This is a genomic window from Pseudomonas mandelii (assembly GCF_024138395.1).
In the GTDB taxonomy this organism is placed as follows: domain Bacteria; phylum Pseudomonadota; class Gammaproteobacteria; order Pseudomonadales; family Pseudomonadaceae; genus Aquipseudomonas; species Aquipseudomonas mandelii_E.
Map to the genome: position 1 here is coordinate 516,476 of NZ_JAMYDU010000002.1, position 113,099 is coordinate 629,574.

The 113,099-nt window shown below is 59.5% G+C and carries 105 protein-coding genes, 2 pseudogenes and 1 riboswitch (2 of these 108 running past the window's edge); of the genes and pseudogenes, 46 read left to right on the forward strand and 61 right to left on the reverse strand.

Translation table 11 applies throughout. The annotated features are described in order from the left end of the window. A protein-coding gene (locus NHU87_RS05745; RefSeq protein WP_253546440.1) for a M16 family metallopeptidase crosses the window boundary here: on the reverse strand, positions 1 to 67 show its 5' end (the start). It extends 1,289 nt beyond the left edge of the window; 67 of the gene's 1,356 nt are visible here — the first part of the coding sequence; the start codon lies at positions 65 to 67; the stop codon falls past the left edge of the window. A gap of 344 nt (positions 68 to 411) precedes the next feature. Here NHU87_RS05745 and ftsY point away from each other — a divergent pair, with 344 nt between their 5' ends. The 4 genes from ftsY (at position 412) to rpoH (ending at position 4,653) form a co-directional block, all read left to right on the forward strand. Beyond that, a complete protein-coding gene (gene ftsY, locus NHU87_RS05750; RefSeq protein ID WP_253546442.1) occupies positions 412 to 1,992 on the forward strand; it encodes a signal recognition particle-docking protein FtsY in 1,581 nt (526 codons plus the stop codon). Then, positions 1,989 to 2,660 (forward strand): cell division ATP-binding protein FtsE, encoded by a 672-nt coding sequence (gene ftsE / locus NHU87_RS05755; RefSeq protein WP_105340799.1) that lies wholly within the window; start codon positions 1,989 to 1,991, stop codon positions 2,658 to 2,660. Before ftsY ends, ftsE begins: the two co-directional genes overlap by 4 nt. Then, complete coding sequence (ftsX, locus tag NHU87_RS05760; protein ID WP_253546444.1) at positions 2,657 to 3,685, forward strand: permease-like cell division protein FtsX; 1,029 nt, start codon at positions 2,657 to 2,659, stop codon at positions 3,683 to 3,685. The genes ftsE and ftsX overlap by 4 nt, the downstream gene beginning before the upstream one ends. A gap of 113 nt (positions 3,686 to 3,798) precedes the next feature. Beyond that, positions 3,799 to 4,653 (forward strand): RNA polymerase sigma factor RpoH, encoded by an 855-nt coding sequence (gene rpoH / locus NHU87_RS05765; RefSeq protein ID WP_007897890.1) that lies wholly within the window; start codon positions 3,799 to 3,801, stop codon positions 4,651 to 4,653. Between the two features lie 181 nt (positions 4,654 to 4,834). On the opposite strand, the gene mtgA is transcribed toward rpoH, so the two are convergent. Next, positions 4,835 to 5,557: a monofunctional biosynthetic peptidoglycan transglycosylase gene (gene mtgA, locus NHU87_RS05770; protein WP_253546446.1), complete on the reverse strand. Its 723-nt coding sequence runs from the start codon at positions 5,555 to 5,557 to the stop codon at positions 4,835 to 4,837. Between the two features lie 73 nt (positions 5,558 to 5,630). Between mtgA and NHU87_RS05775 the strand changes: the two genes are divergently transcribed. From NHU87_RS05775 to NHU87_RS05795, 5 genes are all read left to right on the forward strand, one after another. Then, positions 5,631 to 5,999: a DUF423 domain-containing protein gene (locus NHU87_RS05775; protein ID WP_253546448.1), complete on the forward strand. Its 369-nt coding sequence runs from the start codon at positions 5,631 to 5,633 to the stop codon at positions 5,997 to 5,999. A gap of 173 nt (positions 6,000 to 6,172) precedes the next feature. Continuing rightward, positions 6,173 to 6,373, forward strand: coding sequence for a sulfur carrier protein ThiS (thiS, locus tag NHU87_RS05780; protein ID WP_007897898.1), 201 nt, complete (start codon positions 6,173 to 6,175; stop codon positions 6,371 to 6,373). Positions 6,374 to 6,435: 62 nt separating this feature from the next. After that, complete coding sequence (locus NHU87_RS05785) at positions 6,436 to 7,230, forward strand: thiazole synthase (RefSeq protein ID WP_253546450.1); 795 nt, start codon at positions 6,436 to 6,438, stop codon at positions 7,228 to 7,230. A 9-nt stretch (positions 7,231 to 7,239) separates the two neighbouring features. After that, a complete protein-coding gene (gene trmB, locus NHU87_RS05790; protein ID WP_253546451.1) occupies positions 7,240 to 7,965 on the forward strand; it encodes a tRNA (guanosine(46)-N7)-methyltransferase TrmB in 726 nt (241 codons plus the stop codon). A 186-nt stretch (positions 7,966 to 8,151) separates the two neighbouring features. Then, positions 8,152 to 8,943, forward strand: a complete 792-nt coding sequence (locus NHU87_RS05795; RefSeq protein WP_253546453.1) for a hypothetical protein — start codon at positions 8,152 to 8,154, stop codon at positions 8,941 to 8,943. A 6-nt stretch (positions 8,944 to 8,949) separates the two neighbouring features. Here NHU87_RS05795 and NHU87_RS05800 read toward each other — a convergent pair whose 3' ends face one another. From NHU87_RS05800 to NHU87_RS05845, 10 genes are all read right to left on the reverse strand, one after another. Next, complete coding sequence (locus NHU87_RS05800) at positions 8,950 to 9,273, reverse strand: DUF3392 domain-containing protein (RefSeq protein ID WP_007897907.1); 324 nt, start codon at positions 9,271 to 9,273, stop codon at positions 8,950 to 8,952. Positions 9,274 to 9,282: 9 nt separating this feature from the next. Next, positions 9,283 to 10,488, reverse strand: coding sequence for a radical SAM family heme chaperone HemW (gene hemW / locus NHU87_RS05805; protein ID WP_253546455.1), 1,206 nt, complete (start codon positions 10,486 to 10,488; stop codon positions 9,283 to 9,285). After that, the gene (rdgB, locus tag NHU87_RS05810; RefSeq protein ID WP_253546458.1) at positions 10,485 to 11,081 is read right to left on the reverse strand and encodes an RdgB/HAM1 family non-canonical purine NTP pyrophosphatase; all 597 of its coding nucleotides are present in this window, start codon (positions 11,079 to 11,081) and stop codon (positions 10,485 to 10,487) included. Before rdgB ends, hemW begins: the two co-directional genes overlap by 4 nt. Further along, positions 11,078 to 11,512 (reverse strand): DUF4426 domain-containing protein, encoded by a 435-nt coding sequence (locus NHU87_RS05815; RefSeq protein ID WP_253546460.1) that lies wholly within the window; start codon positions 11,510 to 11,512, stop codon positions 11,078 to 11,080. The genes rdgB and NHU87_RS05815 overlap by 4 nt, the downstream gene beginning before the upstream one ends. A gap of 26 nt (positions 11,513 to 11,538) precedes the next feature. Further along, positions 11,539 to 12,159, reverse strand: coding sequence for a methionine biosynthesis protein MetW (gene metW, locus NHU87_RS05820; RefSeq protein WP_052964988.1), 621 nt, complete (start codon positions 12,157 to 12,159; stop codon positions 11,539 to 11,541). 7 nt (positions 12,160 to 12,166) lie between these two features. Then, entirely contained in the window at positions 12,167 to 13,306 is a 1,140-nt protein-coding gene (gene metX, locus NHU87_RS05825) for a homoserine O-succinyltransferase MetX (protein ID WP_253546462.1), read from the reverse strand. 193 nt (positions 13,307 to 13,499) lie between these two features. Then, on the reverse strand, positions 13,500 to 13,787 hold the full coding sequence (locus NHU87_RS05830; RefSeq protein ID WP_038980970.1) for a DUF167 domain-containing protein: 288 nt from the start codon (positions 13,785 to 13,787) through the stop codon (positions 13,500 to 13,502). Then, on the reverse strand, positions 13,787 to 14,374 hold the full coding sequence (locus NHU87_RS05835; protein WP_253546464.1) for a YggT family protein: 588 nt from the start codon (positions 14,372 to 14,374) through the stop codon (positions 13,787 to 13,789). Before NHU87_RS05835 ends, NHU87_RS05830 begins: the two co-directional genes overlap by 1 nt. A gap of 24 nt (positions 14,375 to 14,398) precedes the next feature. Further along, positions 14,399 to 15,217 carry a pyrroline-5-carboxylate reductase gene (gene proC / locus NHU87_RS05840; protein ID WP_253546466.1) on the reverse strand — a complete coding sequence of 273 codons (819 nt, stop codon included), beginning with the start codon at positions 15,215 to 15,217 and terminating at the stop codon, positions 14,399 to 14,401. Between the two features lie 35 nt (positions 15,218 to 15,252). Continuing rightward, positions 15,253 to 15,939 (reverse strand): YggS family pyridoxal phosphate-dependent enzyme, encoded by a 687-nt coding sequence (locus NHU87_RS05845; protein WP_253546468.1) that lies wholly within the window; start codon positions 15,937 to 15,939, stop codon positions 15,253 to 15,255. A 56-nt stretch (positions 15,940 to 15,995) separates the two neighbouring features. Between NHU87_RS05845 and NHU87_RS05850 the strand changes: the two genes are divergently transcribed. Further along, positions 15,996 to 17,030, forward strand: coding sequence for a type IV pilus twitching motility protein PilT (locus NHU87_RS05850; RefSeq protein WP_253546470.1), 1,035 nt, complete (start codon positions 15,996 to 15,998; stop codon positions 17,028 to 17,030). A gap of 150 nt (positions 17,031 to 17,180) precedes the next feature. On the opposite strand, the gene NHU87_RS05855 is transcribed toward NHU87_RS05850, so the two are convergent. Beyond that, positions 17,181 to 17,801, reverse strand: coding sequence for a C40 family peptidase (locus tag NHU87_RS05855; RefSeq protein WP_253546472.1), 621 nt, complete (start codon positions 17,799 to 17,801; stop codon positions 17,181 to 17,183). A gap of 249 nt (positions 17,802 to 18,050) precedes the next feature. Here NHU87_RS05855 and NHU87_RS05860 point away from each other — a divergent pair, with 249 nt between their 5' ends. Next, positions 18,051 to 18,482: an NINE protein gene (locus tag NHU87_RS05860; RefSeq protein ID WP_253546474.1), complete on the forward strand. Its 432-nt coding sequence runs from the start codon at positions 18,051 to 18,053 to the stop codon at positions 18,480 to 18,482. 108 nt (positions 18,483 to 18,590) lie between these two features. On the opposite strand, the gene NHU87_RS05865 is transcribed toward NHU87_RS05860, so the two are convergent. From NHU87_RS05865 to gshB, 7 genes are all read right to left on the reverse strand, one after another. After that, positions 18,591 to 19,862, reverse strand: coding sequence for a dihydroorotase (locus NHU87_RS05865; RefSeq protein ID WP_253546476.1), 1,272 nt, complete (start codon positions 19,860 to 19,862; stop codon positions 18,591 to 18,593). Continuing rightward, on the reverse strand, positions 19,859 to 20,863 hold the full coding sequence (locus tag NHU87_RS05870) for an aspartate carbamoyltransferase catalytic subunit (protein WP_074871640.1): 1,005 nt from the start codon (positions 20,861 to 20,863) through the stop codon (positions 19,859 to 19,861). The genes NHU87_RS05865 and NHU87_RS05870 overlap by 4 nt, the downstream gene beginning before the upstream one ends. 27 nt (positions 20,864 to 20,890) lie before the next feature. Beyond that, the gene (pyrR, locus tag NHU87_RS05875; protein ID WP_253546478.1) at positions 20,891 to 21,394 is read right to left on the reverse strand and encodes a bifunctional pyr operon transcriptional regulator/uracil phosphoribosyltransferase PyrR; all 504 of its coding nucleotides are present in this window, start codon (positions 21,392 to 21,394) and stop codon (positions 20,891 to 20,893) included. A 99-nt stretch (positions 21,395 to 21,493) separates the two neighbouring features. Then, on the reverse strand, positions 21,494 to 21,931 hold the full coding sequence (gene ruvX / locus NHU87_RS05880) for a Holliday junction resolvase RuvX (protein WP_007897947.1): 438 nt from the start codon (positions 21,929 to 21,931) through the stop codon (positions 21,494 to 21,496). Next, positions 21,931 to 22,503 carry a YqgE/AlgH family protein gene (locus tag NHU87_RS05885; protein WP_253546480.1) on the reverse strand — a complete coding sequence of 191 codons (573 nt, stop codon included), beginning with the start codon at positions 22,501 to 22,503 and terminating at the stop codon, positions 21,931 to 21,933. The genes ruvX and NHU87_RS05885 overlap by 1 nt, the downstream gene beginning before the upstream one ends. A gap of 215 nt (positions 22,504 to 22,718) precedes the next feature. Further along, positions 22,719 to 23,618, reverse strand: a complete 900-nt coding sequence (locus tag NHU87_RS05890; RefSeq protein WP_253546482.1) for an energy transducer TonB — start codon at positions 23,616 to 23,618, stop codon at positions 22,719 to 22,721. 77 nt (positions 23,619 to 23,695) lie between these two features. Next, positions 23,696 to 24,649 carry a glutathione synthase gene (gene gshB / locus NHU87_RS05895; protein ID WP_223485314.1) on the reverse strand — a complete coding sequence of 318 codons (954 nt, stop codon included), beginning with the start codon at positions 24,647 to 24,649 and terminating at the stop codon, positions 23,696 to 23,698. A 237-nt stretch (positions 24,650 to 24,886) separates the two neighbouring features. Here gshB and pilG point away from each other — a divergent pair, with 237 nt between their 5' ends. From pilG to NHU87_RS05925, 6 genes are all read left to right on the forward strand, one after another. Further along, the gene (gene pilG, locus NHU87_RS05900) at positions 24,887 to 25,291 is read left to right on the forward strand and encodes a twitching motility response regulator PilG (RefSeq protein ID WP_253546484.1); all 405 of its coding nucleotides are present in this window, start codon (positions 24,887 to 24,889) and stop codon (positions 25,289 to 25,291) included. 57 nt (positions 25,292 to 25,348) lie between these two features. After that, a complete protein-coding gene (gene pilH, locus NHU87_RS05905) occupies positions 25,349 to 25,714 on the forward strand; it encodes a twitching motility response regulator PilH (RefSeq protein WP_109635579.1) in 366 nt (121 codons plus the stop codon). Between the two features lie 10 nt (positions 25,715 to 25,724). Then, on the forward strand, positions 25,725 to 26,279 hold the full coding sequence (locus NHU87_RS05910) for a chemotaxis protein CheW (RefSeq protein ID WP_253546486.1): 555 nt from the start codon (positions 25,725 to 25,727) through the stop codon (positions 26,277 to 26,279). Positions 26,280 to 26,425: 146 nt separating this feature from the next. After that, complete coding sequence (locus tag NHU87_RS05915) at positions 26,426 to 28,486, forward strand: methyl-accepting chemotaxis protein (RefSeq protein ID WP_253546488.1); 2,061 nt, start codon at positions 26,426 to 26,428, stop codon at positions 28,484 to 28,486. Positions 28,487 to 28,523: 37 nt separating this feature from the next. Next, positions 28,524 to 34,427, forward strand: coding sequence for an Hpt domain-containing protein (locus tag NHU87_RS05920; RefSeq protein WP_253546490.1), 5,904 nt, complete (start codon positions 28,524 to 28,526; stop codon positions 34,425 to 34,427). Further along, the gene (locus NHU87_RS05925) at positions 34,420 to 34,875 is read left to right on the forward strand and encodes a chemotaxis protein CheW (RefSeq protein ID WP_253546493.1); all 456 of its coding nucleotides are present in this window, start codon (positions 34,420 to 34,422) and stop codon (positions 34,873 to 34,875) included. The genes NHU87_RS05920 and NHU87_RS05925 overlap by 8 nt, the downstream gene beginning before the upstream one ends. A 115-nt stretch (positions 34,876 to 34,990) precedes the next feature. Here NHU87_RS05925 and NHU87_RS05930 read toward each other — a convergent pair whose 3' ends face one another. Next, positions 34,991 to 35,368 (reverse strand): DUF6124 family protein, encoded by a 378-nt coding sequence (locus NHU87_RS05930; protein ID WP_253546495.1) that lies wholly within the window; start codon positions 35,366 to 35,368, stop codon positions 34,991 to 34,993. Positions 35,369 to 35,880: 512 nt separating this feature from the next. Then, positions 35,881 to 35,979 (reverse strand): annotated as a pseudogene (locus NHU87_RS05935) (LysR family transcriptional regulator); the annotation flags it as partial. A 185-nt stretch (positions 35,980 to 36,164) separates the two neighbouring features. On the opposite strand from NHU87_RS05935, the gene trhA reads away from it, so the two are divergent. Then, entirely contained in the window at positions 36,165 to 36,782 is a 618-nt protein-coding gene (gene trhA, locus NHU87_RS05940; RefSeq protein ID WP_253546497.1) for a PAQR family membrane homeostasis protein TrhA, read from the forward strand. Positions 36,783 to 36,887: 105 nt separating this feature from the next. Here trhA and NHU87_RS05945 read toward each other — a convergent pair whose 3' ends face one another. Continuing rightward, complete coding sequence (locus NHU87_RS05945; protein ID WP_253546499.1) at positions 36,888 to 37,808, reverse strand: LysR family transcriptional regulator; 921 nt, start codon at positions 37,806 to 37,808, stop codon at positions 36,888 to 36,890. A 107-nt stretch (positions 37,809 to 37,915) separates the two neighbouring features. On the opposite strand from NHU87_RS05945, the gene NHU87_RS05950 reads away from it, so the two are divergent. The 3 genes from NHU87_RS05950 to NHU87_RS05960 are packed head-to-tail and all read left to right on the forward strand — an operon-like array spanning position 37,916 to position 40,456. Continuing rightward, a complete protein-coding gene (locus NHU87_RS05950; protein WP_253546501.1) occupies positions 37,916 to 39,157 on the forward strand; it encodes a D-amino acid dehydrogenase in 1,242 nt (413 codons plus the stop codon). An 18-nt stretch (positions 39,158 to 39,175) separates the two neighbouring features. Beyond that, positions 39,176 to 39,526 (forward strand): RidA family protein, encoded by a 351-nt coding sequence (locus tag NHU87_RS05955; RefSeq protein WP_253546503.1) that lies wholly within the window; start codon positions 39,176 to 39,178, stop codon positions 39,524 to 39,526. A 27-nt stretch (positions 39,527 to 39,553) separates the two neighbouring features. After that, positions 39,554 to 40,456, forward strand: a complete 903-nt coding sequence (locus NHU87_RS05960; RefSeq protein ID WP_253546505.1) for a transporter substrate-binding domain-containing protein — start codon at positions 39,554 to 39,556, stop codon at positions 40,454 to 40,456. Between the two features lie 161 nt (positions 40,457 to 40,617). Here NHU87_RS05960 and NHU87_RS05965 read toward each other — a convergent pair whose 3' ends face one another. Further along, positions 40,618 to 41,337, reverse strand: a complete 720-nt coding sequence (locus tag NHU87_RS05965) for a 16S rRNA (uracil(1498)-N(3))-methyltransferase (protein WP_253546507.1) — start codon at positions 41,335 to 41,337, stop codon at positions 40,618 to 40,620. Between the two features lie 139 nt (positions 41,338 to 41,476). Next, on the reverse strand, positions 41,477 to 42,883 hold the full coding sequence (locus NHU87_RS05970) for an adenosylmethionine--8-amino-7-oxononanoate transaminase (protein WP_253546509.1): 1,407 nt from the start codon (positions 42,881 to 42,883) through the stop codon (positions 41,477 to 41,479). Between the two features lie 222 nt (positions 42,884 to 43,105). Here NHU87_RS05970 and NHU87_RS05975 point away from each other — a divergent pair, with 222 nt between their 5' ends. After that, positions 43,106 to 44,956 (forward strand): flavin monoamine oxidase family protein, encoded by a 1,851-nt coding sequence (locus NHU87_RS05975; RefSeq protein WP_253546511.1) that lies wholly within the window; start codon positions 43,106 to 43,108, stop codon positions 44,954 to 44,956. Positions 44,957 to 45,047: 91 nt separating this feature from the next. Here NHU87_RS05975 and NHU87_RS05980 read toward each other — a convergent pair whose 3' ends face one another. Continuing rightward, positions 45,048 to 45,977, reverse strand: a complete 930-nt coding sequence (locus NHU87_RS05980; RefSeq protein WP_253546513.1) for a YncE family protein — start codon at positions 45,975 to 45,977, stop codon at positions 45,048 to 45,050. A 285-nt stretch (positions 45,978 to 46,262) separates the two neighbouring features. Between NHU87_RS05980 and NHU87_RS05985 the strand changes: the two genes are divergently transcribed. Next, a complete protein-coding gene (locus NHU87_RS05985; protein ID WP_253546514.1) occupies positions 46,263 to 46,814 on the forward strand; it encodes a cytochrome b in 552 nt (183 codons plus the stop codon). Positions 46,815 to 46,846: 32 nt separating this feature from the next. Then, positions 46,847 to 47,440 carry a YceI family protein gene (locus tag NHU87_RS05990; RefSeq protein ID WP_253546516.1) on the forward strand — a complete coding sequence of 198 codons (594 nt, stop codon included), beginning with the start codon at positions 46,847 to 46,849 and terminating at the stop codon, positions 47,438 to 47,440. Between the two features lie 250 nt (positions 47,441 to 47,690). On the opposite strand, the gene NHU87_RS05995 is transcribed toward NHU87_RS05990, so the two are convergent. From NHU87_RS05995 to ahcY, 4 genes are all read right to left on the reverse strand, one after another. Continuing rightward, a complete protein-coding gene (locus NHU87_RS05995; RefSeq protein WP_253546518.1) occupies positions 47,691 to 49,556 on the reverse strand; it encodes a DEAD/DEAH box helicase in 1,866 nt (621 codons plus the stop codon). Positions 49,557 to 49,778: 222 nt separating this feature from the next. Continuing rightward, the gene (locus tag NHU87_RS06000) at positions 49,779 to 50,594 is read right to left on the reverse strand and encodes a substrate-binding periplasmic protein (protein ID WP_253546651.1); all 816 of its coding nucleotides are present in this window, start codon (positions 50,592 to 50,594) and stop codon (positions 49,779 to 49,781) included. Positions 50,595 to 50,787: 193 nt separating this feature from the next. Further along, entirely contained in the window at positions 50,788 to 51,633 is an 846-nt protein-coding gene (gene metF, locus NHU87_RS06005) for a methylenetetrahydrofolate reductase [NAD(P)H] (protein WP_253546520.1), read from the reverse strand. A gap of 193 nt (positions 51,634 to 51,826) precedes the next feature. Beyond that, positions 51,827 to 53,236 (reverse strand): adenosylhomocysteinase, encoded by a 1,410-nt coding sequence (ahcY, locus tag NHU87_RS06010; RefSeq protein ID WP_007898042.1) that lies wholly within the window; start codon positions 53,234 to 53,236, stop codon positions 51,827 to 51,829. Between the two features lie 23 nt (positions 53,237 to 53,259). Further along, positions 53,260 to 53,358, reverse strand: a riboswitch (S-adenosyl-L-homocysteine riboswitch). Positions 53,359 to 53,556: 198 nt separating this feature from the next. Between ahcY and NHU87_RS06015 the strand changes: the two genes are divergently transcribed. Together NHU87_RS06015 and NHU87_RS06020 are read left to right on the forward strand one after the other, a co-directional pair. Next, a complete protein-coding gene (locus tag NHU87_RS06015) occupies positions 53,557 to 53,961 on the forward strand; it encodes an acyl-CoA thioesterase (RefSeq protein WP_038981033.1) in 405 nt (134 codons plus the stop codon). Between the two features lie 190 nt (positions 53,962 to 54,151). Continuing rightward, positions 54,152 to 55,039: a formate/nitrite transporter family protein gene (locus NHU87_RS06020; RefSeq protein WP_253546522.1), complete on the forward strand. Its 888-nt coding sequence runs from the start codon at positions 54,152 to 54,154 to the stop codon at positions 55,037 to 55,039. Between the two features lie 144 nt (positions 55,040 to 55,183). On the opposite strand, the gene NHU87_RS06025 is transcribed toward NHU87_RS06020, so the two are convergent. After that, positions 55,184 to 56,353, reverse strand: coding sequence for an MFS transporter (locus NHU87_RS06025; RefSeq protein ID WP_253546524.1), 1,170 nt, complete (start codon positions 56,351 to 56,353; stop codon positions 55,184 to 55,186). 307 nt (positions 56,354 to 56,660) lie between these two features. On the opposite strand from NHU87_RS06025, the gene NHU87_RS06030 reads away from it, so the two are divergent. Together NHU87_RS06030 and NHU87_RS06035 are read left to right on the forward strand one after the other, a co-directional pair. After that, complete coding sequence (locus tag NHU87_RS06030) at positions 56,661 to 57,494, forward strand: EamA family transporter (RefSeq protein WP_253546526.1); 834 nt, start codon at positions 56,661 to 56,663, stop codon at positions 57,492 to 57,494. Between the two features lie 40 nt (positions 57,495 to 57,534). After that, positions 57,535 to 57,918, forward strand: a complete 384-nt coding sequence (locus tag NHU87_RS06035; protein WP_253546528.1) for an MAPEG family protein — start codon at positions 57,535 to 57,537, stop codon at positions 57,916 to 57,918. A 111-nt stretch (positions 57,919 to 58,029) separates the two neighbouring features. Here NHU87_RS06035 and mltA read toward each other — a convergent pair whose 3' ends face one another. Beyond that, the gene (mltA, locus tag NHU87_RS06040; protein ID WP_253546530.1) at positions 58,030 to 59,202 is read right to left on the reverse strand and encodes a murein transglycosylase A; all 1,173 of its coding nucleotides are present in this window, start codon (positions 59,200 to 59,202) and stop codon (positions 58,030 to 58,032) included. 128 nt (positions 59,203 to 59,330) lie between these two features. Here mltA and NHU87_RS06045 point away from each other — a divergent pair, with 128 nt between their 5' ends. Then, positions 59,331 to 59,780, forward strand: a complete 450-nt coding sequence (locus tag NHU87_RS06045; RefSeq protein ID WP_253546532.1) for a c-type cytochrome — start codon at positions 59,331 to 59,333, stop codon at positions 59,778 to 59,780. 130 nt (positions 59,781 to 59,910) lie between these two features. Here the strand turns inward: NHU87_RS06045 and NHU87_RS06050 are convergent, their stop codons facing one another. From NHU87_RS06050 to NHU87_RS06065, 4 genes are all read right to left on the reverse strand, one after another. Further along, complete coding sequence (locus NHU87_RS06050; RefSeq protein WP_253546534.1) at positions 59,911 to 60,306, reverse strand: DUF1090 domain-containing protein; 396 nt, start codon at positions 60,304 to 60,306, stop codon at positions 59,911 to 59,913. Positions 60,307 to 60,388: 82 nt separating this feature from the next. Then, complete coding sequence (gene ligB / locus NHU87_RS06055; RefSeq protein ID WP_253546536.1) at positions 60,389 to 62,068, reverse strand: NAD-dependent DNA ligase LigB; 1,680 nt, start codon at positions 62,066 to 62,068, stop codon at positions 60,389 to 60,391. A gap of 251 nt (positions 62,069 to 62,319) precedes the next feature. After that, entirely contained in the window at positions 62,320 to 63,510 is a 1,191-nt protein-coding gene (gene metK, locus NHU87_RS06060) for a methionine adenosyltransferase (protein ID WP_008010319.1), read from the reverse strand. 18 nt (positions 63,511 to 63,528) lie between these two features. After that, positions 63,529 to 64,524 (reverse strand): ArsR/SmtB family transcription factor, encoded by a 996-nt coding sequence (locus tag NHU87_RS06065; protein WP_253546537.1) that lies wholly within the window; start codon positions 64,522 to 64,524, stop codon positions 63,529 to 63,531. Between the two features lie 273 nt (positions 64,525 to 64,797). Here NHU87_RS06065 and tkt point away from each other — a divergent pair, with 273 nt between their 5' ends. The 6 genes from tkt (at position 64,798) to fba (ending at position 71,199) form a co-directional block, all read left to right on the forward strand. Beyond that, the gene (tkt, locus tag NHU87_RS06070; protein WP_253546539.1) at positions 64,798 to 66,795 is read left to right on the forward strand and encodes a transketolase; all 1,998 of its coding nucleotides are present in this window, start codon (positions 64,798 to 64,800) and stop codon (positions 66,793 to 66,795) included. A 189-nt stretch (positions 66,796 to 66,984) separates the two neighbouring features. Then, complete coding sequence (gene epd / locus NHU87_RS06075; RefSeq protein ID WP_253546541.1) at positions 66,985 to 68,043, forward strand: erythrose-4-phosphate dehydrogenase; 1,059 nt, start codon at positions 66,985 to 66,987, stop codon at positions 68,041 to 68,043. Between the two features lie 25 nt (positions 68,044 to 68,068). After that, positions 68,069 to 69,232 carry a phosphoglycerate kinase gene (locus NHU87_RS06080; RefSeq protein ID WP_253546543.1) on the forward strand — a complete coding sequence of 388 codons (1,164 nt, stop codon included), beginning with the start codon at positions 68,069 to 68,071 and terminating at the stop codon, positions 69,230 to 69,232. A 34-nt stretch (positions 69,233 to 69,266) separates the two neighbouring features. Beyond that, the gene (locus NHU87_RS06085) at positions 69,267 to 69,488 is read left to right on the forward strand and encodes a hypothetical protein (protein ID WP_253546545.1); all 222 of its coding nucleotides are present in this window, start codon (positions 69,267 to 69,269) and stop codon (positions 69,486 to 69,488) included. Positions 69,489 to 69,540: 52 nt separating this feature from the next. Next, positions 69,541 to 69,873, forward strand: a complete 333-nt coding sequence (locus NHU87_RS06090; protein ID WP_253546547.1) for an MliC family protein — start codon at positions 69,541 to 69,543, stop codon at positions 69,871 to 69,873. A gap of 261 nt (positions 69,874 to 70,134) precedes the next feature. After that, positions 70,135 to 71,199, forward strand: a complete 1,065-nt coding sequence (fba, locus tag NHU87_RS06095) for a class II fructose-bisphosphate aldolase (RefSeq protein WP_007894938.1) — start codon at positions 70,135 to 70,137, stop codon at positions 71,197 to 71,199. A 140-nt stretch (positions 71,200 to 71,339) separates the two neighbouring features. Here fba and NHU87_RS06100 read toward each other — a convergent pair whose 3' ends face one another. Beyond that, positions 71,340 to 71,633 (reverse strand): hypothetical protein, encoded by a 294-nt coding sequence (locus NHU87_RS06100; RefSeq protein ID WP_253546549.1) that lies wholly within the window; start codon positions 71,631 to 71,633, stop codon positions 71,340 to 71,342. A gap of 691 nt (positions 71,634 to 72,324) precedes the next feature. Here NHU87_RS06100 and NHU87_RS06105 point away from each other — a divergent pair. Further along, positions 72,325 to 72,756, forward strand: a complete 432-nt coding sequence (locus NHU87_RS06105) for a hypothetical protein (protein ID WP_253546551.1) — start codon at positions 72,325 to 72,327, stop codon at positions 72,754 to 72,756. Positions 72,757 to 72,912: 156 nt separating this feature from the next. Here the strand turns inward: NHU87_RS06105 and NHU87_RS06110 are convergent, their stop codons facing one another. Next, positions 72,913 to 73,206, reverse strand: a complete 294-nt coding sequence (locus tag NHU87_RS06110) for a fructose-bisphosphate aldolase (RefSeq protein WP_253546553.1) — start codon at positions 73,204 to 73,206, stop codon at positions 72,913 to 72,915. A 691-nt stretch (positions 73,207 to 73,897) separates the two neighbouring features. Continuing rightward, positions 73,898 to 74,566, reverse strand: a complete 669-nt coding sequence (locus NHU87_RS06115) for a polysaccharide lyase family 7 protein (RefSeq protein WP_253546555.1) — start codon at positions 74,564 to 74,566, stop codon at positions 73,898 to 73,900. A gap of 320 nt (positions 74,567 to 74,886) precedes the next feature. On the opposite strand from NHU87_RS06115, the gene NHU87_RS06120 reads away from it, so the two are divergent. The 3 genes from NHU87_RS06120 (at position 74,887) to NHU87_RS06130 (ending at position 77,975) form a co-directional block, all read left to right on the forward strand. Continuing rightward, positions 74,887 to 77,010, forward strand: a complete 2,124-nt coding sequence (locus NHU87_RS06120) for a putative bifunctional diguanylate cyclase/phosphodiesterase (RefSeq protein WP_253546557.1) — start codon at positions 74,887 to 74,889, stop codon at positions 77,008 to 77,010. Positions 77,011 to 77,055: 45 nt separating this feature from the next. Next, a complete protein-coding gene (locus NHU87_RS06125; protein WP_253546653.1) occupies positions 77,056 to 77,547 on the forward strand; it encodes a M48 metallopeptidase family protein in 492 nt (163 codons plus the stop codon). A gap of 131 nt (positions 77,548 to 77,678) precedes the next feature. Continuing rightward, positions 77,679 to 77,975: a winged helix-turn-helix domain-containing protein gene (locus tag NHU87_RS06130; RefSeq protein ID WP_253546559.1), complete on the forward strand. Its 297-nt coding sequence runs from the start codon at positions 77,679 to 77,681 to the stop codon at positions 77,973 to 77,975. 125 nt (positions 77,976 to 78,100) lie between these two features. Here the strand turns inward: NHU87_RS06130 and NHU87_RS06135 are convergent, their stop codons facing one another. Next, positions 78,101 to 78,553 carry a GNAT family N-acetyltransferase gene (locus tag NHU87_RS06135; protein WP_253546561.1) on the reverse strand — a complete coding sequence of 151 codons (453 nt, stop codon included), beginning with the start codon at positions 78,551 to 78,553 and terminating at the stop codon, positions 78,101 to 78,103. 259 nt (positions 78,554 to 78,812) lie between these two features. Here NHU87_RS06135 and NHU87_RS06140 point away from each other — a divergent pair, with 259 nt between their 5' ends. Further along, a complete protein-coding gene (locus NHU87_RS06140; protein WP_253546563.1) occupies positions 78,813 to 79,550 on the forward strand; it encodes a substrate-binding periplasmic protein in 738 nt (245 codons plus the stop codon). 149 nt (positions 79,551 to 79,699) lie between these two features. Here the strand turns inward: NHU87_RS06140 and yccS are convergent, their stop codons facing one another. From yccS to betI, 9 genes are all read right to left on the reverse strand, one after another. Continuing rightward, positions 79,700 to 81,883, reverse strand: a complete 2,184-nt coding sequence (yccS, locus tag NHU87_RS06145) for a YccS family putative transporter (protein ID WP_253546565.1) — start codon at positions 81,881 to 81,883, stop codon at positions 79,700 to 79,702. A 228-nt stretch (positions 81,884 to 82,111) separates the two neighbouring features. After that, complete coding sequence (locus NHU87_RS06150) at positions 82,112 to 83,290, reverse strand: NAD(P)/FAD-dependent oxidoreductase (RefSeq protein WP_253546567.1); 1,179 nt, start codon at positions 83,288 to 83,290, stop codon at positions 82,112 to 82,114. A gap of 149 nt (positions 83,291 to 83,439) precedes the next feature. Then, positions 83,440 to 84,777 carry an ATP-dependent RNA helicase DbpA gene (gene dbpA / locus NHU87_RS06155; RefSeq protein WP_229768771.1) on the reverse strand — a complete coding sequence of 446 codons (1,338 nt, stop codon included), beginning with the start codon at positions 84,775 to 84,777 and terminating at the stop codon, positions 83,440 to 83,442. Between the two features lie 231 nt (positions 84,778 to 85,008). Further along, positions 85,009 to 86,436 carry a multidrug transporter subunit MdtD gene (gene mdtD / locus NHU87_RS06160; protein WP_253546569.1) on the reverse strand — a complete coding sequence of 476 codons (1,428 nt, stop codon included), beginning with the start codon at positions 86,434 to 86,436 and terminating at the stop codon, positions 85,009 to 85,011. A 137-nt stretch (positions 86,437 to 86,573) separates the two neighbouring features. Then, the gene (locus tag NHU87_RS06165) at positions 86,574 to 87,923 is read right to left on the reverse strand and encodes a TldD/PmbA family protein (RefSeq protein ID WP_253546571.1); all 1,350 of its coding nucleotides are present in this window, start codon (positions 87,921 to 87,923) and stop codon (positions 86,574 to 86,576) included. Then, on the reverse strand, positions 87,923 to 89,365 hold the full coding sequence (locus NHU87_RS06170) for a TldD/PmbA family protein (RefSeq protein WP_253546573.1): 1,443 nt from the start codon (positions 89,363 to 89,365) through the stop codon (positions 87,923 to 87,925). The genes NHU87_RS06165 and NHU87_RS06170 overlap by 1 nt, the downstream gene beginning before the upstream one ends. Before the next feature lie 283 nt (positions 89,366 to 89,648). Continuing rightward, positions 89,649 to 91,352, reverse strand: a complete 1,704-nt coding sequence (betA, locus tag NHU87_RS06175; RefSeq protein ID WP_253546575.1) for a choline dehydrogenase — start codon at positions 91,350 to 91,352, stop codon at positions 89,649 to 89,651. A gap of 155 nt (positions 91,353 to 91,507) precedes the next feature. After that, the gene (gene betB, locus NHU87_RS06180; protein WP_253546577.1) at positions 91,508 to 92,980 is read right to left on the reverse strand and encodes a betaine-aldehyde dehydrogenase; all 1,473 of its coding nucleotides are present in this window, start codon (positions 92,978 to 92,980) and stop codon (positions 91,508 to 91,510) included. A 107-nt stretch (positions 92,981 to 93,087) separates the two neighbouring features. Beyond that, on the reverse strand, positions 93,088 to 93,681 hold the full coding sequence (gene betI / locus NHU87_RS06185) for a transcriptional regulator BetI (protein ID WP_253546579.1): 594 nt from the start codon (positions 93,679 to 93,681) through the stop codon (positions 93,088 to 93,090). Between the two features lie 380 nt (positions 93,682 to 94,061). Between betI and NHU87_RS06190 the strand changes: the two genes are divergently transcribed. After that, positions 94,062 to 96,011, forward strand: a complete 1,950-nt coding sequence (locus NHU87_RS06190; protein WP_253546655.1) for a BCCT family transporter — start codon at positions 94,062 to 94,064, stop codon at positions 96,009 to 96,011. A 220-nt stretch (positions 96,012 to 96,231) separates the two neighbouring features. Here NHU87_RS06190 and choV read toward each other — a convergent pair whose 3' ends face one another. The 3 genes from choV to NHU87_RS06205 form a co-directional block, all read right to left on the reverse strand. Then, positions 96,232 to 97,410, reverse strand: a complete 1,179-nt coding sequence (gene choV, locus NHU87_RS06195) for a choline ABC transporter ATP-binding protein (RefSeq protein WP_253546581.1) — start codon at positions 97,408 to 97,410, stop codon at positions 96,232 to 96,234. Next, positions 97,407 to 98,252 carry a choline ABC transporter permease subunit gene (choW, locus tag NHU87_RS06200; protein ID WP_253546584.1) on the reverse strand — a complete coding sequence of 282 codons (846 nt, stop codon included), beginning with the start codon at positions 98,250 to 98,252 and terminating at the stop codon, positions 97,407 to 97,409. The genes choV and choW overlap by 4 nt, the downstream gene beginning before the upstream one ends. A gap of 68 nt (positions 98,253 to 98,320) precedes the next feature. Beyond that, the gene (locus NHU87_RS06205) at positions 98,321 to 99,268 is read right to left on the reverse strand and encodes a choline ABC transporter substrate-binding protein (protein WP_253546586.1); all 948 of its coding nucleotides are present in this window, start codon (positions 99,266 to 99,268) and stop codon (positions 98,321 to 98,323) included. A 438-nt stretch (positions 99,269 to 99,706) separates the two neighbouring features. On the opposite strand from NHU87_RS06205, the gene NHU87_RS06210 reads away from it, so the two are divergent. Beyond that, on the forward strand, positions 99,707 to 101,083 hold the full coding sequence (locus tag NHU87_RS06210) for an L-serine ammonia-lyase (RefSeq protein WP_253546588.1): 1,377 nt from the start codon (positions 99,707 to 99,709) through the stop codon (positions 101,081 to 101,083). Positions 101,084 to 101,630: 547 nt separating this feature from the next. Then, positions 101,631 to 102,734: a GlxA family transcriptional regulator gene (locus NHU87_RS06215; RefSeq protein WP_253546590.1), complete on the forward strand. Its 1,104-nt coding sequence runs from the start codon at positions 101,631 to 101,633 to the stop codon at positions 102,732 to 102,734. A gap of 115 nt (positions 102,735 to 102,849) precedes the next feature. Here the strand turns inward: NHU87_RS06215 and NHU87_RS06220 are convergent, their stop codons facing one another. The 6 genes from NHU87_RS06220 to NHU87_RS06245 all read right to left on the reverse strand — a co-directional run bounded on the left by NHU87_RS06220 (position 102,850) and on the right by NHU87_RS06245 (position 108,300). Then, positions 102,850 to 103,113, reverse strand: coding sequence for a hypothetical protein (locus NHU87_RS06220; protein ID WP_253546592.1), 264 nt, complete (start codon positions 103,111 to 103,113; stop codon positions 102,850 to 102,852). A gap of 371 nt (positions 103,114 to 103,484) precedes the next feature. Continuing rightward, positions 103,485 to 104,648, reverse strand: coding sequence for a gamma-butyrobetaine dioxygenase (locus tag NHU87_RS06225; RefSeq protein ID WP_253546594.1), 1,164 nt, complete (start codon positions 104,646 to 104,648; stop codon positions 103,485 to 103,487). Between the two features lie 13 nt (positions 104,649 to 104,661). Continuing rightward, positions 104,662 to 105,138: a thioesterase family protein gene (locus tag NHU87_RS06230; RefSeq protein ID WP_253546596.1), complete on the reverse strand. Its 477-nt coding sequence runs from the start codon at positions 105,136 to 105,138 to the stop codon at positions 104,662 to 104,664. A 134-nt stretch (positions 105,139 to 105,272) separates the two neighbouring features. Next, positions 105,273 to 106,238 (reverse strand): L-carnitine dehydrogenase, encoded by a 966-nt coding sequence (locus tag NHU87_RS06235; protein WP_253546598.1) that lies wholly within the window; start codon positions 106,236 to 106,238, stop codon positions 105,273 to 105,275. A 143-nt stretch (positions 106,239 to 106,381) separates the two neighbouring features. Continuing rightward, on the reverse strand, positions 106,382 to 107,269 hold the full coding sequence (locus NHU87_RS06240; protein ID WP_123359160.1) for a 3-keto-5-aminohexanoate cleavage protein: 888 nt from the start codon (positions 107,267 to 107,269) through the stop codon (positions 106,382 to 106,384). Between the two features lie 86 nt (positions 107,270 to 107,355). Beyond that, a complete protein-coding gene (locus tag NHU87_RS06245) occupies positions 107,356 to 108,300 on the reverse strand; it encodes a choline ABC transporter substrate-binding protein (protein ID WP_253546600.1) in 945 nt (314 codons plus the stop codon). A gap of 208 nt (positions 108,301 to 108,508) precedes the next feature. On the opposite strand from NHU87_RS06245, the gene NHU87_RS06250 reads away from it, so the two are divergent. Further along, entirely contained in the window at positions 108,509 to 109,456 is a 948-nt protein-coding gene (locus NHU87_RS06250) for a GlxA family transcriptional regulator (protein WP_253546602.1), read from the forward strand. A 116-nt stretch (positions 109,457 to 109,572) separates the two neighbouring features. Here NHU87_RS06250 and NHU87_RS06255 read toward each other — a convergent pair whose 3' ends face one another. Beyond that, positions 109,573 to 109,989 (reverse strand): DUF3010 family protein, encoded by a 417-nt coding sequence (locus NHU87_RS06255; protein ID WP_253546604.1) that lies wholly within the window; start codon positions 109,987 to 109,989, stop codon positions 109,573 to 109,575. Between the two features lie 242 nt (positions 109,990 to 110,231). Here NHU87_RS06255 and NHU87_RS06260 point away from each other — a divergent pair, with 242 nt between their 5' ends. Then, the gene (locus NHU87_RS06260) at positions 110,232 to 111,203 is read left to right on the forward strand and encodes a tyrosinase family protein (RefSeq protein ID WP_253546606.1); all 972 of its coding nucleotides are present in this window, start codon (positions 110,232 to 110,234) and stop codon (positions 111,201 to 111,203) included. Positions 111,204 to 111,324: 121 nt separating this feature from the next. On the opposite strand, the pseudogene NHU87_RS06265 reads toward NHU87_RS06260, so the two are convergent. Both NHU87_RS06265 and NHU87_RS06270 read right to left on the reverse strand, forming a co-directional pair. Next, a pseudogene (locus NHU87_RS06265) lies at positions 111,325 to 111,543 on the reverse strand (helix-turn-helix domain-containing protein); the annotation flags it as partial. Between the two features lie 21 nt (positions 111,544 to 111,564). Continuing rightward, positions 111,565 to 111,966 carry a lysozyme inhibitor LprI family protein gene (locus NHU87_RS06270; RefSeq protein ID WP_038981114.1) on the reverse strand — a complete coding sequence of 134 codons (402 nt, stop codon included), beginning with the start codon at positions 111,964 to 111,966 and terminating at the stop codon, positions 111,565 to 111,567. Positions 111,967 to 112,211: 245 nt separating this feature from the next. Here NHU87_RS06270 and NHU87_RS06275 point away from each other — a divergent pair, with 245 nt between their 5' ends. Beyond that, on the forward strand, positions 112,212 to 113,099 hold the 5' portion of the coding sequence (locus NHU87_RS06275) for a dipeptidase (RefSeq protein WP_007907542.1). 90 nt of this gene lie beyond the right edge of the window; the window shows 888 of its 978 coding nt (coding positions 1-888); the start codon lies at positions 112,212 to 112,214; its stop codon lies off the right edge, out of view.

Sequence of the window (113,099 nt, forward strand, 5' to 3'; positions counted from 1 at the left end):
AGGCTGAAAGTGGCAGACAAACTGTGCTGAACAGCAGGCCTGCAGCGCGGCGGGCTAGAGCATTCATTCGTTTTTAAACCTGTTGGGCTGCCCGCTTGGTCTTAGCGTCGGCGGGCGAGAGGGTGCTAGGATACTGATCCGTTTTACTGGCGGCCACGCCTATCAGGCCTTTGATCGGTCAATAGGTTGTTTGGGTTTGCGGCTTGGGCTTTGAATTTGTCGGCTAAACTCTGCGTTTTCGCCGACGATGGCGTTCCAGTCCTTCGTATTAATCAACCTTTGAGGTGCCGTTGGTACCTCGACAAAATGTTGCGCATGAACAAGCTGGATGAATCGCAGTCTGTTCCGCATCGAATTATTTATTGCCGAGGCGCCCTTTGGCGCGTCGCTACCGTGAGATAGCCGTCCTCCATGTTTGGTTCCAACGACGACAAGAAGACCCCAGCTGCGGCTGGCGAGAAGAAAAGCCTGTTCGGATGGCTGCGCAAAAAGCCGCAGGAACCCGTTGTCGAACAGCCACAACCACTTCCTGAGCCAACGGCGGCGCCGGTCCTGGAAGAAGTGCCCGCGCCGATTGCCCTGCCGATCGCCGAGCCGGTGCTGCAATCCGTGGCCGAGCCTGCTCCTGCTCCTGAACCTGAACCTGAACCTGAACCTGAACCCGTAGCCGTGGCCCCGCTGCCGCTGACACCAGCCGCCCAGCCATGGCTGACGTTGCCGGTGGCGGAAGAGCCGGTGGCATTGGTCGAAGATGAGCAAGCAGCGCACTTCACGCCGCCGATTCCGGTCCCGACTGCATTTGTTCCTGAGCCGGTTCAGGCGCCAGTGGTTGAGCCGGTCGTTGAACCTGTGTTCGTGGCCGAGCCTGCGCCGGTTGCTCCAGAACCTGTAGTGCCGACATTTATTGCTCCTGCTCCGGTTGCTCCGATTGTTCAAGCGCCAGAGCCTGCACCTGCACCTGCACCTGCACCTGCACCTGCACCGGTTATCGTTCCTGTTGTCGCCACGCCCGTTGCTCCCGTCGAAACTCCGGTCGAGCCTGTGCGTACCGAAGAATCCAAAGCCGGTTTCTTCGCCCGTCTCAAGCAAGGCCTGTCCAAGACCAGTGCCAGCATTGGCGAGGGCATGGCCAGCCTGTTTCTCGGCAAGAAAATCATCGATGACGAGTTGCTCGAAGACATCGAAACCCGTCTGCTGACCGCCGATGTCGGCGTCGAAGCGACCTCGGTGATCATTCAGCGCCTGACTCAGAAAGTTGCCCGCAAAGAACTGGCCGATGCCGATGCGCTGTACAAATCCCTGCAAGCCGAACTGGCCGCCATGCTTAAGCCCGTCGAGCAGCCGCTGAAAATCACCTCGCAGAACAAACCGTTCGTGATTCTGGTGGTAGGCGTCAACGGCGCCGGCAAGACCACCACCATCGGCAAACTGGCGAAGAAGCTGCAACTGGAAGGCAAGAAAGTCATGCTCGCCGCTGGCGACACCTTCCGCGCCGCAGCGGTCGAGCAATTGCAGGTCTGGGGTGAGCGCAACAAGATTCCGGTCATCGCCCAGCACACCGGTGCCGACTCGGCTTCGGTCATCTTCGATGCCGTACAGGCCGCCAAGGCCCGTGGCATTGACGTGCTGATCGCCGACACCGCCGGTCGTTTGCACACTAAAGACAACCTGATGGAAGAGCTGAAAAAGGTTCGCCGGGTGATCGGCAAGCTCGACGCCGATGCGCCGCACGAGGTGCTGTTGGTGCTCGACGCTGGTACCGGCCAGAACGCCATCAACCAGGCCAAACAATTCAACCAGACCGTCGAACTGACCGGCCTGGCGCTGACTAAACTCGACGGCACCGCCAAGGGCGGAGTGATTTTCGCCCTGGCCAAGCAGTTTGGCCTGCCGATTCGCTATATCGGCGTCGGTGAAGGCATTGATGATTTGCGTACTTTTGAAGCAGAACCCTTTGTCCAGGCATTGTTTGCCGAGCGGGAGCGTTCATGATTCGTTTCGAACAGGTCGGTAAGCGCTACCCGAATGGTCACGTCGGCTTGCATGAGCTGAGCTTTCGAGTCCGTCGGGGCGAATTCTTGTTTGTCACCGGCCATTCCGGCGCCGGTAAAAGCACCTTGTTGCGGCTGTTGCTGGCGATGGAGCGTCCGACCACCGGCAAATTGCTGCTGGCAGGGCAAGACCTGGGCACAATCAGCAATGCGCAGATTCCGTTCCTGCGCCGGCAGATCGGCGTGGTGTTTCAGAACCACCAGTTGCTGTTCGATCGCACGGTGTTCAACAACGTCGCGTTGCCATTGCAGATCCTGGGCCTGTCCAAAGCCGAAGTCGCCAAGCGCGTGGACTCGGCTCTGGAGCGCGTGGCGCTCTCGGACAAAACCGATCTCTATCCCGGCGACCTGTCCACCGGTCAGCAACAACGCGTCGGCATTGCCCGCGCCATTGTTCACCGTCCGGCCTTGCTGCTGGCGGACGAACCCACCGGTAACCTCGACCCGCGGCTGGCGGCAGAAATCATGGGCGTGTTCGAAGACATCAACCGTCTGGGCACCAGCGTGCTGATCGCCAGTCACGACCTGGCTCTGATTGCCCGCATGCGTCATCGCATGCTGACCCTGCAGCGTGGCCGATTGATCGGCGACGGGGAGGCTGGTGTATGAGTGCGACACGTAGCCCCAAGGTTTCCGAGCGCGTGGCCCCGAAGGCTGCTGATCCGCAACCGCAGCCGCAGAAGAAAAAGCGCGACGATGACGATGGCCCGGATTTCGCCACGCTGTGCCGCGCCTGGGCCGAAAGCCATCGCGCGAGTTTGCTGGACAGCTTGCGTCGCTTGGGTAAGCACCCGATCGGCAGCTTTTTCACCTGCATGGTGATGGCGGTTGCCCTGAGCTTGCCGATGGGTCTGTCACTTTTACTAAGTAACGTCGAGCGTCTCGGCGGTTCCTGGCAGCGTGCGGCGCAGATTTCCCTGTACCTGCAACTCGATGCCAGCCCTGCACAGGGCGAGTCGTTGCGTGAGCAGATCAAAGGCATGCCGGGCGTGGCCGACGCCGAATACGTGGGTCGCGATCAGGCGCTGGAAGAATTTCAGCAGCAGTCCGGCCTGGGCGAAGCGCTCAAGGAACTCCCGGAAAACCCGCTGCCGGGCGTGGTCCTGGTGACCCCGAAAGAGGTCGACAAGCCCGCGCTTGAAGCATTGAGACAAAAACTTTCCGAATTGCCGAAGGTACAACAGGCGCAACTTGATCTAGTCTGGGTCGAGCGTCTGGCAGCCATCCTCAAGCTGGGCGACCGATTTGTCTTCGGTCTGACCGTGCTTTTGGTTTCTGCATTACTTTTGGTGATAGGCAATACCATTCGTCTTCATATTGAAAACCGCCGCACAGAGATAGAAGTGATTAAACTCGTCGGCGGCACTGACAGCTATGTGCGCAGGCCTTTTCTGTATATGGGCGCGCTTTATGGCTTCGGTGCGGGGATTCTTTCCTGGGGCGTATTGGCGTTCGGCCTGAACTGGTTGAACGACGCGGTAGTTGGGCTGGCCGGTTTGTACGGCAGTGATTTTGCGCTGGCCGGAGTGCCAGTTGCCGACGGTCTATCGCTCTTGCTTGGCGCGGTGCTGTTGGGGTATATCGGTGCATGGATTGCAGTCGCACGCCACCTGCGGGAGCTTGCGCCAAAGTAATATCATTTTGCTCGTATTGACCTTTCAGCGTTTATGGGAACTTGTCTTTTGGTTTCCGGTCAATTTTCGCAGTGCTGAACTGCACGAGTTATGTAAGTCGGAGGTTTTTTCGTATGACCAATTCTTTGCAACCTGCATATGCTCTGGTCCCGGGTGCGAACCTGGAGGCCTATGTGCACACGGTGAACAGCATTCCATTGCTGACGCCGGAGCAGGAGCGTGAACTGGCCGAGAGTCTCTATTATGAGCAGGATTTGGGGGCGGCTCGGCAGATGGTGCTCGCCCACCTGCGTTTTGTCGTACACATTGCCCGTAGCTATTCCGGCTACGGCCTGGCCCAGGCTGACCTGATCCAGGAAGGCAACGTCGGCCTGATGAAAGCGGTCAAGCGTTTCAACCCGGAAATGGGTGTACGTCTGGTGTCCTTTGCAGTGCACTGGATCAAGGCGGAAATCCACGAGTTCATCCTGCGCAACTGGCGGATCGTGAAAGTCGCGACCACCAAGGCTCAGCGCAAGCTGTTCTTCAACCTGCGCAGCCAGAAGAAACGTCTGGCCTGGCTGAACAACGAGGAAGTCCATCGCGTGGCGGAAAGCCTGGGCGTAGAGCCGCGGGAAGTGCGCGAGATGGAAAGTCGCCTGACCGGCCATGACATGGCTTTCGACCCGGCCGCGGAAGCGGACGACGACAGTGCATTCCAGTCGCCGGCCAACTATCTGGAAGACCACCGGTACGACCCGGCCCGTCAACTGGAAGATGCCGATTGGAGCGACAACTCCAACCACAACCTGCACGAAGCGCTTGAAGTGCTGGACGACCGCAGCCGCGACATCCTCTACCAGCGTTGGCTGGCAGAAGAAAAAGCCACGCTGCACGACCTGGCGCAGAAGTACAACGTGTCGGCCGAGCGTATTCGTCAGCTCGAGAAGAGCGCGATGAACAAGCTCAAGTTGTCGATCGCGGCGTAACCCGCACGAAGGCAATAAAAAACGCCCCGATCATTGATCGGGGCGTTTTTGTTTGTGCCCGCTTATACCGACCTCTTGTAGGAGCGAGGCTTGCCCGCGAAGGCGGTGTGTCATTCAGAAATGATGTCGACTGACACACCGCCTTCGCGGGCAAGCCTCGCTCCTACAAGAGGGCGTCGAGTCATTGGGCCCATGGCGCCCGGCGCGAATCGTTGAGGCTGAGCAGATAACTATCCCCACCCAACTGACTCATCTGCTGCCGAATCCAGCCCGCCCGCCGTGCGACATAACTGGTTGGATGGCTGGCGCTCCACACCCGCGGGTTCGGCAGTACCGCGGCCAGCAGACTCGCCTGCTGCCGGGACAGCGAACGAGCGCCCACACCAAAGTGATGCCGAGCCGCCGCTTCGGCGCCAAACACGCCTTCATCCCACTCGACGCTGTTGAGGTACACCTCAAGAATCCGTTGCTTGGGCCACAACACCTCGATCAGCCCGGTAAACCAGGCTTCCAGGCCTTTGCGCAACCAGCTGCGGCCAGACCACAGAAACAGGTTCTTCGACACTTGCTGGCTCAGGGTGCTGGCGCCACGAATCGAGCCGCCGCGTTCGTTATGCGCAAATGCCGCCTGAATCGCGCCGATATCAAAGCCCCAATGCTCGGGAAACTTCTGATCCTCACCGGCAATCACCGCGACTTTCAGGTCGTCGGAGATTTCATCCCAGGGTTTCCAGGTGCGTTGCAGATCGATGGGCTCGCCATCGAACCAGGATTCGATCTTGCGCTCCACCATCAGCGCCGTTCCCGGTGGCGGCACCACCCGAAACAGCAACACCAGCAATACGCTGCCGCCCGCGAACCAGAGCAGGGCCTTCGTGAAACGACGGAAAATTAACTGCAGCATAGAGATGGCTTGGCCGAACCCGTTGAGCCGGCCATTATACAGACCCTGTTGATCGAGTCTGACTGGAGTTCTCATGTTGCGTGGCTTCCTGATGCTGGCTGCTTTTTTCGGCTTCACCGGTGTTGCCTTGGGCGCATTCGCCGCCCATGGCCTGAAAAGCCGCCTGAGCGCCGAGTACCTGGCGATTTTCCATACGGGCGTCACCTATCAACTGGTGCACACCCTGGCGTTGCTGGGCGTAGCGCTGCTCGCCACGCAAATTCCCGGTCGACTGATTACGTGGGCCGGCGCATCATTTGCTATTGGCATTCTGTTGTTTTCCGGCAGCCTGTACCTGCTGACGATAACGGGCATCAGCAAGCTCGGGATCGTTACACCCTTCGGTGGCCTGGCATTCCTGATCGGCTGGGTTTGCCTGGGGCTTGCCGCCTGGCGGCTGTAGGAACGAGGCTTGCCCGCGAAGGCGTCGTATCAGTCACCTTCTTCGTTGACTGACACCATGCCTTCGCGGGCAAGCCTCGCTCCTACGGGATCGGGTTTCAAGACGAATGGCTTGGGTCGGCCTGACTGATCGGGCTAGAATGCCAGCCCCAAAAAATGATGGCGGCATTCGGTATGCGCATTCAATTGAACGGCGAATCCCTTGAACTGCCCGACGGTGAAACCGTTGCGGCCCTGCTGACCCGTCTGGAACTGACCGGGCGCCGGGTGGCGGTCGAGCTCAATCTGGATATCGTCCCGCGCAGCCAGCACGCAGAAACCACGTTGAACGACGGCGATTCCGTCGAGGTGGTACACGCCATCGGCGGCGGCTAGCTGCCAGGCCTGAGCGGCCACAGAATATTCTGCAAGAACCTCACCCCTACAGAGGATTTCCCATGAGCATCGTTCGTAGCGACAAGCCTTTCGTCCTGGCCGGTCGTACTTACCAGTCGCGCTTGCTGGTAGGCACCGGCAAGTACCGTGACATGGAAGAAACCCGGCTGGCCATCGAAGCCTCGGGTGCCGAGATCGTCACTTTCGCTGTGCGCCGCACCAACCTCGGCCAGATCGAGGGCGAGCCGAACTTGCTCGATGTCCTGTCGCCGGATCGCTACACCTTCCTGCCGAACACCGCCGGTTGCTACGACGCTATCGAGGCTGTGCGCACCTGCCGTCTGGCCCGTGAGCTGCTCGATGGCCACAATCTGGTGAAGCTGGAAGTGCTGGCCGATCAGAAAACCCTGTTCCCCAACGTGATCGAAACCCTGAAGGCCGCTGAAACGCTGGTCAAGGAAGGTTTTGATGTGATGGTTTACACCAGCGATGACCCGATCATCGCCCGGCAACTGGCGGAAATCGGCTGCATCGCGGTCATGCCGTTGGCCGGTTTGATTGGTTCGGGCCTGGGGATCTGCAACCCGTACAACCTGCAGATCATCCTTGAAGAAGCCAGGATCCCCGTGCTGGTGGATGCCGGTGTCGGTACCGCTTCCGACGCCACCATCGCCATGGAACTGGGCTGTGACGCGGTGCTGATGAACTCGGCCATCGCTCACGCCCAGCAGCCGATCATGATGGCAGAAGCCATGAAACACGCCATCGTGGCGGGCCGTCTGGCCTACCTCGCCGGCCGCATGCCGAAAAAACTTTATGCCAGCGCCTCCTCGCCGCTGGATGGTCTGATCAAGTAAGAGCCATTGATGACTGAATCGAACGACACGCCTATCGAGACGGAAGAAGGCGAAGAGCGCCAACACCGCCGCATCAAGAGTTTCGTGATGCGCGCCGGGCGCATGACCGAAGGCCAGCAGCGCGGTCTGGACCAAGGTACGCCACTGTTCGTGCTGCCGCTGGCCGATTCGCCGGTGGATTTCGACCAGGTGTTCGGTCGCTCGGCACCGCGCTCGCTGGAAATCGGCTTCGGCATGGGCCATTCGCTGCTGGAAATGGCCGCGGCCTCGCCGGAGCAGGATTTCATTGGCGTTGAGGTTCATCGTCCGGGTGTCGGCGCGCTGCTTAATGGCGTGCTGACTCAGGGCCTGACCAACCTGCGCGTCTACGATTGCGATGCGATCGAAGTGCTCAACCGCTGCATCGCCGACAACAGCCTCGATCGCCTGATGCTGTTTTTCCCGGACCCGTGGCACAAGAGCCGTCACCACAAGCGTCGTATTGTTCAGGCATCGTTCGCCGAACTGGTGCGCAGCAAGTTGAAGGTCGGCGGTGTGTTGCACATGGCCACCGACTGGGAACCGTACGCCGAGTACATGCTGGAAGTGATGAACGTCGCCCCGGGCTATCGCAACCTCGCCGAAGACGGCAAATGCGTCCCGCGCCCGACTGAACGCCCGATCACCAAGTTCGAACGCCGCGGCGAACGTCTTGGGCACGGCGTGTGGGATTTGAAGTTCGAAAAACAGTCCTGAACACAGCACTGCAAAAACTGTGGGAGCGAGCTTGCTCGCGATGAGGCCATTACATTCAACATCTTTGTTGACTGTCAGGCCGCCATCGCGAGCAAGCTCGCTCCCACATTTGTTTTGTGCCGGATTCAAGAATGATGCTTGGCCGCCGAAAGCTCTACGTCCCCACTTGTAAAGGAAGACAAGGTTTTGAAGTTCATCCTCGCCTGCATTCTTGTATTCAGCGCCCTGCCTTCACTGGCTTGCGCGTCGACGCTGACTATCGACGACTACTTTGAGCGTGCCCTGGACGCGGCCGACCAGATCAAGCGTAACGCGGATGAGTTGGTCAGGCTGGAGGCAAGCGGGGAGCTTGATTTCAAGAACAAGCCCGACCAGATAGGCAGCATGGAAAATGATCTGGCCGCTTTCAAATACAATTTGAAGATGGCATCTGACGGCGGGCACCCTATCGCGAGTTATTTGCTGGCCAACACCTTGAGCAAGCCGGGCCCTACGGAACAACAGCGCAGAGAAACCTGTGATCTCTATGAAAAAGCCATGGATCAAGGCTTGTTGGCGGCAGCAGTTGCCTACTTCCATCGATGCGATCAGGTTTACATGAAGTTTGACCGGCGTGATGCCGGTCACTTGAAATATCTGCAGACGCTCGAGGAACTGCTTCAGCAGGCAGATATTTTTGCTGACTTTTATCCAATGCCGGCCAAGCGCGCTCTTTGTTTCCAGGACTTGGGGGCAGACATGCCAAAAGATCGAGTGATTGGAGCTTTGCAGGCGCGTGCGGTCGCGTTGATGCTGACTGAAGATCAGTATCGGGCCGAGGCCAATTACATTCTGGCAATGAGTCGAGTAAATGAGAGCGGTAAGCTCGACAGTCAGAATGTTGTGTATCTGGATAAAGCCGAAGCGTTGGGCTGCCACGACTTTATCGGGATCAATACCAAAATCCGCGGCGAAGCCCAGGCTTCAAAGACTCAATAAGCTGGCTCAGCGCCGATCCGCCACAACCCCGATCAACACCAGCACCACCAACAGCACCGGTGCCAGGCTGTAGTTGTTGAACTGGCTCAGGCCTTTGATGATCCATGGCGTTGCGTAGATCAGCGCCACGCCGCTGCCGACCATGCACAGCAGGGCCATCAGCGGGACGCGCAAGGCGCCGGCGATGCTGCCCAGGCGTTGGTCGACCCAGCCTTTGATGTCGGCGCCAAACAGCACCAGCAAGCAGCCCACCAGCGCCAGAGAGATTTCCGACAGGTTGCTACGGCTCCAGCGGGACACGGTGGCGAGCAGGTCGAGTACCAGATCCATTCGATTTCCTTATGTCAGAAAATTCTGCAGCAAGTCATTGAGAAAGAGTTGTCCGCGCAACGTGGCCGCCAGACGTGACGGTTCGACCTGCAACAAGCCACTTTGTTCGGCCTCGCGACGGCCTTCGGCGAGGCTTTCCAGAGGCAGCCCGGTGCGCTCCGGATACAACCGCGCTTCGACGCCCTCGGTCAGGCGCAAGGCGTTCATCAGGAACTCGAACGGCAGCTCTTCGTTGGTCAGGGCTTTATCGCCGGCCAGAAAGCGTTTGGCCGGGTTGAGGTAGTCCTTTGGCAGGCGGGTCTTCCAGGTGCGCACGATGCGCCCGTCCGGATGGCTGAGCTTGCCGTGGGCGCCGGCACCGATGCCGATGAAGTCGCCGAAACTCCAGTAATTGAGGTTATGCCGCGCCGCACGACCGGGCTGGGCATAAGCCGAGACCTCGTATTGCGTGTAACCGTGTTCGGCCAGCAGCGCCTGACCGGCCTCCTGAATATCCCACAGGGTGTCGTCTTCCGGCAGCGTCGGCGGCTGGTTCCAGAACACCGTGTTCGGTTCCAGCGTCAGTTGATACCAGGACAGGTGGGTCGGCTGCAGGGCAATGGCCTGGCGCAGGTCGTTCAGGGCGTCGTCCAGAGACTGATCGGGCAAACCGTGCATCAGGTCCAGGTTGAAGTTATCGAAGCCGGCCTGACGGGCCATGCCGGCGGCACGCACTGCTTCGTCGCCGTTGTGAATCCGTCCCAGGGCCTTGAGCTTCTCTTCCTGAAAACTCTGGATGCCGATCGACAGGCGATTGATGCCCAACGCCCGATAGGCGCGGAATTTTTCCTGTTCGAACGTTCCGGGGTTGGCTTCCAGGGTGATTTCGATATCGCTGGCAAACGGGATGCGCTGTTCGACACCTTTGAGCAAGCGGCCCAAAGCCTCGGCACTGAACAGGCTCGGCGTACCGCCACCGAAGAAGATCGAACTCAGCTCACGGCCATAGGCCGCATGCAGGTCCTGATCGAGGTCGGCCAGCAACGCGTCGACATATTCTTCTTCCGGCAGCACGGGGCTGGCGGTGTGGGAGTTGAAGTCGCAATAAGGGCATTTGCGTACACACCACGGGATGTGGATGTACAACGCCAGGGGCGGCAGCACGGGCAGGGCCGCTCGAGGCGATTGTGCGGCGCCGCCGAAGATCAGCGGCGACGCGGACGAGTCATGGGTCATTTCAGGCCCAGACGCTGGCGCAGCAGATCCATTGCACGGGCGCGGTGGCTGATCTGGTTCTTGTCGCCCGGGCTCAACTCGGCGCTGGAACAATTGCGCTCCGGCACCCAGAACAGCGGATCGTAGCCAAAACCGTGGTCGCCACTGGCTTGGGTCAGGATGCGCCCATGCCACAGGCCTTCGCAGAGGATCGGCAACGGATCGTCGGCATGTCGCACCAGCGCCAGCACACAGACGAACTGCGCGCCGCGCTCGGCTTCGGGCACGTCTTTCAACGCGTCGAGCAGTTTGGCGTTATTCGCCGCATCGCCTTTACCGTCAGCGTAACGAGCCGAATAGATACCCGGCGCACCGCCGAGGAAATCCACCGCCAGCCCCGAATCGTCGGCCAAGGCCGGCAGACCGGAAATGCGCGAGGCATTGCGTGCCTTGAGAATGGCGTTCTCGACGAACGACAGGCCGGTTTCTTCAGGCTCGACACTGCTGAACTCGCCGATCGAGCGCAAGTGCACCGATTCGCCGAGCATGGCCTGGAGTTCCTTGAGTTTGCCGGCGTTATGGCTGGCCAGTACGAGTTGGGTGAAATTCATCATTGGCCGGGGAAAAGCTCTTGCTGGAAATTGATGGTGTTGGTTTTGTCGCCGGTTTTAACATCGATCTTGAAGGTGCGGATTTCCTGCTGATCCACCGGGAACTGGGCGATGTAGTAGACCGCGCCTGTTTCAGTGATCTGTTTGAACTTCAGCGGGATGCTTTGGCTGGTCAGGTCTTTGACCGTGCCGCTGACCTGAGCCGTCTGTGGTTTACCTTCCTTCATTACCGAGACGTTGATCACACCCTGATTCTTGCTGCGATTCAGCTCGGCCGCTTTGGCGATATCCGGTGTCAGGAAAGTGGAATTGAAGGTGTTGTAGTGCACCGTCACGTCGCCAAAGGTTTCCTTGCGCTCGCCCTTGATGACATCGGCGGCCATGGTGGTAATGCTCAGGCAGGCAGTAAGTAAAAACAGTGCTAGACGACCCATGATCGTTCTCCTCGAAGTGTCGTGATTCAGACCGCGACCTTGTGGTCCGGCAGACCGGGGCTGCTGACGCGGTAGATGCCGATCTCACCTAACAGATTAGGCCATAGCTTACTGGCCCACCCATGCCGATGCTGTTGATCCACGGCAAGCCGATCAATGACCTTGGCTTCACGTTCGCGACACAGCGCTTCAAAGTCTTCGAAAGTACAGAAGTGGATGTTCGGCGTGTTGTACCAGGTATACGGCAGAAACTCCGAAACCGGCATCCGCCCCTTACTCGCCAGATACCAGCGGCAGCGCCAGTGGCCGAAGTTGGGGAAGGTAATGATGCACTGGCGACCGACCCGCAGCATTTCGTCGAGGATCCTGTCCGGGTAGTGCACTGCCTGCAAGGCCTGGGTCATGACCACGATGTCGAAGCTGTTGCTGGCGAAGTTGCCCAGACCCTTGTCCAGGTCCTGCTCGATGACGTTGATGCCCTTGGCCACGCACTCGGCAATGTTGTCCGGGTCGTTTTCCAGGCCATAGCCGGTAACCTGTTTGTGGTCACGCAGCCAGGTCAGCAACTCGCCGTCACCGCAACCGAGGTCGAGCACGCGGCTGCCGGCGGGGATCCATTCCTGGATGATTTCCAGATCGGCTCTCATGTCTTCCTCAAAGCGCTATACGGTTCATGTAATTGCTGAAGGCCTGCAAATAACGCGGGATCGGAATCAGGAAGGCGTCGTGGCCTTGCGGAGCATCGATCTCCAGGTAGCAGACGTCTTTTCTGGCCGCCATCAGCGCGTCCACCAGTTCCCGCGAGCGGGCAGGGGAGAAGCGCCAGTCGGTGGTGAAGGACATCACACAGAACCTGGCGGTGGCGCCTGCGAAGGTTTTCGCCAGGTCATCGTCGAAGTTCGCCGCCGGGTCGAAGTAGTCCAGCGCCTTGGTCATCAGCAGGTAGGTGTTGGCGTCGAAACGCCCGGAAAACTCCTCGCCCTGATAGCGCAGGTAGCTTTCGACCTGGAATTCGACGCTGTGGAAGTCGTAGTTGAGTTTTTCGCTCTTGAGGCCTCGACCGAATTTTTCGCCCATGGAGTCGTCGGACAGGTACGTGATGTGCCCGACCATCCGCGCCAGCATCAGCCCGCGCTTGGGGATCACGCCCGCTTCCTGGAACGAGCCGCCGTGGAACTCCGGGTCGGTGAGGATCGCCTGACGTGCGACTTCGTTGAACGCGATGTTCTGCGCCGACAGTTTCGGTGCCGAGGCGATGGCCAGGCAGTGCCGCACGCGGTCCGGGTAGGTGATGGTCCACTGCAAGGCCTGCATGCCGCCGAGGCTGCCACCGATTACCGCCGCCCATTGGCGGATGCCGAGCAAGTCCGCGAGGCGTGCCTGGCTGTGGACCCAGTCTTCCACGGTCAACACCGGGAAGTCGGCGCCGAACGGCTTGCCGGTTTCCGGATTGATGCTGCTGGGGCCGGTGGAACCGTTGCACCCGCCGAGATTGTTCAGGCTGACCACGAAGAACTTGTGGGTGTCGATCGGCTTGCCGGGGCCGATGCAGCTGTCCCACCAACCGGGTTTTCGGTCATCGGGGCTGTGGAAGCCGGCGGCGTGATGGTGACCGGACAAGGCGTGGCAGATCAGCACGGCGTTGCTCGCCGCAGCGTTCAGCGTGCCGTAGGTTTCGTAGATCAGGTCATAAGCGGGCAGCGAACGTCCGCAGGCCAAGGCCAGGGGATCACTGAAGTGCGCCACTTGCGGCGTCACCAGACCAACAGAATCGGGGGGGAAGGCAGCTGGCATCGACCCTGCTCTCATTGAAATGAGGCGTAAGTCTAAAGACCGCTGTGGCTAGCGGCAAGCAAAGGCCGGGCCTGATTGCGTTCCCGTCAGACCGAGGTGCGGCCATCGCGGGCAAGCCACGCTCCCACAGGGTTACGCATTCCAATGTGGGAGCGTGGCTTGCCCGCGATGAACGATGACGCGGTCATTCGGATTAACGCGACAATCCTGGCAAATCCGGCAGTTTCTTCGGCGAACAAATCCGCACCCGTTTCTGCCGGTTCAGCTCTCCACTAATCAAACTCACCTGGCTCTTGGACACCCCGAACGCCTTGGCCAGAAACGCCATCAGATACGCATTGGCCTTGCCTTCAACGGGCGGTGCGGTCAGGCGGATTTTCAGGCGATCGCCATGCAGCCCGCAGAAATCATCGCTGCGGGCCGCAGGTTGCAGGTGACATTCCAGAATCAGGTCATCACCGTCCCAGCGAAAGTAGCTCATCAGATCAGGCCGAACAGTTCCTTCGGCATGAGGGCGTAGTACGCAAGGCGTGGAATCAGCCAGCTCTGCAGCAACTGCAGTGCGATAAACGCGAAGATCGGCGAGATGTCGAGGCCGCCCAGGTTCGGCACGATCCGGCGGAACGGCGCGAGTACCGGTTCAGTGATCTGTTGGACCAGCTCTGCGCCTGGGTTGTGGCTGCCCGGAGCAACCCAGGACAGAATCACGCTGATGATCATCGCCCAGAACAGGATCTTCAAAAACAGCGCGAAGATCCCAATCAATGCCCATGGCGCCAGAAACAGCACGTCGATCTGGTAACCACGAAGCAGCAGGATGACCGCATACAGCGCCATCTGCACGATCAACGCCAGTACCAGCGACGACATGTCCAGCCCGAACATGCTCGGGATAACCCGGCGCAATGGCTTGAGCAGCGGTTGAGTGGCTTTCACGGCGAACTGGCAGAGCGGGTTGTAGAAGTTCGCTCGCACCAGTTGCAGGATAAAGCGCAGCAGCACGATCAGCAGATACAGGCTGCACAGGGTTTGAATCACAAAAATGGCAGCGTCATTGAGTCCGAGCATCATTGATTCCTTTGTAAGAGCTGATTAGCGGCCGAGTTGCTCAGCCATCTCGGCCGAGCGGTGCGCAGCGGCGCCGAGTGCTTGTTCTACCAGAGCTTCGAAGCCGCCAGCCTGGAACGACTTGATCGCCGCTTCGGTGGTGCCCGCAGGCGACGTTACGCGGCGACGCAGTTCAGCCGCGTCGACATCACTGGCGACCGCCATGTGTGCAGCGCCCAAAGCGGTTTGCACGGTCAGTCGTGCGGCGATGTCCGCTGGCAGGCCGAGCTTTACGCCCGCAGCGGTCATGGCTTCGATCAGCAGGAAGAAATACGCAGGGCCCGACCCGGAAACGGCGGTGACCGCGTCCAGTTGCTGTTCTTCGTTCAGCCACAGGGCAATGCCCACCGCCGACAGCAGCTCTTCAGCTTGCTGGCGTTGTTCGGCGCTCACTTCGCCGGTAGCGAACAAACCGCTTACACCCTGACGCAGCAGCGCCGGGGTATTAGGCATGCAGCGCACGATAGGCTGAGCGCCAAGCCAGTTGTTCATGCTGGCGCAGGTGATGCCTGCCGCAATCGAGACCACCAGTTGATTCGGCTTGAGGCTTGGGCGAATGGTTTCGCAAACGGCTTTCATCGCCTGCGGTTTGACCGCCAGCACGATCACGTCCACGCCCTGAATGGCGTCGGCGTTGTCGGCAAACACTTCGATGCCGTGTTCGGCGCTCACGCGGGCACGGGTTTCTTCACCCGGATCGCTGGCGCGGATTTGCGCGGCGTCCAGACCTTTGGCGCGCAGGCCGCCGATCAGGCTGGCGGCCATGTTGCCGGCTCCGATAAAGGCAATACGAGTCTTGCTCATGTCAGGTCCTTATAAAGAGAGGTGTCAGCCATTATTCAAGGCCGGGTGTAGTCGCGGGCGCCAAACAGGGCCGTACCGATACGGACCCAAGTGGCGCCCTGGGCGATGGCCGACTCGAGGTCGTGGCTCATGCCCATGGAAAGTGTGTCGAGTGGCAGATTCAGGCTGGCTTGCAGGCTCTGCACGGCAGCAAAGGCTGCATCCTGGGCGGCGCGATCTTCAGTCGGCTCGGGAATCGCCATCAGCCCGCGCAATTTCAGACGCGGCAGAGCGCTGATGGCATCGGCCAGGGCGGGCAAATCGGCCGGAGTGCAGCCGGACTTGCTGGCTTCACCACTGACGTTGACCTGGATGCAGATGTTCAAAGGAGGTAAATCGGCAGGGCGTTGTTCGGACAGGCGTTGTGCGATTTTCAAGCGATCCACAGAATGCACCCAGTCGAAATGCTCGGCGATAGCGCGAGTCTTGTTCGATTGAATGGGGCCGATGAAGTGCCAGATCAAGGGCAGGTCGCCCAATTCGAGCTGTTTGCTCAAGGCTTCCTGCAGGTAGTTTTCACCAAAGTCGCGGATCCCGGCGGCATAGGCTTCACGCAAGGCTTCGGCGGGCTTGGTCTTGCTCACGGCCAGTAGCTGAATGCTGTGCTCGTCGCGATGGGCGGCTTTGGCCGCGGCCTGGATGCGCGAACTAACCTGAAGAGTGTTGTCTGCTATCGTGGACATCAAGAGGCGCCAGCGGTCTGAAGGTTCGCGGCATTCTACTGGAATTGAGGAGCGCTATGGATATCACTGAGTTGCTGGCTTTCAGCGCCAAACAAGGCGCGTCTGACCTGCACCTGTCCGCCGGCCTGCCACCGATGATCCGTGTCGACGGCGATGTGCGACGCATCAACCTGCCGGCCCTGGACCACAAGGAAGTGCATGACCTGATCTACGACATCATGAACGACCTCCAGCGGGTGGACTTCGAGAAGCATCTTGAAACCGACTTTTCCTTCGAAGTGCCCGGCGTGGCGCGTTTTCGGGTCAATGCCTTCAACCAGAATCGTGGCGCGGGCGCGGTATTCCGGACCATTCCGTCCAAGGTTCTGAGCATGGACGACTTGGGCATGGGGGAAGTGTTTCGCAAGATTACCGAAGCGCCCCGGGGCCTGGTGCTGGTGACCGGCCCGACCGGTTCGGGCAAGTCCACCACGCTGGCGGCGATGATCGATTATCTGAACAACCATCGCCATCATCATATCCTCACCATTGAAGACCCCATCGAGTTTGTCCATGAATCGCGCAAATGCCTGATCAATCAGCGCGAAGTCCATCGCGATACCCGCAGCTTCGCCACGGCGCTGCGCTCGGCCCTGCGCGAAGACCCGGATGTGATTCTGGTGGGGGAGATGCGTGATCTGGAGACTATTAGGCTGGCATTGACCGCCGCCGAGACCGGTCACCTGGTGTTCGGTACGCTGCATACCACCTCGGCGGCGAAAACCATCGACCGCGTGGTGGACGTGTTTCCGGGCGACGAGAAATCGATGGTGCGTTCAATGCTCTCCGAGTCATTGCTGGCGGTGGTGTCGCAGACATTGATCAAGAAAGTCGGCGGCGGTCGAGTTGCCGCCCACGAAATCATGCTTGGCACTGCGGCGATCCGTAACCTGATCCGCGAAGACAAGGTGGCGCAGATGTACTCGTCGATTCAGACCGGAGGGTCGCTGGGGATGCAGACACTGGATATGTGCCTGAAGGAGCTGGTGACCAAAGGCGTGATCAGCCGCGAGCATGCGCGGGAGAAGGCGCGGTCGCCGGATAATTTTTAAGGGATCCAGAAATGCCTTCGCGGGCAAGCCTCGCTCCTACAGATTGTTGGTCGCATCCAATTGGTGCGACCGACATCAATCCGTAGGAGCGAGGCTCGCCCGCGAAGAGGCCCTCATGAACAAAGCAAATCCCGAGTTAGACCCCGGATTTCAGCGCTGAACAACCCGCAATGCGTTCTGTTCTTTTGGCAGAACCCGCTTGGCAACCACGTAGTGGCTTTCCCAGTACGGTTTCTTCAGAGTGTCGATACTCACCGACTTGCCACGGCGCGGCGCGTGGATGAAGCGGTCGTTGCCCAGGTAAATGGCAACATGATTGACCCGGCGGCTCTTGAGTTTGAAGAAAATCAGGTCACCTGGCTTCAGATCGTTGCGATCGACCTTCTCGCCATGACCGCTGGCCATGGCGTTGGAGGTACGTGGCAGGTCAAACGTAGCGTCGTTGAACGCGTATTTCACCAGACCGCTGCAATCAAACCCTTTACTTGGGCTGCTGCCACCCCAACGATAAGGCGTGCCGAGCACGTTTACCGCGCGGCTCAACACGTTGCTGCTTTCTTTGGTCGCCATCGGCGGGATGAGCTTGCGGTTGGCGCTGCTCAGTTGAGGAGAGCGTTTTACAGTCTGTTTGTTTTTGCTCGAAGGAGCAGAAACATGAGATTTCGGGGTGTAACCATTAACGTTGGGAAGGCGTTGCTCACGATTGGTGGCGTGGGCGGCCAGGGGCAATAATAGGCAAATGGTTAGCCATGTCTTGAAAAATGGACGCATTAGGCAAGGCTCATATGGGTGACGCGCAACTTTATAACAGCTTTTTTCGCCCTTCCGAGGCCATTGGTCGATTCAAGCTTCGTGCCACGGAACTAAATAAGCGGAAAACTGACGCGGTTGTTGGACAAAAAGTCAGGTATTACAAGACTTTGACAGGAATGAAGGTAGCATTTGCCGTATGTCGGCCGCCTGTAAAAAAGTCACAAAGAATTCAAGAATATTTCTCTATCGTGTGAATCGAGGTCATTCATGAACACCTATCGACAATCCGTTTCACAGCAAAACACGCACAGCAAAGTGATCGGTTACCTGTTGTGGATTTTCGGTTTTACCGGGGCTCACCGCTTCTATTACGGCAAGCCGGTGACCGGGACGATCTGGTTTTTTACCTTGGGTTTGCTGGGTATCGGCTGGTTGATCGACCTGTTTCTGATTCCGGCCATGGATCGTGAAGCGGACCTGCGTTTTACCGCTGGGCCCATCGAATACAACGTTGCGTGGATTCTGCTGACGTTTCTCGGGGTTTTCGGCGTACACCGGATGTATCAGGGGAAGTGGATCAGCGGGTTGTTGTACCTGGTGACGGGCGGGGTGTTCTTTCTGGGGGTGTTGTATGACTTCTGGACGTTGAATGACCAGATTTCTGTGCGCAATGCCCAGAACAGAGGCGCCTTCCAATAAGTCATCGCGAGCAGGCTCGCTCCCACAGTGAATGTGTTTTCCGCAAATCTTGCGGCTAACCGATAACCCTGTGGGAGCGGGCTTGCCCGCGATTGGAGCGACGCGGTCTTAAGCCTGGTGACTGATCCGCCCATCCACCAGGGTGTAACGCACCACACCCGGCAGGCTATGACCAATGAACGGGCAGTTTTCGCCCTTGGACAACCATGTCTCACCGGCCACGGTCGAGGCTGCCGGATCGAATAGCACGATGTCCGCTGGGCCGCCTACCGCCAATTTTCCTGCTGGTAAACGCAACGCTTCGGCTGGACCGGCGCCCAAGCGTGCGAGCAGCGTTGGCAGATCCAGCAAACCGTCTTCCACCAAGGTCATCGCCAGCGGCAGCAGCAGTTCAACACTGCTGATGCCCGGCTCGGTGGCACCGAATGGCGCCAGTTTGGCATCGCGTTCATGGGGCTGGTGATGGCTGGAAATGGCTGACACCACCCCTGACTTCACCGCTGCCCGCAGGCCGTCGCGGTCGGCGCGGGTGCGCAGCGGCGGCTGGACGTGATAAAGGCTGCTGAAGTCGATCAGCGCTTCGTCGGTGAGAATCAGCTGATACAACGCCACGTCCGCCGTGACCTTCAGGCCACGGGCCTGCGCCTGGGCGATCAGCGCCACGCCGCGCGCGCTGGTGAGCTGGCTGAAGTGCGCACGCACGCCGCTTTGCTCGACCAACAGCAGATCCCGGGCCAGGGCCACGGTTTCAGCGGTTTCCGGAATGCCCGGCAAACCGAGGAAACTCGCAGTCGGGCCTTCATGCGCCAAGCCACCTTCGGCCAGATCATGGTCCTGCGAATTGAAAATCACTGTCAGGTCGAACGTCGCCGCGTATTCCAGCGCCCGGCACAGGGTGCGGGTGTTGCGGAAACTCTCCAGACCGTTGCCGAAAGCCACGCAGCCGGCATCGCGCAAGGCGACCAGTTCGGCCAGCTGTTCGCCATCCAGGCCTTTGCTCAGAGCGCCGATCGGGAAGACTTTGGTATTACCGGCTTCGCGAGCGCGGTCGAGGATCAGTTCGGCCACAGCCGAGGTGTCCAGCACCGGTCTGGTTTTCGGTGGGCAGCACAGGCTGGTCACGCCACCGGCCGCTGCGGCACGGGTTTCGCTGGCGATCGAGCCTTTGCGGCTGTAACCCGGCTCACGCAGGGCGACGTTCAGGTCAACCAGGCCGGGGGCGGCAACCAGACCTGTGGCGTCGATGGTGTCTACAGCAACGAAACCCGCTGGAGCGGCACCGAGGGCGACGATCTTGCAGGCTTCAACGTGGATATCAGTCACTTGATCCAGGCCGCTGGCCGGATCGATAACGCGTGCGCCGAGAATGCTGAGCTTCACTGGGCGTTCTCCTGCTCGAATTGGCGCTGGGCAGTTTGCCCGCTCATGGCCATGGACAGCACGGCCATACGAATCGCGATGCCGTAGGTCACCTGGTTGAGGATCACCGAGTGCGGGCCGTCGGCCACCGCCGACTCAATTTCCACTCCACGGTTGATCGGCCCCGGGTGCATGACGATGCAATCCGGTTTGGCCCCGGCCAGGCGCGCGGTGGTCAGGCCGAACAGGCGGTAGAACTCGCCTTCGCTCGGCAGCAGGCCGCCGGTCATGCGCTCACGCTGCAGGCGCAGCATGATCACTACGTCGACGTCTTTCAGGCCTTCGGTCATGTCGGTGTAGACCTTCACGCCGTACTGCTCGACGCCGATTGGCAGCAGGGTTTTCGGCGCGATCACGCGGATGTCCGGGCAGCCGAGGGTTTTCAGGGCCAGCATGTTCGAGCGCGCTACCCGCGAGTGCAGGATGTCGCCGACGATGGCTACCGAAAGGTTTTCGAAGCCGCCCTTGTGCCGACGGATCGTCAGCATGTCGAGCATGCCCTGGGTCGGGTGGGCGTGACGGCCGTCGCCGCCGTTGATGATCGCCACTTGTGGGCAAACATGCTCGGCGATGAAGTGCGCCGCGCCGGAATCACCGTGACGCACGACGAACATGTCGGCGGCCATGGCTTCCAGGTTGCGCAGGGTGTCGAGCAGGGTTTCGCCCTTGCTCGCCGACGACGTGGACACGTTCAGGGTGATTACGTCGGCCGACAGCCGCTGGGCTGCCAGTTCGAAGGTGGTGCGGGTGCGGGTGGAGTTCTCGAAGAACACGTTGCACACAGTCTTGCCGCGTAGCAACGGGACTTTCTTCACCGCCCGGGCGCCGACTTCGAGGAACGAGTCGGCGGTGTCGAGGATTTCCGTCAGCAGCTCGCGGCGCAAACCGTCGAGCGAGAGGAAGTGGCGCAGCTGGCCCTGATCATTGAGCTGCAGCGGGCGCTTGGTTTCTAGAGGCGTCATCGCGAGGGGGACTCTCAATAGGGCGAATTAAAGGGCGAGGTCTTGAAGTTCGAGCTTGAGTTCCGGGCCGGACAATTTCACGCGCTCATGGGCTGCCAGCGACAGAGTCGCGCCAACCACGTTCGGGCGGATCGGCAGCTCGCCGGCGTCCAGGTCCAACAGGCACACCAGCGTCACGCTGGCCGGGCGGCCGTAGTCGAAGAGTTCGTTCATTGCTGCGCGAATAGTGCGGCCGCTCATCAGCACGTCATCGATCAACACCAGGTGCTGGCCTTCGATCTCGAACGGCAGCGCCGATGGGCGTACTTGTGGGTGCAGGCCGTTCTGGCTGAAGTCATCGCGGTAGAACGAAACGTCGAGGGTGCCCAGGGGCGAATCGCTGCCCATTTCATCGAGCAACGCCTGCGCGACCCAGATGCCACCGGTCCGAATGCCGATATAGCGCGGTTCGCTGATGCCCCGTTTGGCCAGATAGGTGTCTAGACGGATCGCCATCTGGCTGATCAGTTCGGCGGGATTGGGCAGGCTCATGGTTTGCTCCTTCTTTGTCCCGAGCCGAATGCTGCTTGAGGGGTGGCTCGGGTTGTAGCTAAGGGAGACGCCGCAGCGGCTCTTCAGAATTAAGTGCGGTCAGGATTCGAACAGTGCGGTGTTTTCGTCGAGCCAGCCTTGCAGCAGCAGGGCGGCGGCAATGGCATCGACTGGGTTGTCGCGGTAACTGCCTTTCTGGCCACCCCGCACCAGGCGTTCGCCCTTGGCCTCGAAGGTGGTCAGGCGCTCGTCATGCGTATAGAAGGGCAGGTTGTAGCGGCCGTTCAGGCGTCGGGCGAACTTCTCGGCCCGCAGGCACATGTCGCTCGGTGTGCCGTCCATGTTCAGCGGCAGGCCGACCACCACGGCGTCGGGTTTCCACTCTTTAATCAGGGCTTCGACCTGGTTCCAGTCGGGAATGCCGTTTTGCGCCTTCAAGGTGCACAGCTCGCGGGCCTGACCGGTAATCACCTGGCCGACCGCAACGCCGATCTGTTTGGTGCCGTAGTCGAAACCCAAAATCAGTCGCAGGGCCATCAGGCGTGCCCCGCCTGACTGGTGAGCAGGCTGAGATTGACGCCCAGGTGCTTGGCCGCCGCTTCAAGACGCAATTCGCTGCTGGTGTTGAACAGGATGTCGGCGTGGAACGGGCAAGTCAGCCAGGCGTTGTCGGCCAGCTCGGCTTCCAATTGCCCGGCTTCCCAACCGGCGTAGCCGAGGGTGATCAGGCTTTTCGCGGGGCCGACGCCATCGGCGATGGCGAACAGCACGTCCTGCGAAGTCGACAGCGATAATTCGCCGTCCAGATCGACGGTCGCCTGATAGGTTTTTCCCGACGGGTGCAAGACAAAACCGCGATCGGTTTGCACCGGGCCGCCGATAAAGATCGGCACATGCTGGCAGAGCACTGGCGGTTCTATATCGGGGCGCAATTGCTCGAGGATATCGGCCAGGTTCAGGTCCTGCGGGCGGTTGACCACCAGCCCCATGGCACCATTGGCCGTGTGCTCGACGATGTAGGTCAAGGTGTGCGCAAAGTTCGGGTCGGCCATGTGAGGCATGGCGATCAGGAAGTGATGCTTGAGGTAGCTGGGGCTGACGTTCTTCATGAGCGCTAGTGTGGCGTTGGAGGGGCGAACTGACAAGCCGGGGATGCACAGGAAATGCCTGCGTGAATGTCTTTTTGATGGGGTTTTGCTTGAGGGCCTCTTCGCGGGCAAGCCTCGCTCCTACAGGTTTGGCATGCACTTTGAAAATGGCGCATGACCTGTAGGAGCGAGGCTTGCCCGCGAAGGGGCCGGCTCAATCACCACAAATCAATCGGTCAATTACTGGACAGCCGGTCCCCACGCGCAAACTTCCAGGTGCGGATGATTTCCAGCCGATCGATATCCGACAGATCTCCGGTAAACGGTGAAAACGGCGCCGCCAGCCTTACGATGCGTTGCGCCGCCTGGTCCAGCAGTGGCTGGCCGGAAGATTCCAGCACCAGCACTTCATACAACGAGCCGTCGCGGTTGATCGAGACCATCAGTCGCAAATTGCCGTAAATCTGTTTGCGCCGGGCCTCGTCGGGGTAGTTGAGGTTGCCGATGCGTTCAACCTTCTTGCGCCATTCATCTTTGTACCAGGCGCCCTTGTCGCGCATGGACGATGCGGCGCTCAAGCGGTGGATGCGCGGACGCTTGGCGTACAGCTGTTGTTCGCTGGCCAGCTCCGCTTCCAAACTTGCGATGTCGCTGGACAGCTGCGCGCTGTCAAACGTCGGTGCCGCCACTTGGGGTTTGGTTTGGGGCTTGGGTTCTTCGGTCTTGGTTGCGGCTTTTTTCGGCTTCGGCGCGACAGTGGTCACAGACGTCTTGGGCGCGGCTTCCGGCACTTGAGGCTTGGCCGCCGGCGGTGGGGTGACTTGCTGCACCTTGTTGTCCTGGAATGGCGCGACCTCGGTGGTCTTGGGAATCGCCTTTTTCTCCAGGGTGCCGCTGCCTTCCTGATTTTCCTGGGCGAGAAAATCAGCTTTCTCAGGCTTCTTTTCGCTTTTGAAAGTGGCGAGGGTGATTTCCAGGGTTTTACTGATTTGCTTGGGTTCGACCATGGAAAACCCGACGCCCAACAGCAAGGCCAGGTGAATCAGCGCCGCGAGAAACAGGGTAAAACCGAGGCGATCAGCCGGACGCACGCCACGGTGGGCGAGTTCAGGGGGCAGATCGGACGGGAGTGTCATAACAAGAAAACCAACATCGCGTTTTTTACAGGCCGGGGATGATAACGCAATGTTGGTTGTTTCTTGGCTGTTCTCGATCAACGAGTCTTGAGCTTCTGATCGATGGCATCCATCAGAAGGCCACCAATGTCGGTGCCGAACGCGTTATCGATCTCGCGAATGCACGTCGGGCTGGTGACGTTGATTTCGGTCAGATGCTCACCGATCACATCGAGACCGACGAACAGCAGGCCCTTCTCACGCAGGGTCGGGCCGACTTGCGCGGCGATCCAGCGATCTTTCTCGGTCAGCGGTCGGGCTTCGCCACGGCCACCGGCGGCGAGGTTGCCACGGGTTTCACCGAGCGCGGGAATCCGGGCCAGGCAGTAATCCACCGGCTCGCCGTCGATCATCAGGATGCGCTTGTCGCCATCAACGATCGCCGGCAGGTAGCCCTGGATCATGATCTGCTGACGGCCATGCAAGGTCAGGGTTTCGAGGATCACCGACAGGTTCGGGTGACCAGCGGTGTGACGGAAGATCGACGAGCCGCCCATGCCGTCCAGCGGCTTGAGAATCACGTCACCGTGATGGTCGGCGAATTCACGCAACACGTCCGGGCGACGGCTGACGATGGTCGGCGGCGTGCACTGCGGGAACAGCGTGGCGAACAGCTTTTCGTTGCAGTCACGCAGGCTTTGCGGCTTGTTGACCACCAACACGCCGGCGCGCTCGGCCTGCTCCAGCAGGTAAGTGGAATAGACGAACTCCATGTCGAACGGCGGATCCTTGCGCATCAGGATCACGTCCAGATCGCTCAACAGTGCATCGCTTTCGGCGCCCAGCTCAAACCATTTTTCCGGGTTGGCGAATACCTTCAGCGGACGCATCCGCCCGCGCGCCTCGCCTTCGGCCTGATACAAATCGCGCTGTTCCATATAGAACAGTTCCCAGCCACGCTTTTGCGCGGCCAGCAGCATGGCCAGCGAGCTATCCTTTTTATAGGAGATGCTGGCGATAGGGTCCATGACAATCCCGACGCGAACGCTCATTGGGTTTTCCTCGAAAATTGGCTACCGGATCGGTATGAAAAAAGTGGCGTCAGAGTGGCTCCGGGCGGGTTTGCGGTCAAGGAAAAACCACCGCGCCGGCCGGCCGATAGATTGCATCAGGAGACTGTGCTAAAAAGACTGCCATGTCGTGCTGGCCCTTGAACATCAAGGGTTTCAAGCAACTGGTAATCGCAAAACGGACAAATTGATTCGCAAAGGCGACGGTAGAGCCCTCTTATGGAACAGCAGTCCAGCGCCTTGAAGGTCATGGTGATCGATGATTCGAAAACGATTCGTCGCACCGCCGAAACGCTGTTGAAAAATGTGGGTTGTGAAGTCATCACCGCAATCGATGGTTTCGATGCCCTGGCCAAGATTGCCGACAATCATCCCGGCATCATCTTTGTCGACATCATGATGCCGCGTCTGGATGGGTATCAGACCTGCGCTTTAATCAAGAACAACAGTGCGTTCAAGTCCACGCCAGTGATTATGCTGTCGTCCAGGGACGGGTTGTTCGACAAGGCCAAAGGCCGGATCGTCGGTTCCGATCAGTTTTTGACCAAGCCTTTCAGCAAGGAAGAACTGCTGAACGCGATTCAGGCCCATGTACCGGGCTTCACCGCCGTTTCGCCGCAGTAGGACACGCACAGTGACGCTCGGCCATGGGGCCCGGTGTCGACAAGAATGGGGAAGACCATGGCACGTATTCTGATCGTCGATGACTCGCCGACCGAAATGTACAAACTGACCGGCATGCTCGAAAAGCACGGTCATGAAGTGTTGAAAGCCGAAAACGGCGCGGACGGCGTGGCCCTGGCCCGTCAGGAAAAACCCGACGCGGTGCTGATGGACATTGTCATGCCCGGCCTCAATGGTTTCCAGGCGACCCGTCAGCTGACCAAAGACCCGGACACCGGGCACATTCCAGTGATCATCATCACCACCAAGGATCAGGAAACCGACAAAGTCTGGGGTACGCGCCAAGGCGCCAAGGACTACCTGACCAAACCGGTCGACGAAGACACCCTGATCAAAACCCTGAACAACGTGCTGGCCGGTTGATCGTCCGGTCATGACCGAGTCGCTGACGGCTTTCGAACTGCTACTGCAGATTGACCAGCGCTGTCGTCTGCTGGCGGCGGACCTGCCGTCCCAGCCGACCCGACAGGACAGCTGGAGCGGCATCGGTTTTCGCTTGGGCGAGCATTGGTACGTCGCGCCCATGCGCGAAGTCAGCGAAGTCCTGCACGAACCGCGCGTTACCCAATTGCCGGGGGTCAAACCCTGGGTCAAGGGCGTGGCTAACCTGCGCGGGCGCCTGCTGCCGATCATGGACTTGTATGGCTTTTTTTATGGTTATGAGCCCGGCCATGAACTGCCTGCGTTGCGAAAGCAACGGCGGATATTGGTGGTGGAGCACAAAGACGTGTTTGCAGGGTTGATGGTCGATGAGGTGTTCGGCCTTCAGCACTTTGCCCAGGACAGTCTGGAGCCGGTGCCGGCCGGTGACTTGCAAGGGCCGATGACGGCGTTCGTCAAAGGCCGGTTTCAGCGTGAGCGGAACTGGCAGGTGTTCAGCCCGTTTGCGTTGGCGCAGTCGCAAGGATTCATGAGCGTAGCGCTGTAAACGCGGCACCGCCGATCCTGTAGGAGCGAGGCTTGCCCGCGAAGAACGAAAACGCGGTGTTCCTGAAAGACCGCAGCGCCTGCTTCGCGGGCAAGCCTCGCTCCTACAAGGGCATAGAGTGAATTGGGCAGTACAGGCGAGGACCGATGATAAAAGCTAAAACAGGCAAGCCAGAAGGGTCGCGCAGTCGGTCGCAGATCATCGTGCTGTTCATCGCGCTGATCGTCTTCATCATGCTGCTGTTCGCCAACTTCGCGTACCTCAACACCCAGGCGAATTACGACAAACAGTACATCGGCCACGCCGGTGAGCTGCGCGTGCTGTCCCAACGCATCGCCAAGAACGCCACTGAAGCCGCCGCCGGCAAGGCCGCGGCGTTCAAGTTGCTCAGCGATGCGCGCAACGACTTCGCCCAGCGTTGGGGCTATCTGAAGAAAGGCGATCCTTCCACCGGCCTACCGCCGGCACCGTCCGACGTGCGCCCGGAAATGCGCGCGGTGCAGCTGGATTGGGAGCGTCTGCTGAAAAATACCGACGCCATCCTCTCCAGTGAACAGACCGTATTGTCGTTGCATCAAGTCGCCGCGACCCTGGCCGAAACCGTGCCGCAGTTGCAGGTCGAGTATGAAAAGGTCGTCGAAACCCTCCTGCAACGTGGCGCGCCGGCCGCTCAAGTGGCGATGGCCCAGCGTCAGACGCTGCTGGCTGAGCGGATTCTCGGTGCGGTGAATACCGTACTGTCCGGCGATGAAAATTCGCAGCAGGCGGCCGACGCTTTCGGTCGCGACGCGGCGCGTTTTGGCCTGGTGCTCAATGGCATGCTACAAGGCAATGCGGCCCTGAAAATCAGCCAGGTCGAAGACCGCGATGCGCGCGCCCGGTTGACCGAGATTTCCGAACTGTTCGAATTCGTGTCGGGCTCGGTAGACGAGATCCTCGAAACCTCGCCGGAGCTGTTCAAGGTCCGCGAATCGGCCACCAACATCTTTACCCTGTCGCAAACCCTGCTCGATGAAGCTTCGCACCTGGCCAGCCGTTTCGAGAACCTCGCCGGCGGGCGCAACACCGATACCATCGGCGGCTATGTGCTGGGCTTGCTGGCGTTGATGTCGATCATCCTCATCGGCCTGGTGATGGTGCGCGAAACCAACCGTCAGCTGCGTGAAACCGCCGAGAAGAACGAGCGCAACCAGAACGCGATCATGCGTTTGCTGGACGAAATCGAAGACCTCGCCGACGGCGACCTGACCGTGACCGCCTCGGTGACCGAAGACTTCACCGGGACCATCGCTGACTCGATCAACTATTCCGTCGACCAACTGCGCGATCTGGTGGCCACCATCAACCTCACCGCCGGCCAGGTCGCTGCCGCCGTGCAGGAAACCCAGGCCACCGCCATGCACCTGGCCCAGGCCTCGGAGCATCAGGCGCAGCAGATTTCCGAAGCGTCCACGGCGATCAACGACATGGCCCAGTCCATCGATCAGGTCTCGGCCAACGCCGCCGAATCCTCTGCGGTGGCTGAACGCTCGGTGGAAATCGCCAACAAGGGCAACGAAGTGGTGCACAACACCATTCATGGGATGGACAATATTCGCGAGCAGATTCAGGACACCGCCAAGCGCATCAAGCGGCTGGGTGAGTCTTCTCAGGAAATCGGCGACATTGTCAGCCTGATCGATGACATTGCCGATCAGACCAACATCCTCGCCCTCAACGCGGCGATTCAGGCGTCCATGGCCGGTGACGCCGGGCGCGGTTTTGCGGTGGTGGCCGATGAAGTACAGAGGCTGGCCGAGCGTTCGTCCGCGGCGACCCGGCAGATCGAAACACTGGTGCGGGCGATTCAGACCGACACCAATGAGGCGGTGATTTCCATGGAGCAGACCACCACCGAAGTGGTGCGCGGCGCGCGTCTGGCGCAGGATGCCGGGGTGGCCCTGGAAGAAATCGAAGGCGTATCGAAGACCCTCGCGGCACTGATCCAGAGTATTTCCAACGCCGCGCAGCAACAGACTTCGTCGGCCGGCCAGATTTCCCTGACGATGAACGTGATCCAGCAGATCACCACACAGACCTCGTCCGGCTCCACCGCCACCGCCGAGAGCATTGGCAACCTGGCGAAAATGGCCAGCCAGTTGCGGCGTTCGGTGTCCGGTTTCACTTTGCCGGCCAGATCTGCGGACAACGCTGCGGACAACGCTTGAACCGCCCCAGGGCGGATGCATCTTGATTGGAGTGGTTATGGGTGATCGGCACGACTATGTGGCCCTTGAGTGGGTCAAAGGCGAGATTGCCGAAACGCTGAAGCAGGCTCATCAGGCAATCGAAACCCTGATCGACGACCCGCAGGCGACGCACGCGTTGAGCGAGTGTCTGGCCTGTGTCCATCAGGTTCACGGTAGTTTGCAGATGGTCGAGTTTTACGGCGCGGCCCTGCTCGCCGAAGAAATCGAGCAGCTGACCAGCGCCTTGCAGCAGAACCGCGTCAACCATCGTGACGAGGCGATCCATCTGTTGCTGCACGCCTTGGGGCAATTGCCGACTTACCTCGACCGGGTGCAAGGCGCCCGTCGTGATTTGCCTTTAGTCGTGTTGCCGCTGATCAACGACCTGCGCAGCGCTCGCGGCGAAAGCCTGTTGTCGGAAACCAGCCTGTTCAGTCCGCAATTGCCGGAGCTGGCACCCCTGAGCCCGGAAGCGCTGGCACTGCTTGAACCGTCCGATTTGCCAAATGTGCTGCGCAAATCGCGGCAGATGTTGCAGATGGCGCTGGTCGGTTTGTTGCGCGAGCAGGATGACGAAACCCACTTCGCTTATCTGGCCAAGGTGTTTGCGCGCCTCGAAGCGCTATGCGACCACGCGCCGCTGAGCCCGTTATGGCAAGTTGCTTCGGCGCTGGTCGAAGGCATGCGCAATGGTTCGATTGCCAACAGCCCGGCGTTGCGCAGCCTGTTCAAGGACGCCGACAAAGAACTCAAGCGTTTGCTCGAACAGGGCATGCCCGGTATCAATCAACAGGCACCGCCGGAGCTGCTCAAGAGTTTGTTGTTCTATATTGCCAAGGCCGAATACCCCACCGGGCAGATGCTGACCATGAAAGATCGCTACTCACTTGACGATGCGCTGCCCGACGGCGCGACGGTCGATGAAGAACGGGCACGGCTGGCCGGCCCTGACCGCGACGCCATGCGTTCGGTATTGTCGGCGCTGTGCGAAGAGCTGGTGCGGGTCAAGGAGCGCCTGGACTTGTTCGTGCGTAGCGACCGTCAACACACCTCCGACCTCGAAAGCCTGCTGGCGCCCCTGCGGCAAATCGCCGACACCTTGGCGGTGCTCGGTTTCGGCCAGCCGCGCAAGGTCATCATCGATCAATTGGCGGTGGTGCTGAGCCTCGCTCAGGGCCAGCGTGAACCCAACGACGCGACCCTCATGGACGTCGCCGGGGCCTTGCTGTACGTCGAAGCGACCCTGGCCGGCATGGTCGGTACCGTGGAGCCGGAAAGCCAGGAAGACAGCCGTCTGCCGACCACCGATCTGACGCAGATCCATCAGATCGTGATCAAGGAAGCGCGCATTTGCCTGCAACAGGCCAAGGACATGATCGTCGACTACATCGACGCCGACTGGGACCGCCAGCATTTGCAACCCTTGCCGGCGTTGTTGACCCAGGTGCGCGGTGCGCTGGCGATGATTCCGTTGGCCCGCGCGGCGAGCCTGGTCGAGACTTGCAACGGCTTCATCCGCGAGCATCTGCTGGTAAACCCGGGCCAGCCCGGTTGGCAGCAACTGGACAGCCTGGCCGACGTCATCACCAGCATCGAGTATTACCTGGAACGCCTCGGCGACGACCCCGAAGCACCGGGGGAACACCTGCTCGACGTCGCGGAAAAAGGCCTGGCCGCACTCGGCGTCTTCCCCAGCGAACAGCAGGTGCCGATGCTCAAGGATGTGCTCAGCCCCAGTGAAGCCCAGGTCATGCAAGACATGCAGGAACTGGACGACCCCGAAATCGTTCAGTCGCTGGCCGATGTATTGGCCAGCCCCGTATCGTCCGTCAACCCGCCAGCACTGACGACGCCAGGCAGCCTGTTGCCGCCGCCCGCCGGTGAAGAACCGGTGGACTATGAACTGCGGGAAGTCTTCCTCGAAGAGACTGACGAGGTGCTGGAAATCCTCGAGGAGTATCTGCCGCGCTGGCCGGCCGGTCCCGACAGCACATCGGTCTTGAGTGAATTGCGCCGTGCCTTCCACACCCTCAAAGGCAGTGGCCGGATGGTCCGCGCGCTGGTGCTGGGTGAGTTGGCCTGGGCGGTGGAAAACCTGCTCAATCGCGTGCTGGAACGCAGCGTTGCGCCTTCGCCTGCGGTGCAGCAACTGGTGGGCGATGCACTGAAACTGCTGCCGGAACTGGTGACCGAGTTCGCCGCCAATGCTCAACGCCAACGCAACGATGTCGATCAATTGGCCGCCCGTGCGCATGCCCTCGCCAAGGGTGATAAACCGGTGTCCGATGAGGACGCGCAGGATGTCGCGGCGCTCGATCCACTGTTGCTGGAGATCTTCCGCAACGAAGCCGAAACCCATTTGAGCAGCCTCAACCGCTTCCTCGACCAAGCCGCCGAGCACGTGCCGCTTCAGGCCAGCGACGAGTTGCAGCGGGCGTTGCATACGCTCAAGGGCAGCGCCTCGATGGCTGGCGTGCTGCCGATTGCCGAGCTGGCGGCGTCGCTGGATCAACTGGCCCGGGAGTACAAGGCGCACCGGATTGCCCTTGACCTGGACGAAGTCGAATTGCTGCTGGAAGCCGAAGGGCTGTTCCGCCTTGGGCTGCGACAGCTCAAGAGCGACCCGTTGGCCGAGATCCCCGATGCCCGCTCGCTGATCGAGCGAACCCACGCAATGCTGACCGAACGTCTGCAAAGCCTGTTGAGCACGCCCGATACGAAGCAGCGCATCAAGCGCGATCCGCAACTGATCAACAATTTTCTCGCCCAAGGCATGGACATCCTGCTGGACGCCGAAAGCCTGTTGCAGCGCTGGCAGCAGCATCCCGGCGAGCGGCAGGAACTCAGTGCGCTGCTGGACGAATTGACCACCCTCGGCGAAGGCGCGCACCTGGCCGATCTGCATCCGGTGGATGAGCTCTGCGAAGCATTGCTCGACCTGTATGGCGCGGTGGAAGAAAGCAGCCTGGCGGTCAGCGACAGGTTTTTCCACGAGGCGCAAAGTGCCCATGAAGCGCTGATCAACATGCTCGACGAATTGGCCGCCGGCCAGGAAGTCACGGCGCAACCGGAGCGCGTTCGGGCGTTGCGCGGGTTGCTCGATGAGAGTCTCGATCCCTCGTCCATGGGCCTGATCCGCAGTGACGGCAGCCGCACCCTGAGCATTCGGGAGCTGGGCAGCGCCACGGCCGAGCTGGAGCAGAGCGCGACTCACGTTGAGGTGGACGACGAAATCGTCTCGATCTTCCTTGAGGAAGCGGTGGATATCCTCGAAAGCGCCGGCCAGGCCTTGCAGCGCTGGTTGAGTGACCCGGACAACGCCGCGCCGCTGTCATCCCTGCAGCGCGATTTGCACACCCTCAAGGGCGGTGCGCGGATGGCGGAGGTCGAGCCGGTCGGCGACTTGGCCCATGAACTGGAAAGCCTTTACGAAGGCCTGGTGGACCGCCGTTACAGCCACGGCGAAGCGCTGGCGCAGTTGCTGCAACAGAGCCATGACCGACTGGCCGTGTTCCTTGATCAGTTACAGCACAACCGTCCGCTGGGTGATCCGGGTGAGTTGATCGCGGCCATTCGTGAGTTTCGTCAGGGCAATGCTGGCAGTGCCGAGGTGGTCGAGCCAGCGGTCAGCAATGACTCGGCGGGCCATGATTCCGAGCTTCTGGAGATCTTCCTCGAAGAAGGTTTCGACATCATTGAAAACTCCGGCGCGGCACTGTTGCGCTGGCAGGCCGAACCGTCGAATCGCCAGGAAGTGGAAACCTTGCTGCGCGACCTGCACACCCTCAAGGGTGGCGCGCGGATGGTGGAAATTGCGCCGATTGGCGACCTGGCCCATGAACTGGAATTCCTCTACGAGGGCTTGTCGGCGGGCGTGCTGCAACCCACCACCGAGTTATTCTCGTTGTTGCAACGCAGCCATGACCGACTGGCGCAGATGCTCGACGCCGCCCGCGCCGGTCAGCCATTGCCGCCGGCCGATCGGCTGATCGACGCGATCCAGAATTTCAGCCATCCGGCGGTGCCCGAAACATCGGCACCCGTGACGCTGCCCGTAGCGCCCAAAGCCGAGCCAGTCGCCCCACAACCCGAAGGCACTGACACGGTCAAGGTCTCGGCGGAATTGCTCGACGACCTGGTCAATCTGGCCGGGGAAACTTCAATCTTCCGTGGCCGCATCGAACAACAGGTCAACGATGCGCGGGTGGCCCTGAGCGAAATGGAAACCACCATCGAGCGCATGCGCGACCAGTTGCGTCGCCTCGATACCGAAACCCAGGGGCGGATTCTCAGTCGTCAGCAAGTCGATGCCGAACGCCTGGGCTACGAAGAGTTCGACCCGCTGGAGATGGACCGTCACTCGCAGTTGCAACAACTGTCGCGGGCACTGTTCGAGTCTGCCTCCGACCTGCTCGACCTCAAGGAAACCCTCGAGCGGCGTAATCATGACGCGGAAAACCTTCTGCAACAGCAGGGCCGCATCAATACCGAATTGCAGGAAGGCCTGATGCGTACGCGCATGGTGCCGTTCGAACGAATGCTGCCGCGTTTGAAACGCATCGTTCGGCAGGTCGCCAGCGAGTTGGGCAAGGACGTGGACTTCGTCGTCGGCAACGCCGAAGGCGAGATGGACCGCAACGTCCTCGAACGCATGGCCGCGCCGCTGGAACACATGCTGCGCAACGCCGTGGACCATGGGCTGGAATCGGCCGAGGTGCGTATCGCGGCGGGTAAACCGGCTCAAGGCAAGATCACCCTCGACTTGTCCCGAGAGGGCGGCGACATCATTTTCGACATCCGCGACGACGGTGCCGGCGTGCCTTTGGACGCCGTGCGGCGTAAGGCAATCAAGCGCGGGTTGCTCGACCCGGACAGCAATATCAGCGACCGCGACGTCCTGCAATTTATCCTGCAACCGGGGTTCTCCACCGCCGAAAAAATCACCCAGATCTCTGGGCGTGGCGTCGGCATGGACGTGGTTCACGAAGAAGTCCGACAGCTCGGCGGCAGCATGTTCATCGACTCTGTGCCGGGGCAGGGCGTGCATTTCCGGATTCGCCTGCCGTTCACCGTGTCGGTCAACCGCGCGCTGATGGTGCAGTGCGGGGAGGATCAATACGCGATCCCGCTAAACACCATCGACGGTATCGTTCGCGTGTTGCCCAACGAACTCGAAGGGCATTACCGGCTCGATCCGCCGACCTACGAATATGCCGGGCAACGTTACGAGTTGTGCTACCTCGGCGAGCTGCTGAAAACCAGCACCCGCCCGAAACTGCTGGGCCAGAACCTGCCGTTGCCAGTGTTGCTGGTGCAGTGCAACGAGCGACACGTCGCGGTGCAAGTGGATGCCATGGCCGGCACCCGGGAAATCGTGGTCAAAAGCCTTGGCCCGCAGTTCGCTGCGGTGCAGGGTTTGTCCGGCGCGACGATTCTCGGCGATGGCCGGGTGGTGCTGATTCTCGACTTGCTGTCGCCGATTCGCGCGATGCAAACGCGGGTGCCGCAACGACCGGTGACACAGGATGTAGAGCCCGATTCGCAACGGCCGTTGCTGGTGCTGGTGGTCGACGATTCGGTCACCGTGCGCAAAGTCACCAGCCGTTTGCTGGAGCGCCACGGCATGAACGTGCTGACCGCCAAAGACGGGGTCGACGCCATGTTGCTGCTCGAAGAACACATGCCCGACCTGATGCTTCTGGACATCGAAATGCCGCGCATGGACGGTTTCGAAGTGGCGACCCAGGTACGCGCGGACGAACGCTTGCAGCATCTGCCAATCATCATGATCACCTCCCGTACCGGCCAGAAACACCGCGACCGCGCCATGGCCATCGGCGTCAACGACTACCTCGGCAAGCCGTACCAGGAATCGGTGCTGCTCGACAGCATCGCGCGGTGGAGCAAAACCCATGCATGAACACCGATCCAGCAATCTCACTGGGCTTTTATTGCCCTTGGCTGATCGCAACCTGATTTTGCCTAACGTCGCTGTCGCTGAACTCATCGACTATCAGCCGGGGGCTTTCGATCTCGATACACCGCCGTGGTATCTGGGGCGGGTGACATGGCGGGAACGGCAGATTCCGTTGCTTAGTTTTGAGTCGGCGTGTGGCAACAAAGTGGTGATCGGTGAGCGAGCACGGATCGTCATCCTCAATGCTCTCGGCGGGCGGCCTGAGCTGAAGTTCATTGCGCTGCTGGTGCAAGGGATTCCGCGGTCTTACAAGCTCGATAGTCAGTTGAGCTACGTGGATGTGCCGTTGTGTTCGCTGGAGCAAGCGGCGGTGCAGGTGGGGGAGCAAGTGGCCAAGGTGCCGGATTTGTTGGCGCTGGAGGAGTTGCTTGTGAGTGCTGGGTTGGTCTGACTGACCCCTTCGCGGGCAAGCCTCGCTCCTACAAGGTTTTGTGCACGCCGCAGATTCAATGTAGGAGCGAGGCTTGCCCGCGAAGGCGGCCTTTAACTTACCAAAGACCTCACTGTTAAACCCCGGCCTGGGCCTTCATCTGCAACGACTCATGATGATCCAGCACTCGCTCCACCAACAACTGCACGCCATCTGCCAAACGGCTGAGCGCCAAGGCTACAGAGCGGCGTGAGCCTTCCACATCGTCCGCCAGATCCGCCGCGATGGCGCTGATGGACAGCAGGTCTTCGGAGGCATTGGCCAGAAGGGCTTCGGTGTCGATATCGGGGCAGACGGTGAAGAGCTGGGACTTACGGCGTTTGGCCGGTTTTTCGTGGGGTGACGGGAAGTAATGGGAGAAGGCGCGGTCGGCGGCTTCCTTCATTTTTTCTGCATCGAGTGATGCTTGGGAATCGGTCCCGGATTCTGGCGGGTTGGGAGTAGCTTTGAACATAGTGAAGCTCCATTTAATGAGTTTCAGCTGCTCCATCGGGTTCCAATCGAAGGGTGGCAGCTGTACGCGGGCTGGAACCCGGGCAAACGGACAAAACCCGACAGACACTAAGGTCTCCCGCGCACAGCCGCCATAACGGAGTGCACACATTAAAGGTGCGCAAGCATACGTTATGAAAGGCGCTTTTGCCTCGTTAACACCAGGGGGTTCCAATCCCGGTCGCTGAGTTTGCAGCGACCCCCAAACGATAAAGATCAACGCAAAACCGCACCAGTCAGCGGGTTCCGGCATTGCTGTAGGCAGCGACGCCAGACTGCGTAGCCTCTCACCGTTCCTGCGGACAAACTTTTAAACACAAAACCCCAAGCGGTCGGCCCCCTCGCCACAAAGGATTCCCAAAAAGGGACCGTTCGGTCCTATTTTGGGACTTATTGGTTATTTGCTCTCTGCCATAAGCAACGAAATGCTCCGTCGTTGAAAACTATCTCCGACGACCGCGCCGGCACCGGGACGTGTTTGAATAGCGGGCAACGCAGGGCGCTTTCCAGAGAATGAATGGCGCAGTGCACGCTGACGTTGCGGGTTTGCAACTCGGCGGAGCGACCCAGATTTGCCGGTACGCATGGGGGCTCATGTAGGAGCTGTCGAGTGAAACGAGGCTGCGATCTTTTGATCTTGCTTCTCGGCGCCCCTGAAGGTGCTGAAGATCAAAAGATCGCAGCCTCGTTTCACTCGACAGCTCCTACACAGCTCCTACAGGGGGCTTTGTGTTAATGAATTTTGAGGTGAGCAACACATGTATCACGGGGAAAGATTGAACGCCTGGACGCATTTGGTCGGGGCGGTGGCGGCGTTTGTCGGGGGTGTGTGGCTGCTGGTGATCGCCAGTATGGACGGCAGTCCGTGGAAGATCGTCAGCGTGGCGATTTATGCGTTCACCTTGCTGGTGCTCTACAGCGCGTCGACCGTTTACCACAGCGTGCGCGGGCGCAAGAAAGCGATCATGCAGAAGGTCGATCACTTTTCGATCTACCTGCTGATTGCCGGCAGTTACACGCCGTTCTGCCTGGTGACCCTGCGCGGGCCGTGGGGCTGGACGCTGTTCGGGATTGTCTGGGGGCTGGCGCTGATCGGCATTCTGCAAGAGATCAAACCCCGCTCGGAAGCGCGGATTCTGTCGATCGTGATTTACGCGGTGATGGGCTGGATCGTGCTGGTGGCGGTCAAGCCGTTACTGGCGGCATTGGGGCCAGTCGGCTTTACCTGGCTGGCGTCGGGCGGGGTGTTGTACACCGTGGGGATTATCTTTTTTGCCCTCGATCATCGTCTGCGGCATGCGCATGGGGTCTGGCATCTGTTTGTGATTGCCGGGAGCTTGCTGCACTTTGTGGCGATTCTGTTTTATGTCCTGTAGATCCCTGTAGGAGCGAGGCTTGCCCGCGAACAAGGCCCCGCGGTATATCAGGTACACCGCGTCATCGTTCTTCGCGGGCAAGTCGGGTCGCCGCACCGCTCGCTCCTACAGGGGATCGCAGGGGCACAGGTGATCCAATTGCGCCTGCGCTCGTCGGCTGAACACTTGCAGTAAATCGCTCAAGGTATGTGGCGGCGGTTCATCGGCGCGGGTTACCGCGTACAGGGTGATCGGTAGCGCCGGCGCCAGCGGGCGAATTGCCGTGGTGGCGGGGGACGCGCCGAGTGCGGTGAACGGATCAATCACTGCCAACCCGGCACCGGATTCAACCATCGCCCGCGCCAGCGAATAGGTCTGCACCGCGATGCGTACCTTTGGCGGCGGATCGACCGCTTCGAGGTAGTTGTCGAGTCTGGCGGCCAGCGGGTCGGCGCTGGACAAGCCGATCAGCGGCGCGCCGGCCAGTTCGATCAACGGCAGCGGTTTGCCGTGAGTGTCGTCGGGCCAAAAGCCCTTTGGCGCCAACGCCACGAGCATCCCACAGGCCAGGGCCTGCGCCTTCAGGCCTGGATGATCGGGCAGTTGCAACGTCAGGGCGACATCCACTTCGCGCATCAACAGGTTCTGCATCAGCTCACGGCTGTGGGCGCTGGACAATTCGCAGGCGATTTCCGGGTAGCGTTGCGTCCATTCGTTGATCGCCGGCGGCAGCAGCGACAAGGCCAGCGCCGGGATCGCGCCGATCCGTACACTGTGGCCCGGCTCGCGGCGCAGGCTCTGGGCCAGACGTCGCACGCCTTGCAGGCTCTCTGTGACCTTGTCGACTTCGCGCTCAAGTTCCAGGGCTTCAGGCGTCGGCTGCAATTTACCGCGCACCCGCAGGAATAACGGAAAGCCCAGTTGCTGTTCGGCGTGTTGCAGCACTTTGCTCACCGCCGGCTGCGACACGTGCAGCAACTGGGCGGCGCCACTGACCGAACCGGTCTGGCGAATGGCCTGAAAAATCTCGATGTGTCGCAGTCGCATGGCGAGTCCATAACCTTTGTTTATGGGTCAGCCATCTTTATGCATTGTTCAGCGGCTGTCACCTGGTCCTAACCTGAAGCACGTTCCAACAACGCTTAAGGACAGACATGGCTCAGCGGGTTTGCATCATCGGTGGTGGCGTCATCGGGCTGACAACGGCTTACGCACTGGTTCGCGATGGCATCGACGTGACGCTGATCGAGGCCCGGGATTCGTTTGCCAGCGAAACCAGTTTCGCCAATGGCGGCCAGTTGTCCTACCGCTATGTCGCGCCATTGGCCGACGCCGGCGTACCGTTGCAGGCGCTGGGCTGGATGTTGCGCGGTGACTCGCCCTTGAAGCTGCGTCCGCGTCTGGACCCGGCGCAATGGCGCTGGATGGCGTCCTTTCTGGCGGCCTGCCGGCGTTCGGTGAATCAGCGCAACGGCGCGCACCTGCTGCGTCTGGCGCTGCTGAGCCAGGCCACGCTGCAAGGCTGGCGCGACGAAGACCACCTCGACGGTTTCGACTGGCGACGCAACGGCAAACTGGTGACATTTCGTGAAGCCGCAAGCTTCGAGCATGCGCGCCAAGGGCTGGCTGATCCGCGACAGCAGCAGGTGTTGTCCCGGGCCGAGTGCGCACAGCTGGAGCCGGCACTCGCCGAGGCGCCGTTCGTGGGCGCGATCTACACACCCGATGAAGAAGTCGCCGACTGCCATGCGTTCTGCCAGCAACTGGTGGCCCGGCTCAAGGCGTCGGGGCGTTGCGAGTTTTTGCCGGGCCGCACGGTCACCGGCATTCGCCACGGGGGCGGCGCCGTGCAGGCCATCGAAATGGGTGCGCAGGTGCTGCCGGTCGAGCAACTGGTGATCGCTGCCGGTCATCGCAGCCCGGCGCTGGCGTTGCCGGGCATGAACCTGCCGCTGTACCCGCTCAAGGGCTATAGCCTGACCCTGCCGATCCGCGCCGAACATCGCGCGCCAGAGCTGAGCATCACCGATTACAACCGCAAGATCGTTTACGCCCGCATCGGTGCACAACTGCGGGTGGCGGCGATGGTCGACATTGTCGGCTTCGATCCGGCGCTCGATCCCAAACGCCTGGCGTTGATTAAACGCCAGGCACAGGAAACCTTACCCAATGCCGGCGATTACGATGCCGCCATCGCGTGGGCCGGCATGCGCCCGGCGACTCCCAGCGGCGTGCCGTTGATTGGTGCCACGGCGTACCGCAACCTCTGGCTCAACCTCGGCCATGGCGCCTTGGGATTTACTTTGGCCTGCGGTAGCGCGCGGCTGCTGAGTGAGTTGATTGCCCGGCGCACACCCTCGATCGAAATGCAGGGCCTCGCACCCCGCGTCGCCTGACTGGAAAAGGAAGAACCGATGAGCATCAAGCGTTTCAACAGCAACAGTCGACTCTCTGGCGCCGTGACCTATGGCGAACTGGTGTTTCTATCGGGCCAGGTGCCGGGTGACAGCCGCGACGCTGCCGGCCAAACCGCAGAGGTGCTGGCGAAAATCGATGGGTTGCTGGCCGAGGCCGGCAGCGACAAGGATCACTTGCTCAACGCGACCATCTACCTGAGCGACATTGGCCGCGATTTCGCCGCCATGAACGAAGTCTGGTCACAATGGCTGTCGCCGGACAAGGCGCCGACCCGCACCACATTGCAGGCGCAACTGGCCCGTCCAGAGGTTCTGGTGGAAATCACTGTGATCGCCGCCCGCCGCTAATCACCCTACCCACAACGGAGAATAACAATGCAAAAAATCACGTTGATCGGCTGCACCCTTGGCCTGCTGCTCGGCAGTCAGGTCCAGGCCAATGAAGCGCCGCTGACCGGCACGCTGAACAAGGTCGCCAATGCCAAGAGCATCACGCTGGGCTATCGCGACGCGTCGGTGCCGTTCTCTTACGTGGGTGATCACACGGGGCAGCCGATGGGCTATTCGGTGGATCTGGCGAGCAAGATTGTCGAGCGTATCAAGCAAAAACTCGAGCTGCCGGATCTGCAGGTGAAGTACAACCTGGTGACCTCGCAAACACGCATTCCGCTGGTGCAGAACGGCACGGTCGACCTTGAGTGCGGCTCCACCGGCGTGACCGCCGAGCGTATGCAGCAAGTGGCGTTTTCCTATGGGTTCATCTATGTGAAGGGGCAATTGCTCACGGCGAAGGACAGCGGCATCAAGCGCTTCGCCGACCTGCGCAGCAAGAACGTTGTGACTACCGCCGGCACCACCAATGAGCGGTTTCTGAAGAGTTACAACGTCGATCACAAGATCGATATGTTCGTGATCAGCGCCAAGGACCACGGCGAAGCATTCCAGATGCTGCAGTCAGGTCGGGCGGCGGCGTTCTACATGGACGATGCGTTGCTTTACGGTGAGCGGGCCAAGGCGCGCGATCCGCATAAGTGGGTCGTGGTGGGCGAGGAGCAATCGCGGGAAATCTATAGCTGCATGGTGCGCAAGGGCGATCCGCAATTTCTCGAATTGGTGAATTCGACGCTCGCCGATTTGTACAGCTCAGGGGAAATCAACGGCATCTACAACCGCTGGTTCCAGCAGCCGATTCCGCCTAAAGGTTTGAATCTTGAGTTTCCGATGACCAGCGAGTTGAAAGCGATTATCGCCAAACCGGTGAGTGATCCGGTGCAGTAGCTCCTGACTGATCGTTCCCACGCTCTGCGTGGGAATGCCTCTAGGGACGCTCTGCGTTCCAGTTCCCGAAAGGGACGCAGAGCGTCCCGGGCTGCATTCCCACGCAGAGCGTGGGAACGATCAACGGGGGCATTCCTTTGCTGCGCGTGGGAACGATCACCCTAGAAGTCGCCCCACAATTGTTGGGCAACCGCCAACGCCACCACCGGCGCGGTTTCGGTGCGCAGCACGCGTGGGCCGAGGCGGGCGGCGTGAAAGCCGCCAGCCTTGGCCTGCTCGACTTCAGCGTCGGACAACCCGCCTTCCGGGCCGATCAGAAACGCCAGCGTCGCCGGTTTTGCATGGCTTACCAGCGGCTCGGCCACCGGGTGCAGCACCAGCTTCAATTCGGCTTCCGTTTGCTTTAGCCAGTCGGCCAACAGCAGCGGCGGATGAATCACCGGCACCGACGAGCGCCCGCACTGCTCACAGGCGCTGATCGCCACCTGACGCCAGTGCATCAGGCGTTTGTCGGCGCGCTCGTCCTTGAGGCGGACTTCGCAGCGGTCAGTGAAGATCGGAGTGATTTCGCTGACGCCCAATTCGGTGGCTTTCTGAATCGCCCAGTCCATCCGCTCGCCCCGGGACAAACCCTGGCCGAGGTGGACCGCAAGTGAAGACTCGACCTGCCCGGCGAAGCTTTCATCGATGTTCACCACGACGCGCTTCTTGCCGACATCCGCCAACGTGCCGCGAAACTCATGGCCCGAGCCGTCAAACAATTGCACCGCATCACCCTCGGCCATGCGCAGTACGCGGCTGATGTAATGGGCCTGGGCCTCAGGCAATTCGTGTTCGCCGATGCTCAAGGGGGCGTCGATAAAGAAGCGGGACAGTCTCATCTAGGGTCTCTGTAATTCGTCTGAACTGATCGTTCCCACGCTCTGCGTGGGAATGCCTCACCGGACGCTCTGCGTCCGCTTTTGGGACGCAGAGCGTCCCCGGCTGCATTCCCACGCAGAGCATGGGAACGAGAAAAACCTAACCCGGATCACGGTAACCCGGATGAAAGTCCTTCGGCACTGCCACGCTGATGCTGTCACGGGTGGCGATGTCGATGCCTTCGCTGGCCACTTCGGCCAGGAAATCGATCTGCTCCGGGGTAATCACGTACGGCGGCAGGAAATACACCACGCTGCCCAATGGCCGCAATAAAGCACCCCGCTCCAGCGCATGCTGGAACACTCTCAAACCACGGCGTTCCTGCCACGGGTAAGCGGTCTTGCTGGCCTTGTCCTTGACCATCTCGATGGCCAGCACCATGCCGGTCTGGCGCACTTCGGCAACGTTCGGGTGATCGGCCAGGTGAGCGGTGGAGGAGGCCATGCGCTGGGCCAGGGCCTTGTTGTTCTCGATGACGTTGTCTTCTTCGAAAATATCCAGCGTCGCCAATGCCGCCGCGCACGCCAGCGGATTACCGGTGTAGCTGTGGGAGTGCAGGAAGGCGCGCAGGGTCGGGTAGTCGTCGTAGAAGGCGCTGTAGACCTCATCGGTGGTCAGGCAGGCCGCCAGCGGCAGATAACCGCCGGTCAGGGCCTTGGACAGGCAAAGGAAATCCGGGCGGATACCGGCCTGTTCGCAGGCGAACATCGTGCCGGTGCGGCCGAAACCGACGGCGATTTCATCGTGGATCAGGTGCACGCCATAACGATCACAGGCGTCGCGCAGCAACTTCAGATACACCGGGTGATACATGCGCATCCCGCCGGCGCCCTGGATCAGTGGCTCCAGAATCACGGCGGCGACGCTGTCGTGGTTGTCAGCCAGCGTCTGCTCCATGGCGGCGAACATGTTGCGCGAGTGTTCTTCCCAGCTCATGCCCTCGGGGCGCAGGTAGCAATCGGGGCTCGGCACCTTGATGGTGTCCATCAGCAGGGCTTTGTAGGTTTCAGTGAACAGCGGCACGTCGCCCACCGCCATCGCCGCCATGGTCTCGCCGTGGTAACCGTTGGTGAGGGTAACGAAGCGCTTCTTGTTCGGCTGGCCGCGGTTGAGCCAGTAGTGAAAGCTCATTTTCAGCGCGACTTCGATGCAGGACGAACCGTTATCGGCGTAGAAACACCGGGTCAGGCCTTCGGGCGTCATCTTCACCAGACGCTCCGACAGTTCGATCACCGGCTGATGGCTGAAACCGGCGAGGATCACGTGTTCCAGCTGATCGACCTGATCCTTGATGCGCTGATTGATTCGCGGGTTGGCGTGCCCGAACACATTGACCCACCAGGAGCTGACCGCGTCGAGGTAGCGTTTGCCTTCGAAGTCTTCCAGCCAGACGCCTTCACCGCGTTTGATCGGGATCAGCGGCAGCTGTTCGTGGTCTTTCATCTGGGTGCAGGGATGCCACAACACCGCGAGATCGCGTTCCATCCACTGTTTGTTCAGGCCCATTTTCTGTCTCCTCGAGGCTACCCGTGACGTAGGCGGGTAAACAATCGCGCAAGCCTATGCAATGCGCGTCATCGGGACAACCCATTGTGTCAATTGAGCTACTTTGTATAGGACGATAGACGTTGCTGGCGGCGTTTTGATGGCTGACGTATTCTTCGCGGTTCTTTGAGTCGTCTGACTCGTAAAACCGCTATTTCCTCGTGTATTTCCGGAGTTCGCTGAATGTCTGCTGGTTGGCTGCGCGCCTGTGCGCTGGTGATGTTGGGGCTGTTCAGCGTTTCGGCGCTGGCCAAGGATAAAACGGTGATCGTGGTCGGTGGCGGGCTTTCGGGCCTCACCGCGGCGTACGAATTGCAGAACAAAGGCTGGCAGGTCACCCTGCTGGAAGCCAAGCCGACGTTGGGCGGTCGCTCCGGCATGGCCACCAGTGAGTGGATCGGCAACGACAAGACCCAACCAGTGCTGAACAAGTACGTCTCGACGTTCAAGCTGAGCACCACGCCAGCCCCTGAATTCGTGCGGACTCCTAGCTACCTGATCGACGGTGAATATTTCACCGCCGCTGATCTGGCGACTAAACAGCCGGCCACCGCCGAAGCGCTGAAGCGCTACGAAAAGACCCTGGATGATCTGGCGCGTTCGATCGAAGACCCGCAGAACCCGGCCGCCAACAGCACGCTGTTCGCCCTGGACCAGATCACCGTGTCCAACTGGCTCGATCGCTTGAGTCTGCCAGCCACTGCGCGTCAGTTGGTGAATCAGCAGATTCGTACCCGCTATGACGAACCTTCGCGCCTGTCGCTGCTGTACTTCGCACAACAGAGCCGCGTCTACCGTGGTGTTGCCGACCGTGACCTGCGTGCCTCGCGTCTGCCTGGCGGTAGCCCGGTGCTGGCCCAGGCCTTCGTCAAACAACTGAAAACCATCAAGACCAGCTCCCCGGTTTCGGCCATTACTCAGGACAAGGACGGCGTGACCGTCAAAGTCGGCAGCGTTGGCTACCAGGCGGACTACGTTGTGCTGGCCGTGCCGTTGCGCGCCCTGAACAAGATCCAGATGACCCCGGCGCTGGGTGCCCAGCACTTGGGCGCCATCAAAGGCACCAACTACGGCTGGCGTGACCAGATCATGCTGAAGTTCAAGACGCCGGTGTGGGAAAGCAAGGCGCGCATGTCCGGCGAGATCTACAGCAACACCGGTCTGGGCATGTTGTGGGTCGAGCCAGCTCTGAAGGGTGGCGCCAACGTGGTGATCAACCTGTCCGGCGACAACGCGCGGGTGATGCAGGCCTTCGGCGACAAGCAGATGGTCGATCAGGTACTGATTCGTCTGCATGCCTTTTATCCACAGGCACGCGGTTCGTTCACCGGTTATGAAATCCGTCGCTACAGCACCGACCCGTCGATGGGTGGCGCATACCTGGCCTTCGGCCCGGGCCAGATCAGCAAATACTGGCGCCTGTGGGAGCGTCCGCTGCAACGTATAGCCTTTGCCGGCGAACACACCGACACCTTGTACCCGGGCACTCTGGAAGGCGCATTGCGCACCGGTCAGCGTGCAGCCAGTCAGGTAGAAGACCTAGCGGCGGGCAAATCGTTTGAGCCAGCGAAGGTTGTTCCGGCGGCGACCGCAGCAGCGGCAGGTGCAGTGGCGGCGAAGAAAGGCAACTTCTTCAGCAACATGTTCGGTGGCTCGTCCGATAAAGCGGCCGACAAACCAGAACCGGCCAAGGTTGATGCGAAAGCGCAAGCGTCCGAACCTGGCTTCTTCTCGCGCATGTTCGGTGGCGGTGACGACAAGGCCCCGGCCAAGGCGCCAGAGCCAGTGGCACCGGTTGCTCCAACCCCCGCGCCAGTACCTGCGCCGGCCCCAGCGCCGGTTGAGGCGCCCAAGCCAGTGGTGCCGGTGAAGGCTGAGCCGGTCAAAAAAGCTCCGGTGAAAAAGCCTGCCGCCAAAACCGAGGCCAAAAAAGCCCCGGTCAAGGCGACGGCGAAGAAGACCGAGCCGCTGAAGAAATCAGCGGTCAGTACTGCTGCGAAGACCCCTGTGGCGGCTGAAACCAAGACGCAGTAAGTCCTGGAATCAAAAAAAGCGCGGCAGTGATGCCGCGCTTTTTTTATGTCTTGCGTATGTGGCTCCAACGCCGGTTGCTGTGTGCTTGAGGCTAAGCCAGATTGAGAATATGTACTTCGTCGCTTTGATAGTCGCTGATATAGGCCCGGTTATGTTGATCAAGAACCATGTCATACGGTTCGAAAGCACCAGCAATAGGCGTCCTGCGGACCATCTCATAAGTGTCGGTATTAATTTCCACGACCTCTTTTTTGGTTTGATCAACGGCATAAGCGTTTTTTTCGCCGAACACTATTTTCCCTTCGTACGTCACAAAGTCGAAATGCCTGGTGGTCGATGACAGGGTGTCCAGCACGGTGAGTTTTTGAGCGTCCAGCCCCACGATATAGACTTTCCTGCCATCGGGACTGACGCTAACCGCTGACGGATATCTTTCGGTTTTGATGATATTGATGACTTCGAAAGTCTTGCTGCTGATGACCGTGAGCGCGTCCTGATAAGGGCCGTCAGGGGAGTTGGTGCTGGAAATATACAGACGCGAATTGTCCTGGCTGATATCCACGCTGATCGAGGGAGAGGGTAATCCTCGCACTCTGCTCACCGCGTAAGTGCGGGTATCAATAATCGCCAACCACTCTTTATCCTGTCGAATGGTGACGTAAACATGCTTGCCGTCCCGGCTGACTACGACACCCCAAGGGTGTGTTCCCACCTTGACGTGACCCACCTCGTAAGTTTTGGTATCAATAACCGAAACCGAACTTGAACCGTAGTTGGTCACGTAGGCTCTTTTCCCTCCATGGGCAAGGACGATGTTTTGGGGATAACGCTCGACGGCGATGGCGCGGATTACCTTTTTGTTCCGAGTGTCGATCACTGACACATTGCCCGAAATATAATTGCAAACAAAAACCCGGGATCCATCTTGGTTGATGGCTAGCCCTCGTGGTCCTTCCCCTACAGCTATCGAATCGGATCGATTGCGTGTTATCAGGGGAGATGAACTCGAGTTGTGACTCATGGTAGAACTCCTGTTCAGACGCTCGGACAATCGCCCGAGACCCAGTTCATCAATGACCTGCAATAATAGCTACTGTCAGATATGACAGTTCTGACGAGTGGTAAAGGCTTTTTGGACGTGGGAATGGGGACGGCTTCTGTAGGTTTTTTCGTCCGGTTAACACTCTCTTAACATCTCGACTCCAAGGTCTTGATCGTATTTCTCGATATTTCAGAGCGAAATTTTCCGCTTTAAATCGATAGATAACTCGATAGTCTTGGGCGCAGTTCTTACAGGATTTGGGCAATGCAGCTACGTAACTCTTCTTCCCGCTACGGTTGGGTCAGCATCTTCGTGCACTGGGGTGTAGCGCTCGCGGTCTTTGGCCTGTTCGCATTGGGGTTGTGGATGGTTGGTCTCGACTACTACAGCGCCTGGCGCAAAGATGCGCCGGACCTGCACAAGAGCATTGGCCTGGTATTGTTCGCAGTCATGTTGCTGCGGGTGTTGTGGCGCTTCATCAGCCCACCACCGCCACTCCTGCAAAGTTATAGCCGCATGACGCGCCTTGGCGCCGTTTTCGGCCATGCCTTCCTCTATCTCGGGCTGTTCGCTGTGATGATTGCCGGTTACCTGATTTCCACTGCAGACGGTGTCGGGATCCCGGTGTTTGGCCTGTTCGAAGTTCCTGCACTGGTTTCCGGACTACCGGACCAGGCAGACACCGCTGGTGTGATCCATTTGTACCTGGCTTGGGCGCTGGTAATTTTTTCCGGCCTCCATGCGTTGGCAGCATTGAAACACCACTTTATCGATCGTGATGCGACCCTGACGCGAATGCTGGGACGCAAAGCCTGATGTTCAACCTCGACTCCAAAGGAATAGAAAGCATGTTGAAAAAGACGCTCGCCGCTCTGGCAATCGGTTCTGCTCTGCTGTCGGCTAACGTGATGGCGGCCGATTACGTTGTCGACAAAGAAGGCCAGCACGCCTTCGTGGACTTCAAGATCAGCCACCTGGGTTATAGCTACATCACCGGTACCTTCAAGGACATCGACGGCAAGTTCAGCTTCGACGCCGCCAAGCCTGAAGACAGCAAGATCGAGTTCAATGTGCGCACCGCCAGTGTGTTCACCAACCACGCCGAACGCGACAAGCACATCGCCAGCGGTGACTTCCTGAACGTGGGCAAATTCGCCGACGCCAAGTTCGTTTCCACCAGCGTCAAATCCACCGGCAAAAACGCCGCTGGCAAAGACACTGCCGACGTAACCGGTAACCTGACCCTTCTGGGTGTGACCAAGCCAATCGTGGTCAAGGCCACTTTCCTGGGTGAAGGCAAGGATCCATGGGGCGGCTACCGTGCCGGCTTCGAAGGCACCACCAGCATCAAGCGTTCGGATTTCGGCAAGCAGAAAGACCTGGGCCCAGCGTCCGACGCGGTTGAGCTGTACGTTACGTTTGAAGGTGTGAAAGCGAAGTGAAATTCGCTGCTTGAACAAAAACGCCCCTGATCTCGCGATCCGGGGCGTTTTTTATGGGTCTGTCAGAATCCCTACGGACGGTCCGAGCCACTGTGGGAGCGGGCTTGCCCGCGATGGCGGTGGGTCAGTCAATATCAATGTTTGCTGGACGGACGCCATCGCGGGCAAGCCCGCTCCCACAGGGTTCTTCGCCAGCATAAAAAATGCCCCGGTCTTTCGATCCGGGGCATTTTTCATGGCTTTGAGAAACTCAGCGATTGCGTGTCAGCAACGCTGGTTTTTCGCCGCGTGGACGGCCTGGCAGTTGATCCAGTTGCTCAGGTGTCGGGAAGCGATCGCTTTTCGACTCCTTGTGGATGATCTTCGGTGCCGGGCCGCGCGGGTTTTGCACGGCCGGTTCCGAACGAGGCTGCTCGTCACGGGCCGGGCGGCGATTGCGGGACTCTTCGCGACGGGCCTGACCGTCACGTGGAGCACCGTTGCGTGGGCCGCTGCGCTTGGCCGGTGGGGTGCCGGTGGTTGCGCCGGTGCTGCTGCGCGGACCGTTCTGGCGACCTTGTGGCTGACCGGTGCGCGGCGCACTTGCACCTGCGCCTGGTGCCGGAGCGCCCGGACGGCGACCACGGCCCTGAGCAGGTTTTGCTTGTGGCACGTAGTCGACGCGGTTACCGAAGTTATCGACATCGTCGTCCAGGAACTCGTCCGGAGCACGGTCAGCGGCGGCGCGAGGTGCCGGGCGCTGTTGCTCACGGGCCGGGGTGCCTTCGCGAGGTTTGTGTTCACGGGCCGGACGATCGCCACGGCCAGTGGCAGCAGGTTTTTCCTTGCCGCCCTTGTCCTTGCCTTTGTCTTTACGACCGCCACCACCACCGCTGCCGTTCGGGCCATCGCCGCGCGGGCCACGTGGGTTGCGCGGGTTACGCACATCCGGACGCTCGCGAACTTCAGGTTTCTCGGCTTCCACGGCGCTGGAGTCGAAGCCCATCAGATTACCGTCGGCAATCTTCTGCTTGGTCATGCGCTCGATGCTTTTCAGCAGCTTCTCTTCGTCCGGAGCAACCAGCGAGATCGCCTCGCCCGAACGACCGGCACGGCCGGTACGACCGATTCGGTGCACGTAATCTTCGTCGACGTTCGGCAGTTCGAAGTTGACCACGTGGGGCAACTGGTCGATGTCCAGACCGCGAGCGGCGATGTCGGTGGCGACCAGGATGCGCACTTCACCGGCCTTGAAGTCGGCCAGGGCTTTGGTGCGGGCGTTCTGGCTCTTGTTACCGTGGATGGCGACGGCGGTGAGGCCGTGCTTGTCCAGGTACTCGGCCAGACGGTTGGCGCCGTGCTTGGTGCGGGTGAACACCAGCACCTGTTCCCAGGCGCCCGCGGTGATCAGGTGCGCGAGCAACGAACGCTTGTGGCTGGCGGCCAGGCGGAATACGCGCTGTTCGATCCGCTCGACCGTGGTGTTCGGTGGCGTGACTTCGATGCGTTCCGGGTTGTGCAGCAGCTTGCCGGCGAGGTCGGTGATGTCTTTGGAGAACGTCGCCGAGAACAGCAGGTTCTGGCGCTTGCTCGGCAGGCGGGCGAGGACCTTTTTCACGTCATGGACAAAGCCCATGTCGAGCATGCGGTCGGCTTCGTCCAGCACGAGGATTTCCACGTGGGACAGATCGACGCTGCCTTGGCCGGCGAGGTCGAGCAGGCGACCGGGGCAGGCCACCAGCACGTCGACGCCACGGGACATGGCCTGAACCTGTGGGTTCATGCCGACGCCGCCGAAGATGCAGGCGCTGACGAACTTCAGGTCACGGGCATAGACCTTGAAGCTCTCGTGCACCTGGGCCGCGAGTTCGCGGGTTGGGGTCAGGACCAGCACGCGCGGTTGGCGGGGGCCGTGACGCTGGGATTTGTCCGGGTGACCGTTAGGGAACAACCGCTCCAGAATCGGGAGGGCGAAACCACCGGTTTTACCAGTACCTGTCTGTGCCGCAACCATCAGGTCGCGACCTTGCAACACGGCGGGAATAGCCCGCTGTTGCACCGGAGTAGGCTCGGTATAGCCCGCTGCCTCGATGGCGCGGACTAAAGCCTCGGAGAGACCGAGGGAAGCAAAGGACATGAGTAATCCTGTTTTAGTTAGGGCTTGGCCCAATGGGAGTCTTGCCTGGCGCGAATCGCGTTTAAGAGGACGCAATCCCGTCCGGTCCTGCTGGGCCTCGAAGGCTCGTCTGGAGCGCTCGCGCGGGCTGAAAAGCTGCGCTGTAGCGGGATCGAGATGCCTTGAACAAGTCCGAGCGTCCGGGCGTGAGCCTGGCGGGAAGGCCGGAGTATAACAGAGCAATCACTGCGCGCCGCTTTCCTGCTGCTCAACGGTTTTTCCGCCGGTTGTGGTGGCGCTCGCGGCCCGTGCTTCGATGGCCGGCCCAGCGCCATAGCGGGCGCTCAGTTCAGCGTAGGCCGGCTCGCGCTTGAAACGTTTGAGCTCGGCACCGAAACGCTGCACCAACAAATCCATCCCGGCATTGCGGCGTACCGCCAGAAACTGGCTTTGCTGGCTGATGATGATCGGGTTCTCGGTGATCTTGTCGCGGATATTCAGTTGATCGAGCAAATGCTGGCCAACCCGGCGATCAGTGATCAGCAGGTCGATGCGACCGCGCACCAATTTGCCGAAGTTGGCTTCATGGGTGGGTGCCGGCTCTTGGGTGAACAGCGTCGATTCGCTGAAGTCCTTGCTGTACAGGTAACCCGGCGAGGTGCCAATGGTCAGGCCTTTCAGATCGTTCAGCGTGCGAAACGGATACGGTCGCTCGTTGGCGTAGAACATTACGAATTCGACTTGCGAGAGCGGTTCGCTGGGGTAGAGCAGTGTCGCGTCGCGTTCAGCGCTGTGGAAAATATCCAATGCGCCATCCGCCTGGCCTTGCTCAAGCATCGACAGGCAGCGTTTCCATGGCAGGAACTGCCATTCCACGTCGATCCCGAGGCGTTTGAAGACGATGGCCGTGGTTTCGTAGTCCAGACCCAGCGATTTGCCGTTTTCCTCATACACGTAAGGTGCCCAGGGCTCGGTAACAATACGCAACTTCTCGCCCCGAGCGGTGAAGCTCAGGCAAGTGAACAGAAGCACGGTCAGTAACTGAGCGATCAGGGGCATGGGGATGAGATTACGACGAGAAATCATAAAGAGCCAGAAACCGGATCCAGAAGCTCTGGTTCAAGACATTGCTGCACAATAACAGGGCGCCCAAAAGCAAAAGATCGCAGCCTTCGGCGGCTCCTACATGGGCATACATACCTCTGTAGGAGCTGCCGAAGGCTGCGATCTTTTGATCTTGCTTTAACGACGATTAACGCGGCAACTTCAGGTTATTCCACACCGCCAGACTCGGCTCAGCCTGGTTCAGTGTGTAGAAATGCAGCCCCGGAGCGCCGCCCTGCAACAGGCGTTCGCACATCTCGGTGATGACATGCTCACCAAAGCCTTGAATGCTCTGGGTGTCGTCGCCGTAGGCTTCCAGTTGCTTGCGAATCCAGCGCGGGATTTCCGCACCGCAAGCGTCGGAAAAACGCGCCAGTTTGCTGTAGTTGGTGATCGGCATGATCCCCGGCACGATCGGGATGTTCACGCCCTTCGCCCGTACACGCTCGACGAAGTAGAAGTAGCTGTCGGCGTTGAAGAAATACTGGGTGATCGCACTGTTGGCACCGGCGTTAGCCTTGCGCACGAAGTTGTTGAGATCGTCTTCAAAGTTGCGCGCTTGCGGATGCATTTCCGGGTAAGCGGCGACTTCGATGTGGAAATGATCGCCGGTTTCTTCACGAATGAATTCAACCAGATCATTGGCGTGACGCATCTCGCCGCTGGCCATGCCCATGCCGGAAGGCAGGTCACCGCGCAGGGCAACGATTCGGGTGATGCCGGCCGCCTTGTATTGGGTCAGCAGGCCACGCAGGTCGTCCTTGCTGTCGCCCACGCAAGACAAATGCGGTGCGGCAGGGACTTTGACTTCGCTTTCAAGTTGCAACACGGTGTTGAGGGTGCGATCACGGGTCGAACCGCCAGCGCCGTAGGTGCAGGAGAAGAAGTCAGGACTGTAGGTCGCCAGATGACGGGCAGTGGCGATCAGTTTTTCATGCCCAGCATCGGTCTTCGTAGGGAAGAACTCGAAGCTGTAGCGACGTTCTTGGGACATGGTCATATCCTTGGAAGCACATAAGCCTTGCAGGACGCTACGTTCTCTGTAGGAGCGAAGCTTGCTCGCGAATCAGGCGCCGCGGTGTTTCAGAAACGCCATGGTGAAGCGTTCGCGAGCAAGCTTCGCTCCTACAGAGAGCGGATGATGCCTGCATGAGTCCGCTCCGATGGGGAGCGGACAGCAGGACCAATCAGTAGCGGTAGGCGTGCGGCTTGAACGGGCCTTCGACGGTGACGCCGATATAGTCAGCCTGTTGCTTGGTCAGTTGAGTGACTACGCCACCGAAACCGCGGACCATTTCCAGGGCCACTTCTTCGTCGAGTTTCTTTGGCAGTACTTCAACGGTCAGGCGCTCGGCTTTCTGCGCTGGCGACAGGTCGGCGTACTTCTGGCCGAACAGGAAGATCTGTGCCAGAACCTGGTTGGCGAACGAGCCGTCCATGATGCGGCTTGGGTGGCCAGTGGCGTTGCCCAGGTTAACCAGACGGCCTTCGGCCAGCAGGATCAGGTAGTCGTCGTTCTGAGCGTCGAATGCGCCCGGGCCGGTGCGGTGAACCTTGTGAACCTGCGGCTTCACTTCTTCCCATGCCCAGTTCTTGCGCATGAAAGCGGTGTCGATTTCGTTGTCGAAGTGACCGATGTTGCAGACCACAGCGCGCTTCTTCAGGGCTTTGAGCATGTTTGCATCGCAAACATTGACGTTACCGGTGGTGGTCACGATTAGGTCGATCTTGCCCAGCAGCGCTTTGTCGATGCTCGCTTCGGTACCGTTGTTGATACCGTCGATGAACGGCGAAACCAGTTCGAAACCGTCCATGCAAGCTTGCATGGCGCAGATCGGGTCGACTTCGGACACTTTAACGATCATGCCTTCCTGACGCAGGGACTGGGCCGAGCCCTTGCCCACGTCACCGTAACCGATGACCAGCGCTTGCTTGCCGGACAACAGGTGATCGGTGCCGCGCTTGATCGCATCGTTCAGGCTGTGACGGCAACCGTACTTGTTGTCGTTCTTGCTCTTGGTCACCGAGTCGTTGACGTTGATGGCCGGGATTTTCAGTTCGCCCTTGGCCAGCATGTCCAGCAGGCGGTGAACGCCGGTGGTGGTTTCTTCGGTGACGCCGTGGACGCGGTCCAGGATCGCCGGGTATTTCTTGTGCAGCAACTCGGTCAGGTCGCCGCCGTCGTCGAGGATCATGTTGGCGTCCCAAGGCGCGCCATCTTTCAGGATGGTTTGCTCCAGGCACCACTCGTACTCTTCTTCAGTCTCGCCTTTCCAGGCGAAAACCGGGATACCGGCAGCAGCGATAGCGGCAGCGGCCTGGTCTTGAGTCGAGAAAATGTTGCAGGACGACCAACGTACTTCGGCACCCAGGGCAACCAGGGTTTCGATCAGCACGGCAGTCTGAATAGTCATGTGGATGCAGCCGAGAATCTTCGCGCCTTTGAGCGGCTGCTCGGCGGAATATTTGCGGCGCAGCCCCATCAGGGCTGGCATTTCGGATTCGGCGATGATGGTTTCGCGACGGCCCCAGGCAGCCAGGGACATGTCGGCGACTTTGTAATCGTTAAAATCTACAGGCGTGATAACAGCGCTCATGATGAGCCTCCATTCGTAATGTATGCGAATGGGCGCCGTTGTGCGTTTAGTGTCTGGCCATGGCCAGTCAACGCCCCATCCGAGCCTGACAGGTCGAACCTGCTGCAGCGCCCCTCGGACAGGTGGCGGGAAAACGGTAGCAAGTGAACATTACCGTTTTGAAACGGGGGCGATTATAGCGGGCTATGCTGATCTTCCAAAGCCTTTCTGTTGGTCAATGTCCGAACGGTAATCGAGACCATAGTCGATGCGTAATAGAGCTCTAGTCCGGGCTCTGCCATGATGGCCGGCATCAATCGGCAAGACGGTCAGGAGTGAGTATGAATTTCCACACCCGCAAATGGGTAAAACCCGAAGACCTCAACCCCAACGGCACGCTGTTCGGCGGCAGTCTGTTGCGCTGGATAGACGAGGAAGCGGCGATCTACGCCATCGTCCAGCTGGGTAATCAGCGCGTGGTCACCAAATACATTTCCGAGATCAATTTTGTCAGCGCCTCGCGTCAGGGCGACATCATCGAACTGGGCATCACCGCCACCGAGTTCGGTCGCACCTCGATCACGCTGACCTGCGAAGTGCGCAACAAGATCACCCGCAAGAGCATCCTGACGGTAGAGAAGATGGTCTTCGTGAACCTGGGCGAAGACGGCCTGCCCGCGCCGCACGGCCGGACCGAAATCAGGTACGTCAAAGACCAGTTCAAGGATGATGACATCGGCGAGTAATGCGAACCCATCAGTATTTCACCGATCCCGTAGGAGCTGCCGAAGGCTGCGATCTTTTGATCTTGATCCTGGCGTCGACCCAGACCGCTGAAATCAAAATCAAAAGATCGCAGCCTTCGGCAGCTCCTACAGAACGGACCTGAGCCCCGCGTGTCGTAACTAAACGATACGCCACTGGTTCAGGAGCTTTATGGACACGTCCAAAGACGGCAAGACCCCGGACCTCTCGGCGCAAGAACAGCGTGAGGTCGACAAGAACCAGCCACCGCGTGCGGCGGTGTTGCACGAAATCATTCGCACCCAAGGTGATAAGGAGCTCGAGCGTAGCGTTGCGGCGCTGTGGTGGTCGGCCCTGGCTGCCGGCCTGACCATGGGCTTGTCGCTGATGGCCATGGGGCTGCTCAACTCGCGTCTGCCGGACGGCGAAGGCTTCAGGGTGATCGCCAGTTTTGGTTACTGCGCAGGTTTTCTTGCGGTGATTCTCGCCCGTCAGCAACTCTTCACCGAAAATACCCTGACTGCCGTGCTGCCGATCATGAGCAAACCTACGCTGGGTAATTTCGGTCGGTTGTTTCGGCTGTGGTCGATCGTGCTGGTGGGCAACCTCTGCGGCACCTTGCTGGTGGCGTATGTGATGTTGCATCTGCCGATTTTCGACGCCAAGACCGATCTGGCCTTCCTCGACATCGGACGCAAGGTCATGGAGAACGACGCGAGCAAAATGTTCGCCAAAGGCATCATCTCCGGCTGGATGATCGCCACCATGGTCTGGATGATTCCCTCGATGGAAAGCGCCAAGATGTGGATCATCATCCTCATCACCTATTTCATGGCGCTGGGAGATTTCACCCACATCGTGGTCGGATCGGTTGAGGTCTCATACCTGGTGTTTGCCGGCGAGTTGCCCTGGAAGGATTTCTGGCTGGTGTTCGCAGGTCCCACGCTGATGGGGAACATCATCGGTGGCAGTTTTATCTTCGCGCTGATCAGTCACGCGCAGATTCGCAGCGAAAACGGACCGCTGAAGACCTCTGCGGAACGGAACCAGGAACCCGAACCGCAGAAGATCAGCAAATGAAGGGTGAAGTACCTGCCAGTCAGTTAAGCGTAATTTCGTGTGGGAGCGGGATTGCTCGCGAAGGCGGTGTGTCAGGCGACATCAATCTTGAATGTACCGCCTCCTTCGCGAGCAAGTCCGCTCCCACAGGTTTCTGGCCGGCATTTAGCTGGACAGATTGACCGTGACAGCACTGCGGCGCTGCAGGTAGATGAAAAACAGCGCCGTCAGTACCGTCAACCCGCTGACCAGTGCGCCGGTCCACGGCAAGTCCGCCAGGTTCGCGCCACTGGCCACAACCAGCCCGCCAATCCATGCCCCGGCTGCGTTGCCGAGATTGAATGCGCTTTGATTCAACGTCGACCCGAGGTTCGGTGCCTCATGAGCCTGATCGATGATCAGCAATTGCAGAATCGGGCACAGCGCGAACGCGAAGATGCCCCACAACACCAGGGTGATCGCCGCCGGGATCACCGAGTGACTGGTCTGACTGAAAGCGGCCAGCACGACTACCACAGCCAGCGCCATGCCCACCAGAGAAGGCAGTAATCGACTGTCTGCCAGCCGGCCGCCAAGCATGCTGCCCGCCGTCAAGCCTACCCCGAACAACAGCAGCATGATGGTCACGCCATGCGGGCTGACACCGGTGATGTCTTGCAGGATCGGCGCGATATAAGTGAACACGCTGAACAGACTGGTGGACGCCAGCACGCTCATGCCCAGCGCCAGCAGCACGTTGACCTTGCCCAGCACTTTGAACTCGCTGGCCAGGTTGGCTTTGTCCATGGGGATTGCCTTGGGCAGCCAGACCCACTGCGCGATTGCCGCAATCACACCAATCACCGACACCGCCCAAAACGTCGAGCGCCAGCCGGCGTACTGCCCGAGCGCGGTGCCCAACGGAACGCCCAGCACGTTGGCCAGCGTCAGGCCGGTGAACATCATGGCAATCGCTTGGGCTCGTTTGTTCGGTGCCACCAAACCGGCAGCGACCACCGAGCCGATGCCGAAGAACGCACCATGGCACAGCGCAGTGATCACCCGCGCGGCCATCAACGTGGCGTAGTTCGGCGCCAGGGCGCAGAGGATATTGCCGAGAATGAACATCAGCGTCATGCCCAACAGCGTGGCTTTGCGCGGCATGTTGGCGGTGCCGATCGCGAGGATCGGCGCGCCGAACACCACGCCCAGGGCGTAACCGGTGATGAGCAGGCCCGCGTGAGGAATGCTCACGGCGAGGTCGCGGGCGACATCGGGCAGCAAGCCCATGATGACGAATTCAGTGGTGCCGATGCCGAAGGCGGCAACGGCCAGTGCAAACAAGGCGAGTGGCATGCGCAAGGTCTCTGTCGGTAGTCTTGACGCTTTGATCAGGCATACGCAGGCCGACGACCGTTCTCGGTGAGAGCGGGCAGAGGCAGGAATTATTGGAATTAGTCTGTGCGCAACTGAGTGCGGCGTGGTCGCTTGCAGTATAAACAGCTGCGGATAGATGGCGAATCAATTCTCTGCCCCATGATGTAGGAGCTGCCGCAGGCTGCGATCTTTCGATCCTTGATGCGGCATCGGCTGCCAGAATCAAAAGATCGCTGCCTTCGGCAGCTCCTACGGGGGAGGGTGGGGGCAAAATAAGGAGTGTGCCGTGCTTGCGACGGTTCTGGTGTTGATGGCGGCGCTGTTGCACGCGGCGTGGAATACCCTGATCAAATTCAGTGCGGAGCGGCTATTGGTGGTGGCCTGCATGGACAGCGTGGCGCTGCTGTTTGTCGCCCTGATGTTGCCCTTCGTGGCGCTGCCGCCATTGGAGATGTGGCCGTGGATTCTCGCATCGGCGGCATTTGAGTTGCTCTATCGCTACCTGTTGATCCAGGCCTATCGGGTCGGCGATCTCGGCCTGGTCTATCCCTTGATGCGTGGCCTGTCGCCGCTGGTGGTGTTGGCGCTGACGCTGATCTTCGCCGGGGAAGTGCTGACGGCTCAGCAGATCTTCGGGATTTTGCTGATTCCGTTTGGCATGTTGTGCCTGCTCTGGCAGGGCGGTGGCGGGGTGCGTCTGCCGTGGTCGATGCTGCCGGTGGTGGCGCTGATCGGGTTGTGCATCGGGTGCTACACCTTCATTGATGGCCAAGCCTTGCGGCGCTGGTCCCACCCATTGGATTACCTGGTGTGGGTCACCTTGCTCAGCGCCTGGCCGTTCCCATTACTGGCGCTGGTGCGCAAGCGACCGGCGTTCATGCTGTTCTGGCGCGAGCAGTGGCGGTTGGGGTTGGCGGTCGGGTTTTGCGTGCTGTTCAGCTACGCTCTGGTGCTGTGGGCGATGCAGCTTGGTTCGATTGCCGAAGCTGCGGCGTTGCGCGAGATCAGTGTGATTTTGGTGGTGCTGTTTGGCATGCGTTACCTGAAAGAACCTTTCGGCAGGCCACGGCTCTTAGCCTGTGGGCTGGTGCTGATCGGCATACTGGTGATGAAGTTTTGACTGGAGCTCGACTCTTGAAACTTGAAGAAGGGATTGCGTTATGACGGTTGCTCTGTGGTGCATTTTGATCGCGATTTTCCTGCCCTATATCTGCACGGGCATTGCCAGGGTCAGTGGCGGGTTCAGGCCGAAAGACAACCATGACCCCCGTGACTTTCTTGAGTCTCTGAATGGTTTTGGCCGACGCGCGTATGCGGCGCATCTGAACGGTCTCGAAGTGATTCCCGCATTCGCGGCGGCGGTGATCGTTGCGCACCTGGCCGGCAATGCCGAACTGGTGACGATCAATGTACTGGCGGTGTTGTTCATCACCAGTCGGCTGCTGTACATCATTTGCTACTTGGCTGATTGGGCGATTTTGCGGTCGCTTGTGTGGTTGGTGGGGATGGGGTTGATCGTCAGTTTTTTTGTGGTTTCTGTTTAAGAGCAAGCTCAAAAGATCGTCCGAACGCGGCCCGAACCTTCGGCGGCTCCTACTTTGATCGGGTGTGAATACGATTTTGTAGGAGCTGGCGAAGCCTGCGATCTTTTGACTTTAAAGCTTGTCGGTCACTTGCGGCACTTGAGGCAGGGCTGCGCCTTTCGGCCAGAGCATCCAGATCTGCCCCTGCTGTTTCATGTCACCGGCCAATTGCCCGGCCGCCTCACCTGTGCCCCAGAACAGGTCCGCTCGGACTTCGCCGGCAATTGCGCCGCCGGTGTCCTGAGCGGCAACCGGGCGTACCAGTGCGGTACCGTCCGGTTTAGTGGTCGATAACCACAACAGACTGCCCAATGGAATCACTTTACGATCCACCGCCGCGCTATAACCTGCGGTCAGCGGTACGTTCAACGAGCCGCGAGGTCCTTCGTTGCTGTCCGGATTGCGGGTGAAGAATACGTAGCTCGGGTTGCTGCCCAGCAGTTCCGGAATGCGCGTCGGATTGGCCTTGGCCCAATTGCTGATGGCGCCCATGGTCACTTCTTCTTTTTTCAGCTCGCCCTGGTCGACCAGCCAGCGGCCGATCGGTCGATACGGGTGACCGTTCTGGTCGGCATACGCAATGCGCAACTGGCGGCCATCATTGAGCTGGATACGACCCGAACCCTGGATTTGCAGGAACTGCAGGTTCATCGGGTCGGTCAGCCAGGCAATCACCGGTGCCTTGACCCCTTTGGTTTCAATGGTTGCCGCATCGTCGTAAGGCTTGAGTACGCGACCTTCGAGTCGTCCGCGCAGGCGTTTGCCTTTGAGTTCCGGATAAATGCTGTCCAGAGAAACGATGATCATGTCCTCGGGCACACCGTACACAGGGATGTTTGCCACTTCGGTCTGGGTCAGGCTGCCGGGGTAGACCGGCTCGTAATAGCCGGTGATCAAGCCGTTGGGATTGTCATTGGCGGCGCGCAGGCCGTAGACGTCGAGGTTCTGCTTGAGGAAGCCACGAATATCGCCGGCGGTTTGCGGCACATTGGCGGCAGCCGCACACGTCGAGCCCCACACCGCGTCGGCTTTGAGTCGGGTGCAGGCGCTGCGCCACGAACCGAAGCCGGCGACGAGGTCGTTGTCGGACACCGCCGGAAGCGCTTCCCAAGTGGCGCTGGAGTAGGTCGCCAGTGCGTGGGTTTTCGGTTTGCTGCTGTCGCCACCGGTGCAACCTGCCAGTACGGCCACCATCGGAAGAGTCCAGGCCAGATTGTGACGCCATGCCTTGAAACGGCTGTTCATGGAGTAATTCCTTTTCCGGTTGCCCGAGTGCTCCATGCGCTCAAACAACCCTTATTGATAATAGGGCTATTGGTCTTTGCCGATGACGCGAGGATACTGGCCGCCGTTTCCAGTGACCTGAAGCCATCATGATTCTTAAAAGACTTTCCGTTGTATTGCTGGCCTGCCTGATCTTGTCCGCCTGCGGTGGTGTCGACCCGAACTCGCCGCTGGGTCAGCGCAAGGCGATCTTCAAGCAGATGCTCAAGACCGGCGAAGACTTGGGCGGCATGTTGCGTGGGCGTATTCCGTTCGATGGCCCGAAATTCGCCGACGGCGCTGTGAAGCTCGACACGTTGTCCCGTGAGCCGTGGAAACATTTCCCGCAGGTGCGCGAAGAAGATCACACCAGCGCCAAGGACGATGTCTGGCAGAAGCAGGCACGCTTCCAGGAAATGGCCCGCACCCTTGAAGGTGCCACCGGTGAATTGGTGATTGCCAGCAAGGTTCAGCCCTACAAGGTCAGTAACCTGGGGCCGGCGGTGCAGAAAGTAGAGGATGCCTGCAGTGCGTGCCATAAAGAGTTTCGGGATCATTGATTTGCGGAGCTCTGGCTGACGTCTTCGCGGGCAAGCTCGCTCCCACAGGGGAATGCGGTCAAATGTGGGAGCGGGCTTGCCCGCGAAAGCTGCCGGGAGCAGGGCATAAATCTTTGGTCTTTACCCTTTCTTACTTATCCAACTCATCCAGCGCTTCCTGCAATTCCTTGCGCGATTGAGCCAGTTTGTCTTTGCGCTTGTTGATCTTTTCGGCGTCGCCTTTCTTCATGGCTTTGTCGAGGTCGGCCTGACGCGTGCTGACTTCGTGCTTGGCGTCGAGCACCTTGTTTTCCCGTTCCTTCTTCAAGGAGGCGTCGGTGCAATGGGCAGTGACTTCGCTCAGGGCGGTTTCCAGGCCAGCCTGCTGATCGGCGTTGCCGCGGGACTTGGCCAGTTCGATCTGGTTGATGATGCCTTGTTTTTTGGCGGCGCAGCCAGTCAGGCCCGGGGCGTCTTCGGCGGCCATTAATGGAGCGGCCATCACGCTGCACAAGGTCAACAAGGCGAGCGGTGAAAGAAGTTTCATAAAAGCTCCAGGTGAAAAATTCGATATAGCGATGGGCTGTTTGAGCGCATCGGCCCCTTTGGGTTCCCGGTTCGGCTGGCGTCTAGAAACCGTCAATCCCGGCAACACGTAATGTCTCACTCAAGGCCAGGACCTGCGGGTCGCGGAAAAATGCGCTCAATTGCGCTGCGCGCCCCGGGCCGATGCCGTCTTCGGCCTGCCATTGTTCGGTGTCTCGTTGCGCCAGTGCCTGCCATGAATCGGCGAGGTGTGCCTGGCCAGTCGGCGGCAACCCCAAGGCTTTGAGCCAGCGAGCGAATGGGCGTTGCCGGGCACTGTTGAAACTGTTCAAAAGACGAGCACTGCTGCGCTCGCCGAAGCCGTCAATCTTAGCAAGCTCTTGCTCATCGAGGGTCATCCAATCGACCAAGCTGCCGAGGCGTTCGGCCTTGAGCAGTTTCTCCCAGGTGCCTGGTCCGACATGAGGCAAGGCCAGCCCCTGTTTGCCGCTGAGCCAGGTCAAGCGTGCTAGGAATTGGCTTTCGCAGCCGGTTGTCGGTTGCCAGCAGCTTAAAGAATGAAAGTCTGCCGCCAGCGGTACATTCAATTTCGCGCGTTCGGTGCTGCGCAATACGACGCTATCGAGCCTGGGGATGGTCAGCCCCGCCAGGCTGATGGCGACCTGATCGCCGGGACGAATGTCCAGAGCCTCCCAGCGTCGCAGGGAGCTGACACTCACGCGCTTGATCTGTCGGTCATCGAGCATCACGGGAGTCAGATCCAGCACTGGTGTGATCCGGCCGGTACGTCCGATCTTGAAGTGGACCTTGCGCACTTCCGCCAGCGCCTGGGCAAAAGGGTATTTCCAGGCGACGCTCCAGTAAGGCGTTTTCGCCTGCCACCGCTCGGCCGGTGGGCGTTGGTCCTGGCGTAATACGACCCCATCGCTGGCAAAGGGCAGGGGCGAGCGATACCAGTAATCGCGCCAGCGTTCGGCATCGGCAAATGCCTCGACTGGCTGACTGTAGGGCGCCGTGCTCGGGAACCCCAATTCATCCAGAGCTGCCACACGGGCCGGCAAGCTTTTCGGACCTTGCGGCCAGTCCCAGACAAACAACCCGATACCGGCGGCTTGCTCGGTGCTCAGCGCCTTGCGGGCCATCAGCCCGGCCACCGTCGCGCGGGCATTGAGACTGCCGGCCTCGGCTTGTACGTGTTCGGTCAGGCGCCAATAAAGTTCGCCTTGCAGCAGCAAGTCCCGCGACTGCGAGAGTTTTTGAGGGATGGCGGCGATCTGGCGTGCCGAGGCAGTCCAGTCCTGGCCGTTTATCCCGTCCCCCCGACTGATCGCCCGGTACAACCAACCGTTGCGATAGATCAACGTTACCGCCACACCGTCGACCTTGGGCTGAATCCACACCTCGCCCCGATCTTTCAGCCAGGCTCCGACGGCGCGCCCATCGCGCAGTTTTTCCAGGCCTGTGTGGGCGATGGGGTGAGCAACCGAGCCGCCGGCCGTACGCAACGGTTCGGCGGAGGGGCCCGAATCAAAACACTCGCGCCATTCGGTCAGCCGCGCACGGGACTGATCATAGAGTTCATCGGCGATCAGCGATTTGCCTTCACGATGGTAGCTGTCGTCCCAGCGATCGATTTGCTGTTGCAGGGTGGAGATTTCTTCTTGTGCGCGGGCTGGAGACCAGTCAGGGCATTCGACGGCATTGGCGGTCAGGCAGGCGAAGGTCAGCAGGAAGCAGAAAAACAGGCGCAGGTTGGGCAGCATCGAGAGCGTCCTTGCTCAGTGGGATGCTTGAAGGCTAGGACGGATTTCCACAATGACGAGGCTGACTGTTTTTCAGTGTGTGTCGCTGGACCCTGTAGGAGCGAGGCTTGCCCGCGAAGAATGCACCGCGTTTTTCAGGTATTACGCGTCATCGTTCTTCGCGGGCAAGCCTCGCTCCTACAAACGGCACGGGCAATAAAAAGCCCCGCAACGGCGAACCGTGCGGGGCTTTGGGTACCGCGAGGAAAGTCTTACAGGCCGGCCGCGACACGCAGGTCGTCGGCGCGGTCGGTTTTTTCCCAAGTGAAAGTGGTGAACGTATCGTCGCCCACGGTCTTGGTGGCTGGAGTGCGACCGAAGTGGCCGTACGCAGCGGTTTCCTGGTACATCGGGTGCAGCAGGTCGAGCATGGTGGTGATCGCGTATGGACGCAGGTCGAACACTTCGCGAACCAGTTTGACGATCTTGTCGTCGCTGATTTTGCCGGTGCCGAAGGTGTTCAACGAAATCGACGTAGGCTGGGCAACACCAATCGCGTAGGAAACCTGAATCTCGCAACGCTCGGCCAGGCCGGCAGCGACGATGTTCTTGGCCACGTAACGACCGGCATAGGCCGCCGAACGGTCAACCTTCGATGGATCCTTGCCGGAGAACGCGCCACCGCCGTGACGGGCCATGCCGCCGTAGCTGTCGACGATGATCTTGCGACCGGTCAGGCCGCAGTCGCCCACCGGGCCACCGATGATGAACTGGCCGGTCGGGTTGATGTGGAACTGGGTGTCCTTGGACAGCAGCTCGGCAGGCAGTACGTGCTTGACGATCAGTTCCATCACGCCTTCGCGCAGGTCTTTGTACGATACGTCAGGGTTGTGCTGGGTCGACAGTACAACGGCGTCGATACCGACAACCTTGCCGCCTTCGTAACGGCAAGTCACTTGCGACTTGGCGTCCGGGCGCAGCCAAGGCAGCAGGCCGGATTTACGGGCTTCAGCCTGACGTTGAACCAACTGGTGCGAGAAGGTGATCGGTGCTGGCATCAGCACGTCGGTTTCGTTGCTGGCGTAGCCGAACATCAGGCCCTGGTCGCCGGCGCCCTGATCTTCAGGCTTGGCACGATCAACGCCCTGGTTGATGTCAGGGGACTGCTTGCCGATGATGTTCATCACGCCGCAAGTCGCGCCGTCGAAACCGACATTGGAGCTGTTGTAGCCGATGTCGAGAATCACGTTACGGACGATGTCTTCCAGATCGACCCAGGCCGACGTGGTGACTTCACCTGCGATGATTGCCACGCCGGTTTTCACCAGAGTTTCGCACGCCACGCGGGCGAACTTGTCTTCAGCAATGATGGCGTCCAGCACCGCATCGGAAATCTGGTCGGCGATTTTGTCCGGATGCCCTTCAGACACGGACTCGGAGGTGAAGAGGGAGTATTCGCTCATCTCGATTTTTTCCTGAATTTACCGATGGTGAGTGTCGCCAGCCGGTCGCTGAAAATGGCGGACCTGAATCTGGAAACCATTACGTAAGCCTACATAGAGGCTTTCCCCGGGAACGAGTCCCGCAGCGGTGGCCCAACGGGCCAGATCGTCCTGTTCAAACCCCAACCACAGATCACCGCAGGCCTCCCTGGCCCAACTCTGGTTGTGGCTACATAACTCTGTCACGAGCAGGCTACCGCCCGGTTGCAGCAAGTCGGCCATGCGCTTGAGTGCTTCGGCCGGCGCGGCGAAATGGTGCAGTACCATGTTCAGTACAACGCAATCAGCCTTGAGGCTTATACCGTTCAATGCATCGGCCAATTGCAGGCTGACGTTAGCCAGCATTTCACGTTCACAGATCTGGCGGGCCAGATCGAGCATCGCCGGGCTGTTGTCCAGTGCCGTGACTTGAGCGAAACGACGCGCCAGCTCCGGCAGAAAACCGCCATCGCCAGGACCCACTTCGATGGCTGTGGCGTCGGGGCCGAAACTCAGCTTGTCGAGCAGCGCCACCACGCTTTCGCGGTATTGCGGCAGGCCGGCGATCAAGTCTTGCTGGGCGCGAAACTTGTCCGCAACCCGGGAGAAAAAGTCCTGGCTGGCCGCCGCTCGTTGCCCGTGGACCTGACCGATCCGCGACTGAACGTCGGTCGGCAGGGTCAGGTTGTCCACTTCTTCCAGCAGCGCGGCATGCAGCTTGCCGCCCAGCAGATCGGTGTGGGGCAGGGCGCGACGGTAGAAAATCGCATTGCCTTCACGACGGGTCGCCACCAGGTCGGCCTGGGCCAAAACCTTGAGGTGATGACTCATGCCGGACTGGCCGATGCCGAAGATCTGCGCCAGTTCCAGTACGCCGAACGAATCGTTGGCCAGCGCACGCAATACATTCAGACGCAGAGGATCGCCGCCGGCCTTGCAAAGGGCCGCCAGCTCATCGCAATCGTCATGTCGAATGGAAGGCGCGCGTAAATTCATAAGGCCAGCAGTCTAGTGACGCTCAGAAATCACCGCAAGAGCAATATCAAAAAGTTTTGATATTGCTCGATAGATGGCACTTCTCAGCGTTAGGTTCAGTCAGCAAACGAACGGCGGAAAGGTTTCACCCGTCGAATACGTCGTTATCCATTGGAAAAACGCCTTCGGATGACTATCTGTCATTGCCCCGAGGCGGGTGGGTGAGGGAAAATGCTCGCCTTTTTTCCGTTTCGTTTTATTCATTCTCGATTCAGTACCCGCAGGAGAACAGCGATGCCCAGCCGTCGTGAGCGTGCCAACGCCATTCGTGCCCTCAGCATGGATGCCGTGCAAAAAGCCAACAGCGGCCATCCCGGTGCCCCTATGGGTATGGCGGATATTGCCGAAGTACTTTGGGGTGACTATCTGAAGCACAATCCGAGCAATCCATCGTTCGCCGACCGTGACCGCTTCGTGCTGTCCAACGGTCACGGTTCGATGCTGATCTACTCCCTGCTGCACCTGACTGGCTACGACCTGTCGATCGATGACCTGAAACAGTTCCGCCAGCTGCACAGCCGCACTCCGGGTCACCCGGAATTCGGTTACACCCCGGGCGTAGAGACCACCACCGGTCCACTGGGCCAAGGCCTGGCCAATGCCGTGGGTTTCGCCCTGGCGGAAAAAGTCCTGGCGGCGCAGTTCAACCGTCCAGGCCATAACGTTGTGGACCACCACACCTACGTGTTCCTGGGTGATGGCTGCATGATGGAAGGTATTTCCCATGAAGTCAGCTCCCTGGCCGGCACGCTGGGCTTGGGCAAACTGATTGCCTTCTACGATGACAACGGCATCTCCATCGACGGCGAAGTCGAAGGCTGGTTCACCGACGACACGCCGAAGCGTTTCGAGTCCTACAACTGGCAAGTGATCCGCAACGTCGACGGTCACGACCCGGAAGAAATCAAGATCGCCATCGAAACAGCGCGCAAGAGCGCGCAGCCGACGCTGATCTGCTGCAAGACCACCATCGGCTTCGGTTCGCCGAACAAGCAAGGCAAGGAAGACTGCCACGGCGCCCCATTGGGTGACGCGGAAATCGCCTTGACTCGTGAAGCACTGAAGTGGAACCACGGCCCGTTTGAAATCCCGGCCAACATTTATGCCGAGTGGGACGCCAAGGAAGCCGGTCGCGCTGCCGAAGCCGAGTGGGATCAGCGTTTCGCTGCTTACTCCGCTGCTTTCCCGGAGTTGGCCAACGAACTGATTCGTCGTCTGAGCGGTGACCTGCCGACGGACTTCGCTGAAAAAGCCTCGGCGTATATCGCTGAAGTCGCGGCCAAGGGCGAAACCATCGCCAGCCGTAAAGCCAGCCAGAATGCCCTGAACGCATTCGGCCCGCTGCTGCCGGAACTGCTCGGCGGTTCGGCTGACCTGGCCGGTTCCAACCTGACCCTGTGGAAAGGTTGCAAAGGCGTCACTGCCGAAGATGCCAGCGGCAACTACATGTATTACGGCGTTCGCGAGTTCGGCATGAGCGCGATCATGAATGGCGTGGCCCTGCACGGTGGCCTGGTGCCTTACGGCGCGACCTTCCTGATGTTCATGGAATACGCCCGCAACGCGGTGCGCATGTCGGCGCTGATGAAGAAACGCATCATCTATGTGTTCACCCACGACTCCATCGGTCTGGGCGAAGACGGCCCGACTCACCAGCCGATCGAGCAACTGGCCAGCCTGCGCTGCACGCCAAACCTCGACACCTGGCGTCCAGCCGATGCCGTTGAATCGGCAGTGGCCTGGAAATGCGCTCTGGAGCGTGATGATGGTCCGTCGGCACTGATCTTCTCCCGTCAGAATCTGCAGCACCAAACCCGTGATGCCGTGCAGATCGAGTGCGTCAATCGTGGCGGCTACGTGCTGAAAGACTGCGCAGGCGAGCCTGAGCTGATTCTGATTGCCACCGGTTCGGAAGTCGGCCTGGCTGTTCAAGCCTTCGACAAACTGACCGAGCAAGGCCGCAAGGTGCGTGTTGTTTCGATGCCGTGCACCAGCGTCTTCGAAGCCCAGGACGCCGGCTACAAGCAAGCGGTTCTGCCATTGCAGGTCAGCGCGCGTATCGCCATCGAAGCCGCCCACGCGGACTACTGGTACAAGTACGTGGGCCTGGAAGGTCGCGTGATCGGCATGACCACCTACGGCGAGTCGGCGCCTGCGCCTGCCTTGTTCGAAGAGTTCGGCTTCACCCTGGAAAACATCCTGGGTCAGGCTGAAGAGCTGCTGGAAGACTAAAACACGACGCGGTGGCCCTGGCTGCCGTGTTCCCCTGTAGGAGCTGTCGAGTGAAACGAGGCTGCGATCTTTTGATCTTGTTTTTTAAGGTCGGGATCAAAAGATCGCAGCCTCGTTTCACTCGACAGCTCCTACAGGGGGATTGTGTTGTTAATGAGACTTCGTCTGCCTGCGTCTATCGAGAACCCCATGCCTCAACCGCGTCTTTACAAAGTTGCACTCAACGGCTACGGCCGGATTGGTCGTTGCGTCTTGCGTGCGTTGTTTGAGCGAGGCTCGACGGCCGGGTTTGAAATTGTCGCGATCAACGATCTGGCCGATATGGCGAGCATCGAATACCTGACACGTTTCGACTCCACTCACGGCCGGTTTCCCGGCGAAGTGAGGGTCGAGGGCGATTGTCTGCATATTAATGGCGACTGCGTGAAGGTCCTGCGCAGTGCCACCCCCGAAGGCATCGATTGGGCGTCGCTGGGCGTCGATCTGGTGCTGGAATGCTCCGGTGCTTACCACACCCGTCAGGATGGCCAGCGTTTCCTCGACGCCGGTGCGCCGCGGGTGCTGTTTTCCCAGCCGATGGCCAGCGAGGCTGATGTCGACGCCACCATTGTCTACGGTGTGAACCAGGATTGCCTGACCGGCGACGAGCTGCTGGTGTCCAACGCCTCCTGCACCACCAACTGCGGCGTGCCGCTGTTGCGGCTGCTGGATCAAGCCATTGGTCTGGAATACGTGTCGATCACCACCATCCATTCGGCAATGAACGATCAGCCTGTAATCGATGCTTATCACCACGAAGACCTGCGCCGCACCCGTTCGGCGTTCCAGTCGGTGATTCCGGTGTCCACTGGTCTGGCGCGAGGCATTGAACGCCTGCTGCCGGAACTTGCCGGGCGAATTCAGGCCAAAGCCGTGCGGGTGCCGACGGTTAACGTGTCCTGCCTCGACATTACGATGCAGACCGTAAGCGATACTGACGCCACCGAGGTCAACCGGATTCTGCGCGAGGCTGCCACCCATGGCCCGCTCAAGGGCCTTCTGGCCTACACCGAGTTGCCTCACGCCAGTTGTGATTTTAATCATGACCCACATTCGGCCATCGTCGATGCCAGTCAGACCCGCGTTTCCGGCCCACGGCTGGTAAACATCCTGGCCTGGTTCGACAACGAATGGGGTTTTGCCAATCGAATGCTGGACGTTGCAGAGCACTATCTGCAAACAGCTATTTCCACAAAACCTGCTCTCTAAAACAGCTATCCAGGAATTGCGACCCATGACCGTGTTGAAGATGACCGACCTCGATCTGCAAGGTAAGCGCGTACTGATCCGCGAAGACCTCAACGTCCCAGTCAAGGACGGTGTTGTCACCAGCGATGCGCGAATCCTGGCTTCGCTGCCGACCATCAAGCTGGCCCTGGAAAAAGGCGCGGCCGTGATGGTCTGCTCGCACCTTGGCCGTCCGACCGAAGGCGAGTTTTCGGCCGAGAACAGCCTCAAACCAGTCGCTGACTACCTGAGCAAGGCTCTGGACCGCGAAGTGCCGCTGGTGTCCGATTACCTGGGCGGCGTCGACGTGAAAGCCGGCGACATCGTGCTGTTCGAAAACGTGCGCTTCAACAAGGGCGAGAAAAAGAACGCTGACGAACTGGCCAAGCAATACGCCGCCCTGTGCGACGTGTTCGTGATGGACGCCTTCGGCACCGCTCACCGCGCCGAAGGTTCGACCCACGGCGTGGCCAAGTTCGCCAAAGTCGCCGCTGCTGGCCCGTTGCTGGCCGCCGAACTGGACGCACTGGGCAAAGCCCTGGGCGCCCCGGCCCAGCCAATGGCCGCTATCGTTGCCGGTTCCAAGGTGTCGACCAAACTTGACGTGCTCAACAGCCTGAGCCAGATCTGCAACCAGCTGATCGTGGGTGGCGGCATCGCCAACACCTTCCTGGCCGCCGCCGGTCACCCGGTCGGCAAATCCCTGTACGAGCCAGACCTGCTGGACACCGCCCGTGAAATCGCCGCCAAAGTCAGCGTGCCATTGCCGGTGGACGTGGTGGTTGCCAAGGAATTCGCTGAAAGCGCGACCGCGACTGTCAAACTGATCGCCGACGTGGCCGCCGACGACATGATCCTGGACATCGGCCCACAGACTGCGGCGAATTTCGCCGAGCTGTTGAAGTCGTCCAAAACCATCCTGTGGAACGGCCCGGTAGGCGTATTCGAATTCGACCAGTTCGGCAACGGCACCAAAGTGCTGGCCCAGGCCATCGCCGAAAGCTCGGCGTTCTCCATCGCTGGCGGCGGTGACACCTTGGCGGCCATCGATAAATATGGCGTTGCCGAGCAGATCTCCTACATTTCTACCGGCGGCGGCGCGTTTCTCGAATTCGTCGAAGGCAAAGTCCTGCCGGCCGTTGAAGTCCTGGAAAGCCGGGCCAAGGCCTGAGGCCGTGCATTTGACCAGGCAAAGGAGTGTTCACATGGTCAGGACCTTAGTGCTGTTGATCGCCGCGGGTATGCTGGCGGCTTGCGGGAGTAACCCGAAAGCCACGCCGGAACCCGCGCCTCAAACACATGGAAAGGGCTGCTACCAGGCCGACTGGCAAGCGGAAACCAACCCGGTGATCAATAAGCGATCCGGGCCCGATGGCCTGGACAAATACGAGACCCAGGCCCCGGCCAAGGAACATGGTTGCCCTTGAGGGGTCTGACTCTTTACTCAAGGCTGGCGGCGCCGTCAGTCGAGGAACACGGATGAAACGCTTTATCGCCGTTGCGGCACTGGCATTGCTGGCAGGTTGCGCCAATTTGAACCTGTTCAACGCTGCCGAGCCAGCGGACAGCTGGACCACCTGGACCTGCGACAGCCAGGCCAAAGTGCTCTGGCGCTACACTGACATCAGCCGCAAGGAAGTCGACGTGCGCCTGGGCGGTGCCGATCAGGTTTACCGCTTGAAGCTTGAGCCGGGCGCCGAAGGTTCGCTGTACAGCAACGACATGCTGGCGTTTCACGTAAAAGGTGAGGAAGGCCTGGTGTACTGGGTCGCCACCAATGATTTGATCGGCCGCGGTTGTAAAGCCGAGTAAGACGATTGATTTGATCAACAGAGATCAAAATGTGGGAGCGAGCTTGCTCGCGATGAGGCCATCACATCCAACACTGATGTGACAGTTGCACCGCTATCGCGAGCAAGCTCGCTCCCACAGGGTTTCTGCGTACATCTTCAGATTTAGGCAGCACCGAATTCGCAGCCCGGGCCAACCCCTGATCTGCAATAACTTGAATAGCCGCCGCCGCTACGGCAGGCTGGCACGATTAACGACCCTCAACCGGGAGAGACACACACAATGGCACTTATCAGCATGCGCCAGATGCTGGACCACGCAGCCGAGTTCGGCTACGGCGTTCCAGCCTTCAATGTCAACAACCTTGAGCAGATGCGCGCCATCATGGAAGCCGCTGACAAGACTGACTCCCCGGTGATCGTCCAGGCTTCGGCCGGTGCTCGCAAATACGCAGGCGCCCCGTTCCTGCGTCACCTGATCCTGGCGGCAATCGAAGAATTCCCGCACATCCCGGTGTGCATGCACCAGGACCACGGCACCAGCCCTGACGTCTGCCAGCGCTCCATCCAACTGGGCTTCAGCTCGGTGATGATGGACGGTTCCCTCGGCGAAGACGGCAAGACCCCGACCGACTACGACTACAACGTCCGCGTTACCCAACAAACCGTAGCCATGGCTCACGCCTGCGGCGTCTCGGTAGAAGGCGAGCTGGGTTGCCTGGGTTCGCTGGAAACCGGCATGGCCGGTGAAGAAGACGGCATCGGCGCCGAAGGCGTTCTGGATCACAGCCAAATGCTGACCGACCCGGAAGAAGCTGCTGACTTCGTCAAACGCACCCAGGTCGACGCCCTGGCCATCGCCATCGGCACCAGCCACGGCGCCTACAAGTTCACCAAGCCACCTACCGGCGACGTGCTGGCCATCGACCGCATCAAAGAAATCCACAAACGTATCCCGAACACCCACCTGGTAATGCACGGTTCGTCTTCGGTTCCGCAAGAGTGGCTGGCGATCATCAACCAGTACGGCGGCGACATCAAAGAAACCTACGGCGTACCGGTTGAAGAAATCGTCGAAGGCATCAAGCACGGCGTACGCAAGGTCAACATTGATACTGACCTGCGTTTGGCGTCTACCGGTGCGATGCGTCGCCTGATGGCCACCAACCCGAGCGAGTTCGATCCGCGTAAGTTCTTTGGCGCGACCGTGACGGCGATGCGTGATGTGTGTATTGCACGTTATGAGCAGTTTGGTACTGCGGGTAATGCTTCGAAGATCAAGCCGATCTCGTTGGAAGCGATGTATCAGCGGTATTTGAAGGGTGAGTTGAACGCTAAGGTTAATTAAATCGTAGCGTTTGGGCTGTACTAAAAAACCCGCAGCGATGCGGGTTTTTTGTAGAGGTTATTTTAGTAAGTCCATCCATATTTAGTCTAAGAAACTCTGTGAAATCGGCGAAATCAATCTCGCGATTCAATCGTTTAAACTTATCCTTTTGTCCCTTTTTCTGAATAACCAACATTTAAGTTTAATAGTTGAAACCATTCTGAAAATGTCTTCCCGTTATCATTGCTCGTGCGTAAAGCAAAGCTGTGTTGCCCGCCAGGCAGCCCTGAGGCTGTTAAAACAAATTCATCATTTCTAGCAAAAGTACTTGCATATAATCCTCCGCCGCCTGCCTCGTGCAGATATATAGTGTTCTGTCTTTCCGTGCTTCCTTGGAAGGTGAACGTTGCATCAGAAAAATTGCCCGTATGGTCCATTTGTAAAGTAATGCTCATGCTTTTCTCTCCCAGTAATATTATTTCGGTGTAAACGTGACAGAAAAATGAGATGCGTTTATTTTAAATAAAAAGTGGCGGATTTATTTGTAAGCCATTTGTATGCCTTTTTCTTATTTTTTGTGTTTCGTAGATAAGGCTAGTTCTGTGAGGGTTAGCAGTCACCTGTAATAAATGACAGTTTTAATATCTTTTTGCTATAGGGAGGCAGATTTTTGAGGGAGAGGTGACAGATCTATTTAATTTGCCCAGAGAGAGTGCGAGAAGGGAGTGAGTAAAGGGCATTGGTGTGTCTCCATGACTTTTCTTATAGGGGGTGTCGTATTTACGCTGGGTAATACTCAGATTGGCCTACAGAAATGTCGACCCCCTCGACGCGGATCTGTCTGAAAGCGTCGTAGTGCTGCATCTGTGCTCCATCAAAAAAATCGCGATCAGACGGGGGGCAACTCAATCTGCCGCGATGTAAAACAAATGTCCCGACGCGTCGGGGCATTTGCTTTTATGGAGTTTGGAATGTAAAGGAATGGCCGCCTGATGATACAGATACTTTCTTTGTTCGGTGGGTGGTTTGGTTGTTTAAAGTGGAGTGGTAATTCCAAATGGGTATAAAAAACTGTCAGATATTAAAGGTATGCCGGTGCCGGCAGAAGCTTACTCTTTTAACTCAATTACTTGCCGGATAAAAAACATGGAAATCGAGTCGAAGAATAGCACTTGGGGTGTACTGAAAGTTACATACAAATATCCAGAATATGGTGAGCACAGCCTGAAGCTGGAGGGGCATGGTTCTCCTTTGATAATTTCTGGAGAGTTCTTTTATATTAACCCGAAGTATCAGCAGCTAGGAGGGCACGATTATTATATGGCAATTAAAGGTAAATTGGATCTCGAGGTTGGCAAGACCTACACACTACGCCGGGATGACGCAGATCTTTCTGCGCATTTGGAAATTGATCATATAAATGGTGATAAATCTGCTGACGGTACGTTTCGTTTGACAGAGGGCGGGCTGTATCCCAAGGGCGACTTCCAATTGTTTGAAGAAGTTGAAGGAGGAGTTTTGTCAGCGGAGGGAGAATTTGAATTCCAAGAAGTTCAAGGTCAAAGTTACCACCGTTGATACAGGTCTAACGCGTACAGCAGACTCATGGAGTCCAGGAACCGGGAAGTATTCAAAACTCTAAAGGATCCGCGCCTTTCACGCCTCCGAAAGAGTCAAAATAAGCACGTAGTAAAAACCCGCAATGATGCGGGTTTTTTAATGCTTGAAAATTGATTACTGAGCCTTGGGAGAATCAAACCCACGCTGTTCAATCACCCCAAACACATCGGCAATGTCCTGGACCATAATCCGGGCGATGTTGGTGACGGTGTTGATATCGTTCTCGGCGTAGTCGGGGAGGCTGGTGCAGGCCATGAGGTTCAGGTATTTGAGGACGGCGTTGAGGCGTTCGCTGACGCAGTTGTGGAGTTCGCGTAGCGGGGCGTCGCTGTCGATGAGCAGGACGGGGGAGTCGGTGGCGAGTTGGGACATTGGGGTGAAGCGGTGGGGCGGGTGTTGATTGATCATGGGAAATCCTTAACTCAAGAAAAGAATTTGCCACCGTTTGCTGCGAAACAAATGGGGTGGCAGCTGTGCGCGGGTTCGCAGACCGAGGAGTTAAGACCCGGCAGACCCGAAGGTCTCCCACGCACAGCCGCCATAAAAACGAGTACGGGCAAATGCTGCCCGTGTCGTATTTTGACGGTTGTGGTTCTAACTCGGTAGGGCTGCGAAACCCTATCGCCGACTGTTGCCGACGACGGGGCGAACTATAAGCGGCGACTTTGGTGACTGCAACCGGGGTGTAGGACGGTTTGCGTAGCTCAAGATCAAAAGATCGCAGCCTTCGGCAGCTCCTACAGGGGGGGTGGGGATGCCACTTTTTGTGGCTAGAGGGCTTGCCCCGTTTGGCGGCACGTCCGTCGTCAACCGGGCGGTGCGGTGTGTCTGAGGAATTGGGTCGCAGGGTTTGGGGCTGCTTCGCTGCCCAGCGGGAGCAAGCTCTCTCATCACAGTCGGAGCAATCCTACGGGTTTTGCAGATGCCCGAATCGTCCGTAGCAGCTGTCGAGCCTGCGAGCCTGCGTTCGGCTGCGTAGCAGTCGCAAAATCAGACTCCACGTTTTTTCAGGCAAAACGTATGAGCCGGACTGCGACCGCTTTGCGGCCGAACGCAGCCTCGCGGGCTCGGCAGCTGCTACAGGGGGGATCGAGTCAACTTAGGTATCGTGATCGATATCCAGCTTGCTGAACGTCACTTCCCCGCCTTCGCTGGTGTACCCGGTATTGTCCTGCACGTAGACGCCGGCCTTGAAGTACAGCGGTTTATCACGCCACATCGCGCTGATGTCGGTGTCCCACTGGTAGCCCGCCGCACTGATGCCCAATGCACCGCCGGGGCTGAGGTGGATGAGGTAGGAGAATTCGCGGTCGAGTTTGATTCCGGTGGCGATGGTGATGACCCGGGCGGTGTCGTCGTCGGGGTGCATGCGGACTTTGGCGACGATGTTTCCGGTTTCGCTGTAGTCTTTGTATTGATACTCGAGTTTCACCATGGGCTTCTGGCTTTTGAAGGCATGGATCTGACCAATGACGATCTTGCCCGTGCTGGGTACCTTGCTGACCGTAAGGGTCGCACGCAGAAAGTTATCCGCGTCGGGGTAGTACCAGTTTTTCAACGTGCCATTGCTGTAGGTTTCGCGCAGTTCGGTGCGAGGGTAAATCGCGTTTTCAGTGCGAGTGCCGGTTACCGGGGACCAGAAAAACAAGGTGCCGGTGTCGGAGTGGAAGTATTGATCCTTGAAGCCGTCCACCAGTCTGGTTGTTTCAACGGTGTACGGCGGACTGCCGACAGGAACACTGAGGTTCCAGGTTTCGAGATCGATCATATTCAGCTTCCACGTTTTTTTTTGCTGCACGCACGTGCCAGAAGCTCTAGCCCGCGCCTTCGAGGGGTCTTTATAAGCGTTGAAGACATCTTTGTTAATGCCCGTTTGGCAGATGGTTGACGTCAACATCCTGTCGAAATGCCATCTTTCCCGGTTTCCGGGGCCTGTAGGACTGACCGTTAGTCGGCTATGTGAAACTTTCCTGAAGTGATGGCATACCGGCAGCTTCTGCTTTCGCGGATCCGGGTCTAGAGTGAAGTCGCACTATGTGTCCGGTTTTCACAAGAGGCCGGCCTGAAGTCCCGAACAAGAGATGCAGCATGGAATGCGCACAACCTATGCCAGTTGAAGGCAGCTCAATCCTTTTAATTGTTGATGATTACCCCGAAAACCTGATCAGCATGCGCGCGTTGTTACAGTGCCAGGACTGGCAGGTCATCACTGCGGCTTCCGGTTTTGAAGCGCTTGGCCTGTTACTCGAACACGATGTCGACCTGGTGCTGCTGGATGTGCAGATGCCGGGTATGGACGGTTTTGAAGTGGCGCGCTTGATGCGTGGCAGCCAGCGAACCCGCCTCACGCCGATCATTTTCCTTACCGCCAACGAACAATCTCAGGACGCCGTGATCAAGGGCTACGCCAGTGGCGCGGTGGATTACCTGTTCAAACCGTTCGACCCGCAAATTCTCAAGCCCAAAGTCCAGGCCCTGCTCGAGCATCAGCGTAATCGCCGTGCCTTGCAGCAGTTGAGCCATGACCTGGAAGTCGCTCGAGCCTTCAATGCCTCGGTGCTGGATAACGCCGCCGAAGGCATTCTGGTGGTTGGCGAGGACGGGCTGATTCGCTTTGCGAACCCGGCGATGTCCCGCCTGCTCAATGCCATGGTGCATGAGCTGCAAGGCAAAGAGTTTCTGGATTTCCTGCAAAAACCGCACATCCCGATCTGGGCCGACTCCGAATTGTTGGCCGGCTACAAACGCGGTGAAACCCTGCGTCTGCACGATGCGTTACTGCGTACCGCGCCCGGCCAGCAAGTGCCGGTGGCGCTGTCCTGTGCGCCGTTGCCCACCGAACAACAGGCCATGGTGGTGACGGTGCTGGACATGTCGGTTGTGCGCCACCTGCATCAGCAACTGGAGTTCCAGGCGGTGACCGACCCGCTGACTGGCCTGCTCAATCGCCGGGGTTTCTACCAGACCGTTGAAAACCTGCTGCTGCGCGGCGAACGCTCCGAGAGCACCTGGGTGCTGTTGTACCTGGACCTCGACGGCTTCAAGCGGGTCAATGACTCCCTCGGCCACGATGCCGGCGACCGGGTGTTGCGTTGGGTGTCCGAGCAGTTGAAGGCGTGTCTGCGGCCCTTCGATATTCTGGCGCGGATGGGCGGGGATGAGTTCACTGCGCTACTGGATCTTGAGCTTCCTGAGCAAGCGGCAAAGATTGCTGAAAAGCTCATCGAGCGGGTGTCGATCTGCCAGCAAATCGATGGAATGGACATCGCCTTGGGCGCCAGTATCGGCATCGCCACTTATCCCGATTGCGGGGCGAATCTCGACGGGTTGATGCGCGCGTCCGACATCGCCATGTACGAAGCCAAGCGCGCCGGGCGTCAGCAATATCGCTTCTACGATCACGAAATGAATGGCCGGGCGCGCTCGCGGCTGATGCTCGAAGAGAGCGTGCGCACGGCCATCGAGAATCGCGATTTCAACCTGGTGTATCAGCCTCAGGTGGCGATTGCCGACGGGCAGATTCGCGGGTTCGAGGCGTTGCTGCGCTGGCAGCATCCGAGTGTCGGCGATGTACCGCCGGGGCTGTTTTTGCCGTTGCTGGAAGAGGCGCGGTTGATCAGTCGTCTGGGCAGCTGGATTTACCATCGTGGGGCCAAACAGCGAAAAGCCTGGGAAACCTTGTTTGCCGAAGATCTGGTGCTGGGCGTCAGTTTGAGCAGCACGCAATTCGGTTTGCCCAATCTGGTCACCGAGCTGCGTCAGGTTCTGGAGCGCCATGGTTTGAAGCCGCGACAGCTGGAGGTCGAGGTCACGGAAGAGGCCTTGATGCTCAACCCCGACGAAACCCGCAAGCAACTACGTTTGTTGCGCAATTTGGGGGTGCGGGTGGCGCTGGATGATTTTGGCTCGGGGGCTTGTTCGCTGGCGCACTTGCGCGATCTGGAGCTGGACACGCTCAAACTCGACCGGCATCTCATCGCTCGGTTGCCGGGGTCCGAACGGGATGCAGCGCTGGCACGCAGTGTCATCGATTTGTGCAAACAGTTCAGCCTGTTGGTCATCGCTGAAGGGGTGGAGACGGTGGCGCAATATGAATGGCTGCAAGCCAACGGTTGCCAGTATGTGCAGGGGTTTCTGGTTGCGCGGCCGTTGATGGCCGAGGACACGCGTCACTTTATCGAGCCGTTCGACTGGAGCGCGCTGACGAGTTGAATTCGTTACACTGACGACCTTTTCGTGACTCGTGTTGCCGCCCCAATGACCGCGTTGAAATACCTCCAGGCCTATCCCGCAGCGTTGCAGGACCAGGTGCGCCAACTGATCGCCGAAGGTCGGCTGGGCGATTACCTGAGCCAGCGGTATCCGGAAAAGCACGGGGTGCAGAGCGACAAGGCGCTGTACACCTATGCTTTGGACCTCAAGCAGGAATACCTGCGTAACGCCCCGGCGATCGACAAGGTGTTATTCGACAATCGTCTGGACCTGACCCACCGCGCGCTCGGCCTGCACACTGCGATTTCCCGGGTGCAAGGCGGCAAGCTCAAGGCCAAGAAAGAAATTCGCATCGCCTCGCTGTTCAAGGACGCGGCGCCGCAGTTTCTGAAAATGATCGTGGTGCATGAGTTGGCGCACTTCAAAGAGTCGGATCACAACAAGGCGTTCTACCAGCTGTGCGAACACATGTTGCCGGGGTATCACCAGGTGGAGTTCGATTTGCGGGTGTACCTGACTTGGCGGGAGATGCAATAGAAGATCAAGATCAAAAGATCGCAGCCTTCGGCAGCTCCTACATTGATCCGTTTGCCGCAAATATTGCGGATGGACATTGAATCTGTAGGAGCTGCCGAAGGCTGCGATCTTTTAAAGTCGGGGATATTTAGATGGACGTGAGCAAGACCAAAAGCAGCTTCTACCGCCGATTATACGTGGCGTACCTGATCGACAGCGGGCTGGCCAGCAGTGTCCCGGCGTTGACCGAAGTCACCGGCATGCCTCGGCGCACGGCTCAGGACACGATTGCGGCATTGGCGGATCTGGATATCGTTTGTGAATTCGAGCAGGAAGAAGGCGCGCGCAACCATGCAGGAAGCTATCGGATTCGCGAGTGGGGGGCGATTGATCGGGGGTGGATCGAGCGCAATCTGCGGCAGATCAAAGCGGTGTTGGAATACCCCTGAATTCCTGCGGTGATAGGGCTGACGCCTTCGCGGGCAAGCCCGCTCCCACAAGGTTCAACGGTGTGGCATAGAAGGTAGTCACACCACAGATCCCTGTGGGAGCGGGCTTGCCCGCGAAGAGGCCCTCAAGAACGACGCATCCCGATATGCGGAATGTCATCCTCCAGATATTCCTCACCCACCACCACAAACCCGTACCGCCCGTAATACCCCTGCAAATGCGCCTGGGCCGAGAGGTAAATCGGCACTTCAGGCCAGCGTTTGGCGACCTGTTTCAATGCCTGGCTCATCATTTCATGCCCAAGCCCGGTGCCGCGTGCAGCGGGAGCAATGATCACCCGGCCAATCACCACGTCGCCGCCCTGTAACTCCGGGTCGAGCAATCGCAGATAAGCCACCAGCCGATCCCCATTCCAGCCCATCAAATGGCAGGTGTCACCTTCCAGATCCTGGCCATCGATGTCCTGATAAAGGCATTTCTGCTCGACGATGAACACCTCGGTGCGCAACTGCAAAATGGCATAAAGCTGCTCTTTACCCAGATCGCTGTGGTGCTTGCAGACCCAATCGATTGTCATCTTCAGATTCCTTGAACAAGGTTGCTCCGATACTAGGCGTCCTGACGCAGGATGTCTTTATGGCAAAGAAATCTGTGACAAAGGCCAAAATGCCATCATTCATTTCTCGCGAGATTGTCTTCTTTGTGTAATCTGCGATGTAGCGCTGTGCAATGTGGTCGATAAGCTAATGTTAGGACCTGGGTTTCGCCGGTAAAGGGGCCTTGGAGTTTTGGCTGAAAAACACGTCGGGCAGCCCGCCCGCTAAGGATTTTCTGGCATGCCGCGATTGCATCGAGCGTTTGCTTTGATTGGATTGCTGTTGCTGACACAGAGTGCGGCAGCGCAAAAGCTGCGCCTGGTAGCCGATGCCTGGCCACCCTTTACCGACGCCACGCTGGTCAATGGTGGATTGGCCACGGACATCGTCAGCACTGCGCTGGCCCGGGCCGGTTATGCCAGTGATTTCGAACAGGTGCCTTGGGCGCGTGCCTTGTTTGGGGTAGGTGAGGGGCGTTACGACGTGCTGATCAACGCCTGGTACACCGACGAGCGCACGAAGCTGGGGCAGTTTTCCGGCGAGTACCTGCTCAACCGCGTGCGCTTTCTCAAGCGCAAAGACACGCCGATCGAATTCAAAAACCTGCACCAACTGCACACTTACCCGATAGCGGTGGTACGCGGTTATGCCTATTCGCAAGCATTCGACGACGATGTGTCGCTGCAGAAAGTTCCGGTGCATAGCTTCGCCATGGCGGTGCGCATGGTCGCGGCCGACCGGGTCAAGCTGACCCTGGAAGACGAGTTCGTCGCCCGGTATTACCTGGCGCGGGAATCATCCAAGGTGCGCGATGCCGTGGAGTTTTTACCCAAGTCGTTGAGCGAGAACAGCCTGCATATTCTGGTGAGCCTGAAGAACCCGCAGCATGAACAGATCGTCGCCGGTTTCGACCGTGAGATTGCGGCGATGAAGGCTGATGGCAGTTATGAGAAATTGCTCAAGCAGCATGGGATGTAATCTGAAAGGTCTGAGGTGTCTGAGCTGACGCCTTCGCGGGCAAGCCTCGCTCCTACAGATTTAGTGTCGGGCAAAAATCCCGTGGCCGACACTAAATCTGTAGGAGCCGAGGCTTGCCCGCGAAGAGGTCGGCCCAGTCACTACAAATCTCAGGCTTCGCTCGTATCCTTGATGAGATGCGCCGCCAACGTCCGCAACGGCCCCAGCTGCCGGCAGATCAACGCCAGTTGCGTCTGCACCAACCGCTGCCCTTCATCGATTTCATCCGGCATCTGCTCAAGCCCATTGGCCAGCGCTTCTTCCTCATCACTCTGAATCGCAATCGGCTGTTTGCTCGCCAGGCCTTGGGCGATTTCGTCAAGGCTGGCAGCCAGGTTCACACCGGCGCCGTCGATCAAATGCTCGCGCACATCCGACGGTAGTTGGGTTTCACGGTGTGCCCCCAGCCCCGATAAATAACTGAGCAAGGTGTGCGACAGCACCAGGAAACGGAACCCGACGTCTGCTTCCTTACGAAAGTGCCCCGGCTCCATCAGCATGTTGGCCAGCGTCGTCGACAACGCGGCATCGGCATTGTGCGCGTTGCGTCGGGCCAAGCGATAAGCCAGGTCGTCGCTTTTGCCGGCGGCGTATTGCTGCATGATCTGGCGCAGGTAAATGCTGTTGCAGGTCAGGGTGTTGGCCAGCACCTTGTTCAGGCGTCGACCCTGCCAGTCCGGCAGGAACAGGAATACCGCCAGCCCGGCGATCAGGCTGCCGAGCAAGGTATCGAACAGTCGCGGCAGAAGCAGGCCATAACCATCGCCCACCTGGTTGAAGCAGAACAGCACCATGAGCGTGATCGCGGCAGTCGCCAGGGTGTAGCGAGTGGTGCGGTTGGTAAAGAACACGACCCCGGCAACAATCGCGAAGCACGACTGTACCAACGGATTCGGAAACAGATCGAACAACGCCCAGGCCACGGTCAGGCCGATGGCGGTGCCGATGATCCGCTGCCCGAGTTTGCGCCGGGTGGCGCCGTAGTTCGGCTGACAGACAAACAGCGTGGTGAGAATGATCCAGTAACCTTGCGACGGGTGGATCAAATGCACCATGCCGTAGCCGATGCTCAAGGCCAGGGGCAGGCGCAGGGCATGGCGGAACAGTAACGAGGTCGGCGTCAGCTGCGTGCGCAAGCGTATCCAGACATCCTTGAGGCTGCGTGGCGAACGGTCGAGCAGGCTGCTGTCGGTGGCATCTGCGAGCGCATCGGGGTTGCTGGCGTCGCTGAGCAAACGGTCGAGGGTACCGAGGTTGGCCGCCAATGCTCGCAACGAACGCAGCAGACCGCGCCAGGCCGGATTGCTCTGGATGCGCAGGTGTTCGAGGGACGCGTGCAGGTCGCTCAGGGCCTCGGCGAAGCTTGCGTCATAGATGAACGGTTGACGCATCTGGATCGACTCGGCCAACGCGCGGCAAGCCTTGCCTTGCTGGCGCAGCAGGCGCTGACAGCGGAACAGCACGTCGCTGTGGAAGAATGCTTCGGCCAGCGCGTTGTAGGGGTAGTGCGAGGAACTGGCGCGCTCGTGGATGTCCTGGGCGAGGAAGTACAGCTTCAGATAACGGCTGACTTTCACCCCCGGCCGACCGTCGCCGACCCGATGCAGGATGATTTCCTTGGCGGCGTTCAAGGCCGCGACCACCCGACCATTCTGTTGCGCCAGTTCCAGCCGCTGCGCCTCCACGTCCATCTGCCGGATCGGTTCGAACAGCGACGATTTCAGCTTCAGGTAATAACCCAGTTCACGGAACAACCGCGCCAGGCTTTGCTGCACCGGCTGGTTGGAAAACAGCACCTGCCATAGCACCGAGAGCAAGCCGTACCAGGCTGCACCGGCCACCAGCAGCACCGGTTCGTGCCAGAAATCAGTGACGGCGCCGCCGCGCTGGTCCACGCCGATCATCGTGTAGACCGACAGAATCAGTGTTGCCGAAGCAATCGCGCCATAACGTTCGCCCAGCGCGCCGAGCATGGTCAGGCAGAAGCTGGCCAGCGCAAAAGCGATGATAAAGAGGACGGGGTAGGGGAAGAGCAGTTCGACGGACAGAGCAGCGACCATAAAACACACCAGCGTCACCGCGAGCGCGTTGAGGCGGCCCTGCCAACTGTCGTCGGTTTCGGCCAGGGCGCTGGCGATGATCCCCAGGAACAATGGGATCAGCAGCCCCATTTCATCCTGATACCAACACAGCGCCATGGTGCCGGTCAGGGCGATGAATACCCGCACGCTGTAGCTGAATTTATCCAGCGCCCAGAGGCGACGCAGAGACTGCCGAAATGTGGTCGATGACATGAAGTGCGAAGGCCTTCCGAGGCAATGACGCTAAATTGAGCCACTAATGACGCCGACGCAATGGCGCCGATCACATCTGACAGCAAAATCTGTTCCTTGCGCGTTCTGTGTTGCCTGTCAGGACGCCTTCGCGGGCAAGGCTCGCTCCTACAGGTCCACAGTATTATTCGCGAACACCGGGAACCTGTAGGAGCGAGGCTTGCCCGCGAAGAACGATAACGCAGTCAATCAGACAAATTGCGCGGCGGCGTAACCGGAGGCCCAGGCCCACTGGAAGTTGAAACCACCCAGATGCCCGGTGACGTCGAGCACTTCGCCGATGAAATACAGACCCGGACTTTTCAGCGATTCCATGGTCTTGGATGACACTTCACGCGTATCGACACCGCCGAGGGTCACTTCGGCAGTGCGATAGCCTTCAGTGCCGGCCGGCACGATTTTCCAGCTCGCCAGTTTTTCGGCGATGTCCGCCAGTTCGGCGTGGGTGTACTGCTTCATTGGTTTGGAGACGAACCAGTTATCCGCCAGCAGATTGGCCATCTTCTTGGTGAAGATTTCACCAAGCAAGGTTTTCAACTCGCTATTAGGGCGTTCGACCTGCTGCTGTTGCAGCCAGCTCGGCACGTCGTGATCTGGCATCAGGTTGATTTCCACCGTGTCGCCGGATTCCCAGAACGACGAAATCTGCAAAATCGCCGGCCCGCTGAGGCCGCGATGAGTGAACAGGATGTTCTCGCGGAAACTCTGGTCGTTGCAGCTCACCAGACAATCCACCGACGTACCGGACAGCTCGGTGCAAAGCTCCTTGAGCTGATCGGTGATGGTGAACGGCACGAGGCCGGCGCGGGTTGGCAGCAAGTCGTGGCCGAATTGCTTGGCGACCTGATAACCGAAACCGGTGGCGCCGAGGGTCGGAATCGACAGGCCACCGGTGGCAATCACCAGAGATTCACAGGTAATTTGGTCGAGGGTGGTTTGCAGCAGGTAGCCGCTTTCCATTTTTTCGATGTGCTGGATCGAGGTGTCCAGGTGCAGGCTGACGCCAACCTGATCGCACTCGTTGAGCAGCATTTCGAGGATGTCGCTGGATTTGTTATCGCAGAACAACTGGCCGAGTTTCTTCTCGTGATACGGCACGCCGTGCTTGGCCACCAGACCGATGAAATCCCACTGGGTGTAGCGCGCCAGCGCGGATTTGCAGAAGTGTTCGTTCTGCGAGAGGAAATTGCCCGGTTCGGTGTACATGTTGGTGAAATTGCAGCGTCCACCGCCCGACATGAGGATTTTCTTGCCGGCCTTGTTCGCATGGTCAAGCAACATCACCTTGCGCCCGCGCCCGGCGGCGGTCAGCGCACACATCAACCCTGCGGCGCCAGCGCCAATGATCACGACTTCGGTAGAGCGCAAAACGGTGTCCTCACACAAATCTCAGGGCTAACCCAGGTCCCGTAGGAGCGAGGCTTGCCCGCGAAGAACGATTACACGGTGAATCAGGTAGACCGAGTTATCGTTCTTCGCGGGCAAGCCTCGCTCCTACAGGGGGGGCGGTGGCGGTTTTACAGGATGCGCACGCGCAGCGAGCGGCCTTTGATTTTACCGTCGTTCAGGCGCTGCAAGGCTTGCTTGGCGATCCCGCGTTCCACGGCCACATAGGCCTGGAAATCGAAAATCGCAATCTTGCCGACCTGGGCGCCCGGGATGCCGGCGTCGCCGGTCAGTGCACCGAGAATGTCGCCCGGGCGCACTTTGTCTTTACGGCCCGCACCAATGCACAGCGTGCTCATCACCGGCAACAGCGGCGCGCCGCCCTGGGACTTGAGGTTGTCCAACTGATCCCAGCTCAACGGCGACTTCTGCAGTTGCTCGATGGCCTGGGCGCGGTGCGCTTCGGACGGGGCGACCAGACTGATCGCGATGCCTTTCTCGCCCGCACGGCCGGTACGGCCAACACGGTGAATGTGGATTTCCGAGTCACGGGCCAGTTCGACGTTGATCACCATGTCCAGCATATCGATGTCCAGACCGCGCGCGGCGACGTCGGTGGCGACCAGTACCGAAGTACTGCGGTTGGCGAACATGGCCAATACCTGATCGCGGTCACGCTGTTCCAGATCACCCTGCAGACCGACGGCGGAGATGCCTTTGGAGGTCAGGTGATCAACGGTTTCCTGAACCTGCTGCTTGGTGAAGCAGAAGGCAACGCAGGACGCCGGACGGAAATGCGCGAGGACTTTGACCACCGCGTCCATACGCTCTTCCGGAGAGATCTCGTAGAAGCGCTGCTCGATCTGCGTATCGTCGTGGAATGCTTCGGCCTTCACGATCTGAGGGGTGCGCATGAATTTCGACGCCAGCTGCTTGATGCCCACCGGGTACGTGGCGGAGAACAGCAGGGTCTGGCGGCGCTCCGGGGTCTGGGCAATGATTTCTTCGATGGAATCGTAGAAACCCATGTCGAGCATGCGGTCGGCTTCGTCGAGGATCAGCGTGTTGAGGCCATGAAGCACCAGCGAACCCTTGCGCAGGTGCTGCTGAATACGCCCCGGGGTGCCGACGATGATGTGCGCGCCGTGTTCCAGCGAGCCGATCTGCGGGCCGAAGGACACGCCGCCACACAGGGTCAGCACCTTGATGTTGTCTTCGGCGCGGGCCAGACGACGGATTTCCTTGGCGACCTGGTCAGCCAACTCGCGAGTCGGGCAAATGACTAGCGCCTGGCAACCGAAGAAGCGCGGATTGATCGGGTTCAGCAGGCCGATACCGAAGGCGGCGGTCTTGCCGCTGCCGGTCTTGGCCTGGGCGATCAGGTCCATCCCCTTGAGGATCACCGGCAAGCTTTGCGCCTGGATCGGCGTCATCTGGGCATAACCGAGGGAGTCGAGGTTAGCCAGCATGGCGGCGGACAGCGGCAAAGTATTAAAAGCGGTGGCGATGGTGGTCACGGGACTGGCCTGCAAAACAAAATGTCGCGCAGTGTATCAGTCTCGCGCTCTGCACCTGCAAGTTCTGGACGAATAGCGTGTAGCAGCTGTCGAGGCACGAGGCTGCGTTGCGTGTCCGCAGGACCGCCCCCGGGGGCCGCTTCGCAGCCCAACGCAGCCTCGTGCCTCGGCAGCTGCTACAAGTCAGTGTTCTATATCGTGTTCGCGGCTGGCCATCCGTCGGCCATCCTTGGGTGAAAGCTGCGAGAAGATCGTTGCAGCCAGCATCGCCATGATTCCGACCGTCACAAACGTCAGCTGGAACGCGCCCAGAACAGTGTCCACACCGTCATTGCCGATCTCTGCCGTGAAGCCGCCGAGCAGGGCGCCGGCGCAGGCCACGCCGAGGCTCAGGGACAATTGCGCGACTACCGACAACAGACTGTTGCCGCTGCTGGCGCTGGCGTCGTCGAGGTCGATCAGGGTGACGGTGTTCATCGCGGTGAACTGCAAGGAGTTGATCGCCCCCAGAATCGCCAATTGAGCCAGCAGCAGCCAATACGGCGTCTGCTCGCTGACCAGGCCCATGCTCGCCAGCATGATCCCCAGCGCCAGTGTGTTGCCGGTCAGCACGGCGCGGTAGCCGAAACGTTCGATCAGCGGCCGCGCCACTGACTTGGCGACCATCGCGGCCGCAGCCAGGGGCAGCATGCTCATCCCGGCCTGTGACGGCGAATAACCCAGTGCCACTTGCAGCAGCAACGGCACCAGGAACGGCAATGCGCCGCTGCCGAGGCGAGCGAACAGATTGCCGAGGATGCCAACGGCGAAGGTCCGGGTCTTGAACAATGATGGCGCAAACAGCGGATTGTCGATGTGCCCGGCCCGCAGCCAATACGCCGCCAGGCACGCCATGCCGCCAAACAGCAGCAACATCACCCGCAAGTGCGGCAGGTGCAGTTCGCCGAGGCCTTCCATGGCGATGGTGATCAGCACCATCGCCGCGCCGAACAGTAAAAAGCCCAGGCTATCGAAGCGGGTGCGTTCGCTGCCGCGCAGGTCGGGAATGAATTTCCATACCGCGTAGCAACCGAGGACGCCCACCGGCAGGTTGATCAGAAAGATCCAGTGCCAGGTCAGGTATTGCACCATCCAGCCGCCCATGGTCGGGCCGATCAGCGGGCCGAGCAGGCCGGGAATGGTGATGAAACCCATGATCCGCACCAGCTCCGAGCGTGGATATGCGCGCAGCACCACCAATCGCCCGACCGGCAGCATCAAGGCGCCACCCAAGCCCTGAATCACCCGGGCGCCGATGAGCATGCTCAGGGTGTTGGATAAGGCGCAGAGCAATGAGCCGAAGCTGAACAGGAGGATCGCGCCGAAGAAGATTTTCCGGGTGCCGAAGCGGTCGGCGATCCAGCCGGAGGCGGGGATCAACAAGGCGACGGTGAGCATGTAGGCGATGATTACGCCCTGCATGCGCAGCGGGTCTTCGGCCAAGTCCCGGGCCATGGCGGGGAGGGCGGTGTTGAGGATCGTCCCGTCGAGGGATTGCATGAAGAAGGCAATGGCCACAACCCACGGTACCCAGCGGGCGGTGACAGCGTCGAGAGGTGGGCGGTTGGGCATGGGACCTCTTGTGGGCGGAGATGATCATTCCCATGCTCCGCGTGGGAATGCATCCTGTGACGCTCTGCGTCACGCCTGCAATGGGACGCGGAGCGTCCCGGGCGGCATTCCCACGCAGAGCGTGGGAACGATCTGTGTCAGAGCGTCAACGTCAGTCGGCTGACGAGCGCGCCCGGCAATAACGCCGAAGCAGTCGCCCGCTGACTGTAGGTGCTGGCCGACAACATCAGCTCGCGTTCCTCGGTCAACGCTTCCAGCTGCGAACCGAGCAGGCTGTAGACGCTGTCATCAAACCGCATGGTGCTGACCGGTGCCTGAATCTCGCCGTTCTCGACCCAGAAGGTCGCGAATCGCGTCATGCCGGTCAGGCGCGCCGCCGGTTGGTCCGAGTAGTTCAGGTACCACAGGTTGCTGATGTAGAGCCCGGTGCCGAGGCGCTTGAGAATGTCTGCCTGCTCCAGGTTGCCGCCTTGCATGACCAGCGCTGTCGGGTATTCATGGCTGCTGGCGCCGTTGGCAGTGAGGTCGTATTCAGCGGCGCTGCGGGAACTGATTAGTCGGGCATTGGCCATGCCTTTGGCGATCAATCCCAGATCATCGCGAGGATAACCTTCGTCGGAAAACGCCGGACTCAAGGAACCGCTGACCTGCTCACTCAGCCATACGTTGGGGCTGAAGCAGGTTTCGCTGGCGTAGAACTTCTGCAACGGGCTCTGTTTGCTGGCAATTGCCTGCGCCGAAAAACCGCCCCAGCTCAGCATGCCCATGATTTCTTCCAGCGCTGCCGGCGCCAGGTAGGCGCGGTATTCGCCGGGCGGCAGCGTGCGCAACGGCCGCCCGAGAAACGCCAACTGCTCGCGCGCTTGCGCAAAGCGTCTGGCAAACCCTTCACTGTTCCAGTCATGCCCGGCATAGCTGGCTTTCACCGCCTGACCGTTTTCATGGAACAGGCTGAAATCGAAGTTGAAGCTGTTGGCCTGATGCCAGCCGAACGCGCCCGAGGAACTGGCGAAACCGCGACTGATCGGCCCGGCGGCATAGAAGCCGACTAGATCCAGCCCCTCGGCAGCCTCGGTAATTTCAGCGACCACTTGCTCGGTGTCCGGCAGCGGATGCTCCTGCACGTTGTTGCTCTGCCAGTCGTTCTGGTTAAGCAGCAGGTATGGATCCTGAGGCAGCAGTGGCAGGGTTTCGCGCAACTGTTGCAGGCCTTCGGCCAGACGCTGAAGATCGACTTCGGGGTCGCCCGACAGCGTGATATTCAGATCGGCATGACGACCATCGTTGATCAGTTTGAACCCGACACTCGCCTGCTGCACCTGCCCGACCTGACGGACCTTGGCGTGGTTGAAACGCACGAAAGCCGACGACTCGGCGGCGTAGCTGAGGGTGAATTGCTCCGGCGTGCACAGCGCGTCGCGCAGCCAATTGACCAGGTCCTTGAACGACTCGGCCTGGCTATTTGAAGTGCTCGTGGAAGTACTCATCAGGCGTCTCCTCCAAACACATCAACATTGCTGAACACACAGGCTGGCGACGCATGGCCGACGCGGATCACCTGGTTCGGTTCGCCCTTGCCGCAGTTCGGCGTGCCCAGCACTTTGACGGTGTTGGCGTCGCCGACAGCGCTGAGGCTTTTCCAGAATTGTGCGGAAATCGCCCGGTAGTTCGGATTCTTCACCACGCCCTTGAGTTCGCCGTTTTCGATCAACTGGCCCCATTCGCAACCGAACTGGAATTTGTTGCGCGCATCGTCGATGGACCACGAACGGTTGGTGCTCATCAAAATGCCGTGCTCGATATTGCCGATCAGCTGTTCCAGCGGCTGGGCGCCGGGCTCGATGTTGAGGTTGGCCATGCGGTCGATCGGCGGACGGTTCCAGCCGCAGGCGCGGCTGTTGGCAACGCCATCCATGCCGGCACGAAATTGCGAAAGCGCGCCGCCCAATGGCCGCAGAAGCAAACCTTTCTTAATCAGAAATTGCTTGCTGGCGGCGCTGCCGTCGTCGTCATGGCCGTAGCTGGCGAGCTGCTCGGGGATGTCCGGGTCGAACGTCACGTTGAGCAATTCGGAGCCGTATTGCAGGCTGCCGAAGTCTTCTGCCTTGACGAAACTGGTGCCAGCGTAATTGCGCTCATCGCCCAGGATGCGATCCAGTTCCAGCGGGTGACCGATGGATTCGTGGATCTGCAACATCATCTGGTCGGGCATCAGCAGCAAGTCGCGCGGGCCTTGCGGGGTGTTCGGCGCCAGCAGCAATTGCAGCGCCTGATCGGCGACTTTCGGGCCAGCACCGACCAGGCCACAACGGCTGATCACATCAAAGCCGCCCTGTTGGCCGAAGTTCTCGCGGCCCAGGCTGCGGGTCTGGCTGTCGTGGCCGTCGTAGGCGGTGACGTCGACGCTCGGGTAGACGAAACGCTGAGCCTGACGCAATTCGGCGCCGGCGCTGTTGAGGTAGATTTGCTCGACGTTGGTAATGCCGATGCTCGCCTGCCAGTTCACCAGTCGCTCGTCCTTGGGCACGGCGGCGGATTCGGCGCCGAGCAGTTGGTAGCAATCGCTCAGGGACGGAAAGGGCTGGTCGAAGTTGGGCGAGAAATAGTCGGCGCGGTCGCTGGAAACTGCTTGCTCGCGCAGGTCGAGCAGAGCGTGGGGCTTGAGTCGACGGGCTTGTTCCTCGGCTTTCTCCAGCGCGGCTTGCAGGCCGGATTGGGACAGGTCGTTGGTGGCGGCATAGGCTTCGACGCCGTTGACCCGAACGGTCAGCATCGCGCCTTCGTCACGGCTCAGGCTCGGCGGTTCGGCGACGTTCTTGCGCACCGACAGGTACTGGCCGGACTCGCGCACATAACGCAGCGAAAAGAATTCAGCGCCCGTGCGCAACGCAGCAAAGCGCTGCTTGAGCTGGGGGTGGAAATCGAACATTCGGGAACCTCCTTGGTATGGAGTGGCGGTGTATCGGTATTGCGAGGGGATGAAACGTATGCGTGGCGCTAGATTAGGCCTGGGCGGGGAGCGATATCAAGGGCGGGGCGGTGTAGGAAGGGATTACTGGAGTGTGTCAGGTAGAGATGTGTTGTCTGGTCGGGCCCCATCGCGGGCAAGCCCGCTCCCACAGGGATTTAGGATTGATCACATATCTGCAATCCAACCCGAAAAACTGTGGGAGCGGGCTTGCCCGCGATTGGCAGCACCGCGGTGTTACGGCTTATTGAGCAGTCAGGCTCACATCCCGCAACGGCTTGCCACGCACCGGTGCATCACCGGCCACGTAGTAATCAGCCTTGCTACGCGGCAATGGCTGGCGACCACGGATCTTGTCGGCGATTTTCTCGGCCATCATGATCGTTGGCGCGTTCAGGTTGCCGGTGGTGATGATCGGCATGATCGAGGCATCGACCACGCGCAGGGCTTGCATACCGTGCACGCGACCTTCGCCATCGACCACGGCCATCTCGTCGGTGCCCATCTTGCACGAGCAGGACGGGTGGAACGCGGTTTCGGCGTGCTCGCGGATGAACTTGTCCAGCTGCTCATCGGTTTGCACCTCGATGCCCGGGCTGATTTCGCGACCACGGAAGGCGTCCAGCGCTGGCTGTTGCATGATTTCACGGGTCAGGCGGATGCCGTCGCGGAATTCCTGCCAGTCCTGCTCGGTGGCCATGTAGTTGAACAGGATGCTCGGGTACTCGCGCGGATCCTTGGACCTGGCCTGGATGCGGCCACGGCTTGGCGAACGCATGGAACCCATGTGCGCCTGGAAGCCGTGCTCTTTCACACCATTGCTGCCGTTGTAGTTAATCGCCACCGGCAGGAAGTGGTATTGAATGTTCGGCCAATCGAATTCCGGACGGGTGCGGATGAAACCGCCGGCTTCGAACTGGTTGCTGGCGCCGATGCCGGTGCCGTTGAACAGCCACTCGGCACCGATAGCCGGCTGGTTGTGCAGCAGCAGCGAGGGGTATAGCGAAACTGGCTGGGTGCAGGCGTATTGCAGGTACAGCTCAAGGTGATCCTGCAGGTTTTCACCGACGCCAGGCAGATCGTGGACCACCGGAATATCGAGCTTGTTCAGCAGTTCGGCCGGGCCGACGCCGGAGCGTTGCAGAATCTGCGGCGACGCGATGGCGCCGGAGCATAGCAGCACTTCCTTGCGGGCGCGGGCTTCAACGCGCTCTTCAGCGGCGCCGATCAGGTAACGCACGCCGACCGCACGTTTGCCTTCGAACAGGATCTTGTCGGTCAGGGCGTGAGTGACGATCGTCAGGGTCGAACGCTTCTTGGCGATATCCAGGTAACCGCGAGCAGTACTGGCGCGACGGCCGTTCGGCGTCACGGTACGGTCCATCGGGCCGAAACCTTCTTGCTGGTAGCCGTTGAGGTCTTCAGTACGTGGGTAACCGGCTTGCACGCCTGCTTCAACCATCGCATGGAACAGCGGATTGTTGCCGGCTTTCGGCGTGGTCACGCTGACCGGGCCGTCGCCACCGTGGTAATCGTTCGGGCCGATGTCACGGGTTTCCGCCTTGCGGAAATACGGCAGGCAGTCGAGGTAGGTCCAGTCTTCCAGACCGGGCAGTTTCGACCAGTTGTCATAGTCCATCGCGTTGCCGCGGATGTAGCACATGCCGTTGATCAGCGAAGAACCACCCAGGCCCTTGCCGCGACCGCATTCCATCCGGCGACCGTCCATGTGTGGCTCTGGATCGGTTTCATAGGCCCAGTTGTAGCGACGACCTTGCAGCGGGAACGCCAGGGCGGCCGGCATTTGCGTGCGGAAGTCGAGACGGTAATCCGGGCCGCCCGCTTCGAGCAGCAGGACAGTGACGCCTTCGTCTTCAGTCAGACGGGTCGCCAGGGTGTTACCGGCTGAGCCGGCACCGATGATGATGTAATCGAATTCTTGGGACATTAAATGCACCCTCTTTGAAGTTGGTCAGGTCGCCTGTAGCAGCTGCCGAGGTACGAGGCTGCGTTGGGTCGCGCAGCGGCCCTCTGAGGGCGGTCCTGCGGACACGCAACGCAGCCTCGTACCTCGGCAGCTGCTACAGGGTTTTCAGCCGGGGCTTAGAAAACCGAGGCGTAATCGCCCAGTTCGACCTGTACCGATTTGATGCGTGTGAAGTTGTTCAGCGAGCTGATGCCGTTCTCACGGCCCACGCCCGACTGCTTGTAGCCGCCGACCGGCATCTTGGCGTCGGACTCGCCCCAGGCGTTGATCCAGCAGATACCGGCTTCCAGTTGATGGATCACACGGTGAGCGCGGTTCAGGTCTTTGGTGACGACGCCCGCGGCCAAACCGAACTCGGTGTCGTTGGCGCGACGGATCACTTCTTCTTCGGTTTCGTAGGTCAGGATGCTCATCACCGGCCCGAAGATTTCTTCGCGAACGATGGTCATCTCGTCGGTGCAGTCGGTGAACACAGTCGGTGCCACGAACGCGCCTTTGGCGAACTCGCCGTCGGTCAGGCGATCGCCGCCGCACAGCAGGCGCGCACCTTCTTCCTTGCCTTTGGCGATGTAACCCAGCACGTTTTCCATGTGGGCGAAGCTGACCAGCGGGCCGAAGTTGGTGTTTTCGTCTTGCGGGTTGCCGACGCGAATGCGTGCAACGCGCTCAACGATCTTGGCTTCGAACGCGGCTTTCAGGCGGCTCGGTACGAACACGCGAGTGCCGTTGGTGCAGACCTGACCGGAGCTATAGAAGTTGGCCATCATCGCGGTGTCGGCGGCGCGATCCAGGTCGGCGTCGTCAAAGATGATCAGCGGGGATTTACCGCCCAGTTCCATGGTCACGTCTTTCAGCGACGAGGCGGAAGCGCTGGCCATGACCTTCTTGCCGGTGTCGGTGCCGCCGGTGAAGGAGATTTTTTCGATGCGCGGGTGCTCGGTCAGCCAGGTGCCGACTTCACGGCCGCTGCCGGTCAACACGTTGAACACGCCAGCCGGAACGCCAGCTTCGGTGTAGATCTCGGCCAGTTTCAACGTGGTCAGGGAGGTGACTTCGCTTGGTTTGAAGATCATCGCGTTACCGGCCGCCAGGGCAGGTGCGGATTTCCACAAAGCGATCTGGATCGGGTAGTTCCAGGCGCCGATACCGGCCACGACGCCCAGCGGCTCGCGGCGGGTGTAAACGAAAGAGGTGGTGCGCAGCGGAATCTGCTCGCCTTCGATGGCCGGCACCAGGCCTGCGTAGTACTCCAGCACGTCAGCGCCGGTAACGATGTCGACGTACTTGGTTTCGGAGAACGCCTTGCCGGTGTCCAGGGTTTCCAGGGCGGCCAGTTCATCGTTGCGCTCGCGCAGGATGTCGACGGCACGACGCAGGATGCGCGAACGCTCCATGGCGGTCATTGCAGCCCAGATTTTCTGACCCTTTTCGGCGCTGACCACAGCGCGCTCAACGTCTTCCTTGGTCGCACGTTGTACGGTTGCGAGGACTTCACCGTTAGCCGGGTTGATGGCTTCGAAAGTGGCGTCGCTGCTGGCGTCACTGTAGCCGCCATCGATGTAGAGTTTTTGCAGTTCGAAACGGGCCATAAAGTCCTCGCAAGTGCATAAGTGGTTGGCGTTGACCACCGGGCGTGCCGTGTAGCAGTGGCATCGCGGTCGGTAGCGGTTCAGGGGGTTGAGCGATTATGTGTGCTCTAACTCACCTGCTTGGCCAGTTGGAAATCCATGTATTCGTAAGCGATCTGGTGCGCCTGCCCGGTGTCGAAAGCATCTCCCGACAGCGCGCCGCGCAACCACAAACCGTCAATGAGGGCTGCCAGGCCACGGGCGGCGGTGCGCGCATCATCGAGCGGCAACACACGGCGGAACTGGCAGCACAGGTTGGAATACAGACGGTGATCGTTGATCCGCTGCAACCTGTGCAATGACGGGTGATGCATGCTGGTGGCCCAGAAGGCCAGCCAGGTTTTCATTGCCGGGCCATTGACCTGGCTGGCGTCGAAGTTGCCTTCGATAATCACCTGAAGGTGAGCCCGTGGGCTGGTGTCCTCCAGCGCCTGACGGCGCGCGGTGACGTTCTCGCTGAGGACACTCATCAGATACTGCGCCGTCGCGGCGATCAGGCCGTTCTTGTCCTGAAAGTAGTGACTGATGATGCCATTCGAGACACCGGCCAAACGGGCGATCAGCGCAATGCTGGCGTCCCCCATGCCGACCTGATCGACGGCCTGTAACGTGGCTTCGATCAATTGCTGGCGGCGGATGGGTTGCATACCGACCTTGGGCATCTTGCACATCTCCTTAGGCCTTCCGGTGGACGCAAAACGGCTACCGGGTCGAGGGCCAGTCTATTTTGTTTTGATTGAACGTTCAATCAACAAAGAATAAGATCTGCGACAAATCGTCGCTGCTTACAGATTTTTCCTACGTGTAAATGGCGATAAACCGACATCCAAAAATGCTCGAAACCTATACGCGCAGGCGTCCCAAGGGTTTCGGGCTTTTTTCGGGGTGTCTTTATATCACCCGCCGGTCGGCTGCCAACTAACCGATTGGTCGGGTACCGCGTTGCCTTGTGTTCTTCTCTCGCACTGCCTGGAGCATCTGTGCCATGAGTTCTGCCTCTCTAATAAAGACCCCACCCGAGAAGGTGACGGTCAACGGTTGGGTGTTCTACACCTCTACCGCGCTGATCCTGCTGTTGACCGCGATTCTGATCATCGCCCCGCAAGAGGCTGGCAGAATGCTCGGCATTGCCCAGGCCTGGTTGTCTCGCAGCTTCGGCTGGTACTACATGGTGGTGATCGCCGCTTATCTGGTTTTTGTGGTTGGCCTGGCGTTTTCGTCCTACGGCAAACTCAAGCTGGGCAGCAAAGACGATACCCCGGATTTCAGCTACGGCGCCTGGGCGGGGATGCTGTTCTCGTCGGGTATCGGCATTTCCTTGCTGTACTTCGGTGCTTCCGAGCCGCTGGACCATTACTTCAATCCGCCGGAAGGCGTGGCCGGCAGCAACCTTGCGGCCCGTCAGGCGGTGCAACTGACGTTCCTGCATTGGGGTCTGCATGGCTGGGCGATCTACGCACTGGTCGGCCTGGCCGTGGCGTACTTTGCTTACCGTCATAACCAACCGCTGGCGTTGCGGTCGGCGTTGTATCCGCTGGTCGGCGAGCGTTGGGTCAAAGGCGCGGCCGGTCATGCGGTGGACGGCTTCGGCATGTTCGTAACCCTGCTGGGGCTGGTGACGAACCTGGGGATTGGTTCGCTGCAAGTGTCGTCGGGGCTGGAAAACCTGTTCGGCATGGAACACAGCAACACCAACCTGCTGATCGTGATTATCGTGATGAGCACCGTGGCGACCATCGCCGCGGTGTCTGGCGTGGAAAACGGTATTCGCCGTCTGTCCAACCTGAACATCGTGCTGTTCAGCGGTCTGCTGATTTTCGTGCTGTTGTTCGGCCCGACTCTGCACCTGCTCAACGGCTTTGTGCAGAACATCGGCGATTATCTGAACGGCGTGGTGCTGAAGACTTTCGACCTCTATGTGTACGAAGCCGACAACGCCAAATCCGAGCGCTGGTTGGGCCTATGGACCCTGTTCTACTGGGCCTGGTGGATTTCCTGGGCGCCATTCGTAGGCATGTTCATCGCGCGTATTTCCCGTGGTCGCACGGTACGCGAACTGGTGGCCGGCGTGCTGCTGATTCCGCTGGGCTTCACCCTGGCATGGCTGTCGATCTTCGGTAACTCGGCCCTGGACCTGGTGATGAACCATGGAGCGGTGGAGCTCGGGAAGACGGCGTTGGAACAGCCGTCGATGGCGATCTACCAATTGCTTGAGCATTACCCAGCGTCGAAGATTGTGATCGGCGTGTCGATTTTTGTCGGCTTCGTGCTGTTCCTGACCCCGGCGGATTCCGGCGCGGTGATGATGGCCAACCTTTCGTGCAAGGGCGGCAACGTCGACGAAGATGCGCCGCACTGGCTGCGGATTTTCTGGTCGGCGGTGATCACCCTGGTGACCATCGGCCTGTTGTTCGCCGGTAACTTCGAAGCCATGCAAACCATGGTGGTGCTGGCGGGGCTGCCGTTCTCGGTGGTGCTGGTGTTCTTCATGTTCGGCTTGCACAAGGCCATGCGCCAGGACGTGCAGATCGAACAGGAGCAAGCGGAACTGGCGGCGCGCGGTCGTCGTGGTTTCAGCGAGCGCTTGACCCAACTGGATTTGCAACCGAACCAGTCGATCGTTCAGCGTTTCATGGACAAGCGCGTCAGCCCGGCGCTGGAAGAGGCGGCTGTGCAATTGCGTGCTCAGGGCCTGGATGTGCAGACGTTGCTGGGCAAGGCCAAGCGTTGCATGGGCGTGCGGATCGAAATGGAAGAGGGCAACCCGTTTGTCTACGAAGTGAGCCTGGATGGTTATCTGGCGGCGGCGAGTGAAACGGTGTCGGCTGAAAGTGCCGATGAACCGCGCGCCCGTTACTACCGCGCCGAGGTGTACCTGCACAATGGCAGCCAGGACTACGACTTGATGGGCTTCACTCAGGATCAGATCACCCGTGACGTGCTCGATCAGTTTGAAAGCCATCGGCAGCTGCTTGGTCGGGTTTATAGCTGAGTTGTGAGTGACGCGGTGTTCCAGTGACACCGCGTCATATTCTTCGCGGGCAAGCCTCGCTCCTACAGGATTGAGCTCGATCGAGAATGTCGACACACCTCGCCCTTGTAGGAGCGAGGCTTGCCCGCGAAGGGGCCATCAGCCGCACAGCTGCGTGACCCGATATCCCACAAACAAAAACGCCGCGATCATCTCGCGGCGTTTTTGTGTCTGCTGCTTCTTACCCCAGGTTCTTGCCGAGCAGCGCGTGGTACAGCTCGCTATCGCCAAGAATCCCCACCACCTGATTGTTGTCGTGCAGCACCAGCTTATTACCCGTCTGGTAACGAATCTGCAGCGCATCGCGCATGCCGATGTTGGAGTCCACCAGTGTTGGCCGACGCCCCAAACCTTCAACCGCTTGCCCCGGTATCCAGTTCTGCAGGTCCAGGCTCGAGCCGTTCTGGCGTGCGCCTTTGATGGTGTTGCCTTCGGCCAGGTCCAGCCACGAATCGCCGCCCGGATCCAGGCACACCGAACCGTTGATGCGTTTGCACTTGTCCAGGGTGCGCATCAGGCTGCGACCGCACAATACGTTCAGCGGGTTGGTGTGGGCGACGAAGGTGCGCACGTAATCGTCCGCCGGGTTCAGGACGATTTCTTCCGGCTTGCTGTACTGGATGATCCGGCCGTCTTTCATGATGGCGATACGGCTGCCGAGCTTCAGGGCTTCATCGAGGTCGTGACTCACGAAAACGATGGTTTTGCTGAGCTTGCGTTGCAGCTCCAGCAGTTCGTCTTGCAGGCCTTGACGGATCAGCGGGTCGAGGGCCGAGAACGGTTCGTCCATCAGCAGAATGTCGGCGTCCATCGCCAGCGCTCTGGCCAGGCCCACACGCTGTTGCATACCACCAGAGAGCTCATCGGGTTTCTTGTTGCGCCATTGTGTCAGGCCCACCAGTTCGAGTTTTTCATCGACCAGTTTTTTCCGTTCCTTCTCCGGCCGGCCCTGCATCTCCAGACCGAAGCTGATGTTCTCGCGCACGGTCAGCCAGGGCATCAGGGCGAACTTCTGGAACACCATCGCGATGCGCTTGGTGCGCATCATTTTCAGTTCCACCGGAGTACAGGAAGCGATGTCGATCTGCTTGCCTTCGTGCTCGACGAACAACTTGCCACGGCTAACGGTGTTGAGACCGTTGATGCACCGCAACAGGCTGGATTTGCCGGAGCCGGACAGGCCCATCAGCACGCAGATTTCACCTTTTTCGATGTCCAGGCTGGCTTTTTCAACACCGACGATTTGCCCGGTCTTTTTCAGGATCTGGTCGCGGGTCATGCCCTGGTCGAGGAGTTTGAGCGCCTCGCGCGGGTCTTTGGAGAAGATCACGTCCACGTCTTCGAAGCGAATAATGCTCATGCGTCACCCCCTGCTTTAGCGTCGGGTTGTTTGCAGATACGGTCGAGCATGATCGCCAGCAGTACGATCGCCAGGCCTGCTTCGAAGCCCAGTGCGATATCAGCAGTGTTCAGTGCGTTGACCACGGGTTTACCCAGGCCGTCGGCGCCCACCAGTGCCGCAATCACCACCATCGACAACGACAGCATGATGCACTGGGTGATACCGGCCGCGATGCTTGGCATGGCGTGGGGCAGTTCAATCCGTGAAAGCAGTTGATGGCGCGAGCAGCCGAAGGCTTTGCCGGCGTCCATCAATTCCTGCGGAACATCGCGAATACCCAGGTAGGTCAGGCGGATAGGCGCGGCAATCGCGAACACTACCGTCGAGATCAGACCCGGGACCACACCCAGACCGAAGAGGGTCAGGGTAGGAATGAGGTACACGAAGGTCGGCACGGTCTGCATCAGATCGAGCACCGGCCGCATCACTGTGTAGAACATCGGTTTGTGCGCGGCGACGATGCCCAACGGCACGCCGATCAGCACGCACACCAGGGTGGCGAACAACACCTGGGCGAGGGTTTCCATGGTTTCTTGCCAATACCCCAGATTGAGGATCAGCAGGAAGGAGGCGACGACGAAAGCGGTCAGGCCCCATTTGCGTTGAATGAAGTGTGCCAGTAGCGCGATAAGGCCGATCAATGCCAGCGGGTTGAACCAGGTCAGCGCAAAAGTCACGCCGTGGATCATCGTTTCCAGTGACACGGCGATTGCGTCGAAAGTGCTGGCGCCGTTTTGCGTCAACCATTCAACAAAGCCCGCGATGTACTGGCCTAAAGGTATTTTCTGATCAATCAGCATGGTAGTGAACGTCCGCATGCAAGGAAATAAACAGCCCGGGCGGGCGAACCCGCCCGGCGTAAGCGATTTTACTGTGCGAGCTTGGCTTTCACGGCCTCCAGGCCTGGTTTACCGTCAATGGTGGTCACGCCAGCGAGCCAGGTATCGAGCACCTGTGGATTCTTTTTCAGCCAGGCCTTGGCGGCCGCGTCAGGCTTCATTTTGTCGTCCAGGACGTTGCCCATCAGCGTGCTTTCCATGTCGAGGGTGAACACCAGGTTCTTCAGCAACTGACCCACGTTGCTGCATTCCTGTACGTAGCCCTTGCGGGTGTTGGTGTAGATGGTCGCCTGGCCGAAGTTCGGGCCGAAATATTCGTCGCCGCCGGTCAGGTACTTCATCTTGAATCGAGTGTTCATCGGGTGCGGCTCCCAGCCCAGGAACACCACGGCGGTGTTGCGGCGCTGGGCGCGATCGACTTGCGAGAGCATGCCTGCCTCGCTGGACTCGACCACCTTGAAGCCGGCGTCTTTCAGGCCGAAGGCGTTCTTGTCGATCATGCTCTGGATCAGGCGGTTGCCGTCGTTACCCGGTTCGATGCCATAGATCTTGCCGTCGAGTTCTTTCTTGAACTTGGCGATGTCGGCGAAATCTTTCAGACCTTTGTTATACAACTCTTCGGGGACGGCGAGTGTGTATTTTGCGTTTTCCAGATTGGCGCGCACCGTATCAACGGTGCCGGCATCACGGTAGGCCTTGATGTCGTTTTCCATGGTCGGCATCCAGTTACCGAGGAACACGTCCATGTTCTTGCCGTCGGCCAGGGACTTGTAGGTCACCGGCACGGAAATCATCGTGGTTTTGGTCTTGTAGCCCAAGGCATCGAGAACGACGCTGGTGGTGGCGGTGGTGACGGTAATGTCCGTCCAGCCTACATCGGAGAAGTTTACGGTGCTGCATTGGGCCGGTTCTGCGGCTTGAGCCAGAAGCGGCAGACTCAGCATGGCGGCCAACAACAACGACGGGGAACCTTTCATAAGGGGCGACTCCTTGGTGTTTTTTTTGGCAGTGTTCCGACTGGGACCACCGCACTTATTTGTTGCGGTTGGATGGCGTTTTGGAGACAGCTCTACCACGGCGCCGTGCAATCGAGTCGATACGATCATGTACCAGTGAAAATCTGACGCCTACAGGGTGCGTCGTAACCAGTACAGGGATGGTCGCATCCAGTGTCGGTAACGTCGTTTACAGCTTTTTTCAGCCCGTTTTGCCCCTCTGATCCGCAAAAAAACGGCGAAAACACAGCGTAAGCGGCCTACGGCGCTAGCGGGCATGAGTGCGTCGGTGTGAGACGTTGAACGACATGACAAAAGCCTGATGATGCGGCCATCTCGGCGGATTGCAGCTTGAGCGTAGCAGCTCCGTCACTGGGCGCTTTTGCGCCTGGAGCAGGCACATCCAGGAGTTCAGCAGTAATGGCTATCAGCGTTTTCGACCTGTTCAAAATCGGCATCGGCCCTTCCAGTTCGCACACCGTGGGGCCTATGCGCGCCGCGGCGCTGTTCGTGCAAGGTTTGCGTGAACAGGGACTTCTGGAGCAGGTGCGGCGCGTCGAAGTTCAGCTTTATGGGTCGCTTTCAGCCACCGGCATCGGTCACGGCAGCGACAACGCGGTGATCATGGGGCTGATGGGCGAGTGGCCGGACGCGATCGATCCGTCGCAAATCGGCATCCGCATCGAGACCCTGCGTGAAACTCACACGCTATTGCTCGACGGCCGCTTGTCGGTCCCGTTCATCTGGGCCCGGGACATGCGTTTGATCGACGAGAACCTGCCGTTCCATCCCAACGCCATGACCCTGGTTGCCGAAGGCGATCACGGTGAGCTGCATCGCGACACCTACTATTCCATCGGCGGCGGTTTTGTCGTCGATGAGGCGCAGGCTTCCAGCGGCGTGGTGGATCTGGATCGCACCGTGCTGCCTTACGATTTCTCCAGTGCCGTCGAGCTGCTCAGTTTCTGCAAGCAGCACAACCTGCGCGTTGCAGAGCTGATGATGGCCAACGAGAAAGTCTGGCGCAGCGAAGAGGAAATTCGCGCCGGCCTGATGAAACTCTGGCGCGCGATGCAAGATTGCGTGGAGCAAGGCCTCAAGCACGAAGGCATCCTGCCTGGCGGCCTGAATGTGCGTCGTCGCGCGGCCAAATTGCACCGCAGCCTGCAAGAACTGAACAAACCCAACGTGATCGGCTCAACCTTGAGCGCCATGGAGTGGGTGAACTTGTTCGCCTTGGCGGTCAACGAAGAAAATGCCGCCGGCGGGCGCATGGTTACGGCACCGACCAACGGCGCGGCGGGGATCATTCCGGCGGTGCTGCACTACTTCATGAAATTCAGCGAGGCAGTGACCGACGCCAACGTGGTCGATTACTTTCTCAGTGCCGCGGCGGTGGGGATTCTGTGCAAGAAGAACGCCTCGATCTCCGGTGCCGAAGTCGGTTGCCAGGGCGAAGTCGGTTCGGCCTGCGCCATGGCGGCGGCCGGATTGGCGGAGATTCTCGGGGCCACACCGGAGCAACTGTGCAACGCGGCGGAAATCGGCCTGGAACACAACCTTGGCCTGACCTGCGATCCCGTGGGTGGGCTGGTGCAAGTGCCGTGCATCGAGCGCAACGCGATTGCCGCGGTGAAAGCGATCAACGCGGCGCAGATGGCGCTACGCGGCGACGGTCAGCACTTTATCTCGCTGGACCGGGTAATCCGCACCATGCGTGATACCGGTGCCGACATGCACGACAAATACAAAGAGACATCGCGCGGTGGGTTGGCGGTTAGCGCGGTTGAGTGTTGATTAAGTAAGACCGAGTTGTCTGCTTCGCGGGCAAGCCTCGCTCCTACAAGAGCGGGGCGTGTGGATATTTTATGATCGACATGAATCCTGTAGGAGCGAGGCTTGCCCGCGAAGGCGTCAGACCAGTCAAAACTGCGCACCAAGTGAACACTCGCACCAAAAACGCGCCACCTTTTGGCGCGTCGCAAACAGGCAAGCCCGCATCACCCGGCAGGGATCCAATTCAAGCCTGACCGTCCGTCACCCGTGCTTGCGGTGACACTCTCCCCTGGAGCGTCGCAGCCCTGTTCCCACAAGTGCTACCGATTTGCTCACAGGCAACGGGGTAGCGGGTTTGCGGCCTCTAATGGCACTTTTGACATCTTATCTCTGCGCGCCATATCCAGACGCATCGCGACGTCGTTTTCAGGAGTTATTGAACGCACATTCAATTTTAGGCATGGCAATTGCTCTGTCATTACAAAGCCCGTCTCCCACGCGAGAACGATGGCAATAAAAAGAGCCTCCGCCTGAGGCCATCACCCGCTTTGTGTGAGGAGATACCGCGATGACGACGTTCAACTCCGGGGCCCAACCCCAGAACCGTGCGCCTCAATCCATCGGCTTTTTGCTGCTGGACAATTTCACGCTTATTTCTTTGGCCTCCGCAGTAGAACCTCTGCGCATGGCCAACCAATTGTCCGGTCGCGAGCTGTATCGCTGGACCACACTCACCGTCGATGGCGGTCAGGTCTGGGCCAGTGACGGTCTGCAGATCACCCCCGACGCCTCCATGCACAAAGCGCCTCCCCTGGACACCATCATCGTCTGCGGCGGTATCGGCATTCAGCGCACCGTAACCCGTGAACACGTGTCGTGGCTGCAAAGCCAGGCGCGTCAGCACCGTCGTCTTGGCGCGGTCTGCACTGGCAGCTGGGCCTTGGCTTGCGCCGGTTTGCTGGACGGTTTCGATTGCAGCGTGCACTGGGAATGCCTGGCGTCGATGCAGGAAGCTTTTCCGCGGGTGGCCATGAGCACCCGGCTGTTCACCCTCGACCGTAACCGTTTCACCAGCTCCGGTGGCACCGCGCCGCTGGACATGATGCTGCACCTGATCAGCCGCGATCACGGTCGTGAATTGTCGGCGGCGATCTCGGAAATGTTTGTCTACGAGCGCATCCGAAATGAGCAGGATCACCAGCGCGTGCCGCTCAAGCACATGCTCGGCACCAACCAGCCGAAGTTGCAGGAAATCGTCGCGCTGATGGAAGCCAACCTCGAAGAGCCGATCGACCTCGACGAACTGGCAGTGTACGTCGCCGTGTCGCGTCGTCAGCTGGAGCGGCTGTTCCAGAAATACCTGCACTGCTCGCCGTCGCGTTACTACCTGAAACTACGCCTGATCCGCGCTCGGCAGTTGCTCAAGCAAACGCCGATGTCGATCATCGAAGTGGCATCGGTGTGTGGTTTCGTGTCGACGCCGCACTTCTCCAAGTGCTACCGCGAATACTTCGGCATTCCGCCGCGTGACGAGCGCGTAGGCTCCAACACCACGCAACAAGTGGCGATGTTGCCGCTGCCGCAAGCACTGGTGCTGTCGCCGTTGTCCGGGCCGCTGTCGGCGTTGAGTCAGGCGCGCAATGAATCGACGTTTGCCAGCGTAAGGCTTTAAAGCCAATAAGATCGCAGCCTGCGGCAGCTCCTACAGAAGTAGCGCATTTCCGTGAAACCGCGGGTGTACGCGGTTCTGTAGGAGCTGCCGCAGGCTGCGATCTTTTGATCTTCTATCAGGCGCTACGGCTTTGCTGATACTCCGCCAACGCGGGCAGCAGTTGCTTGTCGATCGCCTGGCGCACGGCCGGCAGGATGGTCGCGCTGCTGGTGTACATCTGCTTGACCATGGTCCGCAGCGTCATCGCCCGCTCATCGTTCAAGCCTCGCACCGCACACTCGCAAGCCTGCTCGGCTGTAGAGCCAATTGGTACTTGAAAACCCAACGATTTCAGCTGGCCCAACAGGTCTTCCTGGTCAATCAAATCGGCGTGCATCATGACGCAATCCTTCTTCAGGGAACGGTGTCGTGGCTCGATTCTGGTAGGGGCAGTAGATGGCGGCAAGGACGTTTTGTCGCAATGGCCGCAATACCTATGAACAGGTCGCTTTCGGCTAACTTGTGAACCATGGGAGTGGGCACACTGGACTCAGCTGGCTTCACGAAGGTTTGGTCACCCTCGCGCAACAGCTCCTCAACAGTACCCACCTCTGCCCCGATCCTGTCACGGCTTGATCGGGGTTTTTTTTGCCTGTGAATCAGAGGTTTTGTGTTGGCTGTGCAGACGCCATCGCGGGCAAGCCACGCTCCCACAGGACTTGCGAATAACCTGTGGGAGCGTGGCTTGCCCGCGATGAACGATAATGCGGTCTACCGTTGCAACACCAAAATCCGCGACAACAATTCATCCCGGTCGACATAACAACCCTGAAAATGGCGGGCACCAGTAGCGGGATCGAACGCATTGCGGGCATGAAGGGTGCGGCGGTTGTCGAAGCACCACAGCTCGCCCGGGTTGAGCCTTTGCATCAGCCTGAACCGCGCCTCGCGAGTCATCGCAATGAAGTGTCGGTAAGCGTGATACAGCTTGGGCATTTGCTCGACTGAAGCATCGAACGGCCCGCGCAGAAAGTTCGCCATGCGGATTTCCGACACCTGCCCGAAAGAGTCCAGAGCGATGATCGGCGCCAGACAGCGGTAGTCGCTATGGCGGTCCTTGTTGCGGAACTCCACGGGTATTTCACACAAGGCCTGAAACGCCTCGGGATCTTCCCGACGCAAGGCTTCAGCGATGGCAAAACCGTCGACGAAAATGCTTTCGCCACCGTCGGCGTCATTGACCAGGCAATGCAGAAATTGCAGCCCCGGTTGCAACTCCCGCGTGGGCAGGTCGCTGTGCAGCGGCAGGTTGAAGGCGGTGTAGGCATTGCTGTCGGCGTCGGCCTTGGACTGCACGTTGAACAGCACGCCGAAATTGCTCTCGCGGATGAACGAAATACGCTGGGCGATCAGCTTCAGCGAACCCTGCTCGGTGGGTACGCCGCGAACCTGGGTCAGGCCGATGTCGCGCACGGCCAGGAGCCATTGCAGCAAGGCATCGTTGTCATCCATCAACGCCTGATAGTCGAACACCGGCAACTTCAGCTGGCTGTCCCACAGCTTGCTTTTCGGTTTGGCGGCCCGGCGTTCGGCGCGGGACTCGTCGTCATAGGCGTGGGCTCGCAACCAACCCGGGTCGAAGCGGCTGAGGTGACCGTCCTGCCAATCGACACACAGGCAACCTTCGGCATCGATTCGAGCACTGTCGGGGATCAGATTTTCCGCGACATCGACGATTTCCAGCACTTGCTCGCGGGTCACCGTGTAGACGCACTGCGGGCACGGGCAGTTGTCCCGTAGCCATTGATGATGAAAAGGGCTGACCCGACCGTCCGCCCATTGCACTTGAATGCGGTCCGCCAGGGTGTGCACGGCGGTCAACGCGCTGATCAATGGGTAGGTGCGGAAATCGGCAAAAGCGGCGGCGGTGTTCATGACGAGCTCCTTATTATTTTTCGGGCGGTAAGGCGATCACTCGGCCGATGAAGGCCGGTGCGGGCAAGTCGGCTTGCTCGGCGACAATGGCTTGCAGCTTGCTCAAGGTTTCTTCGCTGAACGGTGCGGATCGCGGCCCCGCTAGGTCGACGTGCAGCAGCATTTGTTCATTGCCCGCCAACTCCTTGTCACCGCCCACCAGATGCAGGCTGTGGTAAAGGTGCAGGCGCTTGCGGTCATGGCCGATGATCTGGGTGTGCACTTCGACCTCGGCATCGAGCTTCACTTCGTGCAGGTAATTGAGGTGCAGTTCGAGGGTGAACAGCGAGTTGCCGCTGGCTTCGCGGTTGTTGCTGTCCATGCCCAGCCGATCCATCAGCGCGTCGGTGGCGTAGCTGAAAATCAGCAGATAGAAGGCATCGCGCAGGTGGCCGTTATAGTCGACCCAGTCGGGGATGATTTTGGTTTGGTAGGTGGTGAGGGTGGGCATGTCGTCACATCCAAAATGGTTGAACCTGTAGGAGCGAGGCTTGCCCGCGAAGAGGCCGGTACATTCGCCGGATCTCTTGCGGCAGGGAAATCGCCTTCGCGGGCAAGCCTCGCTCCTACAGGTTGTGGCGGTGTTTAGTCAGCGAAGGCCATCCCATGCTTTTCTTTGGTGGTCTTCACCGCCTCCAGCACCGCCAGCAAACAATCATCACGATATCGCTCCAGCGCCGAGATGCTGTGTTTACCCAGCTGCTCGCTGGTGCCATCCACCACGTCATCGATCAATTTGTCGGTCAGCTCCGGTGCCGGCAGATAGGTCCAGGGCAATTGCAACGCCGGCCCGAACTGCGCCATGAAATGCCGCATGCCCGCATCGCCGCCCGCCAGGGTGTAAGTCAGGAAAGTACCCATAAACGACCAGCGCAGGCCCGCGCCAAAACGAATCGCATCGTCGATTTCACCGGTGGTCGCCACGCCGTCGTTGACCAGATGCAGCGCCTCACGCCACAACGCTTCGAGCAAACGGTCGGCGATAAATCCTGGCACTTCCTTGCGCACATGCAGCGGGCGCATCCCTAGGGATTCATAGACTTTCATCGCCGCTTGCACCGCTTCTGGCGCAGTGTTTTTGCCGCCGACCACTTCCACCAATGGCAGCAGGTAAACCGGGTTGAACGGGTGCCCGACCACACAGCGTTCCGGGTGGGTCGAACTCTCGTAGAACTCGCTCGGCAACAGCCCCGACGTACTGGAACCGATCAAGGCATTGGGCTTGGCCGCCGCGCTGATTTTGCTGTGCAGTTCCAGTTTCAGCTCCAGTCGTTCCGGAGCACTTTCCTGAATGAAATCCGCGTCGCGAACGCATTCTTCGATAGTGGCGACAAAGCGCAGCCGATCCTGCGACGCGCCGGGTGCCAGGCCTTGTTTCTCCAGTGCGCCCCAGGCATTGGCGACGCGTTTGCGCAGCGCCGCTTCGGCACCGGGCGCCGGATCCCAAGCCACCACGTCGAGGCCGTGGGCGAGGGCGCGGGACACCCAGCCGCTGCCGATGACACCGCTGCCTAGCGCGGCAAAGGTTTTGATATCAGTGATAAAGCTCATGAATGCTGTCCTGACGATTGGTCGAGAAACCTGTGGGAGCTGGCTTGCCTGCGATGGCGGCGTTCCTGTCACAAGAGATGTGGCGGATGTACCGGCCTCTTCGCGGGCAAGCCTGCTCCCACAGGGTTAGGTGTGGGGTCGGGTTAACCGCGCTTGGTCAGGCCCATTTTTGTCCGGCCTTCCGCCGGGGTCAGAACGCGGGCGCCGAGGCGGCTGAGGATTTCCGAGGCGCGTTCGACCAGTTGGCCGTTGGTCGCCAATACGCCCTTGTCCAGCCACAGGTTGTCTTCCAGACCGACCCGCACGTTGCCGCCAAGCAGCACCGCTTGCGCCGCCATTGGCATCTGCATGCGGCCGATGCCGAACCCGGCCCAGACCGCGTCGGCCGGCAGGTTGTCGACCATGGCTTTCATGGTGGTGGTGTCGGCCGGCGCGCCCCACGGGATGCCCAGGCACAACTGGAACAACGGGTTATCGAGCAGGCCTTCCTTGATCATCTGCTTGGCGAACCACAGGTGACCGGTGTCGAAGATTTCCAGCTCAGGCTTAACGCCCAGCTCTTGAATGCGTTTGGCGCCAGCGCGCAGTTGCGCCGGGGTGGACACGTAAATGGTGTCGCCATCGCCGAAGTTCAGGGTGCCGCAATCCAGGGTGCAGATTTCCGGCAGCAATTCTTCGACGTGGGCCAGACGGGTCAGCGGGCCGACCAGGTCGGTGTTCGGGCCGAATTCCATCGGGTTCTCGCCCGCGCCGATTTCCAGGTCGCCACCCATGCCGGCGGTGAGGTTGACGATGATGTCGACGTCGGCCTCGCGGATGCGCTCCATCACTTCGCGGTACAGCGCCACGTCACGGCTGAACTTGCCGGTTTGCGGGTCGCGAACATGGCAGTGGACCACGGTGGCGCCAGCCTTGGCGGCTTCCACGGCGGCCGCGGCGATTTGTTTCGGGGTGACCGGCACGTGTGGGCTTCTGGCGGTCGTGTCGCCAGCACCGGTGAGTGCGCAGGTGATGATGACGTCGTGGTTCATGAGGCGGTTCCTTACAGGCTAAATTGCAGGCGTAGTGGTCCCGTTCGCAGCCCTGTCGGGCTGCGAATCGGTGGTTCATTTCAGGTTTATTTACTGGTCAGTTTCAGGTTTTCAGCCGCCGGTTTGCCGTCGAAGGTGGTCACGCCTTCGAGCCAGCGTTGCTTGTCTTGCGGGTGATCCTTCAGCCATTGCTTGGCCGATTCGAAGGCGTCTTTGTGATCGAGCAGCGGCTGCATCATCCGGCTCTCGTCTTCGGCGGTGTAGGTCAGGTTGCTCAGCAAACGACCGATGTTCGGGCATTGCTCGGTGTAGTTCGGCGCGGTGACGGTCCAGACGGTGGCCATGCCTTCGTTCGGGCCGAGGGCGTCTTCGCTGCCGGTGAGGTAGGTCATTTGCACGTTGACGTTCATCGGGTGCGGCGCCCAGCCGAAGAACACCACCGCTTCCTTGCGCCGTACGGCGCGATCCACCGCTGCGAGCATGCCGGCCTCGCTGGACTCGACCAGCTGGAACTTGCCCAGGCCAAACTGGTTCTTGGCGATCATCGCCTTGATCTGAGTGTTGGCGCCCGAGCCAGGCTCGATGCCATAGATTTTGCCGCCCAGTTCTTTTTCGAATTTGGCGATGTCAGCGAAGGTTTTCAGGCCTTTGTCGGCGAGGTAAGTCGGCACGGCGAGGGTGGCGCGAGCATCCTTGAGGCTTGGCGCTTCAAGCACTTTGACCTGCTTGGCCTCGACAAACGGTGTGATGGTCTGCGTCATCAGCGGGTTCCAGTAACCGAGGAACACGTCCAGTCGCTGATCGCGAATGCCGGCGAAGATGATTTGCTGGGAGGCGCTGGTCTGTTTGGTTTTATAGCCGAGGCCGTCGAGCAATACTTGGGTCATGGCGCTGGTGGCGATCACGTCGGTCCAGTTCACTACGCCCATGCGCACGTTCTGGCACGACGCGGGTTCGACCGCCATGACGCTGGCGCTCAAGAAAGCGGTACCGCTGAGTGCAAGAACACAGCTGCTGATCAGTCGTTTCATGTCGGGTTCCTCGGCAGGTCGTTTATTGTGAGTTCCGGTGTCTGATGCGCCGGTGATGCCAAGTTACGCAGCAAAGCCCCCGTAAAAACGCACTGCGGCGACCAGCTCTTGCACTGCAGCGACCTGCGCACTTGAATGCCGGTTACAAGTGGCGTATCAACGTCCACACGCTTCCCGCCCTCTTGCTACCTGCCATCGAGTGCGCTCCATGTCCCAGGATTTCTACTTCTTGTTGATGCCGGGTTTCTCGGCGATTGGTTTCATCTCGGCGATCGAGCCGCTGCGGGTCGCCAATCGCTTTCGCGGCGAGCTGTACCGCTGGCATGTGTTGAGCGCCGACGGCGGTGCGGTGTTGGCCAGTAATGGCATGTCGGTCAACGCCGATGCGGCGCTGGAACCGCTGAAGAAAGGCGCGACCTTGCTAGTGGTCGCCGGCTTCGAGCCGCTGAAATTCGCCACTCCGGCAGTGGAGCACTGGTTACGTCGTTTGGACAACGAAGGTGTGACCCTCGGCGCCATCGACACCGGCAGCTTCGTCCTCGCCGAAGCCGGCCTGCTCGACGGCCATCGCTTGACCCTGCATTGGGAAGCCATCGACGCCTTCAAGGAGTCTTATCCACAGCTCAGCGTCACTCAGGAGCTGTTCGAGATCGACCGTCGGCGCATCACCTCCGCCGGTGGCACGGCCTCTATCGATTTGATGCTCGACCTCATCGGCCAGGCCCACGGCGCGGATTTGGCGATTCAGGTCAGCGAACAATTCGTGCTCGGGCGCATCCGCCCGCGCAAAGACCACCAGCGCATGGAAGTCGCCACACGATATGGCATCAGCAACAAGAAACTGGTGCAGGTGATCGGGGAGATGGAACAGCACAGCGAACCGCCGCTGAGCACGTTGGCGCTGGCGGAATCGATCAACGTCACCCGGCGTCAGCTGGAACGCCTGTTTCGCCTGCACTTGAATGACACGCCGAGCAATTTCTACCTGCGGTTAAGGCTGGAGAAGGCGCGGCAATTGCTGCGTCAGACGAACATGAGTGTGCTGGAAGTGAGCATCGCGTGCGGGTTTGAATCGCCGTCGTATTTCACCCGTAGTTATCGGGCAAGATTCGAGCGGTGCCCGCGTGAAGACCGTCGGCAAAGCCAGAAGGCCTGAAACCGACCTCCCTGTAGGAGCGAGGCTTGCCCGCGAAGGCGTCGTGTCAGGCAACAATGATTTTGAATGTGCCGGCCTCTTCGCGGGCAAGCCTCGCTCCTACAGGATTTGTGTCGTTACTTCTTCATCAGCGCAGAGCAAGCCGCCTTGTAAGCCTCGTGCTGATACTTGTTCAGCGTATCCGGCAGTGCAAAATCGTACTTCTTGTTCTGCGCATTGATGGTTTGCGGCGACAGCAGCGTCACCTCGCAATTTTCCAGCAACTGGAAAATCCCCTCGATCTTGAACGTGGTCGGCCCACCGGCGAACTCGCCTTTCTTGCTGCGTTTCTTGATCGCGATCCGGTCGATGGAATTCTCGCGAACAAACGACGCCACCTGAGCGGCGAAGACTTTGACGTTGGCGGCTTCATCATCTTCGTCGAGGGCGATTTTCTTGGTGGCGAGGGCGACGTGACTGAGCGCCTGACCGTCGAGGGAGGCCACGGCGATGATCGCTTCGCTGCCTTTGATTTCGATGCCGCAGATTTTCATTTGATTCCCTGAAGTTTCTCACCAAGTCAGTGAGCGATGGTGACGCACCTGAATGATGAAGTCACCCAGTGTTAGCCCAGGCGCGAAGGCTATGTGTCATTTGTCAGAAAGTCTGTACACCTGTTATTTCTGACAGTAGACGCAGGCTTCGGCCGCGTCTAGGTTTTGGTAGTGAGAGTAGCAACTTTGTTGCTCCAGACGCGTCCGGTCGGATGGGCATCTTTTGTTGAGGGAGTTGCACGATGAAACTAAGGAAGAATGTACGTTCGCTCACTCGAGACGAGATAGACCGATTTGTTGCGGGTTGCCTGACGCTTAAGCGTGCCGGACGTTACGAAAAGTTCGTGCACTGGCATCATCAGGTCATGATCCCTACGGTCATGCCCAATGAGCCTCACGATCCCAACTACCGTAATGGCGCTCATCTGGGGCCCGCATTCCTGCCATGGCATCGCGAGTTTCTCATGCAGTTCGAAAGTGAGCTTCAATCTGTTGACGCCACACTCGTTGTGCCTTACTGGGACTGGACCGAGGATGCGGTCGATCCGAAAAACTCACCGGTGTGGGCGGATAACTTCATGGGTGGCGATGGTGTTCAGGACGATTACTGGAGAGTCGCCAAGGGGCCTTTCGCCTATAGCGCGGGTAATTGGCCAGTGCCCTCCTATCCGGAGGACGGCTTTCCAGAGCAAGGTCTCAAACGACAGTTCGGATTGAATATCGGCTCTCTGCCGACTTCGGCAGATCTGGCAATGGCGATGCGCGAACGGCTGTACGACACGCCACCCTATGATTCAGGCCCTTACACCCGAGGTTTTAGAAATCGTCTGGAAGGCTGGATTACCCAGCGTGGCGATCCTCAAGTGACGACGCCGGGTTCGCAACTGCATAACCGGGTTCACCTGTGGATAGGGGGAAACATGCTGGCCATGACTTCGCCCGAAGACCCGGTGTTCTTTCTGCATCACTGCTTCATCGACAAGGTTTGGGCGGATTGGCAAGCGGAGATGGCCCAAGGCAATGCTCAATGGGCCCCGCATTACGCTCCGTTGCAGAATGGGCCCGTGGGCCACAACTACGATGATGTACTCAAACCCTGGCAGCGACGTATCAGGGATGTCATGGACATTACCGAGTTGGGTTACCGCTATGAGCAGCCGCCAAGCCTGACGGTGGTTCGGGAGCGATTCAACAAGTCACCTTTCAGCGAATGAGAAAAGGCTCAGGCCTTGGTTGCGTGACGTACCACATTGCTTCATCAGCCCGTTCGGCAGCTCCTGCCAAGGGAATGCATCCGGTGTGGAGATGCCGAAGGCTGCGATCTTGTCGATCGTCTTACAGCTCAAGTTGATCGGCGGTGATGCCAAAAGCCGCGGCAATCTTTTCACGGGTTGCCTTGCGGGGCTTGGAGACCGTCTCCTGCTGGGCGAAAGCCGGTTGGGAAATGCCCATGCGCTTGGCAACTTCATCCTGCGTAAAGTTCAGGTGTTCGCGCCAGGCGCGAATGGGCGTCGCGCCATCGATGATGCGACTCACTACTTCGTGGGGGATCAAATAATCTCCATTCTTATGTCTTTATTCCTGCCCAATCGACTCCAAAAACTCCGACCGCTCGTCACTCATCCGCGCCACGCAATCGTTCTGCGCAATGGTGAACGCTTTGCTACCGCTGGTCGCCGGAAAGGCGTCCACTGCGCAATCGGCATCCCGGGTTTTCAGCCATTGCTGTTGCGCGGTTTTGATTTTGGCGGTGATGTCGGTCAGTTGCGCCTTGTTGTTGCCGTACAGCGTTTGCATGCGCTCGGTGAGGCTCTGATAGTTGTCGCTCAGCAGCTGTTCGGCGGTGGTTCTGCTGTAGGCCGAGCATTCCAGGGTCTGGATTTCGTTTTCGACGGCGTCGCAGGGGTTGTCGTCGGCCTCTTCAGCTGCTTGTACGCCAGTCGCTATCAGTGCCAAAGCCAGGAAGATCGATTTCATTGCGCCGCCGCCCCTTGATCCAGTCATGCATTCAGTAAAACATCCAGTGGGGCGAATTCTGGCCCAAGCGGGCGGCGTTGGATAGGTAGGCAATGACACCTGTTGACGACCCTTTGTCGCGGATTGACGCTTTCGGCAATTCCCCTGTCGTTTTTGCACCCGGCTGCACAGGCACCGAGGCATATGCTGGCCCCAAAGCGCCGGCACACGATTCGGCGCATGAATCGCTAATAGGGGACAGCCTGATGAGCCCAGCCGAATTGCACGCCGACAGCATCGTTATCGACGGGCTGATTATTGCCAAGTGGAACCGCGAGCTGTTTGAAGACATGCGCAAGGGCGGTCTGACCGCGGCCAACTGCACCGTGTCGGTGTGGGAGGGCTTCCAGGCCACCGTCAACAACATCGCCGCCAGCCAGAAGCTGATCCGCGAGAACAGCGACCTGGTGATTCCGGTGCGCACCACCGCCGATATCCGCAAGGCCAAGGAGCAGGGCAAAACCGGCATCCTCTTTGGCTTCCAGAATGCTCACGCGTTTGAAGACCAGATCGGCTACGTCGAGGTCTTCAAGCAGCTGGGCGTCGGTATCGTGCAGATGTGCTACAACACCCAAAACCTGGTGGGTACCGGTTGCTACGAGCGCGATGGCGGCCTGTCGGGTTTCGGTCGTGAAATCGTCGCTGAGATGAACCGTGTCGGCGTCATGTGCGACCTGTCCCACGTCGGCTCGAAAACCTCCGAAGAAGTCATCCTCGAATCGAAGAAACCGGTCTGCTACTCCCACTGCCTGCCGTCGGGTCTGAAGGTTCACCCGCGCAACAAATCCGATGAAGAATTGAAGTTCATCGCCGATCACGGCGGTTTCGTCGGTGTGACCATGTTCGCGCCGTTCCTGGCCAAGGGCATCGATTCGACCATCGACGACTACGCCGAAGCGATCGAATACACCATGAACATCGTCGGCGAAGACGCCATCGGCATCGGCACCGACTTCACCCAGGGCCATGGCCAGGACTTCTTTGAATACCTGACCCATGACAAGGGCTACGCCCGCCGTCTGACCAGCTTCGGCAAGATCATCAACCCACTGGGCATCCGCACCGTGGGCGAGTTCCCGAACCTGACCGAGACC

Bases quoted from the DNA above. Each gene is read 5' to 3' on its own strand.
- ftsY (WP_253546442.1), top strand. From the start codon at position 412: ATGTTTGGTTCCAACGACGACAAGAAGACCCCAGCTGCGGCTGGCGAG.
- ftsE (WP_105340799.1), top strand. From the start codon at position 1,989: ATGATTCGTTTCGAACAGGTCGGTAAGCGCTACCCGAATGGTCACGTC.
- ftsX (WP_253546444.1), top strand. From the start codon at position 2,657: ATGAGTGCGACACGTAGCCCCAAGGTTTCCGAGCGCGTGGCCCCGAAG.
- rpoH (WP_007897890.1), top strand. From the start codon at position 3,799: ATGACCAATTCTTTGCAACCTGCATATGCTCTGGTCCCGGGTGCGAAC.
- mtgA (WP_253546446.1), bottom strand. From the start codon at position 5,557: ATGCTGCAGTTAATTTTCCGTCGTTTCACGAAGGCCCTGCTCTGGTTC.
- NHU87_RS05775 (WP_253546448.1), top strand. From the start codon at position 5,631: ATGTTGCGTGGCTTCCTGATGCTGGCTGCTTTTTTCGGCTTCACCGGT.
- thiS (WP_007897898.1), top strand. From the start codon at position 6,173: ATGCGCATTCAATTGAACGGCGAATCCCTTGAACTGCCCGACGGTGAA.
- NHU87_RS05785 (WP_253546450.1), top strand. From the start codon at position 6,436: ATGAGCATCGTTCGTAGCGACAAGCCTTTCGTCCTGGCCGGTCGTACT.
- trmB (WP_253546451.1), top strand. From the start codon at position 7,240: ATGACTGAATCGAACGACACGCCTATCGAGACGGAAGAAGGCGAAGAG.
- NHU87_RS05800 (WP_007897907.1), bottom strand. From the start codon at position 9,273: ATGGATCTGGTACTCGACCTGCTCGCCACCGTGTCCCGCTGGAGCCGT.
- hemW (WP_253546455.1), bottom strand. From the start codon at position 10,488: ATGACCCATGACTCGTCCGCGTCGCCGCTGATCTTCGGCGGCGCCGCA.
- rdgB (WP_253546458.1), bottom strand. From the start codon at position 11,081: ATGATGAATTTCACCCAACTCGTACTGGCCAGCCATAACGCCGGCAAA.
- NHU87_RS05815 (WP_253546460.1), bottom strand. From the start codon at position 11,512: ATGGGTCGTCTAGCACTGTTTTTACTTACTGCCTGCCTGAGCATTACC.
- metW (WP_052964988.1), bottom strand. From the start codon at position 12,159: ATGAGAGCCGATCTGGAAATCATCCAGGAATGGATCCCCGCCGGCAGC.
- metX (WP_253546462.1), bottom strand. From the start codon at position 13,306: ATGCCAGCTGCCTTCCCCCCCGATTCTGTTGGTCTGGTGACGCCGCAA.
- NHU87_RS05830 (WP_038980970.1), bottom strand. From the start codon at position 13,787: ATGAGCTACTTTCGCTGGGACGGTGATGACCTGATTCTGGAATGTCAC.
- NHU87_RS05835 (WP_253546464.1), bottom strand. From the start codon at position 14,374: ATGCTCGGACTCAATGACGCTGCCATTTTTGTGATTCAAACCCTGTGC.
- proC (WP_253546466.1), bottom strand. From the start codon at position 15,217: ATGAGCAAGACTCGTATTGCCTTTATCGGAGCCGGCAACATGGCCGCC.
- NHU87_RS05845 (WP_253546468.1), bottom strand. From the start codon at position 15,939: ATGTCCACGATAGCAGACAACACTCTTCAGGTTAGTTCGCGCATCCAG.
- NHU87_RS05850 (WP_253546470.1), top strand. From the start codon at position 15,996: ATGGATATCACTGAGTTGCTGGCTTTCAGCGCCAAACAAGGCGCGTCT.
- NHU87_RS05855 (WP_253546472.1), bottom strand. From the start codon at position 17,801: ATGCGTCCATTTTTCAAGACATGGCTAACCATTTGCCTATTATTGCCC.
- NHU87_RS05860 (WP_253546474.1), top strand. From the start codon at position 18,051: ATGAACACCTATCGACAATCCGTTTCACAGCAAAACACGCACAGCAAA.
- NHU87_RS05870 (WP_074871640.1), bottom strand. From the start codon at position 20,863: ATGACGCCTCTAGAAACCAAGCGCCCGCTGCAGCTCAATGATCAGGGC.
- pyrR (WP_253546478.1), bottom strand. From the start codon at position 21,394: ATGAGCCTGCCCAATCCCGCCGAACTGATCAGCCAGATGGCGATCCGT.
- ruvX (WP_007897947.1), bottom strand. From the start codon at position 21,931: ATGGCCCTGCGACTGATTTTGGGTTTCGACTACGGCACCAAACAGATC.
- NHU87_RS05885 (WP_253546480.1), bottom strand. From the start codon at position 22,503: ATGAAGAACGTCAGCCCCAGCTACCTCAAGCATCACTTCCTGATCGCC.
- NHU87_RS05890 (WP_253546482.1), bottom strand. From the start codon at position 23,618: ATGACACTCCCGTCCGATCTGCCCCCTGAACTCGCCCACCGTGGCGTG.
- gshB (WP_223485314.1), bottom strand. From the start codon at position 24,649: ATGAGCGTTCGCGTCGGGATTGTCATGGACCCTATCGCCAGCATCTCC.
- pilG (WP_253546484.1), top strand. From the start codon at position 24,887: ATGGAACAGCAGTCCAGCGCCTTGAAGGTCATGGTGATCGATGATTCG.
- pilH (WP_109635579.1), top strand. From the start codon at position 25,349: ATGGCACGTATTCTGATCGTCGATGACTCGCCGACCGAAATGTACAAA.
- NHU87_RS05910 (WP_253546486.1), top strand. From the start codon at position 25,725: ATGACCGAGTCGCTGACGGCTTTCGAACTGCTACTGCAGATTGACCAG.
- NHU87_RS05915 (WP_253546488.1), top strand. From the start codon at position 26,426: ATGATAAAAGCTAAAACAGGCAAGCCAGAAGGGTCGCGCAGTCGGTCG.
- NHU87_RS05920 (WP_253546490.1), top strand. From the start codon at position 28,524: ATGGGTGATCGGCACGACTATGTGGCCCTTGAGTGGGTCAAAGGCGAG.
- NHU87_RS05925 (WP_253546493.1), top strand. From the start codon at position 34,420: ATGCATGAACACCGATCCAGCAATCTCACTGGGCTTTTATTGCCCTTG.
- NHU87_RS05930 (WP_253546495.1), bottom strand. From the start codon at position 35,368: ATGTTCAAAGCTACTCCCAACCCGCCAGAATCCGGGACCGATTCCCAA.
- trhA (WP_253546497.1), top strand. From the start codon at position 36,165: ATGTATCACGGGGAAAGATTGAACGCCTGGACGCATTTGGTCGGGGCG.
- NHU87_RS05945 (WP_253546499.1), bottom strand. From the start codon at position 37,808: ATGCGACTGCGACACATCGAGATTTTTCAGGCCATTCGCCAGACCGGT.
- NHU87_RS05950 (WP_253546501.1), top strand. From the start codon at position 37,916: ATGGCTCAGCGGGTTTGCATCATCGGTGGTGGCGTCATCGGGCTGACA.
- NHU87_RS05955 (WP_253546503.1), top strand. From the start codon at position 39,176: ATGAGCATCAAGCGTTTCAACAGCAACAGTCGACTCTCTGGCGCCGTG.
- NHU87_RS05960 (WP_253546505.1), top strand. From the start codon at position 39,554: ATGCAAAAAATCACGTTGATCGGCTGCACCCTTGGCCTGCTGCTCGGC.
- NHU87_RS05965 (WP_253546507.1), bottom strand. From the start codon at position 41,337: ATGAGACTGTCCCGCTTCTTTATCGACGCCCCCTTGAGCATCGGCGAA.
- NHU87_RS05970 (WP_253546509.1), bottom strand. From the start codon at position 42,883: ATGGGCCTGAACAAACAGTGGATGGAACGCGATCTCGCGGTGTTGTGG.
- NHU87_RS05975 (WP_253546511.1), top strand. From the start codon at position 43,106: ATGTCTGCTGGTTGGCTGCGCGCCTGTGCGCTGGTGATGTTGGGGCTG.
- NHU87_RS05980 (WP_253546513.1), bottom strand. From the start codon at position 45,977: ATGAGTCACAACTCGAGTTCATCTCCCCTGATAACACGCAATCGATCC.
- NHU87_RS05985 (WP_253546514.1), top strand. From the start codon at position 46,263: ATGCAGCTACGTAACTCTTCTTCCCGCTACGGTTGGGTCAGCATCTTC.
- NHU87_RS05990 (WP_253546516.1), top strand. From the start codon at position 46,847: ATGTTGAAAAAGACGCTCGCCGCTCTGGCAATCGGTTCTGCTCTGCTG.
- NHU87_RS05995 (WP_253546518.1), bottom strand. From the start codon at position 49,556: ATGTCCTTTGCTTCCCTCGGTCTCTCCGAGGCTTTAGTCCGCGCCATC.
- NHU87_RS06000 (WP_253546651.1), bottom strand. From the start codon at position 50,594: ATGCCCCTGATCGCTCAGTTACTGACCGTGCTTCTGTTCACTTGCCTG.
- metF (WP_253546520.1), bottom strand. From the start codon at position 51,633: ATGTCCCAAGAACGTCGCTACAGCTTCGAGTTCTTCCCTACGAAGACC.
- ahcY (WP_007898042.1), bottom strand. From the start codon at position 53,236: ATGAGCGCTGTTATCACGCCTGTAGATTTTAACGATTACAAAGTCGCC.
- NHU87_RS06015 (WP_038981033.1), top strand. From the start codon at position 53,557: ATGAATTTCCACACCCGCAAATGGGTAAAACCCGAAGACCTCAACCCC.
- NHU87_RS06020 (WP_253546522.1), top strand. From the start codon at position 54,152: ATGGACACGTCCAAAGACGGCAAGACCCCGGACCTCTCGGCGCAAGAA.
- NHU87_RS06025 (WP_253546524.1), bottom strand. From the start codon at position 56,353: ATGCCACTCGCCTTGTTTGCACTGGCCGTTGCCGCCTTCGGCATCGGC.
- NHU87_RS06035 (WP_253546528.1), top strand. From the start codon at position 57,535: ATGACGGTTGCTCTGTGGTGCATTTTGATCGCGATTTTCCTGCCCTAT.
- mltA (WP_253546530.1), bottom strand. From the start codon at position 59,202: ATGAACAGCCGTTTCAAGGCATGGCGTCACAATCTGGCCTGGACTCTT.
- NHU87_RS06045 (WP_253546532.1), top strand. From the start codon at position 59,331: ATGATTCTTAAAAGACTTTCCGTTGTATTGCTGGCCTGCCTGATCTTG.
- NHU87_RS06050 (WP_253546534.1), bottom strand. From the start codon at position 60,306: ATGAAACTTCTTTCACCGCTCGCCTTGTTGACCTTGTGCAGCGTGATG.
- ligB (WP_253546536.1), bottom strand. From the start codon at position 62,068: ATGCTGCCCAACCTGCGCCTGTTTTTCTGCTTCCTGCTGACCTTCGCC.
- metK (WP_008010319.1), bottom strand. From the start codon at position 63,510: ATGAGCGAATACTCCCTCTTCACCTCCGAGTCCGTGTCTGAAGGGCAT.
- NHU87_RS06065 (WP_253546537.1), bottom strand. From the start codon at position 64,524: ATGAATTTACGCGCGCCTTCCATTCGACATGACGATTGCGATGAGCTG.
- tkt (WP_253546539.1), top strand. From the start codon at position 64,798: ATGCCCAGCCGTCGTGAGCGTGCCAACGCCATTCGTGCCCTCAGCATG.
- epd (WP_253546541.1), top strand. From the start codon at position 66,985: ATGCCTCAACCGCGTCTTTACAAAGTTGCACTCAACGGCTACGGCCGG.
- NHU87_RS06080 (WP_253546543.1), top strand. From the start codon at position 68,069: ATGACCGTGTTGAAGATGACCGACCTCGATCTGCAAGGTAAGCGCGTA.
- NHU87_RS06085 (WP_253546545.1), top strand. From the start codon at position 69,267: ATGGTCAGGACCTTAGTGCTGTTGATCGCCGCGGGTATGCTGGCGGCT.
- NHU87_RS06090 (WP_253546547.1), top strand. From the start codon at position 69,541: ATGAAACGCTTTATCGCCGTTGCGGCACTGGCATTGCTGGCAGGTTGC.
- fba (WP_007894938.1), top strand. From the start codon at position 70,135: ATGGCACTTATCAGCATGCGCCAGATGCTGGACCACGCAGCCGAGTTC.
- NHU87_RS06100 (WP_253546549.1), bottom strand. From the start codon at position 71,633: ATGAGCATTACTTTACAAATGGACCATACGGGCAATTTTTCTGATGCA.
- NHU87_RS06105 (WP_253546551.1), top strand. From the start codon at position 72,325: ATGGAAATCGAGTCGAAGAATAGCACTTGGGGTGTACTGAAAGTTACA.
- NHU87_RS06110 (WP_253546553.1), bottom strand. From the start codon at position 73,206: ATGATCAATCAACACCCGCCCCACCGCTTCACCCCAATGTCCCAACTC.
- NHU87_RS06115 (WP_253546555.1), bottom strand. From the start codon at position 74,566: ATGATCGATCTCGAAACCTGGAACCTCAGTGTTCCTGTCGGCAGTCCG.
- NHU87_RS06120 (WP_253546557.1), top strand. From the start codon at position 74,887: ATGGAATGCGCACAACCTATGCCAGTTGAAGGCAGCTCAATCCTTTTA.
- NHU87_RS06125 (WP_253546653.1), top strand. From the start codon at position 77,056: ATGACCGCGTTGAAATACCTCCAGGCCTATCCCGCAGCGTTGCAGGAC.
- NHU87_RS06130 (WP_253546559.1), top strand. From the start codon at position 77,679: ATGGACGTGAGCAAGACCAAAAGCAGCTTCTACCGCCGATTATACGTG.
- NHU87_RS06135 (WP_253546561.1), bottom strand. From the start codon at position 78,553: ATGACAATCGATTGGGTCTGCAAGCACCACAGCGATCTGGGTAAAGAG.
- NHU87_RS06140 (WP_253546563.1), top strand. From the start codon at position 78,813: ATGCCGCGATTGCATCGAGCGTTTGCTTTGATTGGATTGCTGTTGCTG.
- yccS (WP_253546565.1), bottom strand. From the start codon at position 81,883: ATGTCATCGACCACATTTCGGCAGTCTCTGCGTCGCCTCTGGGCGCTG.
- dbpA (WP_229768771.1), bottom strand. From the start codon at position 84,777: ATGCTGGCTAACCTCGACTCCCTCGGTTATGCCCAGATGACGCCGATC.
- mdtD (WP_253546569.1), bottom strand. From the start codon at position 86,436: ATGCCCAACCGCCCACCTCTCGACGCTGTCACCGCCCGCTGGGTACCG.
- NHU87_RS06165 (WP_253546571.1), bottom strand. From the start codon at position 87,923: ATGAGTACTTCCACGAGCACTTCAAATAGCCAGGCCGAGTCGTTCAAG.
- NHU87_RS06170 (WP_253546573.1), bottom strand. From the start codon at position 89,365: ATGTTCGATTTCCACCCCCAGCTCAAGCAGCGCTTTGCTGCGTTGCGC.
- betA (WP_253546575.1), bottom strand. From the start codon at position 91,352: ATGTCCCAAGAATTCGATTACATCATCATCGGTGCCGGCTCAGCCGGT.
- betB (WP_253546577.1), bottom strand. From the start codon at position 92,980: ATGGCCCGTTTCGAACTGCAAAAACTCTACATCGATGGCGGCTACAGT.
- betI (WP_253546579.1), bottom strand. From the start codon at position 93,681: ATGCCCAAGGTCGGTATGCAACCCATCCGCCGCCAGCAATTGATCGAA.
- choV (WP_253546581.1), bottom strand. From the start codon at position 97,410: ATGAGCATTATTCGCTTCGAAGACGTGGACGTGATCTTCTCCAAAGAC.
- choW (WP_253546584.1), bottom strand. From the start codon at position 98,252: ATGCTGATTGATCAGAAAATACCTTTAGGCCAGTACATCGCGGGCTTT.
- NHU87_RS06205 (WP_253546586.1), bottom strand. From the start codon at position 99,268: ATGAAAGGTTCCCCGTCGTTGTTGTTGGCCGCCATGCTGAGTCTGCCG.
- NHU87_RS06210 (WP_253546588.1), top strand. From the start codon at position 99,707: ATGGCTATCAGCGTTTTCGACCTGTTCAAAATCGGCATCGGCCCTTCC.
- NHU87_RS06215 (WP_253546590.1), top strand. From the start codon at position 101,631: ATGACGACGTTCAACTCCGGGGCCCAACCCCAGAACCGTGCGCCTCAA.
- NHU87_RS06220 (WP_253546592.1), bottom strand. From the start codon at position 103,113: ATGATGCACGCCGATTTGATTGACCAGGAAGACCTGTTGGGCCAGCTG.
- NHU87_RS06225 (WP_253546594.1), bottom strand. From the start codon at position 104,648: ATGAACACCGCCGCCGCTTTTGCCGATTTCCGCACCTACCCATTGATC.
- NHU87_RS06230 (WP_253546596.1), bottom strand. From the start codon at position 105,138: ATGCCCACCCTCACCACCTACCAAACCAAAATCATCCCCGACTGGGTC.
- NHU87_RS06235 (WP_253546598.1), bottom strand. From the start codon at position 106,238: ATGAGCTTTATCACTGATATCAAAACCTTTGCCGCGCTAGGCAGCGGT.
- NHU87_RS06240 (WP_123359160.1), bottom strand. From the start codon at position 107,269: ATGAACCACGACGTCATCATCACCTGCGCACTCACCGGTGCTGGCGAC.
- NHU87_RS06245 (WP_253546600.1), bottom strand. From the start codon at position 108,300: ATGAAACGACTGATCAGCAGCTGTGTTCTTGCACTCAGCGGTACCGCT.
- NHU87_RS06250 (WP_253546602.1), top strand. From the start codon at position 108,509: ATGTCCCAGGATTTCTACTTCTTGTTGATGCCGGGTTTCTCGGCGATT.
- NHU87_RS06255 (WP_253546604.1), bottom strand. From the start codon at position 109,989: ATGAAAATCTGCGGCATCGAAATCAAAGGCAGCGAAGCGATCATCGCC.
- NHU87_RS06260 (WP_253546606.1), top strand. From the start codon at position 110,232: ATGAAACTAAGGAAGAATGTACGTTCGCTCACTCGAGACGAGATAGAC.
- NHU87_RS06270 (WP_038981114.1), bottom strand. From the start codon at position 111,966: ATGAAATCGATCTTCCTGGCTTTGGCACTGATAGCGACTGGCGTACAA.